The sequence below is a fragment of the Pseudomonas sp. GW704-F2 genome (assembly GCF_059423025.1).
In genome coordinates, this window is record NZ_JBWKXO010000001.1 from 1 (window position 1) to 115,343 (window position 115,343).

Annotated in this window: 100 protein-coding genes, 2 tRNA genes, 1 other RNA gene and 3 pseudogenes (1 of these 106 running past the window's edge); 40 read left to right on the forward strand and 66 right to left on the reverse strand. The window is 59.3% G+C overall.

Annotated features, from left to right (window positions below):
* Nucleotides 1–429: 429 nt before the first annotated feature.
* From msrQ to mrcB, 9 genes are all read right to left on the reverse strand, one after another.
* The gene (gene msrQ, locus AC07W0_RS00005) at nucleotides 430–1,050 is read right to left on the reverse strand and encodes a protein-methionine-sulfoxide reductase heme-binding subunit MsrQ (protein ID WP_102616916.1); all 621 of its coding nucleotides are present in this window, start codon (nucleotides 1,048–1,050) and stop codon (nucleotides 430–432) included.
* Complete coding sequence (gene msrP / locus AC07W0_RS00010) at nucleotides 1,050–2,063, reverse strand: protein-methionine-sulfoxide reductase catalytic subunit MsrP (protein WP_017847455.1); 1,014 nt, start codon at nucleotides 2,061–2,063, stop codon at nucleotides 1,050–1,052. Before msrP ends, msrQ begins: the two co-directional genes overlap by 1 nt.
* A 63-nt stretch (nucleotides 2,064–2,126) precedes the next feature.
* Nucleotides 2,127–2,984 carry a CDP-diacylglycerol--serine O-phosphatidyltransferase gene (gene pssA, locus AC07W0_RS00015; RefSeq protein ID WP_017847454.1) on the reverse strand — a complete coding sequence of 286 codons (858 nt, stop codon included), beginning with the start codon at nucleotides 2,982–2,984 and terminating at the stop codon, nucleotides 2,127–2,129.
* 144 nt (nucleotides 2,985–3,128) lie between these two features.
* On the reverse strand, nucleotides 3,129–4,145 hold the full coding sequence (ilvC, locus tag AC07W0_RS00020) for a ketol-acid reductoisomerase (protein WP_003212125.1): 1,017 nt from the start codon (nucleotides 4,143–4,145) through the stop codon (nucleotides 3,129–3,131).
* Nucleotides 4,146–4,192: 47 nt separating this feature from the next.
* A complete protein-coding gene (gene ilvN / locus AC07W0_RS00025; protein WP_003176102.1) occupies nucleotides 4,193–4,684 on the reverse strand; it encodes an acetolactate synthase small subunit in 492 nt (163 codons plus the stop codon).
* Between the two features lie 2 nt (nucleotides 4,685–4,686).
* A complete protein-coding gene (locus AC07W0_RS00030; RefSeq protein ID WP_026140092.1) occupies nucleotides 4,687–6,411 on the reverse strand; it encodes an acetolactate synthase 3 large subunit in 1,725 nt (574 codons plus the stop codon).
* 431 nt (nucleotides 6,412–6,842) lie between these two features.
* Nucleotides 6,843–7,172, reverse strand: coding sequence for a YqcC family protein (locus AC07W0_RS00035; RefSeq protein WP_017847451.1), 330 nt, complete (start codon nucleotides 7,170–7,172; stop codon nucleotides 6,843–6,845).
* The gene (locus AC07W0_RS00040; RefSeq protein WP_046382058.1) at nucleotides 7,172–7,906 is read right to left on the reverse strand and encodes a tetratricopeptide repeat protein; all 735 of its coding nucleotides are present in this window, start codon (nucleotides 7,904–7,906) and stop codon (nucleotides 7,172–7,174) included. The genes AC07W0_RS00035 and AC07W0_RS00040 overlap by 1 nt, the downstream gene beginning before the upstream one ends.
* A 16-nt stretch (nucleotides 7,907–7,922) precedes the next feature.
* The gene (mrcB, locus tag AC07W0_RS00045; protein ID WP_026140090.1) at nucleotides 7,923–10,247 is read right to left on the reverse strand and encodes a penicillin-binding protein 1B; all 2,325 of its coding nucleotides are present in this window, start codon (nucleotides 10,245–10,247) and stop codon (nucleotides 7,923–7,925) included.
* A gap of 117 nt (nucleotides 10,248–10,364) precedes the next feature.
* Between mrcB and AC07W0_RS00050 the strand changes: the two genes are divergently transcribed.
* The 3 genes from AC07W0_RS00050 (at nucleotide 10,365) to AC07W0_RS00060 (ending at nucleotide 12,835) form a co-directional block, all read left to right on the forward strand.
* Nucleotides 10,365–11,921 carry a bifunctional aminoglycoside phosphotransferase/ATP-binding protein gene (locus tag AC07W0_RS00050; RefSeq protein WP_057005453.1) on the forward strand — a complete coding sequence of 519 codons (1,557 nt, stop codon included), beginning with the start codon at nucleotides 10,365–10,367 and terminating at the stop codon, nucleotides 11,919–11,921.
* A gap of 92 nt (nucleotides 11,922–12,013) precedes the next feature.
* Nucleotides 12,014–12,358, forward strand: a complete 345-nt coding sequence (locus AC07W0_RS00055; protein WP_017847447.1) for a pentapeptide repeat-containing protein — start codon at nucleotides 12,014–12,016, stop codon at nucleotides 12,356–12,358.
* 204 nt (nucleotides 12,359–12,562) lie between these two features.
* Nucleotides 12,563–12,835, forward strand: coding sequence for a TfoX/Sxy family protein (locus AC07W0_RS00060; protein WP_017847446.1), 273 nt, complete (start codon nucleotides 12,563–12,565; stop codon nucleotides 12,833–12,835).
* Nucleotides 12,836–13,055: 220 nt separating this feature from the next.
* On the opposite strand, the gene AC07W0_RS00065 is transcribed toward AC07W0_RS00060, so the two are convergent.
* The 3 genes from AC07W0_RS00065 to AC07W0_RS00075 are packed head-to-tail and all read right to left on the reverse strand — an operon-like array spanning nucleotide 13,056 to nucleotide 15,735.
* Nucleotides 13,056–13,823 carry a heme ABC transporter ATP-binding protein gene (locus AC07W0_RS00065; protein ID WP_046382057.1) on the reverse strand — a complete coding sequence of 256 codons (768 nt, stop codon included), beginning with the start codon at nucleotides 13,821–13,823 and terminating at the stop codon, nucleotides 13,056–13,058.
* Entirely contained in the window at nucleotides 13,823–14,806 is a 984-nt protein-coding gene (locus AC07W0_RS00070) for a FecCD family ABC transporter permease (protein ID WP_173677795.1), read from the reverse strand. The genes AC07W0_RS00065 and AC07W0_RS00070 overlap by 1 nt, the downstream gene beginning before the upstream one ends.
* A 50-nt stretch (nucleotides 14,807–14,856) precedes the next feature.
* A complete protein-coding gene (locus AC07W0_RS00075) occupies nucleotides 14,857–15,735 on the reverse strand; it encodes a heme/hemin ABC transporter substrate-binding protein (protein WP_102616918.1) in 879 nt (292 codons plus the stop codon).
* Between the two features lie 156 nt (nucleotides 15,736–15,891).
* Between AC07W0_RS00075 and AC07W0_RS00080 the strand changes: the two genes are divergently transcribed.
* Nucleotides 15,892–16,209, forward strand: coding sequence for a Rieske (2Fe-2S) protein (locus AC07W0_RS00080; RefSeq protein WP_046382054.1), 318 nt, complete (start codon nucleotides 15,892–15,894; stop codon nucleotides 16,207–16,209).
* On the opposite strand, the gene sfsA is transcribed toward AC07W0_RS00080, so the two are convergent.
* Nucleotides 16,206–16,919, reverse strand: coding sequence for a DNA/RNA nuclease SfsA (gene sfsA / locus AC07W0_RS00085; protein ID WP_017847441.1), 714 nt, complete (start codon nucleotides 16,917–16,919; stop codon nucleotides 16,206–16,208). The two genes, AC07W0_RS00080 and sfsA, sit on opposite strands and share 4 nt — an antisense overlap.
* Complete coding sequence (locus AC07W0_RS00090; RefSeq protein WP_046487535.1) at nucleotides 16,919–18,091, reverse strand: pyridoxal phosphate-dependent aminotransferase; 1,173 nt, start codon at nucleotides 18,089–18,091, stop codon at nucleotides 16,919–16,921. The genes sfsA and AC07W0_RS00090 overlap by 1 nt, the downstream gene beginning before the upstream one ends.
* A gap of 321 nt (nucleotides 18,092–18,412) precedes the next feature.
* Here AC07W0_RS00090 and dksA point away from each other — a divergent pair, with 321 nt between their 5' ends.
* The 14 genes from dksA to AC07W0_RS00160 all read left to right on the forward strand — a co-directional run bounded on the left by dksA (nucleotide 18,413) and on the right by AC07W0_RS00160 (nucleotide 37,860).
* On the forward strand, nucleotides 18,413–18,856 hold the full coding sequence (dksA, locus tag AC07W0_RS00095) for an RNA polymerase-binding protein DksA (RefSeq protein WP_017847439.1): 444 nt from the start codon (nucleotides 18,413–18,415) through the stop codon (nucleotides 18,854–18,856).
* Nucleotides 18,857–18,940: 84 nt separating this feature from the next.
* Complete coding sequence (gene gluQRS, locus AC07W0_RS00100; protein WP_017847438.1) at nucleotides 18,941–19,828, forward strand: tRNA glutamyl-Q(34) synthetase GluQRS; 888 nt, start codon at nucleotides 18,941–18,943, stop codon at nucleotides 19,826–19,828.
* Nucleotides 19,829–19,890: 62 nt separating this feature from the next.
* The gene (locus AC07W0_RS00105; RefSeq protein WP_003176118.1) at nucleotides 19,891–20,067 is read left to right on the forward strand and encodes a hypothetical protein; all 177 of its coding nucleotides are present in this window, start codon (nucleotides 19,891–19,893) and stop codon (nucleotides 20,065–20,067) included.
* On the forward strand, nucleotides 20,051–23,005 hold the full coding sequence (locus tag AC07W0_RS00110; protein WP_162231511.1) for a sensor histidine kinase: 2,955 nt from the start codon (nucleotides 20,051–20,053) through the stop codon (nucleotides 23,003–23,005). Before AC07W0_RS00105 ends, AC07W0_RS00110 begins: the two co-directional genes overlap by 17 nt.
* A gap of 22 nt (nucleotides 23,006–23,027) precedes the next feature.
* Complete coding sequence (locus AC07W0_RS00115) at nucleotides 23,028–24,467, forward strand: sigma-54-dependent transcriptional regulator (RefSeq protein WP_017847436.1); 1,440 nt, start codon at nucleotides 23,028–23,030, stop codon at nucleotides 24,465–24,467.
* A gap of 697 nt (nucleotides 24,468–25,164) precedes the next feature.
* A complete protein-coding gene (locus AC07W0_RS00120) occupies nucleotides 25,165–26,568 on the forward strand; it encodes a polynucleotide adenylyltransferase PcnB (RefSeq protein ID WP_017847435.1) in 1,404 nt (467 codons plus the stop codon).
* A gap of 2 nt (nucleotides 26,569–26,570) precedes the next feature.
* Complete coding sequence (folK, locus tag AC07W0_RS00125; RefSeq protein WP_017847434.1) at nucleotides 26,571–27,068, forward strand: 2-amino-4-hydroxy-6-hydroxymethyldihydropteridine diphosphokinase; 498 nt, start codon at nucleotides 26,571–26,573, stop codon at nucleotides 27,066–27,068.
* Between the two features lie 240 nt (nucleotides 27,069–27,308).
* On the forward strand, nucleotides 27,309–28,109 hold the full coding sequence (panB, locus tag AC07W0_RS00130; protein ID WP_046487560.1) for a 3-methyl-2-oxobutanoate hydroxymethyltransferase: 801 nt from the start codon (nucleotides 27,309–27,311) through the stop codon (nucleotides 28,107–28,109).
* Nucleotides 28,106–28,957: a pantoate--beta-alanine ligase gene (gene panC, locus AC07W0_RS00135; protein WP_102616919.1), complete on the forward strand. Its 852-nt coding sequence runs from the start codon at nucleotides 28,106–28,108 to the stop codon at nucleotides 28,955–28,957. The genes panB and panC overlap by 4 nt, the downstream gene beginning before the upstream one ends.
* 213 nt (nucleotides 28,958–29,170) lie before the next feature.
* The gene (gene pgi, locus AC07W0_RS00140; RefSeq protein WP_017847431.1) at nucleotides 29,171–30,835 is read left to right on the forward strand and encodes a glucose-6-phosphate isomerase; all 1,665 of its coding nucleotides are present in this window, start codon (nucleotides 29,171–29,173) and stop codon (nucleotides 30,833–30,835) included.
* 105 nt (nucleotides 30,836–30,940) lie between these two features.
* Nucleotides 30,941–32,878 (forward strand): acetate--CoA ligase, encoded by a 1,938-nt coding sequence (acs, locus tag AC07W0_RS00145; RefSeq protein WP_102616920.1) that lies wholly within the window; start codon nucleotides 30,941–30,943, stop codon nucleotides 32,876–32,878.
* A gap of 16 nt (nucleotides 32,879–32,894) precedes the next feature.
* Complete coding sequence (locus AC07W0_RS00150; protein WP_102616921.1) at nucleotides 32,895–33,764, forward strand: oxygenase MpaB family protein; 870 nt, start codon at nucleotides 32,895–32,897, stop codon at nucleotides 33,762–33,764.
* Between the two features lie 57 nt (nucleotides 33,765–33,821).
* Entirely contained in the window at nucleotides 33,822–34,838 is a 1,017-nt protein-coding gene (locus tag AC07W0_RS00155) for a class I SAM-dependent rRNA methyltransferase (protein ID WP_017847428.1), read from the forward strand.
* Between the two features lie 88 nt (nucleotides 34,839–34,926).
* Nucleotides 34,927–37,860, forward strand: coding sequence for a DUF748 domain-containing protein (locus tag AC07W0_RS00160; RefSeq protein ID WP_102616922.1), 2,934 nt, complete (start codon nucleotides 34,927–34,929; stop codon nucleotides 37,858–37,860).
* Nucleotides 37,861–38,052: 192 nt separating this feature from the next.
* Here the strand turns inward: AC07W0_RS00160 and AC07W0_RS00165 are convergent, their stop codons facing one another.
* The 16 genes from AC07W0_RS00165 to rlmE form a co-directional block, all read right to left on the reverse strand.
* Nucleotides 38,053–38,655, reverse strand: a complete 603-nt coding sequence (locus tag AC07W0_RS00165) for a BON domain-containing protein (protein WP_017847426.1) — start codon at nucleotides 38,653–38,655, stop codon at nucleotides 38,053–38,055.
* 295 nt (nucleotides 38,656–38,950) lie between these two features.
* Nucleotides 38,951–41,056 (reverse strand): polyribonucleotide nucleotidyltransferase, encoded by a 2,106-nt coding sequence (gene pnp, locus AC07W0_RS00170; protein ID WP_017847425.1) that lies wholly within the window; start codon nucleotides 41,054–41,056, stop codon nucleotides 38,951–38,953.
* Between the two features lie 195 nt (nucleotides 41,057–41,251).
* Nucleotides 41,252–41,521, reverse strand: a complete 270-nt coding sequence (gene rpsO, locus AC07W0_RS00175; RefSeq protein WP_003176135.1) for a 30S ribosomal protein S15 — start codon at nucleotides 41,519–41,521, stop codon at nucleotides 41,252–41,254.
* A gap of 159 nt (nucleotides 41,522–41,680) precedes the next feature.
* On the reverse strand, nucleotides 41,681–42,598 hold the full coding sequence (truB, locus tag AC07W0_RS00180) for a tRNA pseudouridine(55) synthase TruB (RefSeq protein WP_014719950.1): 918 nt from the start codon (nucleotides 42,596–42,598) through the stop codon (nucleotides 41,681–41,683).
* Nucleotides 42,599–42,601: 3 nt separating this feature from the next.
* Nucleotides 42,602–42,997 carry a 30S ribosome-binding factor RbfA gene (gene rbfA / locus AC07W0_RS00185; RefSeq protein ID WP_017847424.1) on the reverse strand — a complete coding sequence of 132 codons (396 nt, stop codon included), beginning with the start codon at nucleotides 42,995–42,997 and terminating at the stop codon, nucleotides 42,602–42,604.
* Nucleotides 42,998–43,156: 159 nt separating this feature from the next.
* Entirely contained in the window at nucleotides 43,157–45,685 is a 2,529-nt protein-coding gene (infB, locus tag AC07W0_RS00190; protein ID WP_017847423.1) for a translation initiation factor IF-2, read from the reverse strand.
* Between the two features lie 27 nt (nucleotides 45,686–45,712).
* Nucleotides 45,713–47,194 carry a transcription termination factor NusA gene (gene nusA / locus AC07W0_RS00195; protein ID WP_008057419.1) on the reverse strand — a complete coding sequence of 494 codons (1,482 nt, stop codon included), beginning with the start codon at nucleotides 47,192–47,194 and terminating at the stop codon, nucleotides 45,713–45,715.
* A 47-nt stretch (nucleotides 47,195–47,241) separates the two neighbouring features.
* On the reverse strand, nucleotides 47,242–47,700 hold the full coding sequence (rimP, locus tag AC07W0_RS00200) for a ribosome maturation factor RimP (RefSeq protein WP_026140087.1): 459 nt from the start codon (nucleotides 47,698–47,700) through the stop codon (nucleotides 47,242–47,244).
* Nucleotides 47,701–47,841: 141 nt separating this feature from the next.
* Nucleotides 47,842–47,918: transfer RNA gene (locus tag AC07W0_RS00205), tRNA-Met, on the reverse strand.
* A gap of 96 nt (nucleotides 47,919–48,014) precedes the next feature.
* Nucleotides 48,015–48,100 (reverse strand) — tRNA-Leu (locus tag AC07W0_RS00210).
* Nucleotides 48,101–48,122: 22 nt separating this feature from the next.
* A complete protein-coding gene (gene secG / locus AC07W0_RS00215; RefSeq protein WP_010206600.1) occupies nucleotides 48,123–48,506 on the reverse strand; it encodes a preprotein translocase subunit SecG in 384 nt (127 codons plus the stop codon).
* 4 nt (nucleotides 48,507–48,510) lie between these two features.
* Nucleotides 48,511–49,266, reverse strand: coding sequence for a triose-phosphate isomerase (gene tpiA, locus AC07W0_RS00220; protein WP_026140086.1), 756 nt, complete (start codon nucleotides 49,264–49,266; stop codon nucleotides 48,511–48,513).
* A 66-nt stretch (nucleotides 49,267–49,332) separates the two neighbouring features.
* Nucleotides 49,333–50,670 (reverse strand): phosphoglucosamine mutase, encoded by a 1,338-nt coding sequence (gene glmM / locus AC07W0_RS00225; RefSeq protein ID WP_017847420.1) that lies wholly within the window; start codon nucleotides 50,668–50,670, stop codon nucleotides 49,333–49,335.
* Between the two features lie 16 nt (nucleotides 50,671–50,686).
* Entirely contained in the window at nucleotides 50,687–51,538 is an 852-nt protein-coding gene (folP, locus tag AC07W0_RS00230; RefSeq protein WP_026140085.1) for a dihydropteroate synthase, read from the reverse strand.
* Nucleotides 51,539–51,546: 8 nt separating this feature from the next.
* Nucleotides 51,547–53,457, reverse strand: coding sequence for an ATP-dependent zinc metalloprotease FtsH (gene ftsH, locus AC07W0_RS00235; protein ID WP_017847418.1), 1,911 nt, complete (start codon nucleotides 53,455–53,457; stop codon nucleotides 51,547–51,549).
* Nucleotides 53,458–53,657: 200 nt separating this feature from the next.
* Nucleotides 53,658–54,308, reverse strand: a complete 651-nt coding sequence (rlmE, locus tag AC07W0_RS00240) for a 23S rRNA (uridine(2552)-2'-O)-methyltransferase RlmE (RefSeq protein WP_017847417.1) — start codon at nucleotides 54,306–54,308, stop codon at nucleotides 53,658–53,660.
* A 105-nt stretch (nucleotides 54,309–54,413) separates the two neighbouring features.
* Here rlmE and AC07W0_RS00245 point away from each other — a divergent pair, with 105 nt between their 5' ends.
* Nucleotides 54,414–54,722 (forward strand): YhbY family RNA-binding protein, encoded by a 309-nt coding sequence (locus AC07W0_RS00245; RefSeq protein ID WP_017139256.1) that lies wholly within the window; start codon nucleotides 54,414–54,416, stop codon nucleotides 54,720–54,722.
* Nucleotides 54,723–54,731: 9 nt separating this feature from the next.
* Here the strand turns inward: AC07W0_RS00245 and AC07W0_RS00250 are convergent, their stop codons facing one another.
* The 8 genes from AC07W0_RS00250 to grpE all read right to left on the reverse strand — a co-directional run bounded on the left by AC07W0_RS00250 (nucleotide 54,732) and on the right by grpE (nucleotide 65,198).
* Nucleotides 54,732–55,136, reverse strand: a complete 405-nt coding sequence (locus AC07W0_RS00250) for a hypothetical protein (protein ID WP_017847416.1) — start codon at nucleotides 55,134–55,136, stop codon at nucleotides 54,732–54,734.
* Nucleotides 55,137–55,164: 28 nt separating this feature from the next.
* Nucleotides 55,165–55,641, reverse strand: coding sequence for a transcription elongation factor GreA (gene greA, locus AC07W0_RS00255; protein WP_017847415.1), 477 nt, complete (start codon nucleotides 55,639–55,641; stop codon nucleotides 55,165–55,167).
* Complete coding sequence (gene carB / locus AC07W0_RS00260) at nucleotides 55,638–58,859, reverse strand: carbamoyl-phosphate synthase large subunit (RefSeq protein ID WP_017847414.1); 3,222 nt, start codon at nucleotides 58,857–58,859, stop codon at nucleotides 55,638–55,640. Before carB ends, greA begins: the two co-directional genes overlap by 4 nt.
* Before the next feature lie 105 nt (nucleotides 58,860–58,964).
* On the reverse strand, nucleotides 58,965–60,101 hold the full coding sequence (gene carA, locus AC07W0_RS00265; protein ID WP_026140083.1) for a glutamine-hydrolyzing carbamoyl-phosphate synthase small subunit: 1,137 nt from the start codon (nucleotides 60,099–60,101) through the stop codon (nucleotides 58,965–58,967).
* Between the two features lie 259 nt (nucleotides 60,102–60,360).
* Nucleotides 60,361–61,167, reverse strand: coding sequence for a 4-hydroxy-tetrahydrodipicolinate reductase (dapB, locus tag AC07W0_RS00270; protein ID WP_026140082.1), 807 nt, complete (start codon nucleotides 61,165–61,167; stop codon nucleotides 60,361–60,363).
* Between the two features lie 10 nt (nucleotides 61,168–61,177).
* Nucleotides 61,178–62,302, reverse strand: coding sequence for a molecular chaperone DnaJ (dnaJ, locus tag AC07W0_RS00275; RefSeq protein ID WP_017847411.1), 1,125 nt, complete (start codon nucleotides 62,300–62,302; stop codon nucleotides 61,178–61,180).
* A 316-nt stretch (nucleotides 62,303–62,618) separates the two neighbouring features.
* Nucleotides 62,619–64,535, reverse strand: coding sequence for a molecular chaperone DnaK (gene dnaK / locus AC07W0_RS00280; protein WP_017847410.1), 1,917 nt, complete (start codon nucleotides 64,533–64,535; stop codon nucleotides 62,619–62,621).
* A gap of 102 nt (nucleotides 64,536–64,637) precedes the next feature.
* On the reverse strand, nucleotides 64,638–65,198 hold the full coding sequence (gene grpE, locus AC07W0_RS00285) for a nucleotide exchange factor GrpE (protein ID WP_017847409.1): 561 nt from the start codon (nucleotides 65,196–65,198) through the stop codon (nucleotides 64,638–64,640).
* 254 nt (nucleotides 65,199–65,452) lie between these two features.
* Between grpE and recN the strand changes: the two genes are divergently transcribed.
* Complete coding sequence (gene recN, locus AC07W0_RS00290) at nucleotides 65,453–67,126, forward strand: DNA repair protein RecN (protein WP_102616923.1); 1,674 nt, start codon at nucleotides 65,453–65,455, stop codon at nucleotides 67,124–67,126.
* A gap of 89 nt (nucleotides 67,127–67,215) precedes the next feature.
* Here recN and fur read toward each other — a convergent pair whose 3' ends face one another.
* Nucleotides 67,216–67,620 carry a ferric iron uptake transcriptional regulator gene (fur, locus tag AC07W0_RS00295; protein WP_026140081.1) on the reverse strand — a complete coding sequence of 135 codons (405 nt, stop codon included), beginning with the start codon at nucleotides 67,618–67,620 and terminating at the stop codon, nucleotides 67,216–67,218.
* 98 nt (nucleotides 67,621–67,718) lie between these two features.
* Here fur and AC07W0_RS00300 point away from each other — a divergent pair, with 98 nt between their 5' ends.
* Nucleotides 67,719–68,246 carry an outer membrane protein assembly factor BamE gene (locus AC07W0_RS00300; RefSeq protein WP_017847406.1) on the forward strand — a complete coding sequence of 176 codons (528 nt, stop codon included), beginning with the start codon at nucleotides 67,719–67,721 and terminating at the stop codon, nucleotides 68,244–68,246.
* Nucleotides 68,247–68,309: 63 nt separating this feature from the next.
* On the opposite strand, the gene AC07W0_RS00305 is transcribed toward AC07W0_RS00300, so the two are convergent.
* Together AC07W0_RS00305 and AC07W0_RS00310 are read right to left on the reverse strand one after the other, a co-directional pair.
* Entirely contained in the window at nucleotides 68,310–68,612 is a 303-nt protein-coding gene (locus AC07W0_RS00305; RefSeq protein WP_046487587.1) for an RnfH family protein, read from the reverse strand.
* Nucleotides 68,605–69,039, reverse strand: coding sequence for a type II toxin-antitoxin system RatA family toxin (locus AC07W0_RS00310; RefSeq protein WP_017847404.1), 435 nt, complete (start codon nucleotides 69,037–69,039; stop codon nucleotides 68,605–68,607). The genes AC07W0_RS00305 and AC07W0_RS00310 overlap by 8 nt, the downstream gene beginning before the upstream one ends.
* 168 nt (nucleotides 69,040–69,207) lie before the next feature.
* Here AC07W0_RS00310 and smpB point away from each other — a divergent pair, with 168 nt between their 5' ends.
* The gene (gene smpB, locus AC07W0_RS00315; RefSeq protein WP_017847403.1) at nucleotides 69,208–69,690 is read left to right on the forward strand and encodes an SsrA-binding protein SmpB; all 483 of its coding nucleotides are present in this window, start codon (nucleotides 69,208–69,210) and stop codon (nucleotides 69,688–69,690) included.
* Between the two features lie 38 nt (nucleotides 69,691–69,728).
* On the opposite strand, the gene AC07W0_RS00320 is transcribed toward smpB, so the two are convergent.
* Nucleotides 69,729–70,496 carry an FCD domain-containing protein gene (locus AC07W0_RS00320; protein WP_017847402.1) on the reverse strand — a complete coding sequence of 256 codons (768 nt, stop codon included), beginning with the start codon at nucleotides 70,494–70,496 and terminating at the stop codon, nucleotides 69,729–69,731.
* Nucleotides 70,497–70,757: 261 nt separating this feature from the next.
* On the opposite strand from AC07W0_RS00320, the gene AC07W0_RS00325 reads away from it, so the two are divergent.
* From AC07W0_RS00325 to AC07W0_RS00360, 8 genes are all read left to right on the forward strand, one after another.
* Nucleotides 70,758–72,452: a lactate permease LctP family transporter gene (locus AC07W0_RS00325; RefSeq protein ID WP_017847401.1), complete on the forward strand. Its 1,695-nt coding sequence runs from the start codon at nucleotides 70,758–70,760 to the stop codon at nucleotides 72,450–72,452.
* A 136-nt stretch (nucleotides 72,453–72,588) separates the two neighbouring features.
* Nucleotides 72,589–73,413, forward strand: a complete 825-nt coding sequence (locus AC07W0_RS00330; RefSeq protein ID WP_102616924.1) for a (Fe-S)-binding protein — start codon at nucleotides 72,589–72,591, stop codon at nucleotides 73,411–73,413.
* The gene (locus AC07W0_RS00335) at nucleotides 73,410–74,861 is read left to right on the forward strand and encodes a LutB/LldF family L-lactate oxidation iron-sulfur protein (protein WP_017847399.1); all 1,452 of its coding nucleotides are present in this window, start codon (nucleotides 73,410–73,412) and stop codon (nucleotides 74,859–74,861) included. The genes AC07W0_RS00330 and AC07W0_RS00335 overlap by 4 nt, the downstream gene beginning before the upstream one ends.
* Nucleotides 74,861–75,532: a LutC/YkgG family protein gene (locus AC07W0_RS00340; protein ID WP_046487594.1), complete on the forward strand. Its 672-nt coding sequence runs from the start codon at nucleotides 74,861–74,863 to the stop codon at nucleotides 75,530–75,532. Before AC07W0_RS00335 ends, AC07W0_RS00340 begins: the two co-directional genes overlap by 1 nt.
* Nucleotides 75,529–78,339 carry an FAD-binding and (Fe-S)-binding domain-containing protein gene (locus AC07W0_RS00345; RefSeq protein ID WP_102616925.1) on the forward strand — a complete coding sequence of 937 codons (2,811 nt, stop codon included), beginning with the start codon at nucleotides 75,529–75,531 and terminating at the stop codon, nucleotides 78,337–78,339. The genes AC07W0_RS00340 and AC07W0_RS00345 overlap by 4 nt, the downstream gene beginning before the upstream one ends.
* Before the next feature lie 137 nt (nucleotides 78,340–78,476).
* Nucleotides 78,477–78,761, forward strand: a complete 285-nt coding sequence (locus AC07W0_RS00350; RefSeq protein ID WP_102616926.1) for a PA2433 domain-containing protein — start codon at nucleotides 78,477–78,479, stop codon at nucleotides 78,759–78,761.
* Between the two features lie 102 nt (nucleotides 78,762–78,863).
* Nucleotides 78,864–79,257, forward strand: a transfer-messenger RNA (tmRNA) gene (ssrA, locus tag AC07W0_RS00355).
* 185 nt (nucleotides 79,258–79,442) lie between these two features.
* Nucleotides 79,443–80,699, forward strand: a complete 1,257-nt coding sequence (locus tag AC07W0_RS00360; protein WP_102616927.1) for an integrase domain-containing protein — start codon at nucleotides 79,443–79,445, stop codon at nucleotides 80,697–80,699.
* Nucleotides 80,700–80,865: 166 nt separating this feature from the next.
* Here AC07W0_RS00360 and AC07W0_RS00365 read toward each other — a convergent pair whose 3' ends face one another.
* From AC07W0_RS00365 to AC07W0_RS00405, 9 genes and pseudogenes are all read right to left on the reverse strand, one after another.
* Nucleotides 80,866–81,135, reverse strand: a complete 270-nt coding sequence (locus AC07W0_RS00365) for a hypothetical protein (protein WP_102616928.1) — start codon at nucleotides 81,133–81,135, stop codon at nucleotides 80,866–80,868.
* Nucleotides 81,132–82,112: an integrase domain-containing protein gene (locus tag AC07W0_RS00370; protein ID WP_102616929.1), complete on the reverse strand. Its 981-nt coding sequence runs from the start codon at nucleotides 82,110–82,112 to the stop codon at nucleotides 81,132–81,134. Before AC07W0_RS00370 ends, AC07W0_RS00365 begins: the two co-directional genes overlap by 4 nt.
* Nucleotides 82,096–82,449: a hypothetical protein gene (locus AC07W0_RS00375; protein WP_102616930.1), complete on the reverse strand. Its 354-nt coding sequence runs from the start codon at nucleotides 82,447–82,449 to the stop codon at nucleotides 82,096–82,098. Before AC07W0_RS00375 ends, AC07W0_RS00370 begins: the two co-directional genes overlap by 17 nt.
* Nucleotides 82,436–82,642: pseudogene (locus AC07W0_RS00380) on the reverse strand (YfjI family protein); the annotation flags it as partial. The pseudogene AC07W0_RS00380 and the gene AC07W0_RS00375, both read right to left, overlap by 14 nt.
* Nucleotides 82,643–82,707: 65 nt before the next feature.
* Nucleotides 82,708–83,304, reverse strand: a pseudogene (locus AC07W0_RS00385) (IS66 family transposase); the annotation flags it as partial.
* A 149-nt stretch (nucleotides 83,305–83,453) separates the two neighbouring features.
* Nucleotides 83,454–84,101, reverse strand: a complete 648-nt coding sequence (locus tag AC07W0_RS00390; protein WP_017847364.1) for an amino acid ABC transporter permease — start codon at nucleotides 84,099–84,101, stop codon at nucleotides 83,454–83,456.
* A gap of 1 nt (nucleotide 84,102) precedes the next feature.
* Nucleotides 84,103–84,783, reverse strand: coding sequence for an amino acid ABC transporter permease (locus AC07W0_RS00395; RefSeq protein ID WP_017847363.1), 681 nt, complete (start codon nucleotides 84,781–84,783; stop codon nucleotides 84,103–84,105).
* Nucleotides 84,784–84,785: 2 nt separating this feature from the next.
* Complete coding sequence (locus AC07W0_RS00400) at nucleotides 84,786–85,562, reverse strand: amino acid ABC transporter ATP-binding protein (protein WP_017847362.1); 777 nt, start codon at nucleotides 85,560–85,562, stop codon at nucleotides 84,786–84,788.
* 45 nt (nucleotides 85,563–85,607) lie between these two features.
* A complete protein-coding gene (locus AC07W0_RS00405) occupies nucleotides 85,608–86,573 on the reverse strand; it encodes a substrate-binding periplasmic protein (RefSeq protein WP_017847361.1) in 966 nt (321 codons plus the stop codon).
* A 239-nt stretch (nucleotides 86,574–86,812) separates the two neighbouring features.
* Between AC07W0_RS00405 and AC07W0_RS00410 the strand changes: the two genes are divergently transcribed.
* From AC07W0_RS00410 to AC07W0_RS00420, 3 genes are read left to right on the forward strand one after another with little or no spacing between them, the layout of a single operon-like run.
* Entirely contained in the window at nucleotides 86,813–88,231 is a 1,419-nt protein-coding gene (locus AC07W0_RS00410; RefSeq protein ID WP_102617007.1) for an aminotransferase-like domain-containing protein, read from the forward strand.
* 4 nt (nucleotides 88,232–88,235) lie between these two features.
* A complete protein-coding gene (locus AC07W0_RS00415) occupies nucleotides 88,236–89,480 on the forward strand; it encodes an NAD(P)/FAD-dependent oxidoreductase (protein ID WP_102616931.1) in 1,245 nt (414 codons plus the stop codon).
* Nucleotides 89,481–89,505: 25 nt separating this feature from the next.
* Nucleotides 89,506–89,856 (forward strand): RidA family protein, encoded by a 351-nt coding sequence (locus tag AC07W0_RS00420; protein WP_017847357.1) that lies wholly within the window; start codon nucleotides 89,506–89,508, stop codon nucleotides 89,854–89,856.
* Between the two features lie 719 nt (nucleotides 89,857–90,575).
* Here AC07W0_RS00420 and AC07W0_RS00425 read toward each other — a convergent pair.
* Nucleotides 90,576–92,543, reverse strand: a complete 1,968-nt coding sequence (locus AC07W0_RS00425; RefSeq protein ID WP_052743382.1) for a sigma-54-dependent Fis family transcriptional regulator — start codon at nucleotides 92,541–92,543, stop codon at nucleotides 90,576–90,578.
* A 392-nt stretch (nucleotides 92,544–92,935) separates the two neighbouring features.
* Here AC07W0_RS00425 and AC07W0_RS00430 point away from each other — a divergent pair, with 392 nt between their 5' ends.
* From AC07W0_RS00430 to AC07W0_RS00460, 7 genes are all read left to right on the forward strand, one after another.
* On the forward strand, nucleotides 92,936–95,077 hold the full coding sequence (locus tag AC07W0_RS00430; RefSeq protein WP_102616933.1) for a hydantoinase/oxoprolinase family protein: 2,142 nt from the start codon (nucleotides 92,936–92,938) through the stop codon (nucleotides 95,075–95,077).
* 37 nt (nucleotides 95,078–95,114) lie between these two features.
* Complete coding sequence (locus AC07W0_RS00435) at nucleotides 95,115–97,433, forward strand: hydantoinase B/oxoprolinase family protein (protein ID WP_046487660.1); 2,319 nt, start codon at nucleotides 95,115–95,117, stop codon at nucleotides 97,431–97,433.
* A gap of 75 nt (nucleotides 97,434–97,508) precedes the next feature.
* The gene (locus AC07W0_RS00440; protein ID WP_017847353.1) at nucleotides 97,509–98,009 is read left to right on the forward strand and encodes an acetone carboxylase subunit gamma; all 501 of its coding nucleotides are present in this window, start codon (nucleotides 97,509–97,511) and stop codon (nucleotides 98,007–98,009) included.
* Nucleotides 98,010–98,118: 109 nt separating this feature from the next.
* Nucleotides 98,119–98,571 carry a protein-export chaperone SecB gene (gene secB, locus AC07W0_RS00445; protein WP_046487662.1) on the forward strand — a complete coding sequence of 151 codons (453 nt, stop codon included), beginning with the start codon at nucleotides 98,119–98,121 and terminating at the stop codon, nucleotides 98,569–98,571.
* 591 nt (nucleotides 98,572–99,162) lie between these two features.
* Nucleotides 99,163–99,738: a LysR family transcriptional regulator gene (locus AC07W0_RS00450; protein ID WP_158243607.1), complete on the forward strand. Its 576-nt coding sequence runs from the start codon at nucleotides 99,163–99,165 to the stop codon at nucleotides 99,736–99,738.
* Entirely contained in the window at nucleotides 99,696–100,478 is a 783-nt protein-coding gene (locus tag AC07W0_RS00455; RefSeq protein WP_102616935.1) for a class I SAM-dependent methyltransferase, read from the forward strand. Before AC07W0_RS00450 ends, AC07W0_RS00455 begins: the two co-directional genes overlap by 43 nt.
* A gap of 25 nt (nucleotides 100,479–100,503) precedes the next feature.
* Nucleotides 100,504–101,106 carry a gamma carbonic anhydrase family protein gene (locus AC07W0_RS00460; RefSeq protein WP_102616936.1) on the forward strand — a complete coding sequence of 201 codons (603 nt, stop codon included), beginning with the start codon at nucleotides 100,504–100,506 and terminating at the stop codon, nucleotides 101,104–101,106.
* Nucleotides 101,107–101,363: 257 nt separating this feature from the next.
* On the opposite strand, the gene AC07W0_RS00465 is transcribed toward AC07W0_RS00460, so the two are convergent.
* The 14 genes and pseudogenes from AC07W0_RS00465 to AC07W0_RS00530 form a co-directional block, all read right to left on the reverse strand.
* Complete coding sequence (locus tag AC07W0_RS00465) at nucleotides 101,364–102,728, reverse strand: glycosyltransferase family protein (protein ID WP_102616937.1); 1,365 nt, start codon at nucleotides 102,726–102,728, stop codon at nucleotides 101,364–101,366.
* Between the two features lie 356 nt (nucleotides 102,729–103,084).
* Nucleotides 103,085–104,218, reverse strand: a complete 1,134-nt coding sequence (locus tag AC07W0_RS00470; RefSeq protein ID WP_256580757.1) for an MFS transporter — start codon at nucleotides 104,216–104,218, stop codon at nucleotides 103,085–103,087.
* 208 nt (nucleotides 104,219–104,426) lie between these two features.
* A pseudogene (locus AC07W0_RS00475) lies at nucleotides 104,427–104,869 on the reverse strand (MFS transporter); the annotation flags it as partial.
* 428 nt (nucleotides 104,870–105,297) lie between these two features.
* Nucleotides 105,298–105,735: a lipocalin-like domain-containing protein gene (locus tag AC07W0_RS00480; protein WP_102616939.1), complete on the reverse strand. Its 438-nt coding sequence runs from the start codon at nucleotides 105,733–105,735 to the stop codon at nucleotides 105,298–105,300.
* A 2-nt stretch (nucleotides 105,736–105,737) separates the two neighbouring features.
* Entirely contained in the window at nucleotides 105,738–106,595 is an 858-nt protein-coding gene (locus tag AC07W0_RS00485; RefSeq protein ID WP_102616940.1) for an alpha/beta fold hydrolase, read from the reverse strand.
* Nucleotides 106,592–107,551, reverse strand: coding sequence for a VOC family protein (locus AC07W0_RS00490; RefSeq protein ID WP_102616941.1), 960 nt, complete (start codon nucleotides 107,549–107,551; stop codon nucleotides 106,592–106,594). Before AC07W0_RS00490 ends, AC07W0_RS00485 begins: the two co-directional genes overlap by 4 nt.
* A 37-nt stretch (nucleotides 107,552–107,588) precedes the next feature.
* Nucleotides 107,589–108,347 (reverse strand): SDR family NAD(P)-dependent oxidoreductase, encoded by a 759-nt coding sequence (locus AC07W0_RS00495; RefSeq protein WP_102616942.1) that lies wholly within the window; start codon nucleotides 108,345–108,347, stop codon nucleotides 107,589–107,591.
* Between the two features lie 20 nt (nucleotides 108,348–108,367).
* On the reverse strand, nucleotides 108,368–109,816 hold the full coding sequence (iaaH, locus tag AC07W0_RS00500) for an indoleacetamide hydrolase (RefSeq protein WP_102616943.1): 1,449 nt from the start codon (nucleotides 109,814–109,816) through the stop codon (nucleotides 108,368–108,370).
* Nucleotides 109,817–109,838: 22 nt separating this feature from the next.
* Entirely contained in the window at nucleotides 109,839–110,576 is a 738-nt protein-coding gene (locus AC07W0_RS00505; RefSeq protein ID WP_102616944.1) for an aspartate/glutamate racemase family protein, read from the reverse strand.
* Nucleotides 110,577–110,592: 16 nt separating this feature from the next.
* A complete protein-coding gene (locus AC07W0_RS00510; protein WP_102616945.1) occupies nucleotides 110,593–111,915 on the reverse strand; it encodes a zinc-binding metallopeptidase family protein in 1,323 nt (440 codons plus the stop codon).
* A 10-nt stretch (nucleotides 111,916–111,925) separates the two neighbouring features.
* Entirely contained in the window at nucleotides 111,926–112,954 is a 1,029-nt protein-coding gene (locus AC07W0_RS00515) for an FAD-binding oxidoreductase (RefSeq protein WP_102616946.1), read from the reverse strand.
* 225 nt (nucleotides 112,955–113,179) lie between these two features.
* A complete protein-coding gene (locus AC07W0_RS00520) occupies nucleotides 113,180–113,671 on the reverse strand; it encodes a flavin reductase family protein (RefSeq protein ID WP_102616947.1) in 492 nt (163 codons plus the stop codon).
* 13 nt (nucleotides 113,672–113,684) lie between these two features.
* Complete coding sequence (locus AC07W0_RS00525; protein WP_102616948.1) at nucleotides 113,685–114,890, reverse strand: OmpP1/FadL family transporter; 1,206 nt, start codon at nucleotides 114,888–114,890, stop codon at nucleotides 113,685–113,687.
* Nucleotide 114,891: 1 nt separating this feature from the next.
* Nucleotides 114,892–115,343 carry the end of a styrene monooxygenase/indole monooxygenase family protein gene (locus tag AC07W0_RS00530; RefSeq protein ID WP_102616949.1) on the reverse strand. It continues 781 nt past the right edge of the window, so the window shows 452 of its 1,233 coding nt (coding positions 782–1,233); its start codon lies off the right edge, out of view; its stop codon occupies nucleotides 114,892–114,894.

The window sequence follows — 115,343 nt, forward strand, 5'->3', positions numbered from 1 at the left end:
CTCCACAAGCACCCACACGAATTGCTTGATTCAGTTGTTAAAGAGCGGTTGGTTAAGATCTTTCGTCTCAACCGAGGCGCGCATTCTACAGCAGCCTCATTTGCTGTCAAGTGATTATTTTCAGAAGTTTTCAAAGTTTCCTTTGTAACTTCAACCACTTGCGCTTCCGATCTCTCGTTAGCGGGAGGCGAATTCTACAGCGTTACACGCTGCTGTCAACACCTCTTTTTCTCCGCTTTCGACCGAGAAGATCGAAACGTCAATAGAGCCAAACAACACCGCTCTACCAACTCCTTCCAGGCTTCGATGAACTGAAGCAGGTCGCTGTCGAATCTTGCGTAACTCTTTGTTTACCAAGGAGTTTTCCGTTTCGACTGCGCCGGAAGTGGGGCGAATTATAGACGTCCAGGATTTGCCGTCAAGGGTTAATTACGCTTTTGTTGCAGAAGGTGCTTTTTTCGCAATAAGGCGGGGAATTCGCCGCATCACCGGCGGTATCCGCAGGACAAGAAGCAGCGCACCTATAGAAGCATAGATAGCCCACTCCTTCAGATCCGCCCGCACGATCCACAACATATGCAACAAGCCAAGCCCAAGCACGCCATACACCAGGCGATGCAACTTCTTCCAACTGCTGCCCAACCGACGCTGGCTGTAGCGATTCGACGTCAGCGCCAGCACCAACAAAGACAGGAAACCCAGGGCCCCCACAATAATGTAGGGGCGCTTACTCAATTCCACCCCCAACTGCGACCAATCCAGCCCCAGAACAAACACACAATATGCCGCCAGGTGCAGCACCACATAAGCAAAGCACCACAACCCCAACTGGCGCCGCACCGCGATCCACCCTGCCCAACCGCTCAACTTCTGCAACGGTGTCATCGCCAGGGTAATCAGCAGCAGGATCAACGTGCCCAAGCCCAGCCGGTCAACCAGCACCTTGCCTGGGTCCGGCCCCAAGGCAGAACGCCACGCTTCGTACAGCCAGAGCAACGGCCATACCGCGGTGGCGATAAACACGCCGATGCGCCAGATCGGGAAACGCATCAGTAGTTCTTCCGCAGGTCGAGGCCGGTATAAAGCGCCGCCACCTCATCCGAGTAACCGTTGAACATCTGCGTCTCGCGCACATTCGGGCTGAACAGGCCACTCGGCAAGCGCCGCTCACGCGCCTGGGTCCAACGAGGGTGGTCGACCGTCGGGTTCACGTTCGCATAAAACCCGTACTCATTCGCGGCAATACTTTGCCAGGTGGTTTTCGGCTGCTCGCTCACCAAGCTGATACGCACGATGGACTTCACGCTCTTGAAGCCATACTTCCATGGCACCACCAAACGCAACGGCGCGCCATTCTGGTTAGGCAACTCGCGCCCATACATCCCCACCGCCAGAATCGCCAGGGGATTCATCGCCTCATCCAGACGCAGCCCTTCTACATAGGGCCAATCGATCAAGCCGAAACTCGAGCGCTGGCCCGGCATGCTTTTGGGGTCCTGGAGGGTTTCGAAGCGGATGTACTTGGCTTTGGAAGTCGGCTCAACCTGCTTGAGCAACGCCGAAATGGGAAAACCCATCCACGGAATGACCATCGACCACGCCTCCACACAGCGCAGACGGTAGATTCGCTCTTCCAATTGATACGGCTTCATGAAGTCTTCCAGGGCGTAACGCCCCGGCTTTGCGACCTCGCCATCGATCACGACACTCCAGGGCTCGGTCTTGAGCGAACCTGCATTCGCCGCTGGATCGCCCTTGTCCGTGCCGAACTCATAGAAGTTGTTGTAGTGGGTCGCGTCCTTGAACGGGGTGATGGCTTCGTCCTTGACGGTTACCGCCTGCCATTTCGTACCCGGCAGTTTTTCGGCAAACCAGCCTGGCGCCTTGCCTGGTTCGACATCCGCATAGCGCGCGGCATCGTCAGCGCTGGCCCAGCGCGGCAAGCTGCTGGCGGCAACACCGGCCAGCGCACCACCGAGCAAGCTACGGCGAGACAGGTAGAAGGATTCAGGAGTGACGTCCGATTCATGACAATCGGACGCTTTGGGCAATTTGATTAACATGGCAACTCCGCAGCATTGGAGAACTGATGCACCAATAGACTGCGGAGTATGGGGGAAATTACATTAAGGCAATGTTTTGTCCCGACGCAGTTGCAGCAGATACTGAACCGGCCCGGAAGCGGCATACACCAGGAACACCAGCAGCAGAATACGCGGCGGATCGCTGAAGACCACGGCGAACACCAGCACCACCGCAAGGATGGCCACGAAAGGCACGCGCCCCTTGAGGTCGAGCTCCTTGAAGCTGTTGTACTTGATGTTACTGACCATCAGCATGCCGGCGGCCGCAACCATCAAGGCCACCAGGAACGACATCTTCGATCCCTGGATGCCGTAGTCACTGAACGCCCAGACGATCCCCGCCACCACGCCCGCAGCAGCCGGACTGGCCAGGCCGATGAAGTAACGCTTGTCGGCGGTCCCCACCTGGGTGTTGAAGCGCGCCAGGCGCAGCGCGGCGCCCGCGACATAGATGAAGGCCACCATCCAGCCGACCTTGCCCATGTCACCCAGGGCCCAGGCAAACGCCAGCAACGCAGGCGCGACACCAAAGGCAACCATGTCCGACAGCGAGTCATACTCGGCACCGAAGGCGCTTTGGGTATTGGTCATGCGCGCCACGCGCCCATCGAGACCGTCGAGCACCATGGCGACGAAGATGGCGATCGCCGCAAAACCGAAGTACTTGCTGGCACTCACCGCATCACCCGCCGCCAGCGCGCTCTGGGCACTCATGGAGTTGATGATGGAGTAGAACCCGGCAAACAGGTTCGCCGTAGTGAACAGATTGGGCAGGAGATAGATGCCACGATGCCGGACCTTGCGGCCTTCCGCGTCATGCCCTTCTTCAACATGTTCATCGATCGGTAGCAGGCTATCGGCGTCAGAAGCCTGGTTTGGCTCTTCGGGACGTTCGCTCATGGACTTTACCTTGCAACGGTGTGAAAAAATTCGACAGATACTTGCGGCGAGTGTTCGCCCGCAAACGATGCAGCTTTATACCAGAACCAGCCACCCAAACGAAAAAACGCGGCCTAAGCCGCGTTTTTTCTAGATGCATCCGACTTAGTTTTTGGCTTTGTCGACGATCTTGTTGGCACCGATCCACGGCATCATGGAGCGCAGTTGCTCGCCGATGATTTCGATACCGTGAGCGGCGTTGTTACGACGCTTGGCGGTCATCGAAGGGTAGCCGGTAGCGCCTTCGCTGATGAACATTTTGGCGTATTCGCCGTCCTGAATGCGTTTCAGGGCGTTGCGCATGGCCTGACGGGACTCGGCGTTGATCACTTCCGGGCCAGTCACGTACTCGCCGTATTCGGCGTTGTTGGAGATCGAGTAGTTCATGTTGGCGATACCGCCTTCGTACATGAGGTCCACGATCAGCTTCAGTTCGTGCAGGCATTCGAAGTAGGCCATTTCCGGCGCGTAGCCGGCTTCAACCAGGGTTTCGAAACCGGCTTTGACCAGTTCAACGGTACCACCGCACAGAACGGCTTGTTCGCCGAACAGGTCGGTTTCAGTCTCGTCCTTGAAAGTGGTTTCGATGATGCCGGTACGACCGCCACCAACGCCGGCAGCGTAGGACAGTGCAACGTTCTTGGCGTTTCCCGACGCGTCCTGGTAGATCGCGATCAGGTCAGGGATACCGCCGCCTTTGACGAACTCGGAACGCACGGTGTGGCCCGGGGCTTTCGGCGCGATCATGATCACGTCGAGGTCAGCGCGTGGCACGACTTGGTTGTAGTGAATCGCGAAGCCGTGGGAGAAGGCCAGGGTGGCGCCCTTCTTGATGTTCGGCTCGATTTCGTTTTTGTACAGCGCGGACTGGAACTCATCCGGGGTCAGGATCATGACCAGGTCGGCAGCGGCAACGGCGGAAGCAACGTCAGTCACTTTCAGGCCGTGGGCTTCAGCCTTGGCAACAGTGGCCGAGCCTTTGCGCAGGCCAACAGTCACGTCAACGCCGGAATCTTTCAGGTTGCAAGCTTGCGCGTGACCCTGGGAACCGTAGCCGATGATGGCGACTTTCTTGCCCTGGATGATCGACAGGTCACAATCTTTATCGTAATAAACTTTCATGAGGTTCCTCTATATATCCAGGCCTTAAGGCCATTCACTAATTTGGGTTAGATGCTGAGTACTTTGTCGCCACGGGCAATCCCGGTGACACCACTGCGTACGGTTTCCAGAATCGAGGCCGTCCCGATCGACTGGATGAAGCTGTCCAGCTTGTCGCTTGTACCGGTCAATTGCACGGTATAAACGCTGGCGCTCACATCGACGATCTGCCCGCGATAAATGTCGGTAGTACGCTTGATCTCGGCACGTTGGGCGCCCGTGGCCTTGACTTTAACCAGCATCAGCTCGCGCTCGATGTGGGCGCTTTCCGACAGGTCGACCAGCTTGACCACTTCGATCAGCTTGTTGAGGTTTTTGGTGATCTGCTCGATCACCTCATCATGGCCCACGGTGGTCAACGTCAGGCGCGACAGGGTCGGGTCTTCGGTCGGTGCCACGGTCAGGCTTTCGATGTTGTAGTTGCGTTGCGAAAACAAGCCGACAACACGAGACAGAGCGCCGGGTTCGTTCTCCAGAAGCAGGGAGATTATGTGCCGCATGATTAGGTACGCTCCGTCTTGTTCAGCCACATGTCACGCATAGAGCCGTCTTTGATCTGCATCGGATAGACGTGCTCGCTGGTATCCACCTGAATATCGATGAACACCAGGCGATCCTTCATAGCGAACGCTTCTTCCATCTTCGGCTTCAGATCTTTCAGATCGTTGATGCGAATACCGACGTGGCCGTAAGCCTCGACCAATTTGACGAAGTCGGGCAGCGATTCCATGTAGGAATGGGAGTGACGACTACCGTAGCTCATGTCCTGCCATTGACGAACCATGCCCAACACGCCGTTGTTCAGGCACACGATCTTCACCGGGAGGCCGTACTGCAGGCACGTCGACAGTTCCTGGATGTTCATCTGGATGCTGCCTTCGCCGGTGACGCATGCAACGTCGCTGTCCGGGAAGCTCAGTTTGACACCCATGGCCGCAGGGAAACCAAAGCCCATCGTGCCCAGGCCACCGGAGTTGATCCAGCGGTTAGGCTTGTCGAACTTGTAGTACTGCGCGGCGAACATCTGGTGCTGGCCCACGTCGGAGGTCACAAAGGCATCGCCCTTGGTCACTTCGCACAGGGTCTCGATCACGGTTTGTGGCTTGATGATGCTGCCGTCGCCCTTGTCATAAGGGAACAGGCCGCGGTCACCGCGCCATTCGTCGATCTGCTTCCACCAGCTGGCGACAGCTTCTTTGTTCGGCGTCTCGCCGATTTCCTTCAGCGCAGCGACCATTTCGGTCAACACGCTTTCCACCGGACCTACGATCGGCACGTCGGCCTTGATGGTCTTGGAGATGGACGCCGGGTCGATGTCGATATGAATGATCTTGGCATTCGGGCAGAACTTGCTCGCGCCGTTGATCACCCGGTCATCGAACCGCGCACCCACGGCCAGGATCACGTCGGCGTGGTGCATGGTCAAGTTGGCGGTGTAGCTGCCGTGCATGCCGAGCATGCCGACGAACTGACGGTCCGTACCCGGGAATGCGCCGAGGCCCATCAGGGTGTTGGTCACCGGCAGGTTGAGCAGCTTGGCCAGTTCGGTCAACGGTGCGGAACCGCCGCCCAGAATCACGCCGCCGCCCGAGTACAGCACCGGGCGCTTGGCCGCCAAGAGCATTTCTGCCGCCTTGCGGATCTGCCCCGAGTGCCCACGAACGGCCGGGCTGTAGGAACGCAGCTTGGCTTTCTTCGGGAAGACGTATTCGAATTTCTCGGCCGGGTTGGTCATGTCTTTCGGGATATCGACCACTACAGGGCCCGGGCGACCGGACTGTGCGAGGTAGAACGCCTTTTTCATGATTTCCGGGATTTCCGAGGCATGCTTGATCATGAAACTGTGTTTCACGATCGGCCGGGAGATACCGATCATGTCGGTTTCCTGGAATGCATCGGTACCGACCATGGTGCTAGCGACCTGGCCGGAAATGATCACCATCGGGATGGAGTCCATATAAGCAGTCGCGATGCCGGTAATAGCATTGGTTGCGCCTGGACCGGACGTTACCAGTACCACGCCGGCTTTACCGGTGGCACGGGCATAACCGTCAGCCATATGGGTTGCAGCCTGTTCGTGGCGAACCAGGATGTGGGTAACAGCCGGTTCCTTGAACAGTGCGTCATAGACGTGCAGCAGAGCACCACCAGGGTACCCGTAGATATAGTCAACGCCTTCGTCACGCAAAAAGCGGACGAGCATCTCACCGCCAGATAAAAGCTCCACGTTGTTCACCTCTAAAACGCCAGAATACCGTCCGTTAAAAACCGACGGGTCTTAATAGGTTTACTTCTCAACAGAGCATGAGCGACGGTGGTCGCCGACTACGTCAGCACTGACTGAGCAAGTATTGGGATCGTCCCAAGTGTTGCGGGCTCTTCCCACCCAGCGCGAGGTAACGCGTTGCGGGTGTAACAGGTCGGCGCGGATGTGCGCCTCATGATCTGCTGAGCGGGCCTGCTTCTGGCAGTCCCGATACAGCGGACTTTGGATTCTTCTGTTTCAGGCCCTTCAAGTCAAGCAATAATTGCGCTTTTTTCCAACTAAGCGCATGAGAACGTAGAAGAAAGGGCTTTGAGGAGGGATAAAACTCGCCTGAATGTCGTCAAGCGGTAGAAATGTGCGCAAGACTGCCGGAAAAACCGGCAGCCAGGCAATTAACGAGCGTCGACGATCAATTGGTCGAACTTTTTCAGCGCATTGCGCAAACCCTGGCTTTCCAGCGGCCGGTCGGTGTAGACCATCTCGGCCATCTCCATGATCCCGGAAGCATTTGGCAACGGCAGGTTCTGTTCGAGGATCTGCTTCATTCGCACCAGGAAGATCCACTGCAGCCACTGGTGGAAGTCCAGGGTGTCGACCGAAAAGGGCTCGACGCTGCTGAGCGCCTCGGCGCTGGGGGACACCTCGTCCCACCAGCCCTGCAGGCGCAATTCGCGCTCAATCAGCAACAACTGTTCGGCAATCGCTGGAAAACGCACATCCATCAGAGGCTGACCTTGGCTTTCTGCCGAGCCTGGGCGGCACCGGCAGCGTCGCCTTGTGCAGCACGCGCATCACCGATCAAGGCCCACAGGCTGGCCTGCAGGTCAGGACGGCCGCTGGCCAGGGTCAGGCCACGACGGGCAAACTGTTCGGCTTGCGGCGCATCGCCCTGGGCCATCCGCACCTGGGCGAGACGATACAGCACCTGCGGTTCACGCGGCGCAACGCGCTGGGCGCGCTCGAGGCTCGACGAAGCACCGTTCAAGTCGCCACCGGCCTGCTGTTGCTGGGCAGTGGTGAGCAAGGCCAGTACCGGGCCGTCCAGTTGCTCGTCAGCCGACAGGCCGCCCGCGCTGGAGGACGACGGAATGCCGCTTGGCGTCGACGGCATGGTGTAGGTGTTCTGGTTGATCGGCGCGGCCTGGACCGGCGTGGAGTCAATCGGCCCCGACGTGCTAGGCCCTGGCGTCCACGGCTCGGCGCTGATCGGCGCCGATGTCGCGGCACCGGCGCCCGGCACCATCACCACCACACCCGAATCCTGCGGCACGGCGCGGGTCGCGGCCTGGGCAGGACGCTTGGTCACGGTCTGACGGAAACCGCCATTGGCCGAGATCCGATCGTTATTGGAGACGGTTGTGCTCGAGTCCACCACGGGAATGGAGCCGCGCTGAACGCTGGAGCAACCGCCGAGCAAAGCCAGAGCTGTAATAGCTGGAATCCACCACTTGTTCACTTGAAACCCTCTTTGCTTAATTCATCCAGCCCTTGACCCAATCCATCACCGATTCCGCGCTTGCAGGGGCACTGCCACCGCACGCGGCACCGGGAGGTGGTTCGCTGCCGCGAATATACGGCATCTGCACCGCGCCCGGACAGTTGGCATCGGAGCCCTGGCCGGTGTGCGGATCAATCCAGGCCTGCACGATGTTGTCCGGCTGCGGCATGCTCAGCGGCAACGGATCGGCCTTGCGCATGAAACTGGTCCAGACCTGCAACGCACCGGTCGCGCCGGTGAACGGCGTCTTGCCGTTGTCATCACGCCCCAGCCAGACCACGGCCAGCACATCCTGACCGAAGCCGGCGAACCAACTGTCACGCGAATCGTTACTGGTACCGGTCTTGCCCGCCAGTGTCAGGTTGGAAGGCAGGACCTTGTACACCGAGCTACCGGTACCTTCACGCATCACACGCTGCATGGCGTTCTGGATCAGGTAGATGGAGCCCGCGTCGAAACGCTGCTGAATCTGGAACGGATAGCGCTTGAGCGGCTCGCCTTCGGCCGTCAGCACGCTGCGAATGCCGCGCATCGGCGTGTTGAAACCACCGTTGGCGAGGGTCTGGTACATGGTCGCCACTTCCATCGGCGTCATGGCACCGGCGCCCAGAAGCATCGATGGGAAGGCCGGGAATTCGCGAGTGATGCCCAGGCGCGCGAGGGTCTTGAGGACGTTCGGCACGCCCACTTCGAGCCCCAGGCGCGAGGTCGAGATGTTGTAGGAATGCGCCAGCCCCTGGTACAGGAACACCGTACCGTGAGAACGACGATCGAAGTTCTGCGGGGTCCAGACCTGGCCGTCAGCACCTTTGACCGACAGCGGGTCGTCTGACAGCCAACTGGTCAAGGTGTATTTGCTCGGTTTTTCCAACGCCGTCAGGTACACCGCCGGCTTGACCAGCGAGCCGATCGGCCGCACCGCGTCCAGCGCACGGTTGAAGCCGGCGAAACTGGCCTGGCGGCTGCCGATCATGGCCTGGACTTCACCGGTTTCCGGGTTGGTCACCACCATGGCTGCTTCGACTTCGTCGGAGCCTTTACGCCCCGCCAGGCGCTTGAAGGTGTCGTTGACCGACGCTTCGGCTTTCATCTGCAGGATCGGGTCGAAACTGGTGAAGATGCGCAGGCCTTCCTCGGTCAAGTCTTCGTCGCGGTAGTCTTCACGCAACTGGCGTTTGACCAGGTCGATAAAGCCCGGGAAGGAGCTGTCCGCCAGCTTGCCGCGGGTAGTCACGCCCAGTGGCATTTTCTTCGCCGCGGCAACCTGTTCCGCCGTGGCCACGCCCTGCTGCTCCAGCACGTCGAGCACCAGGTTACGCCGCTCAAGCGCGCGCTCAGGATTGCGCCGCGGGTTGTAGTAGGACGGCCCCTTGACCATGCCCACCAGCAACGCGACCTGATGCAACTTCAGCTCGGACAGCGGCTGGCCGAAGAAGAACTGGCTGGCCAGCCCGAAACCGTGGACCGCGCGCTGGCCGTCCTGGCCGACGAACACCTCGTTGAGGTAGGCCTCAAGGATTTCCTGCTTGCTGTAATGCAACTCCAGCAGCATCGCCATCATGGCTTCGGTGAGTTTACGGGTCAGGCTGCGCTCGTTGGTGAGGTAGAAGTTCTTCACCAATTGCTGGGTCAGCGTACTGCCACCCTGGGTCATTTTGCCGCCGGAGGTGTTGACCCAGATCGCACGGGCAATGGACTTCGGCGACACGCCCCAGTGGCTGTAGAAATCGCGGTCTTCCACGGCGACCAGGGTTTCAAGCAGGTACGGCGGCACCTGATCGAGCTTGATCAGGATGCGATCTTCCAGGTTCTTCGGGTAAATCCCGCCGATCATCAACGGTTCCAGGCGCACCACGGGCAGCTTCGAGCCATTCAGCGATGACAGCTCGGCCACGTAGTCGCCGGAGAAGCGCACGCGCACCGGCTGGGGTTTTTCCAGGCCTTCATAGAACTGGAAGCCGCGGGTGTTCAAGTCCACAGTATTGCCGCTGACAGCCGCAGCGCCGGGACCATTGCTCACAGGTTCGCGGCGGTAGCCCAAGGCGTCGAGTTCGGTGAGGAAGTCATCCTTGCTCAGCTTCTGGCCGGTGAACAGCTCCAGCGGACGGGCGTACACCTTGGCCGGAATGGTCCAGCGCTTGCCGGAGAATTTTTCCTGGACCACGGCATCGAGGTACACCGCAAAGCCAGCGAGCACCACAAGACCCACCAGGCTGAGCTTGAGCGCCCAGCCCAGCCACGGGCGCAGGCCGCGGGAAGGAGGTTTTTTACGGGAACGGGGAGATCGGGTTCGAGTCATGGCGGCGGATTATACGCACTTTATCGATGATCAACATGAGCCGGACAGCGGTTTGCACAGCAGGCGTCAGCAGCCATAATGCCCGCCATGATTTCCCCTGACTTTGAAGGATCGCCCGTGAGCCAGCCCCTGATTGCCGCCCTGCAGAACCCGGCTTTATACCCCCATCCGGTTGAAGCGTTCCAAGTCATCGAGACCCATATTTCCTGGGTCATACTGACCGGCCCTTACGCTTATAAACTGAAGAAACCGGTGAACTTCGGCTTCCTGGACTTCACCAAACTGGAAGATCGCGGGCATTTCTGCAACGAAGAGCTGCGCCTGAACCAGCGCCTGACCAAAGATTTGTATCTTGAAGTGTTGCCGATCACCGGCACGGCCGAAGCGCCGCAATTGGGCGGTGACGGTCCGGTCATCGAATACGCGCTGAAAATGCGTCAATTCCCGCAAAGCCAGTTGCTCAGCACCTTGCAAGCCAACGGTGAGCTGACCAGCGCGCACATCGACGAGATGGCCAAACAGATCGCGCACTTCCACCTCACCGCACCGAAAGTGCCGCAAGAGCACCCGGCCGGCACCCCGGACGAAGTGATGGCACCGGTACGCCAGAACTTCGATCAGATCCGCCCGTTCCTCAGCGACAAAGCCGACCTGCTGCAACTCGAAGCCCTGCAAGCCTGGGCCGAAAGCAGCTTCGAACGCCTCAAGCCGCTACTGGCACAGCGCAAGCGCGATGGTTTCACCCGCGAGTGCCACGGCGATATCCACCTGGGCAATGCCACCTTGATCGATGGCCACGTGGTGATCTTCGACTGCATCGAGTTCAACGAACCGTTTCGCTTCACCGACGTATACGCCGACACCGGCTTCCTGGCCATGGACCTGGAAGACCGCGGTCTCAAATCCCTGGCACGCCGTTTCATCAGCCAGTACCTCGAACTGACCGGCGACTACCAGGGCCTGGAAGTGCTGAACTTCTATAAAGCCTACCGCGCACTGGTCAGGGCCAAAGTCGCGCTGTTCAGCATGCCCAGCGAAGCGAGCCCGGTGCAGCGCGCCACCACCCTGCGCCAGTACCGCAACTACGCCAACCTGGCGGAGAGCTACAGCATTATTCCGTCGCGCTTCCTGGCGATTACCCACGGCGTTTCCGCTGTAGGCAAAAGCCACGTGGCCATGCGCCTGGTGGAAGCCTTGGGCGCCGTTCGCCTGCGTTCGGACGTGGAGCGCAAGCGCCTGTTTGGTGAACAACAGGTGGAAAACACGCCCCAGGCCGGCATCTATGCTGCCGACGCCAGCGCGAAAACCTACGCCCGCCTGAACGAGATCGCCGAGACCGTGCTGCGCGCCGGGTTCCCGGTGGTACTGGATGCGACCTTCCTGAAACGCGCACAACGCGATGCCGCCGCCAAAGTCGCCGAAGCGACGGGTGCGCCGTTCCTGATCCTGGACTGCAATGCGCCGCAGGCCGTTATCACCAGTTGGCTGGCACAACGTCAGGCAGACAAGAATGATCCGTCTGACGCTACATTGACGATCATTGAAGAGCAGCAAGCCCAACGCGAACCGCTGACAGCCGAAGAGCTGCTGCTGAGCAAGCGCGTCGAGACCAATCAAAGCGGAACCCTCGATGCACTGGTCGAGCAAATTCGCCAGCGCATGCCTGGTCTGTAAGAAAAACTTCTTGGTCGCGTCGTCACCTTAGGCGAGCGGCCAAGCAATAGTGGCACTATAATGGCGCCATAAATCCAACAGGTGTCGCTATCATGAGTCAGCCCAAGCTTCTTGATACCCCGCTCTATTCGCTTCTGCATAAAGACGATATCCGCGGTTTCAACCAGGAACGCCCCAAAGACGGCGTCATCGACATGCGCGGTGGCGACTTCCGCGGGCTGGATCTGCGCGATCTGAACGCCAGCGGCGTGGACTTCACCGATGCGTACTTCCGTTCCGCCGATTTGCGCGGGCTGGACTTGCGCGACTGCTCACTGGAAGGCGCGAGCCTGGCCCATGCGCAGATATCGGGCACCTACTTCCCGCCGGAACTGACGGCCGACGAGATCCTCATGTCGGTCAATTTCGGCACGCGCCTGCGCTACCGCACCAAGTAACACGCCCTCCCAAGCCCCCGGTCTCGTGCAATACGGACCGGGGACTTCGCGCCTGCCCGTAATAAAACGTCGACGCCATCCTTATAAGCTTTTGCGCCATTCCTGACCAAAGAACTACGCTTTTCCTACTGAGCGCTACACTCCTTTTCAGGCTTGCCTGGTCACGACACCCACCGCACCATTCGGCCGTCGCAAGGAGGCTCGATGAACGATGAGCTGCAACACCTGAGAAACCTTGGCAAGACCTCGGCGCAATGGCTGCATGCGGCGGGCATCCACAGTGCGTCAGACCTGCGGCGCCTGGGCGCGGTCGATGCTTATCGAGCCGTTCGCACGCGTGGCTTCCGTGCCTCGAAAGTCTTGCTGTATGCAATCGAAGGGGCATTGATGGATGTGCATTGGAACGACATCCCAGCCGAACGCAAGGAGGCGCTGAACCGCCAATTGGATGCTATCTCGGCGCGCCAGAAGAATTAGATCGACGACCCCACCCGCCGCTGACAAAGATTCCGGACAAGGGCCTGTGAAAACAAATCTTGACTCTCAAATGAGAATCGTTATGATTATCACAACTGGTCGCGAGATCAGCCGATAACTGAAAGACCATTGGTTCGGACTCTCAGATTATCTCCTCATCAGGCTAATCACGGTTATTTGACCCGGCTCTTGCCGGGTCTTTTTTTGCCGGTAAAAAGCCTCAGCGCGCAATGATCAACGGATGCCCGCGCTCCGGATGCGGCTGCACCAGCACATCCAGCCCGAAGACCGCTTTGAGCGGCTCAGGCCGCAGAACCTGTGCCGGGGTATCCAGCGCATGGGGGCGGCCCGCGTCGAGCAACAGAATCCGGTCGCAGTAACGCGCCGCCAGGTTCAGGTCATGCAGAATCACCAGCACTGCTGCGCCACGGTCAGCAAAGCGGCGTATCGCCTGCAAGGTCGTGTGTTGATGCAAAGGGTCAAGCATCGAGGTCGGCTCATCCAGCAGCAACGTCTGCCCCGCCTGCCCGGGCCATAACTGCGCCAGCACCCGCGCCAGGTGAACGCGCTGCCGCTCGCCGCCCGACAAGGCCAGGTAACTGCGACCGCTCAAGTGCCCGACATCCGCGGCCTGCAACGCGGCATCGATAATCTCGTCATCCCGCACGCGCCCGGTCTGATGGGGCAAGCGGCCCATGCCGACCACCTCTTCGACACGAAAGGCGAAATCCAGGGTTGAAGCCTGCGGCAACACGGCCAGGCGTTGCGCGCGTTGCGACCCGCTCCAGTCTTTCAGTTCGTGCTGATCCAGCCACACCTGGCCTTGATCCGGGTGCAGTTCCCCGCACAACGCGCCCAGCAACGTGCTCTTGCCCGCGCCATTCGGGCCCAGTACGCCAAGCACCTGGCCGGGCAACAGGTCCAACGTGACATCCGCCAGTACGGTTTTGCGACCGCGACGAATCCTCAGCCCTTCCACTCGCAGCATCAGGCGCGCCCTCGCAACAACAGGTAAAGAAAAAATGGCGCACCAATCAACGCGGTGACGATACCGATCGGCAACTCCGCCGGCGCCAAGGCCAGGCGCGCGACCAGATCCGCCAACAGCAGCAAGCTCGCCCCCGCCAGCACCGAGGCGGGTAACAGCACGCGATGATCCGGCCCGGCCAACAATCGCACCAGGTGCGGCACCACCAGGCCGACGAAGCCGATCATCCCCGCTGCCGCCACCGCCGCGCCCACGCCCAATGCGGTGCAGAACACCAATTCGCGCTTGAGCCGCTCGACATCGACCCCGAGATGAGCGGCCTCGGATTCGCCGAGCAACAGTGCATTCAATGCCTTCGCCCGCCGCGGCAGCCACAGCGCCACGCCAGCGCTCACCAGCAGCAACGGCCACAGGCGCGAATAGCTGGCGCCATTGAGGCTGCCCAGGTTCCAGAAAGTCAGTGTGCGCAGGGTGGCGTCATCGGCCAGGTAGGTAAACAAGCCCACCGCCGAGCTGGCGAGCGCCGTGAGGGCGATGCCGGCGAGCAGCATGGTCGCGACATGGGTCTGGCCGTTGCACCGCCCCAGCCGGTAGACCAGCGCCGTCACCCCCAACCCACCGAGAAACGCGCACAACGACAACAGATACGGGCCGAACACCTCCGGCAACCCACCCAGAAACGAGCCACCGACAATGGCGAAGGCCGCACCGAGTGCCGCGCCGCTGGATACCCCGACCAACCCCGGATCCGCCAGCGGGTTGCGAAACAACCCCTGCATCGCTACGCCCGACAAGGCCAATACGCCGCCCACCGCCAGCCCCAGCAAGGTCCGCGGCAAACGGATCTGCCCGAGAATCAGCTCCGCCTGCTCCAGGCCACTGGCCTCGATCGGCACGCCCATCAGGCGCAAGGCCGCCCTGAGCGTATCCAGCAACGGCAGGCTGACCGGCCCCAGCGCCAATGAAAGCCAGATCGCCAGCACACACAACAGCGTCAGGCCGATAAACAGCGTTCGGGGTTTCACCAGCGTACTCATGGGGCAGACGTGGCCTGGGACGGATAGAAGTCGGCCGACAACTGCACCAGGCTTTGCGGCAGACGCGGCCCGAGCCCGCCGACCAGCAGCGTCGGGTCCAACTCAAACACCCGTGCCTGTTTAGCCGCCGGCGTGGACGCCAGGATCGGGTTCTCCTTGAACAAGGCCGCACGCGCCGCCTCGCCGCTCAGCGCACGGTCGGCAAACACCAGCACCTCGGGGCTCAACCCGGCCAACGACTCCATGGAAAACGGCTTATAACCGCTGTGGGTCGCCAGGTTGCGCCCGCCCGCCTGCCGCAGCATCCAGTCAGCCGCCGTGTCTTTGCCAGCAATCAGCGGCTTGCCGCCGGCATTGCCGAGCAGCATCAACACCCCCGGGGCCTTGTGTGTGGCCTGGGCTGTGGCAACCCAACGTTTCTGCCGGTCAAGCGCCTGTTCATACGCGGTAAACAATGCATGGGCCTTGGCCTCACTGCCCAACAACCTCCCCAGGTGTTCGAGGTTGCCTTTCAACGTCGGCAAATCCGGCTGCGCCGAGAACATTTCCACCTGCACCCCAGCGTTGCGAATCTGCGCCAGCACCGGCGGCGGCCCCATTTCCTCGGTGCCCACCAGGACCTGCGGGCGCAGACTGAGAATGCCCTCGGCCGACAACTGCCGCTGATAACCGACGCTCGGCAATGCCTTGAGCGAAGCCGGATGCTGGCTGGTGGTGTCGACGCCCACCAACTTCGACTCACCGCCCAGGGCCGTCACCCACTCCGATAACGCGCCGCCAGCACTCACCCAGCGTTGCGGCAGTTCCGAGGCGTGCGCCCCAGGGTTGAGCATCAGTCCGACAACAAGCGCGATAGCGCTGGCACTCAAGCGCATAACAGGGTTTCCTTCCAGGGGCGGGGCTGCTGAAACACTCATGAATGTGACAGATGCCCCTTGCCGGGCATCGTACTGAGCGCCCAGTCAGCTAACGGGCGAAGCCTGCATTTGATAATTGTTTGCATTTGAACGTCAAGGCACTTAAGGACTGGAATGAAGTTTCTCTGCCCCTCCGACACCCTCGCCCCCAACAGCAGCCGTGGTTTTGATATCGACGGGCACAAACTGCTGGCCGTGCGCCGGGATGGCATCGCCTACTTCTATCGCAATCGCTGCCCCCATCGCGGCGTCCCCCTGGAATGGCAACCCGATCACTTCCTCGACGCCAGCGCCAGCCTGATCCAATGCGCCACCCACGGCGCGTTGTTCCTGATCGAGAGCGGCGAATGCATCGCCGGCCCCTGCGCGGGTCAAAGCCTCACTGCCCTGCCCGGCCGCGAAGACGAACAGGGCCTGTGGGTAGAACTCTAGTCGCCGAGCAGCACGTCCAAGCGGCGTTCGACGTAAATTTCCTCGGCCGTGACGCGCACACCATACGCCAGCACTTCCACGCCCGCGGCCTTGGCCTCGCGCAGGGCGGCAGCGTAGGCCGCGTCGATTTCCACGGCCGGGCGCACGGCCTCGATCCCGGACAGGTTGACGCAATACAGCTGCACCGCCCGCACACCATCCCGGGCCAGGTGCGCCAGCTCGCGTAGATGCTTGGCACCGCGCTGGGTCACGGCGTCCGGAAACGCCGCAATCGAGGTGCCATCGAACCCCAGCGTCACACTTTTGACTTCGACATAGGCCGCCCCCTCGGGGTAATCCAGGCGAAAATCAATGCGGCTATTCTCCTGACCGTAAGGCACTTCACGCTTCAATGCGCTAAAGCCGTTGAGTTCGGTGATGACCCCGGCATGCAACGCCTCCTCAACCAGTTGATTGGCACGCGCCGTATTGACGCACGCGAGGCGGCCTTGAGGCGTCTCGGCAATTTCCCAGGTGCCGGGCAACTTGCGCTTGGGGTCAGTGGAGCGACTGAACCAGACCTGCCCGCCCTCGACCATGCAATTGAGCATCGAGCCGGTATTGGGGCAGTGAATGGTCAACAACTCGCCGGTAACGGTTTCGATATCGGTGAGAAAACGCTTGTAGCGGCGAATCAGCCGCGCCTCTTCGAGGGGAGGATGAAAGCGCATCAGCCCTGCCAGCTCCGCAGCCCACGGGCGATGCGCTCTACCGCCTCTTGTAGCCGATCAAGGTTTTGCGTGTAGGCAAAGCGCACATGGTGGCCGGCTTGATAACGACCGAAATCCAGCCCTGGGGTGAACGCCACATGTTCGGTCTCAAGGAAATGACGGCAAAACGCGAAGGCATCACCGCCGAACGCGCTGATATCGGCGTACAAATAGAACGCCCCTTCCGGTTCGACGGCAATACCGAAGCCCAACTCGCGCAGGGCCGGCAGCAGGAAGTCGCGACGGCGCCCGAACTCGGCACGACGCGCTTCCAGAATGCTCAGGGTTTGCGGGGTGAAGCAGGCCAACGCCGCGTACTGCGCCATGCTGGGAGCGCTGATGTAGAGGTTTTGCGCGAGCTTCTCCAACTCACCGACCGCATCGGGCGGTGCCACCAGCCAACCCAGGCGCCAGCCGGTCATGCCGAAATACTTTGAAAAACTATTCAGGACAAACGCATCATCGTCGACTTCCAGCACGCTGGCCGCCTCGGTGCCGTAAGTGAGGCCGTGGTAGATCTCGTCCACCACCAAATGGCCGTTACGCGCCTTGATGGCGCTCGACAACCCGGCCAGTTCGTCCCGCGTCAGGATGGTGCCGGTGGGGTTGGCCGGCGATGCGACCAGCGCGCCCACGCTGTCCTGGTTCCAGTGCTTGGCCACCAGGTCGGCGGTCAATTGATAACGCACGTCCGGACCCACGGGCACCAACTGCGCCGCGCCTTCCACCAGGCGCAGGAAGTGGCGGTTACATGGGTAACCCGGGTCGGCCAACAGCCAGTGTTTACCGGGGTCCACCAGCAGGCTGCTGGCCAACAGCAACGCGCCGGAGCCGCCCGGGGTGATCAGGATGCGCTCGGGGTCCACGCTCAGGCCGTAGCGTTGCTGGTAGAAACCGCTGATGGCATGGCGCAGTTCCGGCAGGCCGCGGGCTGCGGTATAGCGGGTCTTGCCATTGGCCAGCGCGGCCTGGCCGGCCTGGATGATCGGCTCGGCGGTGGTGAAATCCGGTTCGCCGATTTCCAGATGGATGACATCATGGCCTGCCGCTTGCAGCTCATTGGCTCGCGCCAGCAACGCCATGACATGAAAAGGTTCGATGGCGCGACTGCGCGCACTGTAGGGCTGAGCCATTAGCCTTCCTTAACGGTGAGGACAAAAACAGCGATTCTACCGAACCCTCGCGGTAAAACATGCTCTATTGCCTGCCAGGCCGTCCACGATGAACCCGGCAAGCGCTTGCAAAACGACTAAAATCAACCTTCGAGACGATTCATACCCAGCCACAGCGGGTTGCTGCTGTTTGCAACCCCTGCGTGATGGGCCTCGACAACCGGGAGTGGCGCACCCTGAATCTATCTGGTAAGTTCGCCCGCTTGCAGCCGCAGGGCCGGCAGGTGTCGGTGACGTTGCAATCCTGCGCAATGGATTAGAAGAGTGAGAGGCGGTCTATTCATGTCCACCCAAGCAAAGCAACAGCAATCCCCAGGCCTCAGCGGCTTCGAACCTTACGTCACGAAGGAAGGTGAGGAGTACATGGGCGAGCCCATGCGCGAGCACTTCACCAAGATCCTTAACAAGTGGAAACAAGACTTGATGCAGGAGGTCGACCGCACCGTTGACCATATGAAGGACGAAGCAGCCAACTTCCCTGATCCGGCCGACCGTGCGAGCCAGGAAGAAGAGTTCGCCCTTGAACTGCGTGCCCGTGATCGCGAACGCAAGCTGATCAAGAAGATCGACAAGACACTGCAGTTGATCAAGGACGAAGAATACGGCTGGTGCGAATGCTGCGGCATCGAAATCGGTATTCGCCGCCTGGAAGCACGTCCTACCGCCGACATGTGCGTGGACTGCAAGAACCTGGCAGAAATCAAGGAAAAACAGGTCGGCAAGTAACCCCTGCCGAGCTGAACGAATGGGGCGTACAAACGCCCCATTTTTGTTTCTGGCGTTTAGCGATTTTCCAGTAGTATCCGGCCCATGACAGCCTCTCCCTATATCGGGCGTTTCGCCCCCACGCCCAGCGGCCACCTGCACTTCGGCTCGCTGGTCGCCGCCCTCGCCTCTTACCTTGACGCCCGCGCCAACCATGGCCGCTGGCTGATGCGTATGGAAGACCTCGACCCTCCCCGCGAAGAACCCGGCGCCCAGGCGGCAATCCTGCATGCCCTGGAAAGCTATGGCTTCGAATGGGACGGTGAACTGGTCCGACAAAGCGACCGGCACGATGCCTACGCCAAGGTGCTGAACGACCTGTTCAACCACGGCCTGGCCTATGCCTGTACCTGCTCGCGCAAACAGCTGGAGCCCTACCACGGGATCTACCCGGGCTTGTGCCGTAATGCCGGTCATGAGCAGCACGATGCGGCCATCCGCCTGCGCGTCCCGGAGCTGGAGTACCACTTTACCGACCGCGTACAGGGCGAATTCCGACAACACCTGGGCCGCGAAGTGGGTGACTTCATCATCCGTCGCCGTGACGGCCTCTACGCCTACCAACTGGCCGTGGTGCTCGATGACGCCTGGCAAGGTGTTACCGACATCGTGCGCGGCGCCGACCTGCTCGACTCCACGCCGCGCCAGCTGTACCTGCAAGAATTATTGGGGCTGCGCCAACCGCGTTACCTGCACGTGCCGCTGATCGTCCAGCCGGACGGTAACAAGTTGGGCAAATCCTATCGTTCCCCGCCCTTGACCACAGACCAGGCCACGCCTTTGCTGTTGAGAGCCCTGCGCGCCCTCGGCCAACAACCCGGCGACGAACTGCTGCACGCCAGCCCACGGGAACTGCTGGATTGGGGCATTGCCCACTGGGATGCGCAGTTGATCCCGCGCACACTCACGCTGGCCGAAGCGCAGTTGCGCTGAAGGCGCTTGCAGCCGGCCAGGCATCCGTTACCATCGCCGCAGTTATTCAATCAGAGGCCAACATGTACATCTATCGCTTGGTCCTGCTGCTGGTCGTCGGGATCTACCTGTTTTCCCCCGCCATCATGGATTGGTGGATCGACGCCACGGGCGCCTGGTATCGCCCCTATCTGCTGTGGCTGATCCTGATCGTCGTGACTTTCATCCTGCAGAGCCAAAAAGATGCCGATGAGCTTTAGCCTCACCCAGATGCTGCTGATCAGCGCCGCCTACCTGGCTACGTTGTTCGGTGTCGCCTGGATCAGTGAGCGCGGAATGATTCCGCGGGCGATCATTCGCCATCCGTTGACCTACACCTTGTCCTTGGGCGTCTACGCCAGCGCCTGGGCGTTCTATGGCACGGTGGGCCTGGCCTATCAGTATGGGTATGGCTTTCTGTCCAGTTACCTCGGGGTGTCCGGGGCCTTCTTGCTGGCGCCGGTGCTGCTGTACCCGATCCTGAAGATCACCCGCACCTATCAGTTGTCGTCCCTGGCCGACCTGTTCGCCTTCCGCTTTCGCAGCACCTGGGCGGGCGCGCTGACCACGATTTTCATGCTGATCGGCGTGCTGCCCCTGCTCGCCCTGCAGATCCAGGCGGTGGCCGACTCCATCAGCATCCTGACCCGTGAGCCGGTGCAGTATCGCGTCGCCCTGGCCTTCTGCGCGCTGATCAGCCTGTTCACGATTTTCTTCGGTTCACGCCACATCGCCACCCGCGAGAAACACGAAGGCCTGGTCTTTGCGATTGCTTTCGAGTCGGTGATCAAGCTGATCGCCATCGGTGGCGTCGGCCTGTATGCGCTCTACGGCGTATTCGACGGCCCGCAACAGCTGGAGTTGTGGCTGCTGCAAAACCAGACCGCCCTCGCCGCGCTGCACACCCCGCTGCAGGAAGGCCCGTGGCGCACGTTGCTGCTGGTGTTCTTCGCCTCGGCCATCGTGATGCCGCACATGTACCACATGACGTTCACCGAGAACCTCAACCCGCGCTCGCTGGTCAGCGCCAGTTGGGGCTTGCCGCTGTTCCTGCTGTTGATGAGCCTGGCGGTGCCGCTGATCCTCTGGGCCGGCCTCAAACTGGGCGCCACCACCAACCCCGAATACTTCACCCTCGGCATCGGTATTGCGGCCAACAGCCCGGCCCTGGCGCTGCTGGCCTATGTCGGCGGGTTGTCGGCGGCCAGCGGCCTGATCATCGTCACCACGCTGGCGCTCTCCGGCATGGCGCTCAATCACCTGGTGCTGCCGCTGTACCAGCCGCCGGCCGAAGGCAATATCTACCGCTGGCTGAAATGGACCCGCCGCGCGCTGATCGTCGCGATCATCATGGCCGGCTACGGTTTCTACCTGCTGCTGGGCGCCGGGCAAGACCTGGCCAACCTGGGGATCGTCGCGTTTGTCGCCACCTTGCAGTTCCTGCCGGGGGTGTTGTCGGTGCTGTACTGGCCGACGGCCAATCGGCGCGGCTTTATCGCCGGGCTGCTCGCCGGGATTCTGGTGTGGCTGGTGACCATGTTGCTGCCGTTGGTCGGCAACCTGCAGGGTTTCTACATCCCGCTGCTGAACATGATCTACGTGCTCGACGACACCAGTTGGCACATGGCAGCGATCGCCTCGCTGGCCGCCAACGTGCTGATGTTCACCCTGATCTCGCTGTTCACCAACGCCAGCCCGGAAGAAACCAGCGCCGCCGAAGCCTGCGCGGTGGACAACGTGCGCCGCCCGCAACGCCGCGAGCTGCATGCCGCCTCGCCCCAGGAGTTCGCCACGCAACTGGCCAAGCCCCTGGGCGCCAAGGCCGCGCAAAAGGAAGTCGAACAAGCGCTGCGCGACCTCTATCTGCCGTTCGACGAGCGCCGCCCCTACGCCCTGCGCCGCCTGCGCGACCGAATCGAAGCCAACCTGTCCGGGCTGATGGGCCCCAGCGTGTCGCAGGACATGGTGGAAACGTTCCTGCCCTACAAGGCGAGCGGCGAAAACTACGTCACTGAAGACATCCACTTCATCGAAAGCCGGCTTGAGGATTACCACTCACGCCTCACTGGCCTGGCCGCCGAACTCGATGCCCTGCGCCGCTACCACCGCCAGACCTTGCAGGAACTGCCGATGGGGGTCTGCTCCCTGGCCAAGGACCAGGAGATTCTGATGTGGAACAAGGCCATGGAAGAACTCACCGGCATTGCCGCGCAACGGGTCGTGGGCTCGCGCCTCAATACCCTGGGCGACCCGTGGAAGGAACTGCTGCAAGGCTTTATCAACCTGCCCGACGAACACTTGCACAAGCAGCACCTAGCCCTCGACGGCCAGACCCGCTGGCTCAACCTGCACAAGGCGGCGATCGACGAGCCCCTGGCCCCCGGTAACAGCGGCCTGGTGTTGCTCGTCGAAGACCTGACCGAAACCCAGATGCTCGAAGACAAGCTGGTGCATTCCGAGCGCCTGGCCAGTATCGGTCGCCTGGCGGCGGGCGTGGCCCATGAAATCGGCAACCCGATCACCGGTATCGCCTGCCTGGCGCAGAACCTGCGCGAAGAGCGCGAGGAAGACGGCGAAATCACCGAGATCAGCGGGCAGATCCTCGAACAGACCAAGCGCGTGTCGCGCATCGTGCAGTCGCTGATGAGCTTCGCCCACGCCGGCGCCCATCAGAACCACGACGAAGCGGTGTGCCTGGCCGAAGTGGCACAGGACGCCATTGGGCTGCTGGCCTTGAATCGGCGCAATTTCGAAGTACAGTTCTTCAACCTGTGCGATCCGGACCACTGGGTCGACGGTGACTCCCAGCGCTTGGCGCAGGTGTTGATCAACCTATTGTCGAACGCCCGCGACGCGTCCCCCGCCGGCAGTGCGGTACGCGTCAAGAGCGAGGCTTTCGAGCACACGGTCGACCTGATCGTGGAGGACGAAGGCAGCGGCATTCCACAGAACATCAAGGACCGCTTGTTCGAACCCTTCTTCACCACCAAGGACCCCGGTGAAGGCACCGGTCTGGGCCTTGCACTGGTCTATTCCATCGTTGAAGAGCATTATGGACAAATCACCATCGACAGCCCGGCTGACACAGAAAGCCAACGCGGCACCCGTATTCGGGTGACCTTGCCGCGTCATGTCGAAGCGACGTCCGCTGTGAACTGAGACCGTCGAGAGAATTGAATCAATGCCGCACATTTTGATCGTCGAAGACGAAACCATTATCCGCTCTGCCTTGCGTCGCCTGCTTGAACGTAATCAGTACCAGGTCAGCGAAGCCGGCTCGGTGCAGGAAGCCCAAGAGCGGTTCAGTATTCCCACGTTCGACCTGATTGTCAGCGACCTGCGCCTGCCCGGCGCGCCGGGCACCGAGTTGATCAAGCTCGGCCAGGGCACCCCGGTGCTGATCATGACCAGCTACGCCAGCCTGCGCTCGGCGGTGGACTCCATGAAGATGGGCGCGGTGGACTACATCGCCAAGCCGTTCGACCACGATGAGATGCTCCAGGCCGTGGCCCGTATCCTGCGTGACCGCCAGTCGGCCAGCAGCGCTACGGCCGAACAGCGTCCCGCCGGCAAGGCGGCCAACGGCGCCGACAAGCCGGGCGTCGACAACAGCAATGGCGAGATCGGCATCATCGGCTCCTGCCCACCGATGCAGGACCTGTACAGCAAGATCCGCAAAGTGGCGCCGACGGACTCGAATGTGCTGATCCAGGGCGAGTCGGGGACCGGTAAGGAACTGGTGGCCCGCGCCCTGCACAACCTGTCCAAGCGCGCCAAGGCACCGATGATCTCGGTGAACTGCGCGGCAATCCCCGAATCCCTGATCGAGTCCGAACTGTTCGGCCACGAGAAAGGCGCGTTTACCGGCGCCAGCGCCGGACGCGCGGGCCTGGTGGAAGCGGCGGACGGCGGCACGCTGTTCCTCGACGAAATCGGCGAACTGCCCCTGGAAGCCCAGGCGCGCCTGCTGCGTGTACTGCAAGAAGGCGAAATCCGCCGGGTGGGTTCGGTGCAATCGCAGAAGGTCGACGTGCGCCTGATCGCGGCCACTCACCGCGACCTCAAGAGCCTGGCCAAGATCGGCCAGTTCCGTGAAGACTTGTATTACCGCCTGCATGTGATCGCACTCAAGCTGCCGGCCCTGCGGGAACGGGGTGCCGACGTCAACGAGATCGCCAATGCGTTCCTGTTGCGCCAGAGCGCGCGCATCAACCGTACCGACCTGCGGTTCGCCGCAGACGCCGAGCAGGCGATTCGGCACTACTCGTGGCCGGGTAACGTGCGGGAGTTGGAGAATGCGGTCGAGCGTGCGGTGATTCTGTCGGAGAGCCCGGAAATTTCCGCCGAACTGCTGGGTATCGATATAGAGCTCAGTGACCTGGAAGACGACGACTTCATCGGCCTGGCCCCGCAACAGGGCGCCGCTGGCAATACCAGCCATGAACCGACGGAAGATTTGTCACTGGAAGACTACTTCCAGCATTTCGTCCTCGAGCACCAGGACCACATGACCGAGACCGAACTGGCGCGCAAGCTGGGCGTAAGCCGTAAGTGCCTGTGGGAACGGCGCCAGCGCCTGGGCATTCCACGGCGCAAGACCGGAGTGGCCAGCGAAAGCTGAGGGCGCGCGCCCACAGGTAACACCCGCCAATGTGAAAAAACTGTTACCGCGGATATTTCGCGTAACAAAAGCCGGGGCTTACGGTAACGAAGCCCCGGCTTTTTTTTCGCCACCAAACAGCCAAAAACCCCTCAACCCCCTGATTTTGCTGGTCGGCGCAAAAGTTGGCACGCACCCTGCTATATGCTTAGTACAAAAACAATAACAAGCTTTGTACAAGACAATAAAAATAAGACGAATCGACTCACGCACAATAAAAACAACACGGCGGAGGCGCAGCTAACTGATTCTTTTGGAGAGGCGTTGCATTTGGGGCTTGCCCCGCAACCAGGCCGAGAACAACAAAAACTGCCCTAAGGCAGAGCCTGAACTGGTTGGATCGTAGATCAGCAACACAGCGACCAAAGCAATCCGTTTGCTCTTGACTCCCGATTGGGAGTGTCATGAAGGTCACACTTCATGGCGAGGGCGATCAACAAAAACAAAAAGCCCGAAACCAATAATAAAAATAGAGCACGCAACTACTTCTGGGGGAGCTTCGGCTCCCCTTGTAGTTTCCGGTATTTGACGTTTTTAGGCTTATGGCGCAAGGCCTGTAGCTTGTTCCTACACCATCCCCCGACTAAATGCTAGAATCCCGGCCCATCATGCGGTCATTCTTCGTTATGGCCGAACATTCCTTCAAACAGTGCATCCCATGCTGAAGAAGTTGTTCCAGTCATTCCGTTCTCCCTTGCGTCGAACGCAACACAAACGCAGCACGCCTGAAGTGCTCAACAGCAGCCAACATTCGCTGCAACGCGCTCAGTTCAGCCGTTATGCAGTGAACATCGTCGAACGTTTGCAGAACGCCGGTTACCAGGCTTATCTGGTGGGCGGCTGTGTACGCGACATGTTGCTCAATATCACGCCCAAGGACTTCGACGTCGCCACCAGCGCCACGCCCGAGCAAGTGCGCGCCGAGTTTCGCAATGCGCGCATCATCGGCCGCCGCTTCAAGCTGGTGCATATTCACTTTGGCCGCGAAATCATCGAGGTCGCGACCTTCCGTGCCGGTCATCCGCAAAACGATGAGGAAGAAGACACCAATCAGTCTTCCCGCAACGAAAGCGGACGCATCCTGCGCGACAACGTCTACGGCACCCTGGAAGAAGACGCGCAGCGCCGCGACTTCACCATCAACGCCTTGTATTACGACCCGGTCAGCGAGCGCATCCTCGATTACGCCAACGGCGTACACGATATTCGCAACAACCTGATCCGCCTGATCGGCGACCCGACGCAGCGCTACCAGGAAGACCCGGTACGCATGTTGCGGGCGGTGCGTTTCGCCGCGAAGCTGAACTTCGGTATCGAGCGCCACACGGCTGCACCGATTCGCGAACTGGCGCCGATGCTGCGGGAAATCCCCTCGGCGCGCCTGTTCGAAGAAGTGCTCAAGCTGTTCCTCTCGGGCTACGCCGCCGATACCTTCGAAATGCTCGTCGACCTGCAGTTGTTCGATCCCTTGTTCCCGGCGAGCGCCGAAGCACTGGAATACAACCCGACGTATACCCACACCCTGATCAGCGAAGCGTTGATCAACACCGACCTGCGCATCAAACAGAACAAACCGGTCACCCCGGCGTTCCTGTTTGCCGCCCTGTTGTGGCCGGCCTTGCCCAAACGCGTACTGCGCCTGCAAGACCGTGGCATGCCGCCGATCCCGGCCATGCAGGAAGCCGCTCACGAGTTGATCGCCGAGCAGTGCCAGCGCATCGCCATCCCGAAACGCTTCACCCTGCCGATCCGCGAGATCTGGGACATGCAGGAACGCCTGCCGCGTCGCAGCGGCAAGCGCGCCGACCTGTTGCTGGAGAACCCGCGCTTCCGTGCCGGCTACGACTTCCTGCTGCTGCGTGAAAGCGCCGGCGAGCAGACCGACGGCCTGGGCGAATGGTGGACCGACTACCAGGACGCCAATGACAGCGAGCGCCGCGAGATGATTCGTGAGCTCGGCAGCAAAGGCGATGGCGTCGGCGAAGGGCCCAAGAAGCGTCGTCGCAGCGGGAGCAAACGCAAGCGCAGTGCCGCCGATGCCTCGGGCGCCGCAGGCGAATAAACGTGGAACGCATCTACATCGGCATGGGCAGCAACCTGGCGGCCCCGGAGCAACAATTGCGCAATGCTATCGAGGCGTTGGCGCAATTGCCGGGCACTACCGTCGCCGGGGTGTCGGCCTTCTATCAAAGCGACTCCCTGCTCCCCGGCCAACCGCGCTACACCAATGCGGTCGCGGCCCTGGACAGCTGCCTGGCGCCACTGGAACTGCTCGATGCGCTGCAAGCCATCGAGAACGACCAGGGCCGCGAACGCCTTGAACGTTGGGGCCCACGCACGCTCGACCTGGATATCCTGCTGTTCGGCGACCGCCTGATCGACGAACCACGCCTGCAAGTGCCGCACTATCAGATGCACCTGCGCGCCTTCGTGCTGTACCCGCTGGCCGAACTGGCCCCAGCCACCCTGCAATTGCCCGATGGCCGGCGCCTCAGCGACCTGCTCGCAGCCTGCCCGTTTGTCGGCCTGGAACGCATGCCTGCGCTCAGCACCCAGCGTTGATCCGCCACTGCTGAATCGCATCAGTAACAGCGGTAACACCACCGTCGTAACAATGCGGTAACACATGCAATTGACTTCCCGTGTCCTCCTCACGACTATAGGCGTCCCGCTGCCGCCAACCGGCGCTAAAGGGCGCAATCCAGGCCTTATAAGCACTGCTCTCAAGAAAGTGCGCCTGTATAAACGAAGACTCATGCGCGTTACTCGCTGTTTCCAAGCGCCTGAACGAGGACCCTTTTCATGCCAGACGTTACCCTGACCACCTTGCAGAGCCTCAAGCTCAAAGGTGAAAAAATCGCTATGCTGACCTGCTATGACGCCACCTTCGCCCACGCCTGCTGCCAAGCCGGTGTCGAGGTGTTACTGGTGGGCGACTCCCTCGGCATGGTGCTTCAAGGGCATGACAGCACCCTGCCCGTCACCACGGATGAACTTGCGTACCACACCGCCAGCGTCAAGCGCGGTAACGACGGCGCCTTTATCATCGCCGACCTGCCGTTCATGGGTTACGCCACCGTCGAACAGACCTTCCACAACGCCGGCAAATTGATGCAAGCCGGCGCGCACATGGTCAAGGTCGAAGGGGCCGCCTGGCTCGCCGAGTCGATCCGCATGCTGGCTGAACGCGGTGTACCGGTGTGCGCACACATGGGCCTGACGCCGCAGTCCGTGAACATCCTCGGCGGCTATAAAGTCCAGGGTCGCAACGAAGCCCAGGCGCGCCAGATGCGTGCCGATGCCATCGCCCTGGAACAAGCCGGTGCCGCGATGATCCTGCTCGAATGCGTGCCCAGCGAACTGGCCGCGGAAATCACCCATGCGGTCAAAGTGCCGGTGATCGGCATTGGCGCCGGGTCGGCCACCGACGGCCAGGTCCTGGTGCTGCACGACATGCTCGGCCTGTCGATAACCGGCCGGGTACCGAAGTTCGTGAAGAACTTCATGACCGGCCAGGACAGCATCCACGCCGCGTTGAGCGCATACGTCGCCGAAGTCAAAGGCGTGACCTTCCCAGGCGCCGAACACGGATTCTCTGCATGAACACCGTAAAAACCCTACGTGAACTGCGGGCCGCCGTTACCCATGCCCGCAGCGCCGGCAAACGCATCGGCTTTGTGCCCACCATGGGCAACCTGCACAGCGGCCACGCGGCCCTCGTGGCCAAGGCGGCCCAACAGGCGGATTTCGTGGTCGCGAGCATCTTCGTCAACCCGCTGCAATTTGGCGCCGGCGAAGACCTGGACAAGTACCCGCGCACCCTCGCCGCCGACCAGGAAAAACTCCTGCAAGCCGGCTGCAACCTGTTGTTCGCGCCAAGCGTCGAGGAAATGTACCCCAGCGGCATGACCGGCCAGACCCGCGTCAGCGTGCCGCAATTGTCCGAAGGTCTGTGCGGCGCCAGCCGTCCTGGGCACTTTGAAGGTGTGGCCACGGTGGTCAACAAGCTGTTCAACATGGTCCAGCCGGATATGGCCGTGTTTGGCCAGAAGGACTACCAGCAACTGGCCGTGATTCGCGCCATGGTCCATGACCTGAACATGCCGATCCAGATCATCGGTGAACCGACCATGCGCGCAGAGGATGGCCTTGCGCTGTCATCGCGCAACGGTTACCTCAGCGCCGAGCAGCGGACCGTCGCGCCGGCGTTGTACCGCAGCCTGAGTCAGATTGCCGCCGCCATCAAAGGCGGCGACCGCGACTTCGCCAAACTGCGTGCCGAACAGGTCCAGCAGATCGAAGCCGCCGGCATGCGCGTGGATTACCTCGAAGTGCGCCAAGGCGTCCACCTGCGCCCGGCCACGGCCGAGGATCGTGATGTAGTGATCCTGGTCGCGGCCTACCTGGGCGCGACGCGTCTGATCGACAACCTGCATCTGCCCCTCGACTGACCCCCTGCCCGTTGCCCAGCCTGATGCGCCGGTATAAAAAAGTACCGGCCACAGCGCAGACAAAGCCAAGACATATCGACACGCTAGGTTTAATGTATTCGCCCTGCGCTATGGTTAGCGCTGTCCGGAACCCATTGCTTGATGAAAGACTGGATGTTTCGGGCTTTGAAGTGTCCTAAAGGCAGTCCCCGTAATAAAAGGAAACCCGCAGCGATGGCGTACTACCGCACCCCTCATGACGTTACCGCTCTGCCCGCCTGGCGAGCGCTCAATCAACATCGCCAAGCCATGCAGGATTTCAGCATGCGCGACGCGTTCAACGCCGATCCTCAGCGTTTTTCCCAATTCACCTTGAGCAGCTGCGGGCTTTTCCTCGATTACTCGAAAAACCTGATCACCAGCGAAACCCGCAACCTGCTCGTGGACCTGGCCAAGGAAGTCGACCTTAAAGCCGCGATCGACGCGCTGTATGCCGGCGAGCCGGTGAACTCGTCCGAGGGTCGCCCTGCCCTGCACACCGCTCTGCGCCGCCCGGTGGGCGACAAGTTGTCGGTCAACGGCGTGAACATCATGCCGGACGTACACAAGGTGTTGAACCAGATCACCGACCTCGTGGGCCGCATCCACGACGGCCTGTGGCGCGGCTACACCGAGAAGCCGATCACCGACGTGGTGAACATCGGCATCGGTGGCTCGTTCCTCGGCCCGGAGCTGGTCTCCGAAGCGTTGCTGTCCTACGCCCACAAAGGCGTGCGCTGCCACTACCTGGCGAACATCGACGGCAGCGAGTTCCACGAGCTGACCATGAAGCTGCGCGCCGAGACCACGCTGTTCATCGTCTCGTCGAAATCCTTCAACACCCTCGAAACCCTGAAAAACGCCCAGGCCGCCCGCGCCTGGTACCTGGCCCAGGGCGGCTCGGAAGCCGAGCTGTATCGCCACTTCATCGCCGTATCGAGCAACAACGCGGCCGCCGTGGCCTTCGGCATCCGCGAAGAAAACATCTTCCCGATGTGGGACTGGGTCGGCGGCCGTTACTCGCTGTGGTCGGCCATCGGCCTGCCCATCGCCCTGGCCATCGGTATGTCGAACTTCAAGGAACTGCTGTCCGGTGCCTACACCATGGACCAGCATTTCCAGAACGCGCCGTTCGAACAGAACATGCCGGTGCTGCTCGGCCTGCTGGGTGTGTGGTACGGCAACTTCTGGGGCGCGCAGAGCCATGCGATCCTGCCCTACGACCACTACCTGCGTAACATCACCAAACACTTGCAACAGCTGGACATGGAATCCAATGGCAAGAGCGTGCGCCAGGACGGTACGCCGGTGTCCACCGATACCGGCCCGGTGATCTGGGGCGGCGTGGGCTGCAACGGTCAGCACGCGTACCACCAATTGCTGCACCAGGGCACCCAGTTGATCCCGGCCGACTTTATCGTGCCGATCGTCAGCTTCAACCCGGTCTCCGACCACCATCAGTGGCTGTACGCCAACTGCCTGTCCCAGAGCCAGGCGCTGATGCTCGGCAAGACCCGCAGCGAAGCCGAAGCCGAGCTGCGCGACAAGGGCCTGCCGGAAGCCGACGTGCAGAAGCTGGCCCCGCACAAGGTGATCCCGGGCAACCGTCCGAGCAACACCCTGGTGGTCGAGCGCATCAGCCCGCGGCGCCTGGGCGCACTGGTCGCGATGTATGAACACAAAGTGTTCGTGCAAAGCGTGATCTGGGGCATCAACGCCTTCGACCAATGGGGCGTGGAGCTGGGCAAGGAACTGGGCAAGGGCGTCTACAACCGCCTGACCGGCGCCGAAGAAAGCCTGGCCGACGATGCGTCGACCCAGGGCCTGATCAACTACTTCCGCGGTCGTCACCGCGGCTGATGTCGGTCACACAGGGCCGGCGTCCATTCGGACGTCGGCCTTGAACCCGCCCCCGACTGGGTGCATCTTTATGACTTGTCGCAAAAACAAGAATAAGGATCGCTCATGTTCGATATCAGCATGTTTCCCATCGCCGATGCCGTCCGCCGGGCTGCGCAACTGAGTCAAGAGGACTATCAGCGCCTCTATCGCCAATCCATCGAACAGCCGGACACGTTCTGGGCCGAACAGGCCAGGCGCTTTCTCGACTGGACCACGCCCTGGCACACCGTCAATACCTCGGACATCCAGACCGGCGCCACCCAATGGTTTGCCGGCGGCCAATTGAACGTCAGCTACAACTGCATCGACCGCCACCTGGCGCAACGCGCCGAGCAACCGGCCTTCATCTGGGAGGGCGATGATCCGACAGCATCTTCCACCATCACCTACCGCCAACTGCATCAAAACGTCAGCCGCCTGGCCAATGTGCTGAAAAGCCGTGGCGTGAAAAAAGGCGACCGGGTGTGCATCTACATGCCGATGATTCCGCAAGCGGCCTACGCCATGCTCGCCTGTACGCGGATTGGGGCGGTGCATTCGGTGGTGTTTGGCGGTTTTTCACCCGACGCCCTGCGCGACCGTATTCTCGACGCCGACTGCCGCACGGTGATCACCGCCGATGAAGGCGTGCGCGGCGGCAAGCCGGTGGCGTTGAAACAAAATGTCGACAAGGCCCTGGCCAGTTGCCCGAACGTCAGCACCGTGCTGGTGGTAGCGCGCACCGGGGCCGCCGTGAACTGGAGCGAAGGCCGCGACCTCAACTATCAACAAGCCGTGGATGCCGCCAGCGATGACTGCCCACCCGAGCCGATGGGCGCCGAAGACCCGCTGTTTATCCTCTACACCTCCGGCAGCACCGGCAAACCCAAGGGCGTGCTGCACACCACCGGCGGCTACCTGCTGCAAGCCGCGATGACCTTCAAGTACGTGCTCGACTACCGCTACGGCGAAGTGTTCTGGTGTACCGCCGATGTGGGCTGGGTCACCGGCCACAGCTACATCGTGTACGGCCCGCTGGCCAACGGCGCCACCTCGCTGATGTTCGAAGGCGTGCCCAGCTACCCGAGCAGCTCGCGCTTCTGGCAGGTCATCGACAAGCACCAGGTCAATATCTTCTATACCGCGCCGACGGCCCTGCGCGCATTGATGCGCGAGGGCCACGCTCCGTTGGAGAACACCTCCCGCGCCAGCCTGCGCCTGCTCGGCAGCGTCGGTGAGCCGATCAATCCGGAAGCCTGGGACTGGTACTTCAACGCCGTCGGCGAACAACGCTGCCCGATTGTCGATACCTGGTGGCAGACCGAAACCGGCGGCATCATGCTCAGCCCGCTGGTCAGCGCCCAGCGCATCAAGCCCGGCTGCGCGACCCAACCGATGTTCGGCGTGCTGCCGGTGCTGCTCGATGAGCACGGCAAGGAAATCAACGGCCCGGGCAGCGGCGTGCTGGCGATCAAATCCAGTTGGCCGGGGCAGATACGCAGTGTCTATGGCGACCCGCAGCGCATGATCGACACCTATTTCAAACCCTACCCCGGTTATTACTTCACCGGCGATGGCGCGCGGCGTGACGAAGACGGCGACTACTGGATCACCGGGCGCATCGACGATGTGATCAACGTGTCCGGCCACCGTATCGGCACCGCCGAGGTGGAAAGTGCCCTGGTGTTGCATGACTGGGTCGCCGAGGCTGCGGTGGTGGGCTATCCCCATGACGTCAAAGGCCAGGGCATCTATGCGTTCGTCACCCCGATGAATGGCGTGGAGCCCAGCGAGACACTGAAGAAACATCTGCTCGAACTGGTCAGCAAGGAAATCGGCAGCTTTGCCAAACCGGAACTGATCCAATGGGCCCCGGCCTTGCCGAAAACCCGCTCGGGTAAGATCATGCGACGCATTTTGCGCAAAATAGCCTGCAACGAGTTGGACAGCCTCGGAGATACCTCCACCCTGGCCGACCCCAGCGTGGTCGCCGGCCTGATCGACAAACGCCTGAACCGATAGGAACCCGCGCGTCGCCATGGAATTTATCCGCAGCCGTATCGAAACCCAGTTGATGAGCCTCACCGGCTTGTCGCTGGGCCAGTTGGACCTGGAAAACCCCAAGGGCGACCCCGGCCTGTTCGGCCCGGACTCGGTCAGTTGGCAAGTGCATGGCGATTTCAGCAGCATGCTCATCGGCGGCATCAGCGCCTTGATGCTGCAAGCCTTGCACCCATTGGCGCTGGCTGGCGTGTGGGACCATTCGAACTTTCGCCAGGACATGCTCGGGCGCCTGCGCCGCACGTCGCAGTTCATTTCCGGCACCACCTTCGGTTCACGCAAAGACGCCGACTGGCTGATCGAGAAAGTACGCACCATTCACCTGCAGGTTGTCGGCCATGCGCCCGACGGCCGCGCCTATGCGGCCAGCGACCCGCAGTTGCTGACCTGGGTGCATGTGGCGGAGGTCAGCAGCTTCCTCGCCGCACACGTGCGTTATCGCAACCCGCAGCTCTCGGGGCGCGATCAGGATCGTTACTACAACGAAATCGCCCTGGTCGCCGAACGCCTGGGCGCACGGAATGTGCCGCGCTCACGCGAGGAAATTGCGGATTATCTGGCGCGTATCCGTCCACAATTGTTGTGCGACGCGCGCAGCCGCGAAGTGCTGCGCCTGCTGCTCGAAGCCCCGGCGCCCAGCACCCTGGCCAAACCCTTTGGCGCCCTGATGATGCAGGCCGGGATCGACCTGCTGCCGGCCTGGGCCGCCGACATGCTGGGGCAACACCCGAGCCTGCTGCAACGCCAGCTGGTGCGTGCCGGGGTCAAGCGCAGCGCGCCGGTGCTGCGTTGGGCAATGCGCAATGGCTCGGTGCAGCGCGCGCATCGGCGGATGGGGTTGATGTAGGCGACGCTCCATAACTGCTAAACTCCGCGCCCACATTTACCCAGCAAGGCGCGCTCCATGTCTCCCCTGAACCAGGCGCTGCGCGCCGCCCTCGATCATCGTCAAGGCCTGATCAGCGAGTTGCACGCCCAAGGCACCGACTGTTACCGGTTGTTCCACGGCAGCCAGGAAGGCGCCGGTGGCCTGACCATCGACCGCTATGGCCCGCAATTGCTGGTGCAGAGCTTCCACCAACCGCTGGAAAGCGCAGACCTGCTGGACCTGCATCAACTGATCAGCCAGTACATGGGCCTGGAATTGCTGCTGGTGTACAACGACCGTTCCCGTGGCAACTCGCGGATCGACCGCGAAGACACGGTCTACCGCGCCACACCACAAGCGCTGCAGGACCTGGTCGGCCACGAATGGGGCCTCAATTACCGCGTGCGCGGGCGCCATGCCGGGCAAGACCCGTTGCTGTTCCTCGACCTGCGCAACACCCGCGGCTGGGTCAAGGCGCACAGTGCCGGCAAAAGCGTACTGAACCTGTTCGCCTACACCTGTGGCGTGGGCCTGAGCGCCGCGGCCGGCGGTGCGCGTGACGTGTGCAACCTGGATTTTGCCGAAGGCAACCTGGCGGTCGGCCGCGAAAACGGCCTGCTCAACCCGCAGCTGGCACCCATGACGTTCGTGCAATCCGATTATTTCCCGGCGATTCGCCAACTGGCCGGCCTGCCGATCACTCAGCGGCGCGGGCAGAAACTGCCGAGCTATCCGCGCCTGGAACCGCGTCAATATGACCTGGTGTTGCTTGACCCGCCGGCATGGGCCAAGAGCGCCTTCGGCACCGTCGACCTGTTGCGCGACTATCAAAGCCTGCTCAAGCCGGCGCTGTTGGCAACCGCCGATGACGGCGTGCTGATCTGCTGCAACAACCTGGCAAAAGTGAGCATGGACGATTGGCGTGAGCAGGTGCTACGTTGCGCCGAGAAAGCCGGGCGTCCGGTGCGCGACTGGCAAATCATGCCTCCTGGCGCCGACTTTCCGTCACAAGACCAGCAACCTCCGTTGAAGACTCTGATCCTGCAGTTATAGGAATTTTCTGAAAGAGGGTGGCTCTTCGGAACCGAAAACCCGTGCCATACTCCAAGGCACTCCTGTTCGACATAGATGGCGCCGCCCCATGCCCAAAGGATTGATTCGCGCCACTGGCGCCTTGTTGACTGCCGTTGCCCTGTACAGCTTGCTGGGCTTTTTGATTTTGCCCGGCATTGCCCTTCGCATAGCCAACCAACAGTTGGCCAACTACGCCACGGTGCCGGCCCGCATCGAGCGTATCGAGCTCAACCCGTTCAGCCTGGAAGTGACGCTGTGGGGCCTCAAGATCGGCGACCCCGGCAAGGAACAAGTGGGTTTCGAGCGGCTCTACGCCAACCTGCAGCTCGACAGCCTGTGGACCCGCGCCCTGCACCTGGCCGATGTGCAACTCGACAAACCCAAGACCGAGTTGCTGTTCGACAAGTCCGGTCAGTTGAACCTGGCGCAGTTGTTCAAACTGCCACCCAGCGAACCGACACCGGCAGACCCCAACGCCAAGCCGTTCCCATTGCGGATCGAGCGGATCAAGCTGGCGGGCGGTTATCTGCACTTTGAAGACCTGCGCCCCAGCGAGCCAATCGAGTTCCTCTACGACAAACTCGACTTCGAGCTGAAAAACCTCAGCACCCTGCCGGAAGACAATGCCGACATGACCCTGGTCGCCGCCGGCCCGGAAGGCGGGCAGATCGACTGGAAGGGTAACGTCAGCCTGGTGCCGATCACGTCCAAAGGCACCCTGAAAATCACCGATGGCAAGATGAAAGCCTGGTGGCCCTATGTGCGCGACGCCCTGCCCCTGGTCCTCGAAAACGGCGTGCTCAACTTCAGCACGGACTACACGTTCAGCCTGGCCAAAGAAACCGAACTGAACCTGACCAACACCGCCGCCAGCATCGCGCCGTTCGCCATCAAGGCGCCGGATGGCCGGCCGCTGGTGCGCCTGGAACGCCTGGACGTCAGCGAAACCACGATCGACCTGGCCAAGCAGCAGGTGGTGGTCGGCAAGATCCGCAGCAACAAGCTGGAAACCTGGGCCGCCCGCGAAGCCGATGGCCAACTGGACTGGCAGAAACTGTTCGCCAGCCAGCCGGGCAAGCCGGCCAAGGCGCCGGAAGCGGCCAGCGCGCCAGCAGCTGCCGACTCGCCCAAAGCCGCGCCCGCAGCGCCGAGCAAGCCTTGGCAAGTGCTGCTCAAGGATGTGCAACTGCGCAACTATCAGGTCCACCTGGCCGACCGCCAGGCCAAACCTGCGGTCGCGCTGGAACTCGGCCCGCTGAACGTCGATGTGCAGAACTTCGACAGCCTCAACGGCAGCCCCTTCACCCTCAAGGTCGACACCGGCCTGGGCAAGCAAGGCAAGATCCAGGCAACCGGCGAGGTCAACCTCAACCCGATCAGCGCCAAGCTGAAAGTGAACACCCAGGACATCGACCTGCGGGTCGCACAGTCCTATATCAGCCCGTTCATCCGCCTGGAACTGCGTAGCGGCATGCTCGGCAGCAACCTCGATGTGAACCTCAAAAGCACCGAGCCGCTGGCCCTACAGATCACCGGCCGGGCGCAGGTCGATCAGTTGCACACCCTCGACACCCTCAAGACCCGCGACTTCCTCAAATGGCAGCGCCTGGTGCTGGAAGGGCTGAACTACCAGCATGGCGACAGCCTGTCGATCGACAAGATCAACCTGCAACAGCCCTATGTGCGCTTCATGATCAACGATGATCGCACCACCAACGTCGACGACCTGCTGATTCCACAGCCGGCCGACAGCGGCGCCAAGTCGGCGGCCAAGCCGGCCGCAAGCAAAGAAAAGCCGCTGGGTATTCATATCGGGCAGATCGCGATCAACGACGGTTCGGCCAACTTCGCCGACTTCAGCCTCACGCCCAACTTCGCCACCGCGATCCAACAGCTCAACGGGCAGATCGGCACCATTGACAGCCGCCAGGCCAAACCGGCAGCTGTCGACATCAAGGGCAAGGTGGATCGCTATGCACCGGTGACCATCAAAGGCAGCGTGAACCCGTTTGATCCGATGGCGGCACTGGATATCGCCACCAGCTTCAAACGTGTCGAGCTGACGACCCTGACGCCCTACTCGGGTAAGTTCGCCGGTTTCCGGATTCGCAAGGGTCGCCTCAACCTCGACCTGCATTACGTGATCACCAAAGGCCAGCTGAAGGCCGAGAACAAAGTGGTGGTCGAGCAACTGCAACTGGGTGAGAAAGTCGACAGTGCCGATGCGGTAGACCTGCCGATTCGCCTGGCGATCGCCCTGCTCAAGGACTCTGACGGCAAGATCTCGATTGAACTGCCCATCAGCGGCGACTTGAACAACCCGCAATTCAGCGTGATGCCGATCATCTGGCAGACCCTGCGCAACCTGGTGGTGCGCGCGGCAACGGCGCCGTTCAAGTTTATCGGTGGGCTGGTGAGCGGCGGCGGTTCGGAAGACCTCGGCAATGTCTCGTTCGCCGCAGGCTCCAGCGAACTGAACAAAGACGCCGAGGGCGCCCTGAACACCTTGGCCAAGGCCCTCAAAGAACGCCCTACCCTGCGCCTGGAAATCGAAGGCACGGCGGCGGCCGACAGTGACGGCAAATTCCTCGCCGAGCAGCGCCTGGAGCGCGAATACCAATATAACTACTACAAGATCCTGCAGCGCCGTGGCGACAAGGTTCCGGCCCAGGCGTCCTTGCTGCAAGTACCGGAAAAGGAAAAAGCCCCCTTGCTCGAAGGTATCTACCGCACCCGCCTGAAACAACAACCACCGGCGGAGTGGAAAAACCTGAGCGACGATGAACGCACGGCCAAACTCAAGGGCGGCGTGATCACGTTCTGGAGCAGCAGCGACGTGCTGTTGCGCCAGCTCGGTCAGGACCGCGCAAGCACCATCAAGGACTACCTGGTCGACAAAGGGCAGCTGGAAGATGACCGGGTGTACTTCGTCGACGCCAAACTGGGCCAGGCCGAGAAGGATGGCCGGGTGGTAACGCAGATGCATCTGGACGCCGAATGACCCCACGCGCCAGCGCAAGCTGGCGCGCACTTCGATAGCATTCCTGGCCGGAATAGAACAGGCCCCGACACATGTGCCGGGGCCTGTAATGACCACATCCCTATGGTCGGTCGCATGAACCCGTGAGGTGCATTGAGTGGATATCTAACTCACTCGTTGCCGCCGCCGCCTAGTTCAGCGATTGGTTGAGCGTTACTCTGCTTTCAGGCCATCGGCCGATACAGCTTTCACGCCTTTGATTTTCTTGGTGATGTTCACCGCGGTAGTTTTCTGCGCTTCGGTCACTGCGACGGAAGAAGACAGGGAAACTACACCCTTGTTGGTTTCGACTTTGATGTCGGTACCCGGAATGCCTTTCTCGGTAACCAGGTCAGCCTTCACCTTGGTAGTGATCCAAGTGTCCGAAGCGGCTTCTTTGGATGTGTCGATGTTGTCGGCTTTTACCGCACCGCCAGCCAGCAGGCCGTCAGCGGATACAGCGGTCACACCCTTGATACGCTTGGTGATGGCGACAGCAGTAGCTTTCTGCGAGTCAGAGATGGCAACGGTCGAAGACAGGGAAACCACACCTTTGTTGGTCTCAACCTTGATGTCCGAACCTGGGATGCCCTTTTCGGTCAGCAGGTCAGCTTTGACTTTGGTGGTGATCCAAGTGTCCGAGGTGGACTCTTTGGCTTTGGTCATTTCGCCAGCTGCCAGCGTCATCGGCGCCTGCGCGGTTTGAGCGAAGGCAACGTTGGCCATGGCCAGGGTCAGGGCGGTAGCAGTTGCGGTAGCGAGAGCGAACTTCTTCATACGAGTAACTCCTGTTTTATTAAAAGTCTGCAGTGTGTGAACCTTGATGCTGCAGCATTAACAGGACTGTTGCAGGCACTGTGCCAAGTCGAACTCATCAAATAAACCCTTTAAAAACAATGAGTTATAGATTGAGCGAATTTTCGGATTCGTGCAATTTGCATGAAGCAGAGCGTGCCTGCATGCAAGTTGCGGCTTTTGGCTGTGATTAAGCGTCTGATTTTTCGGCATTTTCCTGCACGCATAAAAAAAGGACTCCGAAGAGTCCTTTTTTCAGCGTGAAGCCTGCGGGTATTTAAGCGCCCGAAGCCTTGGCTGCTGCCACGTCTTTGATGGACAGCTTGATACGGCCGCGGTTGTCCACGTCCAGTACCAGCACTTCCACTTCCTGGCCTTCTTTCAGAATGTCGGTCACTTTCTCAACACGAGCGTCGCTCAGCATGGAGATGTGAACCAGACCGTCTTTGCCCGGCAGGATGTTGACGAATGCGCCGAAGTCGACGATGCGCTCAACTTTACCGACGTAGATCTTGCCGATCTCGGCTTCGGCAGTGATGCCCAGAACGCGCTGACGCGCCGCTTCTGCAGCTTCCTTGGTTTCGCCGAAGATCTTGATCGAGCCGTCGTCTTCGATATCGATCGAAGCCTTGGTCTCTTCACAGATCGCACGAATGGTCGCGCCGCCTTTACCGATGACATCACGGATTTTGTCGGTGTCGATTTTCATCGCGATCATGGTCGGAGCATTTTCCGACAGTTCGGTGCGGGACTGACCAATGATCTGGTTCATCTGACCGAGGATGTTCAGGCGCGCTTCCAGGGCTTGGCCCAGAGCGATTTCCATGATCTCTTCGGTGATGCCCTTGATCTTGATGTCCATCTGCAGCGCGGTAACACCTTTAGCGGTACCGGCTACTTTGAAGTCCATGTCGCCCAGGTGGTCTTCGTCACCCAGGATGTCGGTCAGGACGGCGAACTTCTCGCCTTCTTTGACCAGGCCCATGGCGATACCGGCAACCGGCGCCTTCATCGGCACACCAGCGTCCATCAGCGCCAGGGAAGCACCGCAGACCGAAGCCATGGAGCTGGAACCGTTGGACTCGGTGATTTCCGACACGACACGGATGGTGTACGGGAACACGTCGGCGGCTGGCAGCATGGCCTGAACCGAACGACGGGCCAGACGGCCGTGACCGATTTCGCGACGACCGGCGCCACCCATGCGACCACATTCGCCCACCGAGAACGGCGGGAAGTTGTAGTGCAGCATGAACGGGTCTTTTTTCTCGCCTTCCAGGGTGTCCAGCAGCTGTGCGTCGCGGGCAGTACCCAGGGTCGCAACGACCAGGGCCTGGGTTTCGCCACGGGTGAACAGCGCAGAACCGTGAGTCTTCGGCAGAACGCCGACTTCGATGTTCAGCGGACGCACGGTGCGGGTGTCGCGACCGTCGATACGTGGCTTGCCGTTAACGATGTTTTCGCGAACGGTGCGGTATTCGATTTCGCCGAATGCTGCTTTGACGTCGCTGGCAGAAGGCTGGCCTTCTTCACCGGACAGCTTGGCAACGACCTGATCCTTCAGCTCGCCCAGGCGAGCGTAACGGTCGGCCTTGACGGTGATGGTGTAGGCCTGGGAGATCGCTTCGCCGAACTCGGCACGGATCGCGCCCAGCAGTTCGGTGGCTTCGGCTTGCGGAGCCCAGGCCCAAGTTGGCTTGGCGGCTTCGGCAGCGAGTTCTTTAACGGCGTTGATCACAACCTGGAACTCGTCGTGAGCGAACAGTACCGCGCCCAGCATCTGGTCTTCGGTCAGCTCTTTGGCTTCCGATTCAACCATCAGTACGGCTTCCGAGGTACCGGCAACGACCATGTCCAGGCTCGAGGCTTTCAGTTGCTCGTAAGTCGGGTTCAGCAGGTAGCCGGTGCTTTCGTGGAAAGCCACGCGCGCAGCGCCAATCGGGCCATCGAAAGGAATGCCGGAGATAGCCAGGGCAGCCGAGGTACCGATCATCGCAGCGATGTCCGGATCGGTCTTTTTGCTGGTGGAGACGACGGTGCAGACAACCTGCACTTCGTTCATGAAGCCTTCTGGGAACAGCGGACGGATCGGACGGTCGATCAGTCGGGAAGTCAGGGTTTCTTTCTCGGAAGGACGGCCTTCGCGCTTGAAGAAACCGCCAGGGATCTTACCGGCAGCGTAAGTCTTTTCCTGGTAGTGAACAGACAGAGGGAAGAAGCCCTTGCTCGGGTCTGCGGTCTTGGCGCCTACAACGGTCACCAGTACGGTAACGTCGTCGTCAACGGTAACCAGCACTGCGCCGGAGGCTTGACGGGCGATACGGCCTGTCTCGAGGGTAACGGTCGACTGACCGAACTGAAATTTTTTGATAACCGGGTTCACGGTGTCCTACCTTCTTTGTGGCTCTTGGGGAACTTGTCTTCTTGCGAAATTCTTGGGCAATGTCGGGAATCGGCCCAACCCTTGTCCAGGGGTAAAACGTGTATCCAGATAAAACTTGAGGCTGGAAGCCTGCCATGGGCCAGCGGGAATCCCACTGACACACGGCAAACAACCAACCTCTAGCGCAATCGCTTATTAGCGACGCAGACCCAGGCGACCGATCAGAGCCTGATAACGACCCAGATCCTTGCCTTTCAGGTAGTCCAGCAGCTTACGGCGCTGGTTTACCATGCGGATCAGACCACGACGGGAGTGGTGATCTTTACCGTTGGCCTTGAAGTGACCTTGCAGTTTGTTGATGTTGTGGGTCAGCAGTGCAACTTGCACTTCTGGCGAACCAGTGTCACCAACAGCTTGCTGATAGTCAGCTACGATTTGTGCTTTTTCTTGAACGTCGAGAGCCATGAGGCAATCCTTTTTTCAGGAAACCACCCAAAGGGCAGTTTCAACAGGCCAGGGACAAATCCCTGTATCTAAAAATGAGTAGTGACCGTGCCTGTTAACAGCCACCCTCGTTCCAGTTTGCGTAAAGGCTGATACGCTTTTACCACAAACTGGTTTCGGTCATTCTGACCGAATCAGTCGACGCGGCGCGATGCGCCCGTCTTCGCTCACTTCACCGATACCGATAAAGCGACCGTTATGATCCTGTACCCGCACCATGCCGAATTTCGGCGCGTCCGGGGCACGTACCGGCTGGCCGTTGAGCCAGTAGAACGCGCTGTGCTCCGAGAAGTGCAGCAATGGCCAATCGAGCAAACCGCTGTCCGATGGCATCAAGAAGCGATCGACCGCTTCATTGCCGCCTTCGGCGTGTACCGCTTCCAACTCTTCCAGCGTCACCGTCTGGGCCAGGCTGAAAGGGCCGGCCTGGGTGCGTCGCAGTTCTGCGACATACGCGCCGCAACCGAGCTTTTCACCGATATCTTCCACCAGGGTACGAATATAGGTGCCTTTGCTGCAGTCCACGGCCAGGCGTGCGGTGTCGCCTTCACAGGCGAGCAATTCCAAGCGCGCAATAGTAACAGAACGCGGTTCGCGCTCCACTACTTCACCCGCACGAGCCAGCTTGTAAAGTGGTTGCCCATCGCGCTTGAGCGCCGAGTACATCGGCGGTATCTGGCTGATTTGCCCACGAAAAGCGGGTAAAGCAGCCTCGATATCAGCACGACCAACGGTCACGTCGCGAACCTGCAAAACATCACCCTCGGCATCGGCCGTGGTGGTGGTCTTGCCCAGTTGCATCAGGGTTTCGTAACCCTTGTCGGAATCGAGCAGGTATTGCGAGAACTTGGTGGCCTCGCCAAAGCACAACGGCAACACGCCGGTGGCCAGGGGGTCGAGGCTGCCGGTGTGCCCGGCTTTCTCGGCATTGAGCAGCCAGCGGACCTTCTGCAAGGCGGCATTGGAGGTAAAGCCAATGGGCTTGTCGAGCAGAATAATGCCGCTGACGTTGCGACGGATACGTTTGACCTGAGCCACCGCTTACTCCTTGGCGTCTTCAGGTGTGGACGGATGCTGATTATCCTCAGCCACGGCGCGCTCGATCAGTGCCGACAGGTGCGCGCCACGCACGACGCTTTCGTCGTAGTGGAAGTGCAACTGAGGCACGCTGCGCAGCTTCATTTCGCGGGCCAACTGCATGCGCAGGAAACCTGCGGCCGAGTTGAGCACCTTGATGCTTTGCGCGATTTCTTCGCTGCTGTCCTCACCCATCACGGTGATGAAGATTTTTGCGTGACCCACGTCACGGCTCACTTCAACGGCGGTGATGGTGACCAGGCCAACACGAGGATCTTTGACTTCGCGACGGATCAGTTGGGCCAGCTCGCGCTGCATCTGATCGCCGATACGTTGGGTACGGCTGTATTCTTTTGCCATGTCTTGTTACCTGTTACTGCCACACGGTGAAACCCGTGGGGTCTGAAAGCGGCAAACGCCCGGCCTGACAAAAGCCAGACCGGGCGTTGCGTTTAGAGTCCGGACGTTGCGCGGGGCATTTGCATGCCCACACGCGGCGTGGCTCCTGAAGTGCGCGAGTTAGAGGCTGCGAGCAACCTGAACCTTCTCGAAGACTTCGATCTTGTCGCCAACCTTGACGTCGTTGTAGCTCTTGACGCCGATACCGCATTCCATGCCGGCACGTACTTCGGAAGCGTCATCCTTGAAGCGGCGCAGGGATTCCAGCTCGCCTTCGAAGATAACGATGTCTTCACGCAGTACACGGATCGGACGGTTACGGTGAACGGTGCCTTCGATAACCATGCAGCCGGCGATCGCGCCGAATTTCGGCGAGCGGAACACGTCACGCACCTCGGCGATACCCAGGATGTTCTCCCGGACGTCGCTGCCAAGCATGCCGGTGAGGGCTTTCTTGACGTCTTCGATGATGTCGTAGATGACGTTGTAGTAACGCATGTCCAGGCCTTCCTGCTCGACGATCTTGCGAGCGCCAGCATCGGCACGCACGTTGAAGCCGAACAGTACAGCGTTGGAAGCCAGTGCCAGGTTGGCGTCGGACTCGGTGATACCACCGACACCGCCACCGACGACACGCACTTGCACTTCGTCGTTACCCAGGCCATTCAAGGCGCCGTTCAACGCTTCGAGGGAACCACGGACGTCAGATTTGAGGACGATGTTAAGCGTCTTCTTCTCTTCCTGGCCCATGTTCTCGAAGATGTTTTCCAGCTTGCCGGCGTGAGCACGGGCCAACTTGACTTCGCGGAACTTGCCTTGACGGAACAGAGCCACTTCACGGGCTTTCTTCTCGTCGGCAACCACGCTCATCTCGTCGCCAGCGTCCGGGGTACCGTCCAGGCCGAGAATCTCGACAGGGATGGACGGACCGGCTTCCTTGATGGACTTGCCGTTCTCGTCGAGCATGGCACGTACACGGCCATAGTTCGAACCGACCAGCACCATGTCGCCTTGGCGCAGGGTACCGTCTTGAACCAGAACGGTCGCCACCGGGCCACGGCCCTTGTCGAGGCGGGACTCAACCACAACACCACGGCCAGGAGCCGATGGCGTAGCGGTCAGTTCCAGGACTTCGGCTTGCAACAGAACAGCTTCGAGCAGTTCGTCAACGCCAGTACCGACTTTCGCCGAGACCGGTACGAATGGAGTGTCGCCACCCCATTCTTCGGAAGTCACGCCGTGAACCGACAGTTCGCTACGGATGCGATCGAGATCGGCGCCCGGCTTGTCGATTTTGTTCACCGCAACCACCAACGGTACGCCAGCTGCCTTGGCATGCTGAACGGCTTCGATGGTTTGTGGCATCACGCCGTCGTCTGCTGCAACGACCAGGATCACGATGTCGGTCGCCTTGGCACCACGGGCACGCATCGCGGTAAACGCGGCGTGACCAGGGGTGTCGAGGAACGTCACCATGCCGCGATCGGTTTCAACGTGGTAGGCGCCGATGTGCTGGGTAATACCGCCAGCCTCGCCTGCCGCAACCTTGGCACGACGGATGTAGTCGAGCAGGGAAGTCTTACCGTGGTCAACGTGGCCCATTACGGTCACGACCGGCGCACGGGAAACGGCTTCACCTTCGAACTTCAGGGACTCGGCCAGGGAATCTTCCAGGGCGGTGTCGCTGACCAGGGTCACTTTGTGGCCCAGCTCTTCAGCAACCAGTTGGGCAGTTTCCTGATCCAGTACCTGGTTGATGGTGGCCGGAGTGCCCAGCTTGAACATGAACTTGATGATTTCAGCTGCCTTGACCGACATCTGCTGGGCGAGATCGCCCACAGTGATGGTCTCGCCGATCTTCACTTCACGCACGACAGGGCCGGTTGGGCTCTGGAAACCGTGGGCGTTGCGTTTTTTCAGCTTGGCCTTGCCGCGACCACCACGACGGAAGCTGTCGCTTTCTTCGTCGGTGGTACGTGGGGCAACGCGTGGCGCAGGCGCTTTCTCTTTGACCGAAGCACGATGCGGAGCGTTTTTGCGCTCACCATCACCGCCGCCACCGCGACGACTGTTATCGTCGGCACGTGGTTTGTCCGGACGACGAGGTTCGTCGCGTTTACGCGCATCAGCAGCAGGTGCTGGTGCAGCGGCCACCGGAGCGGCCTCACGCGCAGCTTCTACAGGCGCGGCAGCAGGAGCAGCGACCGCATCAGTGGCAGCAGGTTGCGCAGCAGCAGGCTGGCGACGCGCTTCTTCTTCGGCGCGACGCTTGGCTTCTTCTTCAGCCTTCTGACGAGCAGCATTTTCTACTGCGCGACGTTCTTCCAGTTCGCGTTTGCGCTCGGCTTCGATTTCTTCCGGGCTGCGCTGTACGAAGACTTTCTTCTTGCGTACTTCAACGCTGATGCTCTTGCTACCAGCAACACGCAGGGTGCTGGTGGTTTTGCGCTGCAATGTAATCTTGCGCGGTTCTTCCACTTTCGCCTTGTGGCTGCTCTTCAAGTGAGTCAGCAAAGACTGCTTCTCACTATCGCTCACACCTTCATCGGCGGCGGTGTGCGGCAGACCTGCCTCACGCATCTGCTGCAACAGGCGCTCTACCGGTGTTTTGACCTCATCGGCCAGTTGTTTCACCGTGACTTGCGTCATGCACTTCTCTCCTCAGGCCGCGCCTAATTACTCGAACCAATGGGCTCGGGCGGCCATGATCAACTTGCCGGCACGATCATCGTCAATGCCGTCGATGTCGAGCAGATCGTCAATAGACTGCTCGGCCAGGTCTTCGCGGGTAATTACGCCGCGCACCGCCAGTTCCATCGCCAAATCCTTGTCCATACCCTCAAGCGAGAGCAGGTCTTCGGCCGGATGGGCGTCTGCCAGCTTTTCCTCAGTAGCGATGGCTTTAGTCAACAAACGATCCTTGGCCCGAGCGCGAAGCTCGTTGACGGTGTCTTCGTCAAAGCCATCGATGTTGAGCATTTCTTCCAACGGTACGTAGGCAATCTCTTCCAGGCTGGTGAAGCCTTCATCTACCAGCACCTGCGCCAGGTCTTCGTCGACTTCCAGCTCGTCGATGAAGTTGCGCAGGATGTCACCGGTTTCAGCTTGCTGCTTAGCCTGGATGTCCGATTCGGTCATCACGTTCAGGGTCCAGCCGGTCAGTTGGCTGGCCAGACGCACGTTCTGACCACCACGACCAATGGCCTGAGCCAGATTGTCTGCGCCAACGGCGATGTCCATGGCATGGGCATCTTCGTCAACGATAATTGCCGCCACTTCAGCCGGCGACATGGCGTTGATCACGAACTGCGCCGGGTTATCGTCCCACAGGACGATATCCACACGCTCACCGCCCAACTCGCCCGACACTGCCTGGACGCGCGAACCGCGCATACCAATGCAAGCGCCCTGCGGGTCGATGCGTTTGTCCTTGGAACGGACCGCGATCTTGGCGCGCGAACCCGGGTCGCGGGACGCAGCCATGACTTCGATCAGGCCTTCGGCGATTTCCGGCACTTCGATGCGGAACAGTTCGATCAGCATTTCCGGCGCGGTACGCGACAGGATCAGCTGAGGACCGCGGTTCTCGGTGCGGATTTCCTTGAGCAGCGCACGCAAACGCACGCCGACACGGAAGGTTTCGCGAGAAATGATGTCTTCGCGGGCCAGCAACGCTTCGGCGTTGTTGCCCAGGTCGACGATCACGTTGTCGCGGGTAACTTTTTTCACGGTGCCGGAGATGATTTCACCCAGGCGCTCGCGATAGGCGTCAACGACTTGAGCGCGCTCGGCCTCGCGAACCTTCTGCACAATGACCTGCTTGGCAGTTTGTGCAGCAATACGGCCGAACTCGATCGATTCGATCTTTTCTTCGACAACATCACCGACCTTGGCGCCAGGGTGCGTTTCAGCGACCTTGCTCGGCCAGGTTTCGATGGCCGGATCATCAAGATCGGCTTCTTCAACGACCGTCCAGCGACGGAAAGTTTCATAGGCACCGGTGTGGCGGTTGATTTCCACACGCAGATCAACTTCGTCTTCAAAACGCTTTTTGGTCGCAGTGGCCAGGGCCAGCTCCAGCGCTTCAAAAATCACGTTTGCCGGTACGCCCTTTTCATTGGATACCGACTCAACAACCAGCAGTACTTCTTTGCTCATCGTACGCCTCGCCTTTCGCAAGCCATTGGATCCGCGGGATCCGCGTCTCAGTCAAAACTGGGAATAATGTTGGCCTTGTCGATCATATCGATCGGCAACAGGAACTCATGGTCTTCTACTTGCACCACGACATCCTGCTCTTCTACACCGCGCAGAAGGCCCTGAAAATTGCGTCGCCCTTCAAAGGGAGATCGCAGCTTGATTTTCACTTGTCCACCGGCAAATTTTGCAAACTGCTCGAGAGTGAACAGTGGGCGTTCCATGCCAGGCGAGGAAACTTCGAGGGTGTACTCAACGGCGATTGGATCTTCAACATCCAGGACACCACTGATCTGACGGCTGACAATGGCACAATCGTCCACCAGCACGCCGCCCTCTTTATCAATATAAACGCGCAACATTGAGTGGCGACCTTGAGCCGAAAACTCAATACCCCAGCATTCATAGCCCAGGGCCACGACCACCGGGGCCAGCAAGGCCTGCAACTCTTCTAGCTTGCTCGACACCTGAACCCCCTCGTGCATGTATGTGCATGCTGTGCAAAATAAAAAAATGGGCGAAACGCCCATCCTTGAAACGCCGTCGAATAGCGGCGTTGAAAGTGTCCAGCTAACAAAAAGCCCCTTAATAAGGGGCTCCGCTAAAACTGGTTGCGGGGGCCGGATTTGAACCGACGACCTTCGGGTTATGAGCCCGACGAGCTACCAGACTGCTCCACCCCGCGACAAAGCTGGGGCGGAAGTATACGACCGATCCCTTACAGGGTCAATGTAACCTTCCACCTACAAGAAAGCCCGCAACAGCGGGCTCTCCTGATAATTGGTACCGAGAAGGGGACTCGAACCCCTACACCCTATGGGCACAACCACCTCAAGGTTGCGTGTCTACCAATTCCACCACCTCGGCAATACAGCGTTTACAACCCTTCTTACTTCTGCTCTTGAGCTGGAGGCACGTCAGTCGCTGGAGTAGCCGACTTTTGCTCTTGAAGCACCGGGACATCATCAGAAGCCGGTTTTGCTTTTGGTACTTCCAACACTGCTGGGTTTGGCAAACCTACTTGAGTCAGCACATGAGCTTTCTCTTTAGCAAAGTAACCTAACCCTAAGCTGGTTATGAAGAAACCTGCGGCAAGTATAGCAGTAAACTTACTAAGAAAGGTAGAGGAACCTTGGCTTCCGAACACAGTATTTGAAGCACCTGCACCGAAAGACGCACCAGCATCCGCACCTTTACCCTGTTGCAACAAAACCAGGGCAACTACGCCCAGGGCAGCCAACAGATGAAAAACGACTACGACTGTTTCCAGCATTTTTTCAGTTTCCCGCGGCGCGACAAATCGCACCGAACTCATCTGCATTCAGGGAAGCTCCACCAATGAGCCCCCCATCGATATCCGGCATGCCGAACAGTTCGACCGCATTGGCCGCCTTCACGCTGCCGCCGTATAGAAGCCGCACACCTTGTGCGACCTCAGAATTCTCTGCCGCCAACTGCGCGCGGATAGCTGCATGCACATCCTGCGCCTGTTGCGGTGTTGCAGTCAGCCCGGTGCCAATGGCCCAGACCGGCTCGTAAGCGATGACTGCCTTCGCAAACGCACCAACACCCAGCTCCTCGATGATGCTGCCCAGCTGACGCGAGACAACTTCAAGAGTCTTGCCCGATTCGCGCTGTTCAAGGGTCTCCCCTATGCACAACACCGGAATCAAGCCACAAGCCTGTGCCGCTGCGAACTTGCGATTGAGCGTCCCATCCCGTTCGCCCATCAACTGACGGCGCTCGGAGTGCCCGACAAGCACGTAGGAACAACCCGCATCAACCAACTGACTTGGCGAAATCTCGCCTGTCAGCGCACCTTGCATGGGTTCCATTGCGCAATTCTGCGCGCCGACCTGAATCGACTTACCTTTCAAGCCATCAACCACTTGGTTGATATGCAAGCAAGATGGAAAAACCGCGATATCAACACCGCTCGGCAAGGCCAAGTGACGAAGGCCATTGATCAGCTCAGCGACACTGGCGCGGGTACCGTGCATCTTCCAGTTACCAGCTACCATAGTGCGACGCATGCTGTACCTCGTCGGTCAAAGTGGGCGCAGATGTTACCCAACCACACCATCACTGGCAAGCCGAATTCAGGAGCAAACTTCAGTTACTAGTTTTGCCAGGTCTTCGGCATGCCCGCGAACCAGGGTTTCGTCCTCACCTTCGACCATGACGCGCACCAGCGGCTCTGTGCCGGACTTGCGCAGCAACACGCGCCCACGCCCCGCCATTGCCAGGGTCACGCGCTCGCAGGCCGCTTTGACAGCCGGGTGTTCGATCGGGTTGTCGCCACCGGCAAAGCGCACATTGAGCAGCACTTGCGGGCACTTGCGCAGGGCTTGACGCGCCTGGGCCAGGCTTTCCTGGCGACGGCGCAACGCCAACAGCACCTGCAGCGCGGCGATGATCGCGTCGCCCGTGGTGGTGTGCTGGAAGCACACGACATGCCCGGAGTTCTCGCCACCGATCTGCCAATTGCGCTCCAGCAGTTCGGCAATCACATAACGATCCCCGACATTGGCACGCACAAAAGGAATGCCCAGCTCGCCCAGTGCTAACTCCAGCCCGAGATTGCTCATCAGCGTACCGACGACACCGCCCTGCAAGCGGTTACGCTCATGCAGGTCGCGGGCAATGATGAACATCAAGTCATCGCCATCAACCACGGCGCCGGTGTGATCCACCATCAGCACGCGGTCGCCGTCGCCATCAAAGGCAATACCCAGGTCGGCATGCTCGGCCAGGACGGCAGCCTGCAATTGCTCCATATGCGTGGAGCCGCAGTTTTCGTTGATGTTCAACCCGTTTGGCTGGGCCGACAGCACCGTCACTTCCGCACCCAGCTCCTTGAATACGCTCGGCGCCACTTTATAGGTCGCACCGTGGGCACAGTCGACGACGATCTTCAGCCCGGCGAAATTGGTGCTGCTTGGCACACTGCTCTTACAGAATTCGATATAACGGCCAGAGGCGTCGTTGATCCGCGACACTTTGCCCAGCTTGCTGGACTCGACCACCGTCATCGGCGCATCCAGCAGCTCTTCGATCATCAGCTCGATCTCATCCGGCAGCTTGGTGCCCTGCCCCGAGAAGAACTTGATGCCGTTGTCATCATGAGGATTGTGCGAAGCACTGATCACAATGCCGGCTTCGGCATGGAAGGTACGCGTCAGGTAAGCGATCGCCGGGGTCGGCATCGGGCCCAGCAGCATTACATCGGCACCGGCGGCGGACAAACCGGCCTCCAGCGCAGACTCAAACATATAGCCTGAGATACGCGTGTCCTTGCCCACCAGGATGCGGCACGCGCCCATGCTGCGGAACGCCATGCCTGCCGCCCAACCCAGCTTGAGCATGAAATCGGGGGTAATCGGAAACTCGCCGACCCGACCACGGATACCGTCGGTGCCAAAGTATTTCTTTGTCATAAGTGCTCCATCATTCTTATTCGGCCGATTCTACTGCGGCAATCATGCGGACAACATCCACGGTCTCAGCGACATCATGCACACGCAAGATACGCGCACCCTTGGTCACAGCAAGTGCCGCCAGCGCCAACCCACCATAAAGCCGCTCGCCCACCGGGCGATTCAGCGCCAGACCTATCATGCTCTTGCGCGAAACGCCGACCAACAAAGGTCGACCCAGGGCATGCAAGGCTTCCATATGCTTGAACAGACTTAGATTGTGCTGCAGGGTCTTGGCGAAACCAAACCCCGGATCGAGGATGATCTTGTCGGCAGCGATCCCTACGGCGGCGCATTGAGCAATGCGATCAGCCAGGAACCCGCTCACTTCGCCAACCAGATCATCGTAGTGCGGATTGTCCTGCATGGTGCCGGGCTCGCCCAGCATATGCATCAGGCACACCGGCAGGCCGGTCGCCGCGGCGGCGTCCAGCGCGCCATCACGCTGCAACGAACGCACATCGTTGATCAGCCCCGCGCCCAGACGCGCCGTTTCGCGCATCACCGCCGGGGTCGATGTATCCACGGAAATGATCACATCCAGCTCGCGAGCGATGCGCTCGACGATCGGCGCCACCCGCTCCAGCTCCTCCACGGGAGAAACCACGCGAGCACCGGGCCGGGTCGACTCGCCGCCGACATCGATCAAGGTCGCACCCGCCGCCACCATCGCCTCGGCGTGACGCAACGCAGCATCGAGCTGATTGAAGCGACCACCATCGGAAAAGGAATCGGGGGTTACATTAAGAATGCCCATGACATGCGTATGGGCCAAATCAAGAACCCGGCTGCCGCAAGGCAACCGGGTGGAGGACGACGCAAAAGTCATTTCAAACCTTAGTGGTCAGCTGCAGGACCGCCGATCGGGTTTTCAGGGCGTTCGTTCTGAACCACTGGCGGCGTGCCAGAGGTGCCCGAACCGCCTTCCCAATCGCGAGGCTCACGCGGTGTACGGCCCGCCATGATGTCGTCGATCTGATCGGCATCAATGGTTTCGTACTTCATCAGCGCATCCGCCATGGCATCCAGCTTGTCGCGGTTGTCGGTGAGGATCTGCTTGGCCGTGCCGTAGCACTGGTCAATGATGCTGCGCACTTCGGAGTCGATCAGCTTGGCTGTCTCACCGGAGAAGCTGGCACTTTGACCGCCACCGCCACGTCCCAGGAACACTTCGCCTTCTTCCTCGGCGTACATCAAAGGACCGAGTTTTTCCGACAGACCCCACTTGGTCACCATGTTCCGCGCAATCTGGCTGGCACGCATGATGTCGTTGGAAGCACCGGTGGTGACACCGTCGAAGCCCAGGGTCATCTCTTCAGCAATCCGGCCGCCGTACAGCGAGCAGATCTGACTGATCAACGCACGCTTGGAGAGGCTGTAGCGATCCTCTTCCGGCAGGAACATGGTCACACCCAGCGCCCGACCACGAGGAATGATCGACACTTTGTAGACCGGGTCATGCTCAGGCACGACGCGCCCCACGATAGCGTGACCGGCTTCGTGATAAGCGGTGTTCTGCTTCTCTTTCTCGGACATGACCATGGATTTGCGCTCGGCGCCCATCATGATCTTGTCTTTGGCCAGTTCGAACTCTTTCATTTCCACGATGCGCTTGCCGGTACGGGCCGCAAACAGCGAAGCCTCGTTCACCAGGTTGGCCAGGTCGGCACCGGAGAAGCCAGGCGTACCGCGGGCAATCACGGCCGGAGCCACGTCGTCGCCCATGGGTACTTTACGCATGTGGACTTTCAGAATCTGCTCACGACCACGGATATCCGGCAAGCCCACCACGACCTGACGGTCGAAACGGCCTGGACGCAGCAATGCAGGGTCCAACACATCCGGACGGTTGGTTGCGGCAATGACGATGATGCCGTCATTCATTTCAAAGCCGTCCATCTCCACCAGCAACTGGTTGAGGGTCTGCTCACGTTCATCGTGACCACCGCCCATGCCAGCACCACGATGGCGACCAACGGCGTCGATTTCATCGATGAAGATGATGCATGGCGCGTGCTTCTTGGCCTGCTCGAACATGTCGCGAACACGGCTGGCACCGACGCCGACAAACATTTCGACGAAGTCCGAACCGGAAATGGTGAAGAACGGCACCTTGGCTTCACCGGCAATCGCCTTGGCCAGCAAGGTTTTACCGGTGCCCGGCGGGCCGACCATCAGCACACCGCGTGGAATGCGGCCACCCAGGCGCTGGAACTTGCCCGGATCACGCAGGAACTCGACCAGCTCACCCACTTCTTCCTTGGCTTCGTCGCAACCGGCGACGTCTGCCAGGGTGGTCTTCACCTGGTCTTCGGAGAGTAGGCGCGCCTTGCTCTTGCCGAAACTCATCGGTCCGCCCTTGCCTCCTGCACCACCTTGCATCTGGCGCATGAAGAACATGAACACGGCGATGATCACCAGGATCGGGAAGCTTGCCACCAGGAGTTGAGTCCAGATGCTCTGCTGCTCAGGCAGCTTGCCTTCGACAATCACGTGGTTATCCACCAGGTCGCCGATCAGACCGTTGTCCTGGATTGCCGGACGAATGGTCTTGAAGCCGTCGCCATCGTTGCGCTTGCCGGTAATCACGTAGCCATCAACCGCTACGCGCTCGACCTTGCCATCCTTAACTTGCTGGATGAAGTCGGAATAGTTGAGGGTCTGCGGCTCGTTAGGGCTGGAGAAGTTGTTCATCACCGTCACCAGGACAGCCGCGATGATCAACCACAGGATCAGATTCTTTGCCATATCGTTCAATTAACTACCCTCTGAAGCAAGCTCCGCTACTGGCGCGCGCTTCGCATGATATTCACCGGCCTAACTTACTACATTACCTACAACTCTGGCAGGCGCCGTCTGTAACCCTTTGTGAAACTTTGACTACACAATATTCGTAAAGCTTCGTGACGAAAGCGATATAAAAAAACCTATCGACTCCCCTCAAACCTTCAAAGGCGCTCATCACTCGCCGCACCTTCGATACCGCGGAACCCCCGCGCCAGCAGATATTGCTCGCGAGACCGATCCCGTGAGGAGTCCGGTTTGCGCATCTGCACCTTATCGAACAGCTTGCGGATGTTCTTGTGGTACTCGTCGAAACCCTCGCCCTGGAAGACCTTGACCAGGAAATCACCACCCGGACGCAATACCCGCCCCGCCAGATCCAGCGCCAACTCGCACAGGAACATGGCTCGCGGCATATCAACAGCCGGTAATCCACTCATATTGGGGGCCATGTCGGAAATCACAAGGTCCACCTGCGAATTTCCCACAGCCTGCAGGATCTCAGCTAACACCGCGTCCTGGGTAAAGTCACCATGGACGAAGGTCACATCCGGGATGCTGTCCATCTCCAGGATGTCGGAAGCGATCAACCGGCCTTGCCCGCCAATCAGACGACTGGCCACCTGGGACCAGCCACCCGGGGCGGCGCCCAGGTCGATCACGCTCATGCCGGGACGGAACAGTTTGTCCTTGTCCTGAAGCTCCAGCAGCTTGTAGCTGGCCCGGGAACGGTAGCCGTCCTTTTGCGCCTTTTTGACGTAAGGGTCGTTGAAATGCTCTTGCAGCCACTTAAGGCTAGTTTTGGAACGGGCCACGGGCCACCTCGAAAATAAAACGGGTCGTGATTAACTGGGCGGTCCCGGACTCGCTCGGGTAAACTGGCCGCCGCTTTTTACAAGATCAGACGCAGGGGTCAGATTATGCCGCTCACTCAAGAGCAGAAGAAACAGTACAAATCCATTGGCCACCATCTGAAACCAGTTTTGATCGTGGCCGACAACGGTTTGACTGAAGGTGTGTTAGCCGAACTTGAACGCGCATTGGGCGATCACGAACTGATCAAGATCAAGGTCAACATCCTTGACCGCGAAGCGCGCCTGGCCGCCATTGCAGAACTGTGCAAGGTTGGCAAGGCAGACCTGGTTCAGGTCATCGGCAAGATGGCACTGCTGTATCGCAAGAACTTCAGCGTCAACAAGCAACTGTCGAACGTTCATCGCTTCAAATGACAACAAGGGTCACGGGCGTGCTTCGCGCGCCCCGCCACTCCACCCAGGCGCCGGTTGCATCACCAGCACCAGGCCGGAAAACCCTAGCACAAGATAGCTGAATAGCTGCCAGCGCAACGCTTCCGGCAGCCACACATGCACGATGCAATACATTGCACATGCATACAGCGCCATCAACAGCAGTTGGCCGCGAATATCCCGCCACAAACTCCCCAAGCCTTCGGCCTTGATCAGCACCAGCGCCTGAAGCGTCACGCACGCCGCCGCAAAACCCACCAGCAGCGCACTCAGTAATCCATCGATCTCATCGATCAACAACGGCGCCAGGCCAATCAGGCCCAACGCCGGTAACACGCCAATATGCAACAACCACAGGCCGCCCACCCACAGCATCTGGGCAAACTGCCAAAGCATGGCGCCCGCACGAAGCGGGCGCCGCCTTTCAGACATGGCGAACTTCAACAATCTCGTACTCGATCACGCCACCGGGCGTTTTCACAACCACCACATCACCCTCTTCCTTGGCAATCAAGGCACGGGCGAGTGGCGAACCGACGGAGATCTTGCCGAGTTTGAAGTCAGCTTCGTCTTCACCGACGATGTGGTACACCACGCTTTCGTCGGTTTCGACATTGGCGATTTCCACCGTGGTGCCGAAAATCACTTTGCCGGTGTGCGGGATGGTCGTGACGTCGATGATGACCGCATTCTGCATACGGCCTTCGATGTCACGGATCCGCGCCTCGACCATACCCTGCTGCTCGCGGGCAGCGTGGTATTCGGCGTTTTCCTTCAAGTCACCCAGCTCGCGGGCCGTACCGATGTCCTGGCTCAGCTTTGGACGTACGACCTTGGTCAGATGGGCGTGCTCCTCTTCCAGGGCCTTGGCGCCCCGAACGGTCATTGGGTATTTGATCATGCCTTCAATCCTGCGTGTAGATCCTGCAAGCGACGCACGGTCTTTTCCGGACCGAACTTGAGCGCTTCGCAGATAGCTTCGCCAGCAGCAATGGTCGTGGTGCAGTAGATCTTGTGCTGCAAGGCATTACGACGAATGGAGTAAGAATCCGCAATCGACTGACGACCCTCAGTGGTGTTGATGATCAGAGTGACTTCGTCATTCTTGATCATATCGACCACATGCGGACGGCCTTCCGTCACCTTGTTCACGCGACGCACTTTCAGACCCGCCGCTTCAATCAGCCTGGCGGTCCCGGCGGTGGCCACGATCTCGAAGCCCAAGTTGATCAGATCACGGGCCACGCCTGCAACCAGTGGCTTGTCATCGTCGCGCACGCTGATGAAAGCAGTACCGCCGGTCGGCAGCACTTCGCTGGCGCCCATCTGGGCCTTGGCGAACGCTTCACCGAAGGTATCGCCCACGCCCATCACTTCACCGGTGGACTTCATCTCTGGGCCCAGGATCGGGTCCACGCCAGGGAATTTGGCGAATGGGAACACCGCCTCTTTCACGCTGTAGAAGTTCGGAATGATTTCCTTGGTGAAGCCGATTTCCTTCAGGGTCTTACCGGCCATCACGCGGGCAGCGATCATGGCCAGGGACACACCGATGCACTTGGACACGAACGGCACGGTACGCGAGGCGCGCGGGTTGACTTCGATGACGTAGATGTCTTCGCCTTGCAGCGCCAACTGTACGTTCATCAGGCCGACCACACCCAGTTCCAGGGCCATTTTCTTGACCTGTTCGCGCATCTCGTCCTGGATGTGCAGCGGCAGCGAGTAAGGCGGCAGCGAGCACGCGGAGTCACCGGAGTGAACGCCCGCCTGTTCGATGTGCTGCATGATTGCGCCGATGACCACGTCAGTACCGTCGCAAACCGCATCCACGTCCATCTCGATGGCGCAGTTGAGGAAGTGGTCCAGCAGCACCGGGCTGTCGTTGGACACTTTCACCGCATCACGCAGGTAACGCTTGAGTTCTTCTTCTTCGTAGACGATTTCCATCGCCCGGCCGCCCAGTACGTAGGACGGACGCACCACCAGCGGGTAGCCGATCTTGCTGGCCGCACGCAGGGCTTCGTCTTCGCTGCGCACGGTAGCGTTTGGCGGCTGACGCAGGTTCAGGCGCTCGACCATTTGCTGGAAGCGCTCACGGTCTTCGGCACGGTCGATGGCGTCTGGGCTGGTGCCGATGATCGGCACGCCAGCGGCTTCCAGGGCACGGGCCAGTTTCAGCGGGGTTTGGCCGCCGTACTGGACGATCACGCCTTTAGGCTTCTCGACGCGCACGATTTCCAGCACGTCTTCCAGGGTGACCGGCTCGAAGTACAGGCGGTCGGAAGTGTCGTAGTCGGTGGAAACGGTTTCCGGGTTGCAGTTGACCATGATGGTCTCGTACCCGTCTTCGCGCAGGGCGAGGGCGGCGTGTACGCAGCAGTAGTCGAACTCGATGCCCTGGCCGATACGGTTCGGACCGCCACCCAGGATCATGATCTTGTCGCGACCCGACGGCGCAGCTTCGCACTCTTCCTCGTAGGTGGAGTACAGGTAGGCGGTGTCGGTGGAAAACTCGGCGGCGCAGGTGTCAACGCGCTTGTAGACCGGGAAGATGTCCAACTTGTGGCGATGAGTGCGCAGGTTTTTCTCAGTCACACCCAGCAACTTGGCCAGGCGCTGGTCGGAGAAACCTTTGCGCTTGAGGCGGAACATGGTGTCGCGGTCGATGCTGGCCAGACCCAGGGTCTTGACCTTCTCTTCTTCCTTGATCAGATCTTCGATCTGCACCAGGAACCACGGATCGATCATGTTCATGCCGAAGATGTCTTCGACGGTCATGCCGGCGCGGAACGCGTCAGCGACGTACCAGATACGCTCGGCACCCGGCACGGTCAGCTCGCGCTTGAGCACGCTCATGCTTTCCGGATTGCTCAGGTCGAGCTTCTCGTCCAGGCCGCAAACGCCGACTTCGAGGCCGCGCAGGGCTTTCTGCAGGGATTCCTGGAAGGTCCGGCCAATGGCCATGACTTCGCCGACCGACTTCATCTGGGTGGTCAGGCGCGCGTCTGCCTTGGGGAACTTCTCGAAGGCGAAACGTGGCAGCTTGGTCACGACGTAGTCGATGGACGGCTCGAAGGACGCCGGGGTCTTGCCGCCGGTGATGTCGTTCGACAGTTCGTCCAGGGTGTAACCCACAGCCAGCTTGGCCGCGACCTTGGCGATCGGGAAACCGGTGGCTTTCGAGGCCAGGGCCGACGAACGGGACACACGCGGGTTCATCTCGATCACGACCATACGGCCGGTGTTCGGGCAGATACCGAACTGCACGTTGGAACCGCCAGTCTCCACGCCGATCTCGCGCAGTACCGCCAGGGAGGCGTCACGCAGGATCTGGTATTCCTTGTCGGTCAGGGTCTGTGCCGGAGCAACAGTGATCGAGTCACCGGTGTGTACGCCCATCGGGTCGAAGTTTTCGATGGAGCAGACGATGATGCAGTTGTCCTTCTTATCGCGGACAACCTCCATCTCATATTCTTTCCAGCCGATCAGGGATTCGTCGATCAGCAGCTCTTTGGTCGGCGACAGGTCCAGGCCGCGGGCGCAGATTTCTTCGAACTCTTCACGGTTGTACGCAATACCGCCACCGGTACCGCCCATGGTGAAGGACGGACGGATGATGCACGGGAAGCCCAGGGTCTCGAGGACCGCATTGGCTTCTTCCATGCTGTGGGCGATACCGGAACGCGGGCACGCCAGGCCGATGGATTTCATCGCCTTGTCGAAGCGCGAACGGTCTTCGGCCTTGTCGATGGTGTCAGCGTTGGCACCGATCATCTCAACGCCGAATTTTTCCAGAATGCCTTCGCGTTCCAGGTCGAGGGCGCAGTTCAGGGCGGTCTGGCCGCCCATGGTCGGCAGCAGTGCGTCCGGACGCTCTTTCTCGATGATCTTGGCAACGGTCTGCCACTTGATCGGCTCGATGTAGGTGGCGTCGGCCATGGCCGGGTCGGTCATGATGGTGGCCGGGTTGGAGTTCACCAGGATGACGCGGTAACCCTCCTCGCGCAGGGCTTTACAGGCCTGGGCGCCGGAGTAGTCGAATTCGCAGGCCTGGCCGATCACGATCGGGCCAGCGCCGAGAATCAGGATGCTTTTTATGTCTGTACGTTTTGGCATGGGTTTGTCACTCAAATCCGCAGGTCAGTCGGCAAGCCGTCTTGAACAATCTTTGAAGAGCCTGCGGGGGCCACCGACAGTCGGGGCCGCCCGCAGGCCGCTCAGTCAGCGTCGCTTGGCCATCTCATTGATGAAACGGTCGAACAGCGGCGCTACGTCGTTCGGGCCCGGGCTGGCTTCAGGATGGCCCTGGAAGCTGAACGCACTCTTGTCGGTGCGCTCGATGCCTTGCAGGGAACCGTCGAACAGCGACTTGTGGGTCGCACGGACGTTGGCCGGCAAGGTCGTTTCATCCACCGCAAAACCGTGGTTCTGGCTGGTGATCATCACTACGCCGGTGTCCAGGTCCTGTACAGGGTGGTTCGCGCCGTGGTGGCCGTGCCCCATTTTCAGGGTCTTGGCGCCGGAGGCCAGAGCGAGCAGTTGGTGGCCCAGGCAGATACCGAACACCGGGATCTCGGTCTCCAGCACGTCCTTGATCGCCTTGATGGCGTAGTCGCATGGCTCAGGGTCACCCGGGCCGTTGGACAGGAACACGCCGTCCGGCTGCAACGCCAGGACGTCGCTGGCAGGGGTTTGCGCCGGCACCACGGTCACGCGGCAACCGCGCTCGACCAGCATGCGCAGGATGTTGTACTTGATGCCGTAGTCGTAGGCCACTACGTGGTAGGGCAGATCAGCGGCGTCGATGGTCGCGTGGCTGTCGGTCTTCAAGTCCCAGACAGTGGAGCGCCAATCGTACTGTTCCTGGGTGCTGACGACTTTCGCCAGGTCCATGCCCTTCAGGCCAGGGAAGCCTTGCGCCGCAGCAATTGCCGCAGCCTCGGAGATATTCTCACCGACCATGATGCAGCCGTTCTGCGAGCCTTTTTCACGCAGGATGCGTGTCAGGCGGCGCGTATCGATACCGGCGATCGCCACAACGTTGTTGGCTTTCAGGTAATCGGACAGCGACATCGTGCTACGCCAGTTGCTCGCAACCAGTGGCAGGTCACGAATCACCAGGCCCGCGGACCAGACGCGATTGGACTCGACGTCTTGCGGTGTAGTACCGGTGTTGCCGATGTGCGGATAAGTCAGGGTAACGATCTGTTGGGCGTAGGAAGGATCGGTAAGGATTTCCTGATAGCCGGTCATGGCAGTGTTAAACACCACCTCTCCAACGGTTTGACCGTCGGCTCCAATGGCTTCGCCGCGAAAAATGCTGCCATCAGCAAGGGCGAGTATGGCTGGCTTAGTCAAGAAGACCTCCCGTAAATAAAGCCTGAAAGGGCGATCGCAGGTTGTAAAAAAGCGGAGTGACGTATGGACACGTCACCCCGCTTTTTCACTGAATTATTCTGCGCGCTTTTAGTGGACACACTAAAGCTGTAGCTTACAGAAAAAGGCTGTTTTGGTCCACCGCTAATGAGCCTTAAAGGCAGGAGAATGCGACAGGACGTCGCTTAGCGGGTAAAAACGGGGCCTTAGGATAATCCCGAGGCCCCATTTTAGCTACTGATTAGTGCAGATCCAGCACATCGCGCATGTCATACAGACCCGGCGCACGCCCATCCAGCCACAGCGCGGCACGCACCGCACCCTTGGCGAATGTCATGCGGCTGGAGGCTTTGTGCGTGATTTCCAGGCGCTCGCCTTCAGTGGCGAACAGCACGGTGTGATCACCGACGACATCGCCACCACGAACGGTGGCAAAGCCAATGGTGTCACGCGCACGCGCGCCGGTATGACCTTCACGCCCGTACACCGCCACCTTCGACAAGTCGCGCCCCAGGGCATCGGCGATAGCCTCACCCATGCGCAACGCGGTTCCCGACGGCGCATCGATCTTGTGGCGATGATGGGTCTCGATGATTTCGATATCCGCCTCATCGCCCAGCACGCGCGCCGCCAGATCCAGCAGCTTGAGCGACAGGTTCACGCCCACGCTGAAGTTGGCGGCAAACACGATGGGAATATCCTTGCCCGCCTCGACCAGCAACTGTTTCTGCTCAGCGCTCAAGCCGGTGGTGCCGATCACCATGGCCTTACCCGCCTTGCGGCAGAACGCCAGGTTTTTCAGCATCACGTCCGGCAGCGTAAAGTCGATCAGCACGTCGAATTCGTCCGCCACCTGCTCCAGATTGCCGGACAACGACACGCCGATACGCCCCAGCGAAGCCAGCTCACCGGCATCGGCGCCGATCAGCGTACTGCCTGGGCGAACGATCGCCGCGGTCAGGCCGGAGGCCGGCGAGCGCTGCTGTACCGCTTCGATCAGGGTTTTACCCATGCGCCCGGCAGCGCCCATTACGGCTATACGTCGCATACTCAATTCCTTACAAGTCGCCGAAGAAGCGCTTCACGCCATCGAAGAAGCCCGTGGTTTTCGGCGAGTGGGAGTCGTCTCCTTCCAGCGAACTGCGGAACTCTTCGAGCAACTCGCGTTGGCGACGGCCCAGATTGACCGGCGTTTCCACCGTGACACGGCACATCAGGTCGCCCGCACCGCCACCACGCACCGGCGCCACGCCTTTGCCACGGATACGGAACTGCTTGCCGGTCTGCGTCCCCTCAGGGATCTTGAGCTTGACCCGACCATCCAGGGTCGGAATCTCCAACTCGCCGCCCAGCGCCGCGTCGACGAAACTGATCGGCACTTCGCAGAACAGGTGCTTGCCGTCGCGCTGGAAGATCGAGTGCTCGCGCACATTGATCACCACATACAGGTCACCCGTCGGGCCACCCTGGGTCCCCGCCTCGCCTTCGCCCGACAGGCGAATGCGGTCACCGGTATCCACGCCCGCCGGTACTTTGACCGACAGGGTTTTGTACTCTTCGACACGCCCTTCACCATGGCAGGCATCGCACGGGTCAGAAATGATCTTGCCTTGGCCTTGGCACCGCGGGCAGGTTTGCTGCACCGAGAAGAAGCCCTGCTGCATGCGGACCTGACCGATACCACCGCAGGTCGGGCAGGTGATCGGCGAGGAGCCTTTCTTGGCCCCCGAACCGTCGCACGGCTTGCAGTTGACCAGCGTCGGCACGCGGATATTGACGCTGGTGCCGCGCACGGCTTCTTCCAGGTTCAGTTCCAGGGTGTAGCGCAGGTCGCTACCGCGCTGGGCACCGCCACGCTGACCACCGCGGCCACCACCGAAGAAGTCGCTGAACACATCGCCGAAAATATCGGAGAAGTTCTGGCCGCCGAAGCCGGCACCGCCGCCACCCATGCTCGGGTCGACGCCGGCGTGACCGTACTGATCGTAGGCCGCACGCTTATTGGGATCACACAGGCATTCGTAGGCCTCGTTGGCCTCTTTGAACATTTCTTCGGATTCTTTGTTATCCGGATTACGGTCCGGGTGGTGCTTCATCGCCAGGCGACGGTAAGCCTTCTTCAGGTCCGCCTCGCTGGAACCGCGCTCCACACCCAATACTTCGTAATAGTCACGCTTTGCCATAAGTCTTTGCACTCTTAAGGACGTTCAGCCAGACCCTCCTGAGCCTTGCCGAACTCGTTGAGCCCCAATACAGGCCCGGACCCAACTCACGTCAATTCAACGATCCTGGTCATAACAGCTTTCAGCCAGGGACCCGGCCAAAAACGCGGTGACTGTCGCCGGAAAGCAGGAGCATTCCCGATCACACCGCCAGCATCCGAGCCTTGTCGCATGCTGTAAAAATTCGCATACCCCAGACACGCCAACGCGGGAGCAAGCTCCCGCGCGGCGACATCCTACCAGTCACCGCTTGATAGCGGTCAACCGGCCAAGCAGATTACTTCTGCTCTTTGACTTCTTCGAACTCGGCATCGACAACATCATCGTGCTTGGCTTCAGGCTCTGCCTGATGCGCGGCACCGTCAGCTGGCTGACCTTGCTCGGCGTACATTTTCTGAGCAACCGGCGCGGAGACCTTCGACAGTTCCTCAACCTTGGCTTCGATGGCCGCCTTGTCGTCGCCTTTAACTGCGGCTTCCAGGGCAACCAAGGCCGCTTCGATTGCGGTCTTCTCTTCGGCAGTCACTTTGTCGCCAGCTTCAGCGATCATTTTGCGCGTCGAGTGAACCAGTGCGTCGCCCTGGTTACGGGCAGCCGCCAACTCTTCGAACTTCTTGTCAGCCTCGGCATTGGTTTCCGCATCACGAATCATCTGCTGAATTTCTTCATCAGACAGACCCGAGTTGGCCTTGATGGTGATCTTCTGCTCTTTGCCAGTAGCCTTGTCTTTGGCGCCTACGTGCAAGATGCCGTTGGCGTCGATGTCGAAGGTCACTTCGATTTGTGGCACGCCACGTGGTGCTGGTGGAATCTCGGCCAGGTCGAACTTGCCCAGGGACTTGTTCTGCGCCGCTTGCTTACGCTCACCTTGCAGCACGTGAATGGTCACGGCGCCCTGGTTGTCATCGGCCGTCGAGAACACTTGCGATTTCTTGGTAGGAATCGTGGTGTTTTTCTCGATCAGCGCAGTCATCACGCCACCCATGGTTTCGATACCCAGGGTCAGCGGGCTGACGTCCAGCAGCAATACGTCTTTCACGTCGCCGGCCAGTACCGCACCCTGGATGGCAGCACCCATGGCAACAGCTTCGTCCGGGTTCACGTCTTTACGTGCTTCTTTGCCGAAGAACTCGGTCACCAACTTCTGAACCAGCGGCATACGGGTCTGACCGCCGACCAGGATCACGTCGTTGATCGCACTCACTTCGATGCCGGAGTCTTTCAGCGCGATGCGGCAAGGTTCGATGGTGCGCTGAACCAGGTCTTCAACCAGCGCTTCCAGCTTGGCGCGCGAGATCTTCACGTTCAAGTGCTTAGGACCGGTAGCGTCTGCAGTGATGTACGGCAGGTTAACGTCGGTCGACTGAGCCGAAGACAGCTCGATCTTGGCTTTCTCGGCAGCTTCTTTCAGACGCTGCATGGCCAGCGGGTCACCCTTGAGGTTCATGCCGCTTTCTTTCTTGAACTCGTCAACAAGGTAGTCGATCAGACGGATGTCGAAGTCTTCACCACCCAGGAAGGTGTCGCCGTTGGTGGCCAACACTTCGAACTGGTGCTCGCCGTCAACTTCCGCGATTTCGATCACGGACACGTCGAAGGTACCGCCACCCAGGTCATAAACGATGACAGTGTGGTCGCCCTTGGCTTTGTCCATGCCGTAGGCCAGAGCGGCTGCGGTTGGTTCGTTGATGATACGTTTTACGTCCAGGCCCGCGATGCGGCCGGCGTCTTTGGTCGCCTGGCGCTGGCTGTCGTTGAAGTAGGCCGGAACGGTGATCACCGCTTCAGTCACCGCTTCACCGAGGTAGTCTTCGGCGGTTTTCTTCATCTTTTTCAAGATTTCAGCCGAGATCTGTGGCGGCGACATTTTCTGGCCGTTCACTTCAACCCAGGCGTCACCGTTGTCAGCCTTGGCGATTTTGTAAGGGACCATCTTGATGTCTTTCTGTACGACTTCTTCCTCGAACTTACGCCCGATCAGACGCTTCACCGCGTACAGGGTGTTGTGCGGGTTGGTCACCGCCTGACGCTTGGCCGACTGACCGACGAGGATTTCGCCGTCGTTGGCGTAAGCAATGATCGACGGCGTAGTACGCGCGCCTTCGGCGTTTTCGATGACTTTTGCAACGCCGTTTTCCAGCACGGAGACGCAGGAGTTGGTGGTCCCCAGGTCGATACCGATAATTTTGCCCATGATTTACTCTCCCGAAACTTGAATTTGGATGCCGCAGCAGTGGTGGCTAACTGCGGTAGCACTTAAACGCTTGACTTATAAATGGGGGCCTTGCGGCGTATTTCAAGCCTGCTCATCAATCGAAGGTGAAACCGGTGCAGGCGCCTTGCTGACCACGACCATTGCCGGACGCAGCAGGCGACCGTTGAGCTGGTATCCCTTCTGGAATACTTTCAACACGCTGTTTGGCTCAAGGTCATGACTTTCCTGCATCGCCATGGCCTGGTGATGCTCGGCATTGAACGGCTCGCCGCCTTGCGGATCGACAGCCTCCAACTGATAACGCTTCAGGGTGTCCTGGAACATTTTCAGGGTCAGCTCGATACCTTCACGCATCGGGCGGATGTTTTCGTCATCCGGGTTGGACAACTCAAGGCCGCGCTCCAGGCTGTCGATGATCGGCAACAGATCACCGGCGAATTTTTCCAGCGCGAACTTGTGGGCCTTTTCTACATCCTGCTCGGCACGGCGGCGGACGTTCTGCAGATCGGCGGCAACACGCAAAGATTGATCCTGCGCAGCGGCCAATTGCTCTTCGAGCACTTGCACACGAGTCGCCAGCTCATCACCGGCAGCCGAATTGGCGTCTGGAGTTTGCGTATCCTGCGTCTGTTCGTCAGCCATAGATTTCTCCTTTCAAAATCATGCGCGAACTCAACTCGCGCTTCTGTTCCGGTATATGGGGCCACAATTTCCAGGTTCAAGGGTGCGGGCGTCACCAAAAGTCTTTCATCTGATCCAGATCAATTCCGACCCATTCATTCCTCTTCGCACTTAAAAAAACATCGAAGCAAGCAAATCGAGCTAAGCGCCAGGATTGTCAGCCCGGAACAAAACACTGTATAAATAACCAGACCTAAAGCCTGGGAGCGGCCGTCATGCTCGTGCACCTGTCCGTACATAACTACGCCATCGTTGAACATCTGGATCTCGAACTGGATCGCGGGATGAGCGTAATCACAGGCGAAACCGGCGCCGGCAAGTCGATCATGCTCGACGCCCTCGGCCTGACCCTGGGCGACCGCGCCGACAGTGGCGTGGTACGCCCCGGCGCAGACAAAGCCGACATCCTGGCGACCTTCGACCTGGCGGACATCCCCGAAGCCGAAGCCTGGCTTGCCGAGCGCGACCTTAATAATGAAGGGCCGTGCATCCTGCGCCGGGTCATCACCGCCGAAGGCCGCTCCCGTGGCTACATCAACGGCACGCCCTGCCCGCTGGGTGACTTGAAGGCCCTGGGCGAGCTGCTGATCGATATCCACAGCCAGCACGAACACCAATCCCTGCTCAAAACCGACACCCATCGCCGCCTGCTCGATGAATACGCCGGCGCCACCGACCTCGCCCGCCAGGTCCAGCTCGCCGCCCAACGTTGGCGCCAGACCCGCCTGGAACTGGAGCGTCTCTCCAATTCCGGCGACGAGCAACGCGCACGCCACCAATTGCTCAGCTATCAACTCGAAGAGCTCGAAAGCCTTGGCCTCGGCGAAAGCGAGCTGGAACAGCTTGAGCAGGAACACAAGAACCTCACCAACGCCGAAACCCTGTTGGGTATTTGCCGCCAGGTGGTGGAGCAATGCAGCGAGAGCGACTCGGGCAATGTGCTCAATGCACTGACCGTCAGCCTCAATCGGCTGTCCAGCGTGAACAATGCGTCCGGCTCGCTGAATGAAGCCACAACCTTGCTGACCAGCGCGCAAATCCAGGTAGAAGAAGCCGTAGGCGAACTGAACCGCTTCCTCGATCACTTCGACGCCGACCCGGCACGCCTGCAGGAAATAGAAGAGCGCCTGGACACCATCTACACCCTGGCGCGCAAACATCGGATCCAGCCGACTGAAGTGGCAACGATGCAGCAGAAGCTGCTGGATGAAATCGAAACCCTGAACGCGAATGACGAGTCCATTGAGCGCCTGGGCGACGAGCTGGCTTCTTTCGCCCGCCATTACCAAGAGAAGGCCCGCGAACTGAGCGATCTGCGCCATCAAGCCGCCACGAGCCTGGCCAGCGCGGTCGAGCAGGAAATCCAGCGCCTCGGCATGCCCGGCGGCCGCTTCACCATCGAACTGCACAACAATACCAGCGCCGAACTGCAGCCCCACGGCCTGGAACAGGTAGAACTGCTGGTCAGCGCCAACCCAGGGCAGCCGCTCAAAGCGCTGGCAAAAGTCGCCTCCGGGGGCGAACTATCGCGGATCAGCCTGGCGATTCAGGTGATCACTGCCCAAACCTCACGGGTGCCGACGCTGGTCTTTGACGAGGTAGACGTTGGCATTGGTGGCCCGACCGCAGAAATTGTCGGCCAACTGCTGCGTCGCCTGGGGGATCGCGGCCAGGTACTGACGGTTACCCACTTGCCCCAGGTAGCCGCCCAAGGGCATCAGCATTTGTTTGTACACAAAGTACGCGGCAGCGATGCGACACACACGGCGGTGTCCAAGCTGAACAAGTCGGAACGCGTGGAGGAAGTCGCGCGCATGCTCGGCGGTATCGACCTGACCAAGGAGTCCCTGGCCCACGCGAAGAAAATGGTGGTGGCGGCGAAGGCCTGACCGAACCGGCAATTTTCTCTCTGTAGAAAGCACGAAGGCGACCCGGGGGTCGCCTTCAATCGTTCCGCAGAGCGAATCTGCGTCGATTTTTACTTTTTCTTACGTACGTAAAGAACCAAATTGTGATCCGACAGATCGTAGCCATGCTCCTCGGCAATTGCCTTCTGCAGCCGCTCGATTTCCGGGTTGGTGAATTCGATAACCTCACCAGTGTCCACGTCGACCATGTGGTCGTGATGACCACCATCAGCCAATTCGAACACTGCGTGACCGCCGTCGAAATTATGACGAACCACCAGCCCCGCGGCTTCAAACTGGGTCAGCACGCGGTAAACCGTGGCCAGGCCAACGTCCTCATTGGACTCCATCAGCGCCTTGTAAACATCCTCGGCACTCATGTGGCGCTGCTCAGCAGAATCGAGCATTTGTAGAATCTTGACGCGTGGCAGAGTCACTTTAAGACCGGCTTTGCGTAGTTCGCTATTTTCAACCATGGTTAGCTTTCTCGCGGATGCTGCTTCGCAGCTTCTCTTAATACGGGTATGATCGGCGTTTACGTTGTCCCAGCCAAGATAGTGGAAGTCGCCCACCGATGCAAAACACCAAGCTCTTGCTAACCAGTTTCACCTTTGTGGGACTGCTCGCACTCGCCGGTTGTTCATTCCCCGGGGTTTACAAAATCGACATCCAGCAGGGCAATGTCGTCACGCAGGACATGATAGACCAGTTACGCCCGGGAATGACCCGACGGCAAGTACGGTTTATTATGGGTAACCCCCTGCTGACTGACACTTTCCATGCCGATCGCTGGGATTATCTCTACAGCATCCAGCCTGGGGGCGGTGAACGCCAACAGGAACGCGTCAGCGTCATCTTTAATGGCAATGATCAACTGGTCAGTCTGTCCGGCGATTTCATGCCCGGCGTAAGCCGCGATGACGCCTTGCTGGGCAAGGATAACGGCACCAACGTGACTGCGCCTGCGCAGGAAGCCGAGAAGCCAAAATCCGAAGTACCGGCCAAGCCTGGCTCATTGCTCGACAAGATCCAGAAAGACGTCGACCGCGTACAAACAGTTCCAGTCCCGACGCCACAGCCTCTGGACACCAGCCCGCAGTAAGTTTGCGACGCTCGATAAAAAGCCCGGCATGCCGGGCTTTTTGTTGCCTGCAGATTCGCCGGCCTATGAACGCTGTTGCTTGGCCAACGCCGCCTTGGCCGCACGCAGCCGCCGCACTTCTTTGGGGTCGGCCAGCAGCGGGCGGTAGATCTCGATACGATCACCTGACTGCACGGTGCAGGTATCGGGGTCGACCACTGCCTTACCGAATACCCCCAACGGGCAATCAGCAAGGTTCACCTCAGGAAAGTGCGTAGCAATCCCCGACGCCTGCACCGCAACCCGCAGGCTCGTACCCGCTGGCACCGCGACCGCCACCAACACCTGGCGATCCACGCCGGCATACACCACTTCAATCTCAACCATGCAGTTGCTTGGCTCGCTGACAGAATGCGTCGACCAGGGTATTGGCCGCCTGATTGAACAAAGGCCCCAACGTCGCCCGCACAATGGGCCCCGCATAATCGAAGGACAGATCCAGGCTGATCTTGCAGGCTTTCTCGGTCAGCGCCTTGAACACCCAGACACCATGCAACTGGGTGAACGGCCCTTCCTGCAGATTCATTTCAATGGACTTGCCCGGCACCAGGACATTGCGTGTCACAAAGTGCTGGCTGAGCCCCCCCTTGGCCACCCCAACACTGGCAACCATGTGCTCATCACCGCCTTCCAGCACCTCGGCGGTCGAGCACCAAGGCAGGAATTCCGGGTAACGCGCCACGTCGTTGACCAGGTCATAAAGCACCTGGGCCGGATAGGGCAGCAGGGCCGAACGTTGAATATGCGTCGTCATGTGAGCGTTATTTCCACAGCTGAGCGGCAAACATCGCGAAAGAACAACCCGATCCGCGAGAGAAAAAAACCAAAGAACTGCCGGTATTGTCCGGGATTCGTCCAACACGCTCAAGCACGCAGGTTGACCGTAGCCGACACGCTCGCAACGCCCTATAATGCCGCCCCTATGGCTAAACAAAAGAAACACCCCACAGGGACCATCGCGCAGAATAAAAAAGCGCGACACGATTACTTCATCGAACATCGGTTCGAGGCTGGTCTGGTCCTGGCCGGCTGGGAAGTAAAAAGTCTGCGTGCCAGCAAGCTGCAACTGGTCGACAGCTATGTGCTGCTCAAGGATGGCGAGGCATGGCTGCTCGGCAGTCATATCACCCCGCTGACCACCGCGAGCACGCATGTGATTGCCGACCCGGTACGCACACGCAAGCTGCTGCTCAATGCCCGCGAACTGGACAAGCTCGCCGCCGCCGTACAGCAGAAAGGCTATGCCTGCGTCTGCCTGTCTTGGTATTGGAGCAAGCATCTGGTCAAGTGCGAGATCGCACTGGGCAAAGGCAAGAAGGAATACGACAAGCGTGACACCGAGCGCGAGCGCGATTCCGACCGCGAACTGCATCGCGCCGTGCGCAACAAGGGCAAGGAAGAATAATCCTTGTGCCGCTGTAGCCTAGGGCGCTTGGCCCCTGGCTACATGCCCTTGCGCCGCGCCGCCCGGGCCACGCGCTGAACTTCCTGACGTACTTCCTCCAACACCTCCTGCACATACAACAGGTGACGTGTTGAGACTTCCCGCGCTTGCTCGGCCCGCCCCTCGATGATCGCCAGGTACAAATCCCGGTGCTGACTGATCAGCATATCGCGGGTTTCCGTGCGCTGCTGGTACATGCCGCCAATGTTGGTCACCACGTTCCGCTTGAGCAGGTCGAACAACCCGCGGATGGTGTGCAACAGCACAGCATTGTGGCTGGCCTCGGCAATGGCCAAGTGAAACCGCGCATCCGCGGCCCCCTCCTCTGCGCGGCTGACCTTATCGTCGCGCGCGTAACAATCCTGTAGCGCTTCAAAGGCTGCCGTCAGCCGCTCACGGTCGACTTCGGTAGCACGCAATGCCGCGTAATAGGCACAGGACGCTTCGAGGGTTTGGCGAAACTCCAGCAAATCACGCTGAGCCTCGGGATTGTTTTCCAGCAGGTGCAACAACGGATCGCTGAACGTCGAGCCCAACGAATCAGACACATAATTGCCACCGCCCTGGCGACTGACCAGCAACCCCTTGGCCGCCAGTTTCTGAATCGCCTCACGCAGCGAGGGGCGCGAAACGCCGAACTTTTCAGCCAACGCGCGCTCGGCCGGCAAGCGCTCGCCCGATTTCAGCGTGCCCTCAAGGATCATGCCCTCAAGCTGCTCGACAATATCGTCAGACAAACGGCGCTGACGCACCTGATCAAACCCCATAACTCTCTCTCCACGATCCCGACCACTCGCCGGGGCCTCTATTCTGGCCTATCGCAACGCTTGCAGCACCCATCAGAACATCTTCGATTGATGCGATCAGAGCGCCCGCCCTCCCGCTTAAGACCAAAGTTTCGCAGGCGGCAAATTGACACATACCTGCCTAGGCTTTTACTCTAGCCAACAGCGGCTGTAAATTGGTATTACCAATTACCCAAGCCGACTAAAATGTGCCTAACCAACAACAATTAGGGGCCACCCCATATGCAAACCTGGCAACAGCTCTACAGCCCGCTCGGCAGCCTCGGCCTGTCCGCACTGGCCGCCGTTATTCCAATCGTATTTTTCTTCCTGGCTCTGGCCGTGTTTCGCCTTAAAGGCCACGTCGCCGGCAGCATCACGCTGGCGCTGTCGATCCTGGTGGCGATCTTTGCCTTCCAGATGCCGGTGGACATGGCACTGGCCGCTGCCGGCTATGGCTTTGCCTACGGCCTGTGGCCCATCGCCTGGATCATCGTCGCTGCGGTATTTCTCTACAAACTGACGGTCAAGAGCGGCCAGTTCGAGATCATCCGCAGCTCGGTACTGTCGATCACCGACGACCAACGCCTGCAGGTCCTGCTGATCGGCTTCTGCTTCGGCGCCTTCCTGGAAGGTGCCGCCGGCTTCGGTGCTCCTGTGGCGATTACCGCCGCGCTGCTGGTCGGCCTGGGCTTCAACCCGCTGTACGCCGCCGGCCTGTGCCTGATCGCCAACACCGCGCCCGTCGCCTTCGGTGCCCTCGGGATTCCGATCATCGTCGCCGGGCAAGTGACCGGCATCGACGCGTTCAAGATCGGCGCCATGACTGGTCGCCAATTGCCACTGCTGTCGCTGTTCGTTCCGTTCTGGCTGGTGTTCATGATGGACGGCCTGCGCGGCGTGCGCGAAACCTGGCCGGCCGCCTTGGTGGCAGGCTTGAGCTTTGCCATCACCCAATACTTCACCTCCAACTTCATCGGCCCGGAACTGCCGGACATCACCTCGGCCCTGGCCAGCCTGGTTTCCTTGACTCTGTTCCTGAAAATCTGGCAACCCAAGCGCACCGCCGGCGCGCAGATTGCCGGTGCGACCTCCAGCGCAACGATCACCGCCAGCGCCGGCGGCTTCGGCCTGCCACGCAGCACTGTCGCTTCGCCCTACAGCCTGGGGCGAATCTTCAAAGCCTGGTCGCCGTTCCTGATCCTGACCGTGCTGGTGACCATCTGGACCCTCAAGCCCTTCAAGGCGATGTTCGCCGCAGGCGGCTCGATGTACAGCTGGGTGTTCAACTTTGCGATCCCGCACCTGGACCAACTGGTGGTCAAGGTTGCGCCTATCGTGACCAACCCGACGGCCATCCCCGCGGTATTCAAACTGGACCCGATTTCAGCGACCGGCACTGCGATTTTCTTTTCCGCGCTGATCTCGATGCTGGTATTGAAGATCGACATCAAAACTGGTCTTACCACTTTAAAAGAGACCTTCTACGAACTGCGCTGGCCGATCCTGTCCATCGGCATGGTGCTGGCGTTCGCGTTCGTCACCAACTACTCGGGCATGTCCTCGACCATGGCATTGGTCCTGGCCGGCACCGGCGCAGCCTTCCCGTTCTTCTCGCCGTTCCTCGGCTGGCTGGGGGTTTTCCTGACAGGCTCCGACACCTCGTCCAACGCCCTGTTCAGCTCGTTGCAAGCCACCACCGCCCACCAGATCGGTGTCAACGACGTCCTGCTGGTCGCGGCAAACACCAGCGGCGGCGTGACCGGCAAGATGATTTCGCCGCAATCGATCGCTGTGGCCTGCGCCGCTACCGGCCTGGTCGGCAAGGAATCCGACCTGTTCCGCTTCACCCTCAAGCACAGCCTGTTTTTCGCCACCATCGTCGGGCTGATCACACTGGCCCAGGCCTACTGGTTCACCGGCATGCTGGTGCATTGAGACCACAGGTAATCACGCAATAACCGACGCCGAACCGCGATTTCGGCGTCAGCTCTCCACAACCCTTCTGCCGGGCCGCTGAACACGCTGCGGCCCTGACGGACGGACAACCGGGACCACCCGGAGAACGCGCCTGATGAGCGAGCTTTTTTACAACGCCGTGCCGAATGCCACCCGTGTCGCGCCGCCTCTGGCCGAGCCACGCGAATACCCCCACGAAAAACCGCAGAAGGTCTACCTGTTCGGCACCTGCGTGGTCGATCTGTTTTATCCCGAAGCCGGCATGGACGCGATCCGCCTGCTGGAACGCGAAGGGATCTGCGTGGATTATCCCCAAGGGCAAAGCTGCTGCGGGCAACCGGCCTACACCTCGGGCTATACCGACCAGGCCCGACAAGTGGCACGCGCGCAACTGGCGCTGTTCGCCGGCGACTACCCGGTGGTGGTGCCATCCGGCTCCTGTGCCGGCATGTTACGTGAGCACTACGCCGACCTCTTCAAGGACGAACCCGACACCCTCAAACAGGTGCAGGCCCTCGCGGCCCGGACTTATGAGTTGGCGGAGTTCCTGTTGTTCGTGTGCAAGGTGCAACTCAACGACAGCGGGGCGCCGATCAAGGTCGCCCTGCACACGTCGTGCTCCGCGCGTCGGGAAATGAACACCCACCTTCACGGCCGCGAACTGCTGGCCCAATTGCGCAATGTCGAACGCGTCGACCACAGCCACGAAAGCGAATGCTGTGGCTTTGGTGGGACGTTCAGCGTGCGTATGCCGGACATTTCCGGCGCAATGGTGGCCGACAAGACCCGAGCCTTGCAGGACTCCGGCGCCCATCAAGTACTGAGTGCTGATTGCGGTTGCCTGATGAACATCAATGGCGCCCTGGAGAAACAACAGGCGGCCTTACGCGGGCAACACCTGGCCAGCTTTCTCTGGCAACGCACCGGGGGTGAACGATGAACGCCGCGCTGATTCCCACCGTCGAGGTGTCGGAAGACTTCCGCACCCGCGCCCACCAGGCACTGGGCGACGCGCAACTGCGAAACAACTTTCGCAATGCGATGGATTCCCTGATGAGCAAACGGGCGGCGTCTTTCAGCGACGCCCACGAACGCGAACACCTGCGCGCCCTCGGTAACGCGGTGCGCGCCCGCGCCCTGTCGAAGCTGCCCGACCTGCTCGAACAACTGGAAGCCAACCTGACCCGAAACGGCGTGACCGTGCATTGGGCAGAAACGGTTGAAGAGGCCAATGCGATCGTGCTGTCGATCATCCGCCGGCGCGAAGCCACGCAGGTGATCAAAGGCAAATCCATGGTCAGCGAAGAGATGGAGATGAACCACGTACTCGCCGCCCAAGGCATCGAATGCCTTGAGTCGGACATGGGTGAGTTTATTGTTCAACTCGACCATGAGAAGCCGTCCCACATCATCATGCCGGCGATCCACAAGAACGCCAGCCAGGTCGCGTCGCTGTTCCACGAAAAACTCGGCGTGGAGTACACCAAGGATGTCGACCAGTTGATTCAGATTGGTCGCCGCGTGCTGCGGGAAAAGTTCTTCGAAGCGGATATCGGCGTCTCCGGCGTCAACTTCGCCGTGGCCGAAACCGGCACGCTGCTGCTGGTGGAAAACGAAGGCAACGGGCGTATGTCGACCACGGTGCCACCCGTGCATATCGCCGTGACCGGCATCGAGAAGGTCGTGGAAAACCTGCGCGACGTGGTGCCGTTGCTGTCGCTGCTGACCCGCTCCGCGCTCGGTCAGCCGATCACCACCTACGTCAATATGATCTCCGGCCCGCGCAAGGCCGATGAGCTCGACGGCCCCGAAGAAGTCCACCTGGTGCTGCTGGACAACGGACGCAGCCAGGCGTTTGCCGACAGCGAATTGCGTCAGACGCTCAACTGCATTCGCTGCGGCGCCTGTATGAATCATTGCCCGGTGTATACCCGAATCGGTGGCCATACCTACGGCGAGGTCTACCCCGGCCCTATCGGAAAAATCATCACACCGCATATGGTCGGCCTGGCAAAAGTACCGGACCATCCCAGTGCGTCTTCGTTGTGCGGTGCTTGTGGAGAAGTGTGTCCGGTAAAAATTCCGATCCCGGCCTTGCTGCGCCGTCTGCGGGAAGAGAACGTAAAAGCGCCGGATAGCCCACATCCCGTGATGCGCGGCCAAGGCAGCAAGTATTCGCGCCAGGAGCGGTTCATCTGGAACGCCTGGGCCAAGCTCCACAGCTCACCGACGCTGTACCGCCTGTTCACATTCGCCGCCACGCGCCTGCGCGCCCTCGTACCGAACAACGTCGGGCCATGGACGCAAAACCATAGCGCGCCTAAACCCGCCGCCCGTTCGCTGCATGACCTGGCACGCGAGCATTTGGCCAAACAGGGAGCGCGTTGATGAGCGCCAAGCAAAATATCCTCGGCAAATTGCGCCACAGCCTGACGGGCACAACACCAGTGCCCGACAACTTCGATGAGACCCTGGTCACACAGATCTACACCTACCCGCCAGAGCAGCGCATCGCACAATTGCGCAAGCTGATGGAAGCGGTGCATACCGAGATCCACCTGACCCGCGGCGCCGAATGGCCAGCTTTACTCGCGCAGCTGCTGCAAAAACGTGAGCTGCCCAGCCTGCTCATCGCGCCGACAACCGAGCATGGGCGGCGCATCACCGAGCACTGGTCGAACCATCCGCAATTGCCGCAGCTCAAAGCCTACGACCGCCCTGTGGAAGAGTGGAAAGCCGAGCTGTTTAATGACACACCGGCCAGCCTGACCACGACCCTCGGCGCCATCGCCGCCACCGGTAGCCTGATTCTGTGGCCCACGCGAGAAGAACCGCGACTGATGAGCCTGGTGCCGCCGGTACACTTTGCACTGCTCAAGGCCAGCGAGATTTACGACAACTTTTATCAGGTCCAGCAGCAATTCGCCTGGGCCCAAGGCATGCCCACCAATGCCCTGCTGGTGTCCGGCCCGTCGAAGACCGCTGACATCGAACAAGTTCTGGCTTATGGCGCCCACGGTCCGAAGGACCTGGTAGTGCTGATCCTGGAGGACCAATGAGTCTGCCTGCCGCTTTCCTTGCTGACGTCGCACAGCTGATCCCGAAAATTCGTCGCTTCGACGACCCACTTTCCACCTTGGCATTTGGCACAGACGCCAGCTTTTACCGACTGATCCCACAGCTGGTGATTCACGTCGAGTCGGAAGACGAAGTCGTGGCGCTGCTGAAACTGGCCCAACGCGATCATGTTCCGGTGACCTTCCGCGCAGCGGGCACCAGCTTGTCCGGGCAGGCCATCAGCGATTCGGTGCTGATCGTACTGGGGGACAACTGGAACGGCCGCGAAATTCGTGGGCAAGGCACGCAGATCCGCCTGCAACCCGGCGTGATCGGCGCCCAGGCCAACGCCTGGCTGGCGCCATTCGGGCGCAAGATCGGGCCGGATCCGGCGTCGATCAACGCCTGCAAAATCGGCGGCATCGTCGCCAATAATGCCAGCGGCATGTGCTGCGGTACGGCGCAAAACACCTACCACACCCTGGCCGGGATTCGCCTGGTGCTGGCCGACGGCAGCCGCCTGGACACCGAAGATGCCGCCAGCGTCGCGGCATTTCGTCAGCAGCACGGCGCGCTGCTTGAACGCCTGGCCACACTCGGGCGGGAGACGCGGGCAAACGCTGAACTGGCCGCCAAAATCCGCCACAAATACCGTCTGAAAAATACCACCGGCCTGTCACTCAACGCCCTGGTGGATTTCGATGAGCCGCTGGATATCCTCAGCCACCTGCTGGTGGGTTCCGAAGGCACCCTGGGCTTTATCAGCGCAGTGACTTACGACACCGTCATCGACCACCCGAACAAAGCCTCGGCGCTGATCGTATTCCCCGATGTCGAGACCTGCTGCAATGCGGTGACCGTCCTGAAAACCCAACCGGTCTCAGCGGTTGAGCTGCTCGACCGACGCAGCATGCGTTCGGTGCAGGACAAACCCGGCATGCCCGCCTTCGTACAACATCTATCGGAAAATGCCTGCGCACTGTTGATCGAATCCCGTGCGGCATCGCCCTCTTTGCTCCAGGAGCAACTGGCGCTGATCATGGCGTCCCTGGCGGCGTTTCCGGTGGAAAAACAGGTCGACTTCACCGAAGACCCGGTGGAAAACGCCCGCCTGTGGGCGATCCGCAAAGACACCTTCCCCGCCGTCGGCGCCGTGCGCAAAACCGGCACCACGGTGATCATCGAAGACGTGACGTTCCCGGTCGAGCAGTTGGCCATCGGCGTTAACCGTTTGATCGAGCTGTTCGACAAACACCACTACGACGAAGCCATCCTTTTCGGACACGCTCTGGAAGGCAATCTGCACTTTGTGTTCACCCAAGGCTTCAACAGCAGCGAAGAAGTCGCACGCTACCAAGCGTTCATGGATGACGTCGCCCAACTGGTGGCCGTAGAGTTTGGCGGCTCACTGAAAGCCGAGCATGGCACCGGCCGCAACATGGCGCCGTTCGTCGAGCTGGAATGGGGCAGCGACGCCTATCAACTGATGTGGCAACTCAAACGCCTGCTCGACCCCAACGGTATTCTCAACCCGGACGTGGTGCTCAGCGAAGATCCGCAGATCCACCTTAAACACCTCAAGCCGCTGCCTGCCGCCGACGAGCTTGTGGATAAGTGTATCGAGTGCGGTTTCTGCGAGCCGGTATGCCCGTCGAAAGGCCTGACCTTGAGCCCGCGCCAGCGCATCGTGATCTGGCGCGATATCCAGGCGAAGAAACGCGCCGGCATCGACACCACTGAACTGGAAACGGCCTACCACTACCAGGGCATCGACACCTGCGCCGCCACCGGGTTATGCGCCCAGCGCTGCCCTGTGGGAATCAACACCGGCGACCTGGTGAAAAAACTCCGGGCCCGCGACGCCGACCATACGAAAACCGCCGAATGGTTGGCCACCCACTTCGCCACTGCGCTACAAGGCGCGCGCTTTACCCTGCACGTCGCCAACGGCGCACGCATGCTGTTGGGCGCGCCGCGCCTGGCCAAGTTGTCGGCCACAGTGAGCAAGTTGTCCAAGGGACAAATCCCACAATGGACCAACGCCATGCCGCAACCGGAAAAAGCCATTCGCTTCAGCCCGGCAGTGACCGATGAGCGGCCACGCGTGGTCTACCTCGCGGCATGCGTCTCACGCGCCATGGGCCCGGCGGCTGGCGATAAAGAGCAAACGTCGCTGTACGACAAAACCCGCGGCCTGCTGGAAAAAGCCGGCTACCAAGTCGTCTTCCCCGACAACCAGGACAACCTGTGCTGCGGCCAGCCTTTCGCCTCCAAGGGCTATGCCGAACAGGCCGAACACAAACGCCAGGAACTGATCGGCGCCTTGCTCCACGCCAGCCGCGGCGGCCTCGACCCGATCTACTGCGACACCAGCCCCTGCACCCTGCGCCTGGTGCAAGACCTGGGCGAAACACGCCTGGACCTGTACGACCCGGTACGATTTATCCGCACACACCTGATGGACCGCCTCGACTTCATACCGCAGGAAGCACCGATCGCCGTACACGTCACTTGCAGCACCCAGCACCTCGGGGAAAGCCAGGCCCTGATCGACCTGGCCCGCCGCTGCGCGAAAACCGTGGTGATCCCGGAAGGCATCCACTGCTGTGGTTTTGCCGGCGACAAAGGCTTCACCACCCCGGAACTCAACGCCCACTCCCTGCGCTCGCTGAAAGACGCCGTGCAATATTGCAGCGAAGGCATCTCCACCAGCCGCACCTGCGAGATCGGCCTGAGCCAGCATGGCGGCATCGATTACCACGGGCTGGTCTACCTCGTGGACCGCGTAACCCGACCGAGGGCGCACTAATCCTGCACAAAAACAGAACCCCTGCGCGGCGACGTAGTCATCTGCATAGGCCTCGGCGATCGAGGTTCATCAGTGATGTCGCTGGCAGCCCTTGAACGCCAGCAGCGTCGAGCCCTTTTTCGCAAGGAGATACCCTTATGAAGCATTCCGCTCTTGCTGGCGTGTTCATTGCCGCTGCGATGCTGGCCTCACCGGTGTTTGCCGCCGGAAAAACCGACCAGCTTTGTCAGATTAATCTCGACAAAATCAACAACGGCAAAGCCCTGCTCGCCACCGACACCACTGGCAAAAGCGGCGAAATCGACACCGCCGTGTCTCAAGCCAAAGCCGCCCAAGCAGCAGGTGATGACAAGAGGTGCATAGAGATCACGTCCAAAGCCCTGCAAGACCTACAGAACAGCGACAAAGGCGCCAATCAGTAACACCCCGACGCTCATGGCCAACCTTCGGGTTGGCCTTCTGTGACCGTTTGGCGTACACTGCACAGGCTTGTCACTCACTAAGAAACAACGAGTTACAAGCACGGGGCCGTTTAGGATTCGACGCCGGTCGCGAAACTTTAGGTGCATGCCGAGTTGGTAACAGAACTCGTAAATCCACTGTTGCAACTTTCTATAGTTGCCAATGACGAAACCTACGGGGAATACGCTCTCGCTGCGTAAGCAGCCTTAGCCCTTCCCTCCTGGTACCTTCGGGTCCAGCAATCATCAGGGGATGTCTGTAAACCCAAAATGATTGTCATATAGAACAGAATCGCCGTGCAGTACGTTGTGGACGAAGCGGCTAAAACTTACACAACTCGCCCAAAGCACCCTGCCCGTCGGGTCGCTGAGGGTTAACTTAATAGACACGGCTACGCATGTAGTACCGACAGCGGAGTACTGGCGGACGGGGGTTCAAATCCCCCCGGCTCCACCATTTGATCATCTAAAGACGTCCACGGACGTCTTTTTTTGTGCCTTAAATCCAGTAAATACGAGGGTTTCAGCTCTTTTGGGGGCTTTGGAGGATTTCTGAGTTCCAGGCGCCTTGGTATCCCAGGTGGTATCCCGAGTTACCAAATGCTATTTTCAGGATACCAAAACGGTGCTGGAGGTAGCCCCATGCCTACTAACGCAACCCGCCTCTCCGATCGCCAGCTCAAGGCAGTCAAGGCAACTGGTAAAGACTTCGTCCTCAGCGACGGCGACGGCCTGCAGCTTCGAGTACGCGCCAGCGGGTCGATGATGTGGAATTTCAATTACCGCGAGCCGTTGACCAGAAGCCGTCTTAATATGGCGCTCGGTCCATACCCCGACCTCTCGCTAGCCAACGCCCGGAAGAAAGCAGCAGAGGCGCGTGAGCTGCTCGCTTTGGGCATTGATCCCAAAACCCAGCGTGATGAGGTAAGGCAAGCCAAACTTGCTGAGACTGAACACACGTTCGAGAAGGTGGCCACCGCCTGGTTCGAGCTGAAGAAAGACTCCGTAACCAAAGCCTACGCCGAAGACATTTGGAGGTCGCTGACGCTCCATGTGTTCCCAAGCATGAAAACAACGCCGCTCTCTCAAATCACTGCTCCGATGGTTATCAAAATCCTTCGCCCAATCGAGGCCAAAGGGAGTCTCGAAACCGTGAAACGATTGAGTCAACGACTCAACGAGATCATGACCTACGGGGTCAACTCCGGGCTGATATTTGCGAACCCCCTCAATGGAATTCGGGCGGTGTTCAAGAAACCCAAGAAAGAGAACATGGCTGCGCTGCCACCTGAGGAGCTTCCCGAGCTCATGATGGAAATCGCGAATGCCAGCATCAAGCGCACGACCCGCTGCCTGATCGAATGGCAGTTGCACACGATGACCCGCCCCGCCGAAGCAGCCACCACACGATGGGCAGATATCGACTTCGACAAGCGCATTTGGACCATTCCGCCAGAGCGCATGAAAAAGCGGCGCCCACACACAATCCCCCTCACCGATCAGGCACTTTCGTTACTGGAAACACTCAAGCAACTCAGTGGTAACAGAGAGTACGTGTTCCCCTCAGATAGAAACCCCCGCACCCATGCCAATAGCCAGACCGCCAACATGGCGTTGAAGCGCATGGGCTTTCAGGACCGTCTAGTCAGCCACGGCTTGCGCTCGATGGCGAGCACCATCCTGAATGAGCATGGCTGGGATCCGGAACTGATCGAGGTCGCGCTGGCGCATGTCGACAAGGACGAAGTTCGTAGCGCCTACAACAGGACTGACTACATCGAACGCCGGCGTCCGATGATGGCTTGGTGGAGTGAACATATCCAGAACGCGGCCACCGGCAGCCTGTCGGCATCGGCTATCAATCAAACCAGAGATCGCAACGTCGTACCGATTCGCTGAACATCCAAAAGGTACGCGGCACCGGCTACGATTCGTGTCGTGTAGTAGGGTGAAAGGAGTGACGACAGTTGCCAGATCTCTGGTATGCCTGCGCTTTTTCAGCCAAGCCCCTGAGTATGGGAAGGCTCCGCATTCCCATACTCAGGGGCTCACGCTTAAAGGTCTATCAGGCAACCACGGTTTTTGCCTTTCTACGGCGGATCAACACTGCTGTTAACTCGTAGTAATAGATGGTAGCTGGAGCTGAGCATCGCAAATAGTGCTCCAGAAACCATCTCACGTGCTTCTCTCTCCAGGACCAGGGAGTCGCGCAACCCCAGCGTTCACGAATCACCTCGTGCATCCTTTCTGCTTGCCTGATGTGCCGCTGCTGCGTGGCATGTGCACCTTTGAGCACGGGGCGCAGGAACAACGCTATGTCGAACTCGGCCGTCATCGCCGGCCTCCGATGTAGGCACTCACCACATCGATGCGGTTATGTCCCAACTCGTGGCTGATCTGCTTACGGGCTCGCTGATCGAGTGCTCGATCCTCTTGACGAACACGACCACCATTAACGGGTGCAGGAAAGCCGATTAGTTGCTCATAGCGCTCACAGGCGTAAGCCGCCCGCAGCTCATGAAAGCCTTTCAATCCATGTTCATGCAGGAGGTCCCGTGCCGGTCGCACAACTGATTGCATAAACTCTTTGTAGCTCTCGTTGGGAGCCAACAGGTTTCGACTGCCGCTGGGTGAAGCCTCCCAGGCCCTATCCAAGGCGCCACGGATTTGATCAGTGACCGCGATCCAGCGCGGTGCTGACGCGCCTGATCGACCACCTTTGGTGCCGTCTTGGATGTTGATCTTGCCCAGTTGCCCGGCCTCACGTTGCAGTCGGGGCAGGTCAGCCAAGATCGCTTCACGCAGGCGCATACCAGTCTCCCGAGCCAGATGCACAATTGCGGTCACTCGCTGCTGACCTCGCTCTGACAGTGCGCGTGCGATCAACTCGATCTGAGCACGATCTTGGCCTTGCGGTGCCTCCCCGCGCACGTTTGAGCGCTGCATACCCAGCGCCTTGCTCGGACTGGGGATTTTGACGTACTGATCACCGCGCAGCGCAGCCATCGTTCGGTTCACGCTTGACAGTCGGTTCTGCGCGGTGGCGATGCCGACGTTGCCCTGGTCAACCTGCTGCCTCATATAGGCGGCGTACCGCATGAGGATCTCGCGGTCGATCTGACGCGCGTCATTGAGCCTCGGCCCTTCCTCGGATCGACACCAATTCACGAAGGCCTGCCACCGATCACTATGGGCTTTGACGGTAGCAAAATGGCCGTCGCCAAACAGATCTTTCAGGGCTTGCGGTCCGGCATAGCTGAGCTGGCGACCGAAGCCGAAATTGCGCCCCGCTCGCTTACCGACGCGAGCCATTTTTCTGTTCCTGATCGACTGCAGCAAGCTCATGTAGAAGGGCTTGCCAGTGTGCACTCACAATAGCGAACTGGGCCCAATCAGTTGGACGGAAACAAAGCGTGTTGTTGGCGACGTAGAGTTGCGCGCCCTGCTCTTCCAACCATTGGATGATGGCTGTCGTCGAGGCAATAGTTTTGTGGGTAGTGGCGACAGCGGCGACAGCGGCGACAACCCTTGTCCTGCCTGGCTTTGAACGTGGCGACAAAGTGGCGACAGTAGCGGCGACACACCGCGCTTTCGGCTCCTTTTGGCGCTGAGCCAGATGGTTGCGTAGCGCTTCATCAATATTGAACATGGCGCACCTCGAAGGTGTGGCCGTCAGTGATGAGCCACTGATGATCAATCAATTCGACCAACAGCTTGGCGGTATGACGACTGCTCTTACGGGCAAAGCGGGGACCGTTGCGATTCAATTCACGAATACTGAAACGCTTCCAATCTTTGACCTGTAGCCATCGCAGCAACCGGTACGCCTCTTCCTTTACACCAAGCATCCGTTGTTGGCCTTGCGCGATTAAGCCTGATGCCACTTATGCGGAAGCAGTTGCTCGATTTAACTCGCTCGCTGCGTCGGCAGGCGCGTGAGAACATCTTTCAGATAGGCTTATGGATCATGACCATTCAGCCGCGCAGACTGGATCAAGCTCATGATCGCCGCAGCCCGTTTTCCGCTGCGTAGCGACCCGGCGAAGAGCGAGTTCTTGCGCCCAAGCGCCCATGGTCGGATCTGGCTCTCGGCCCAGTTATTGTCAATGGGGACGGCACCGTCATCAAGGTAGCGCGACAGCGCTGCCCAGCGTTTCAGGCTGTAATCCAGTGCCCTGCTGATAGCCGAACCTTCGGGCACGAGGTCGCGCACTTCGCTTTCGATTTCGTACAACAACTGGATGTAGCGCAGCGCCTGCTCGGCGATTTGGCTCTTATTAGTTGCGTGCAATTCGAAGAACTTGCGCCGGACATGGGCCATGCAGCCGATTTCGGTCACGCCGAGTTCGAAACTCGCCTTGTAACCGCCAAAGTCGTCGCAGACCAGTTTGCCTTTCCTGTTGTGCAGGAAGTTACGAGCATGCTCACCCGCGCGGCTGGGGCTGAAGTCGTAGACAACAGCAACTCTCGCAGGCTGTCGAATCGCCAGACTTGACCACCAATAGTGTGGACAAATTGAGCCATGTCTCAAATCCTCTTTGTTTCATGCCAGTCATGCAAAATGAGGTCCGTTGATAACCCGAACCCATTGAATCGACATGCATTTCAATTCGCCCAACTGCGGCTAAGCGAATGTACAGGGAGGGATCGCTGTCAGCGCTTGCCCTTACGTTCCAGCAATCGAACGCCGAGAGACAGCGGGAAGCACAGGGCGAAATACATCGCGCCCACCAGGATGTAGGTCTCCAACGGCATGAAGTACACCGCGCTGAGATCTTGTGCCCTCAGCATCAGATCTGGAGCCGCGATCAGCGATGCGACGGAAGTGTCCTTCAAGAGCGAAATAGCGACGTTGCCAATGGGTGCGAGAACGATCCTGATCGCTTGAGGAAGTACGACCCACCTCATTACCTGCACCCGCGGCATCCCGATGGCCTTGGCTGCCTCCATCTGCCCCTTCGGCACCGCTTCCAGACCTGCACGGTAGATCTCTGCGAGGTATGCAGCAGCGTTCAATCCCAAGCCAATGATTGCTGCGACGAACGAGCTGAACTCGATCCCCACAGCCGTGAGGCTGAAGTAAATGATGAAAAGCTGTACCAGCGCGGGCGTTCCTCTGAAGACCTCGATATAGATTGAGGCAGCACGCCTCAGTGGAGCGCTTGATGAACGTCTGGCCAGGGCCAGGACCAGCCCTACAATCAACCCGATTACTAGCGCACCGATTGCCATTTGCAAGGTAGCGAGTGCGGCAGCCAGGAGCTCTACGTGGGTTGCATCCCACAGTTCGCCGTATCCCATCTCAATTCTCCTTGACGACTTTCAAGCGGCGCTCGGTGCGAGAGGCCCAATAGGCAATAAACAGGCTCAGCGCGAGGTAGATGATCGCCAGCAGAAAATAGATAAGGTTGGTTTGATAGGTTTCACTCACCAGCATTTTTGCCTTGAAGGTCATCTCTGGAACCGCCGCAGCGGATGCCAATGAGGTGTCCTTGAGCAGACCGATGGCAAAGTTCGCCATACCTGGAATGGAAATCTTGAAAGCCTGCGGCAGCACGATGATGCGCATCGCCATGCTGCGAGTCATTCCAATGGAATACGCCGCTTCGGCCTGCCCCTTGTCGATAGTCTTGATGCTGGACCTGAAAACCTCGGACAGGATCGCGGCTCCGTTCAGCCCGAACCCGATGATGGCGGCTCCGACGGCAGGTAATGTGATGCCTATGTAGGTAAGGCCGAAATACAGGATGAACAGCTGTGTCAGGATCGGGATATTCCGAAATATCTCCAGGTAGCAGCTTGCGAGAAATCCCAACGTGCGGTGGCGTGAAAGCCGCATCAACGCCAGGCAAAAACCTAGCACTGCGGCGACGACGAAAGCAGCCAGGGTCAGCCCGACGGTGGTCAATGCGCCTACGCCGAGCACGTTCAGAAAATACGGCAACATCTCGAGGGTTTTGCCGAAGGCACTGCTATCAACCATGATCAGTGCTCCTGAACCGCTCGAATGAACGAGCGAGTTCGCTCGATTTCGCAGTCATGGAAAATCTGCCGAGGCGGCCCCTGCTCGATGATGTTCCCATCGGCCATGAACACCACCTGATCAGAAACGCTTTCAGCAAAACGCATTTCATGAGTGACGATAATCATCGTCATCCCTTCATCCGCAAGACTTCGCATCACGTTCAGCACTTCACCGACCAACTCTGGGTCGAGCGCAGAAGTCGCCTCATCAAACAGCATCAGCTTGGGTCGCATTGCCAACGAGCGTGCGATTGCGATCCGTTGCTGCTGCCCACCAGAAAGCTGCTCTGGGTAGGCATCACGCTTGGCCAGCATGCCGACCTTCTTCAAAAGCTCTTCAGCATGAGCGACTGCGTCTCTCCTCTCGCGCTTCTGTACCTTCATGGGTCCGAGGATGATGTTCTCCAGGACTGTGAGGTGAGGAAACAAATTGAAGCGCTGGAAGACCATGCCCATCTCAGCACGCATCCGGGCCAGATCTTTGTCTCCCATGGGCACCTTGCGGTTACCCACGAGCCGCTGGCCGATCAGTTCGTTATCCAGGTAGATACTGCCCTGAGTGGGCTCCTCCAGATAATTGATGCAGCGAAGTAGCGTGGTCTTGCCAGACCCACTGGGGCCAATGAGCGAAATCTTCTGGCCCTGTTGCACGGTAAGGTCGATGCCTTTGAGTACGTTCAAACTGCCGAAGGATTTGTGTAATCCCTCGACGCGCACCAGTGGGTTCATTACAGCCATGAGCGTTATCCGTAAGTGATGAGGCCGGTGTTAAAGCAGCGCTGTTCAGGCAAAGGCTTGGCTAAAGTCGCGAGGTTCGTGCTTGAACGGTCCTATAACATTGCCTTTCTCATCTCGGTCTACACCCAGTCGACCATCTTTGGCCATCGGTACAAGGTAGTCGTCATTCTTGATGCCGTATTTGGCAAGAATAGGCTTGATCTGATTAGTAGACTTCACCCAGCGAAGACCTTGGTTTACGGCATCGAACAGGTCCTGGTTTTGCGGATGAATGCCCCAGATCGCCTCGAACTTGCCGGTCAAGGCTGGGTATTTTTCATCGAAAACGATAGGTACTTGCTTGAGCTTCAGGCTTGGGTCCTGAAGGATCATGTAGTCGATGGTTGGGGCGTCCAGCACAGCAAAGTCAAGGCGCCCGGCCCGGACATCACGAAGACAAGCATCAGTGCCGTCATACAACTTGACCTCTTTCACACCCGGTACTTTTTTCATGTCCGGGATCGAGAAGTAACCGGTATAGCTACCGATGGTACGGCCCTTCAGATCAGCCACGGTCATTGACGTAGTGAAAGGCTCCTCATCACGCATCAGCAGGTAGGCGCTCGTGTAGAAAACCGAGTCAGTCAGCAGCAAAATTTTCGACCGCATGGGGTTCCAGGCAAAGTTACCGCCGAACCAATCTGCACGACCAGAACGAACGGCCTCAACAACCGCAGGGAAGCCCATAGTCTGAACATCCAGCTTCAGCTCTAGTCGGTCAGCAATAACCTTAAGCAATTCAAGGTCAGTACCAATAGGAACCCCATCACGCACAGCGCCCAGGGGCATTTCCCCGAGACACGCGGCGGTCAGATAACCAGGGCGAATGGTCTTGATTGGCTCACCGGCAGCGAACACTTTGGACATGGGGCCCAAGGCGCCCAATGCGACGGCGGCCATAGAGCCATAGCCGGTGGCCTTAAGAAAACCGCGCCTGGAGAAGCCCTGCGTAACAAATTTTGAGTCAGACATAGATCACCTACTAAAAATGATGAGCTCGGCAGAGTGGGTTCGATTGTTACGGTGGTCTCGATCCAGGCTGGACGTAGCAGCCGATCTTTGTGTTCGCAACCATGACAAGCATTACAATATCCACCTTAAAGAGAGTTTTTTTGCTTGTCAACGGTCGTTTTATCGGATAAAAATCATTAAAACTTAGGTAATTGTCTCGCTTGTTGCATTACAAGCATGACAATCAGGGAAAACACACCGTGAATGCATCTAACCAATTGCTAGATGACCTGAAAGCCAGCGCCGCTTTGCAGCGCGGCAACAGTGAGACGCTATATAAGCAGCTTGCAGACGCTTTGGCGGACGCTATCGAGAGCGGCAAGGTGCAGCCGGGAGACCGCTTACCGCCGCACAGGGACTTCGCAAGCGTGCTTGGATTGAACATCACCACCGTGACCCGAGCCATGGCGGTACTTCAGCAGAAAGGACTGGTGCAGAGCCGGCCTGGTCGCGGAACCCAGGTATCACTTCCTCGCCATCCCGCAGCTCAATTCCAATCCGCGCCGAGCAATGACCCGGACACCATCGATCTGAGTGTCAACCGCCCCGCGACAATAGGATTCAATCGAGTTTTGGCAGCGCTACTGCCTCGACTCCACGCAGACCCGCGCTTCATCGACATGAAGGATTACCATCCTTCAGAAGGCCCCCTGTGGGCCCGCGAGGCTGCTGCCCAGTGGTTATGTCATACCGGCGTACCCGCAGAAGCATCACGAATGCTGATCGTCGAAGGCGCCCAGCATGGGATCGCGAACACCCTTAGAAGCCTGACGAATGCAGGCGATGTGGTGCTGGCCGATAGCGTGACCTATCAGGGTATTAACGCCCTGTGTCGGTCACTTGGTCTGGTTCTAATTGGCGTCGACGCTGATGCCAGGGGCATGTCACCAGAGGCCCTGAAAATCGCATGCGACGAATATGATCCGCGCCTTGTTTTTTTGGTCCCTTCAATTCAAAACCCAACAGCCATTACGTTGGACCTGGAGCGCAGGGAAGCACTCGCAGCGGTGATTCGGGAGACCAACCTTCTGGTGATCGAGGACGACGTATATCGCCCTTTGCTGGATAGCTCTCCACCTCCATTTGTGAGCCTGCTGCCTGATAGGACAATCTATATTTCCGCTCTATCAAAATGCATCGCGCCAGGGCTGCGGATGGGGTTTGTTCTTGCACCGCCGCAGTTGGTTCAGGACATATCGACGATGCAACGAATCGATTGCTGGAGCACATCTCCGTTGACATCGCTCATCGCAGCAAAATTGATCGAAGAAGGTCACGCGGAACAACTGGTTACCGAGCAAAAAGAAGAGCTACGCGAACGGCAGTCATTGCTCGCAGAGCATCTGGATGGCCTGGAATTTCAGAACAGCCCCACAGGCACCCATGCATGGCTCATTTTGCCTGAACCGTGGATTGGCTCACGCTTTGCGCTCCTGTGCCAGGAACGAGGGGTGATCTTGCTTGCAGGAGGAGCATTCACCCTGAGGTCCGAGCTTTCACCTCAAGCGGTGCGGATCAATATCTCGGCAGCCCTTTCCCGAGAGCACCTCGTTAAAGCTTTGAACGTGATCAGCCAGCTCGCCCGGCAGGGTCACCTCTACATGCACAACCGGATCTGAACAGATGACACTGTCTATCAAAGGTGATGTGGCCGTCATTGGGGCCGGAATCGTTGGTGTTTCAACCGCCTTGTGGCTTCGACGCCAGGGCTACAAGGTTTTACTGATCGAACGCGACTCCATCGCCTCGGGCGCTTCGTTTGGTAATGCGGGAACGTTGGCGCCTTATGGCGTGATGCCTATCGCTCAACCTTCGATACTGACATCACTGCCGTCACTATTGTTTTCATCCGAATCACCTTTCGTAATCAACTGGGCGCGGCTACCTAAGCTGATGCCATGGTTGCTTAGGTTTCTGAACGAATGCAGAAACTCTCGATTCGAGGCGAACTCAAAAGCTTTGCATCAGATTCTCCAGCACGTTTACACCGGTTATGCGCCACTCCTGGACAAATGCCCGGAAGCGAATCGTCGTCTGAGCCACAACGGATGCCTTTATAGCTACGGCACGGATGCTGGTTTTGCAGGAGCCCAGCAAGCCATTGAATGGCGCCGTGCCTTGGGAATTCCTCAGCAAGTACTCACTGCTTCAGAAGTCGATCAAATGGAGCCTGCACTGGGAGGCAAGTCTGTCGCAGGCCTAATGTTCCCAGACTCATCCCACATGAACGATCCCAAAGCGTTCATTGAGGCACTCGCAGCTCCTCTGGTCGCCGATGGCTCACTCATCAAAGCCACAATCACGGGAATAAAGTCGGGGGCAGACGGCGTGACGTTGTCCAGCGCCAGCGGTGAAACCTATAAGACAGACCGAATAGTTGTATGCAGTGGCGCGTGGTCTGCTTTGCTGGCCGCCCAACTGGGTGACCGTGTCCCACTGGATACAGAGCGTGGATATCACATCGAATTTGATATGGATCAGCCACTGCTCAGCAGACCCTGCAGCCCTGTCGAGAACGCATTTTATATGACACCGATGGAGGGCCGCCTGAGAGTCGCGGGTACTGTAGAACTAGGCTCAATCAAAGACCCTGCGAACCCCAAAAGATTTGACTACCTGGAGCGCCACGTACGTCGGGTTATGGGCATCACAGCACCGGTGGCACGCCAATGGATTGGTTACCGCCCATCCCTTCCAGATTCCCTGCCGGTGATTGGGCCTTCGCCAAATGATCCCCGAGTGATTTATGCATTTGGCCATCAGCACCTTGGGTTAACTCTGGCAGGTGCAACTGGCGAGCTGGTTGCTCAATGCATTGCAGGAAAGGCTCCCGACTGGCTAGAGCATTTCTCGGTCAGCAGATTTTAACGATACATTCCATAGGAGAATTTTGATGAGCACCATCACGCGCCAACATACCAACAAGCGAATGAGCCAGATCGTGACGCATGGCGATACCGTGTATTTGGCAGGCCAGGTAGGCGATGAGCACGAATCAGTAGCGGACCAGACTCGTACAGCATTGTCTCGCGTCGATGCACTGTTAAAAGAAGCAGGCTCCTCGCGTGACCACCTGCTGCAAGTGACCATTTGGTTGGCTGACATGGCTGACTTTGAAGCGATGAACGAAGTTTGGGACGCTTGGGTGCCCGACGGACATGCACCGGCACGAGCATGTGGCGAGGCAAAGCTGGCTAACTCGCGACTGCTGGTCGAACTGCTTGTCAGCGCCGCTAAAGCCTAAAACAAGGCAAAAACCGTAATCGTGCGAAAACGTCATTTTTTCACGCGGCTACGTGAAATCCGAATCCAGCACCCTCTGCTCAAAACAGGGATTTCAATCTCAGACGTGTACTTTTCTGTCGTGAAAACCGAGACCGACTTTTTCAACAGAATCGGCCGGTTTCTGCCTGCTATCCCGAAAGCGGTAAATATGTCACTGCTTATCATGAACGCCAAGAAATGTTGCCAGATGGAACTTAACCGGCCGAGGGGAGGGTAAAGGAAGGTATTCCAATCAAAATTTAAAACAAACATTAACCATAATAATCAAGAGTATAAAAAACCGATTCAGATTACCCCAGCACTCATTTGCATCGCTCTTGACCAGGCGCTTGCATTCGACCTGACCAACGATTGCAACGGACTTGACCAGCACGCTTAGTAACCATGATCGGCAGAGAGCTGTTCATTGCTGCCGGTAACGACAGGCAGAAATTGGCCCATGGCGATCATTTTTTAATACCGGCCATGCCGCTACTCCGAAAACATCCGCGGAGCAGAAAGGCAGTGTCTTCGCGAGCCAACGCATCGAGGGGAATCTGCGGAGTAGACGAAAATATGCACTTTCAAGCCTATCCGATTTTACTTTCGGCATAGCGGTGGGGCTCCTCACTTCCGGTAGCCGAGTGCCATTCGGGTCGGAGTGATTTATTTTTATTCACTCCGCCCTCCCCTAATGCGTCAGTCGGGGCGGGGCAGGTCATATTTTTTCAGTTTGCTATAGAGGGTGCTCTTGGCGATATTCAATGCCTTGGCCGCGCGGGTCAGGTTGCCGCCCTGCTCGAGAATGACTTCGGCGATCACCGCTTTCTCGGCCGACTCCAGGGGATGGTCACTGGCTTCCTCAACTCTAGCGGCCGAAGCGCAAAGGGTCACCGGCAAATCGGCGGGGGTCAGTTCGCCGCCATCGCAGAGGAAATAGGCGGCCGTCACCAGGTTGCTCAACTCCCGAATATTGCCGGGCCAGGAGTGGCCTTCGAGCGCGGTCTGTAAATCCAGGCTCAGCCGCTTGGGTACGCCGCCATGCTGTTCGACCAGCCGTGCCAGGATATGCTCGGCCAGCAGGGTCGTGTCCCCCCGTCGTTCTCGCAGGGCAGGCAGGGTCAGGGTCATGGACGAGATGCGGTAGTAGAGGTCCATCCGGAAGCGCCCTGCTGCGACCTCCTCGGTCAGGTCGCGATTGGTGGCGGCGATCAGGCGGAAGTTCACCTTGCGTGGACGGGTTTCACCGACCCGGCAGATTTCCAACTCCTGTAGCACCCGCAGGAACAGGGGTTGCAGGTCCAGGGGCATCTCGCCGATCTCGTCCAGAAACAGGGTTCCCCCATTGGCGGCCTCGATCTTGCCGGTCATCCCGCCACGCCGGGCGCCGGTAAAGGCCCCCTCCACATAGCCAAACAGCTCTCCCGCTAGCAGGTCACGGGACAGGCCGCCGCAATTGAGGGCGATGAAGGCGCCCTCGCAATGGGGGCCGGCCTCGTGCATCGCGTTGGCAAACAGCTCCTTACCGACGCCGGTCTCGCCCTGCAGCAAAATGGGGATGGGCGCTTTGGCCAGGCGTTGCGCCTGCTGTACGGTTTTGAGAAACAGCGGGCTCTGGCCGATCAGACGAGAAAAGCCAGCATGACGGGTCGTCTCCTGGGTGCGTTTGTCGTCCTTCTCCACGCGCGTAGTGCGCGGTCTGGGAAAGGGGATCACCGCGAAGTAACCGATCGTTTCTCCACGGTGGCGGACCGGCTCGATCCATTCTCGCGCTAACCGCGGCAGAATCAGTTCCACCCGTGGCGCCAGACGCCCCTCCCCGTTCAGGGAGAGGACGGGACTATAGGGGGTAAGGTCCAGCTTGATGCCGTGCGCCGCCAGCACACGCTCCGCGTGCCCATTGCCGCGCACCAGTCGCCCCTCCAGATCCATCAGCAACAGGCCGTCATTGCCAGGGGACGTAAAGCGCCCCAGGGTTTCGCCCAACAGCAGTTCGCGCTTGGACAGCAGCAGGTGAGCCAGTTGCCCTTCGATACGGTGGGCACCGGAGACGGCCAGCGCCAGACAGTAATCGTGCTGGGTGTTCTTGAGCCCGGAGATATTGACTGCGCCGAGCACCTTGTTTTCGAAGGGATCCCTGATGACGGCGGCGGAGCAGGTCCAGTTGCTGATGTTTGCACAGAAATGTTCGTAGGCGTGTACCTGCACCGGAGAGCCAATACGCAGCGCCGTACCTATGGCATTGGTCCCTGCAACACTCTCGGCCCAGTTGGCGCCGGGCACGAGCCGGAATTGATTGGCCAGTTCCAGCGTCTTCGGATCGCCGTGGCTGCGCAGGATCACGCCGGAAGGGGCCACCAGGTGCATGATGGTGCCGGATTGGGCCAAGAGATCGTGGGCATCACGCATGATGGTTTCCGAGGCACAGATCAGCTCCTGGTGAGCGGCCCGGATCTTCTCCAATTGCGCACTCTTGAGGTCGATGGCCTGTTTGGCCACCAGGGGGTTCACCTCTTTAGAGACACAACGTTGCCACGAGGCTTTGATCACCGAGCGGACGGTTTCGTCGGGAAGGGTGCCGATGCTCAGTAACCGTTCCCGCGCATCGGCGATGCGCCCGGGTTGCTCAACAGCCACCGATCTGCGTAATGGCGGGTTCTGCTTCATGATAGTCACCCCTTTAATTCTATTTATTATTAGAGAAGCTGTTCTTAGCTTGACCCCACCTTGACCTATTTACAATTGTTGGTTCAGGCCAAATCTGCGCCGATGATGCACTCCTTCTTTCTCATCCCAACGCTACTACCTGGAAGAGTTCGATTAGCGGTCGATAGGCGACCGATTTTCGAACGCAATACCATCCACTAAAGTTGGTTTTTTTAAAAAAACGAATGTTTTCTATTGTTTTTGTTGGCTTATTTTTTGTTGGCACAACCGCTGCTATGTATTCAAGCAGTTGTCCAGGCCGGTGGGTTTGGATGACCTCATGTGCCGCTCCTGATCGGGAACGGGCAAACAGCGTCAGCAATCCGCAATAAGAATAATTAGAGGATATAACTTTGAATCAATTAGCGAATCCAGTAGAAGTCCTCGGTATTGATGCCGGTGGCACTATGACTGATACCTTTTTTGTGCGGGCCGACGGGACGTTTGTCGTCGGCAAAGCGCAGAGTAACGCCAACGAATCCCAGGCGGTGCTGGAGTCCAGCAAGGACGCCCTGGCCCATTGGGATAGAACGGTGGAGGATGTTTTCCCCGAAATGGTGACCTGCGTCTTCTCGGGAACCGCCATGCTCAACCGCGTCGTGGGACGCAAGGGGCTGCGTACCGGGCTGATCGTCAGCAAGGGATTTGAAGATTTTCACCGTATGGGGCGCGCCGTCCAGAGCTATCTGGGTTACGCCTTCGAGGATCGCATTCACCTCAATACCCATCGCTATGACGATCCCCTGGTGAGCATCAAGGACACCCGCGGCGTCACCGAACGGATCGACTCCAAGGGCAATGTGGTGATTCCGCTGCGCCTCCACGAGGCCCGGGAGGCCGCGCGGGAACTGATCGAGCAGGGCTGCAAGACGATCGTCATTAGTCTACTGAGCTCCTACCTGAACGGGCATCACGAAAAGGCCGTCCGCGATGTCTGCAAGGAAGTCGCCCGGGAGATGGGGGTCGAGATCCCGGTGTTCGCCTCCGTGGACTACTACCCGATGCGCAAGGAAAGCCATCGCACCAACACCACCATCCTGGAGGCTTACGCGGCCGAACCATCCCGCGCCACCCTGGGGACCATCAGCAACAGCATGAAGGATGTCGGCGGCCAGTTCGACCTGCGGGTCATGGCCAGCCATGGCGGCACCATCAGTTGGAAAGCCAAAGAGCTGGCACGATCCTTAGTATCGGGACCGATCGGCGGCGTGATCGGGGCCAAATTTCTGGGTGAAAAACTTGGCTACGAGAATATCGCCTGTTCCGACATCGGCGGGACCAGCTTCGACATGGCGCTGATCACCAAGAACAATTTCGCCATCCATAAAGACGGGGATATGGCGCGCCTGGTGCTTTCTCTGCCGCTGGTGGCGATGGACTCCATCGGTGCCGGCGCCGGGAGCTTCGTGCGCATCGACCCCCATGCCAATGCCATCAAGCTAGGGCCGGACAGTGCGGGCTATAAGGTCGGCACCTGCTGGCCGGAAGGGGGGCTCGATACCGTCTCCGTGACCGACTGCCACATCATCCTCGGCTATCTGAATCCCGAGAACTTCCTCGGCGGGATCCTGAAACTGGATGTCGAGCGGGCGCGGCGCGAGATTGAGCGTCAGATCGCCGCCCCCCTGGGGCTCTCGGTGGAGGACGCTGCCGCCGGGGTCATCGAGCTGTTGGATCTCTCCCTGCGCCAGCATCTGCGCGCCATGATCACCGGCAAGGGCTACAGCCCCTCCGACTTCGTCTGCTTCTCTTACGGCGGCGGCGGTCCCGTGCATGCCTATGGCTATACCAAGGGGCTGGGCTTCAAGGAGACCATCGTGCCCGCTTGGGCGGCCGGCTTCTCCGCCTTCGGCTGTGCGACCGCCGATTTCGAGTATCGCTACGACAAAAGTGTCGATATCGGTATCAACGAGAAGTCCACCACCGAGGATATCACCGCAGCAACTACCACCCTGCAGGCGGCCTGGAACGAACTGCGCATCAAGGTTCTGGAAGAGTTCCGGATCAACGGTTTCAAGGACGAGGAGGTCACTCTGACCCCCGGTTACTCCATGCAATACCTGGGGCAGTTGAACGATCTGGAAATCGATTCGCCGGTGGCGGAACTGTCCGGTGCCGAGGACTGGGACGACCTGGTGCAGTCGTTCAACGATACCTACGCGCGGGTTTACGCCGACGCCGCGCGATCGCCGGAATTGGGTTACGGGATCACCGGCGCCATCATGCGTGGCTCCGTGGAAACCAAGAAACCGAATATTCCGGAGGAGCCGGAAGCCGGCCCTACTCCACCTCCTGAATCACGCTTGGGTACCCGGCCCTTCTATTACGAAAAAGAGTGGGTCGACGCCGCTATTTATCATATGGAAAAGCTCAAGCCCGGTAACGAAATAAAAGGTCCTGCGGTCATCGAATCCGATGCCACTACTTACGTTATACCGCCGGGATTCCAGACTTTCCTGGATGTGAACCGTCTGTTCCATCTGATCGAATGCTAACTACCCAATTATAAATATAACAAGTAGAGGACCTCTCATGACTATTCAAGAAACCTATGTCCAGGCGGGAAAACTGCTGGATAGCGGACTAACGCTCAATGATTATCGCAATCTGATTCTGCAACGCACGGAAAAAACCGGGTACTACAACGGCTTGGAACGGCTGGAATTTAAAGAGTCGGACCCCATCGGTTATGAACGGATCTTTTCCAAGCTCCGTGCGGGGTTGGTCAATTCCCGTGAAGTGGCCAAGAAGATTGCGGCATCGCCCATCGTCGAGCAGGAGGGGGAGCTGTGCTTTACCCTCTATAACGTGGCAGGGGACTGTATCGCCACCTCCACGGGAATCATTATTCATGTGGGGACCATGGGCGCCGCCATCAAATACATGATTCAGAATAACTGGGAATCTAACCCCGGAATTAACCCAGGTGACATGTTCACCAACAACGATTGCCAGATCGGCAACGTTCACCCTTGCGATATCGCCACCATCGTACCGATTTTCCATGAAGGTCAGTTGATCGGCTGGGTTGGCGGCGTGACGCACGTCATCGATGTGGGTGCGGTGGGCCCGGGCTCCATGTCCAACGGCCAGGTCCAGCGCTTCGGTGACGGAGTGCAGATCACCTGTCGTAAGACTGGCATCAATGACACACCACTGCGGGATTGGCTCCACGAGAGCCAGCGCAATGTGCGCACCCCCAAGTATTGGATCCTGGACGAGAAGACCCGTATCGCCGGCTGCCATATGATCCGCGATCTGGTCGAGGAGACGGTCCGTGAAGAGGGTCTCGCCGCCTATACAAAATTTGCCACGGAAGTGATCGAGGATGGCCGGCGCGGGCTCATCAGCCGGATCAAGGCAATGACCATTCCCGGCAAGATCCGCACCGTCGCCTTTGTGGACGTGCCCTATATGCACGAAGATGTGGTCGTTCCGCCCTTCGCCAAGATCGATACAATCATGCATGCCCCTTGCGAAATCACGGTAAAACCCGACGCCACCTGGCGCCTCGATTTCGAGGGCTGCAGCCGCTGGGGCTGGCACACCTACAATGCCAACCCGGTGGCCTTCACCAGCGGCATCTGGGTCATGATGACCCAGTCCCTGGTGCCCACCGAGCGGATCAATGACGGTGCCCGTTACGCCACCGAATTCCGGATGCCCAAAGGCACCTGGACCAATCCGGATGACCGCCGTACCGCCCACGCCGATGCCTGGCACTTCCTGGTCTCTTCCTGGAGTTCCCTGTGGCGCGGCGTGAGCCGGACCTATTTCGGCCGCGGCTATCTGGAGGAGGTCAACGCGGGCAACTCCAACCCCTGCAACTGGCTCCAGGGTGGCGGTATCAACCAGGAAGGCGAGATCCATGCCGTCAACAGCTTCGAAACCGCGGCCTGCGGCACGGGCGCCTGCGCTGTCAAGGATGGCCTGAATCACGCCGCGGCAATCTGGAATCCCGAAGGGGACATGGGCGATATCGAGATTTGGGAACTGGCCGAACCCCTGCTCTATATGGGACGGACCATCAAGACCAATACCGGCGGTTACGGTAAATACCGCGGCGGTCTCGGATTCGAAACCCTGCGCATGGTCTGGGGTTCCGCCGATTGGACCATGTTCTTTATGGGCAACGGCTATATGAACAGCGACTGGGGGCTGATGGGCGGTTATCCGGCCGCGACCGGTTACCGCTTCGAAGCCCATAACACCGGTCTTTTGGATCGCATCAAGGCGGGCAAGTCGCTGCCCCTGGGTAAAGATCGTGACCCCGGCACCTGCGAATTCGAGAAACACCTCGACGCCGGTGCGCGGGTTAAGCGCGATAAGCAGTGCATCACCACCGAAACGATCTTCGAAAATGGCGATCTCTACCTCAACTACCTGCGTGGCGGTCCGGGCTTCGGTGATCCCTTGGATCGCGATCCGGCGGCGGTCGCCGAAGACCTCAACCAGAACTTCGTGCTGCCGGAATTTGCCCAAAAGGTTTACGGCGTAGTGATCTCCCAGAACAAAGCCGGCGACTGGGTAGTAGATGAAAAGAAAACGGCGGCACGCCGGCAGGCGATCCGCCAGGAGCGGATCGCCCGGGGCCAACTGACCCATCAATGGATGGAGCAGGAGCGTCAGAAAATTCTGGATAAGAAGGCATCGGTCCAGGTCCAGCAGATGTTCGCCTCCAGCTTTTATCTGTCAGAGAAGTTCCTCGCCGAATTTAAAACGTTTTGGGATCTGCCGGCCAGCTGGGAATTGAAAGAGGAAGAACTCGATATACCCATGTTTGGCGCCAAACACCATATGGATCTGAGCGAATTACCCGATGTTCACCCCGTGATCATGACCGAACAGTGATTGTCTACGAAGGGGATGCCTGAGCGTCCTCTTCAATGGCATCTCACAATTCAAAAAATAAAAGAGAGACTGATTATGTCAACTTATACCAAAAAACAAGTGTCCGATTTGGTCAAAGGGGATTTGGACTGGGATACTCTGCACCGCATGTTATCTTTGCCCAAGGACAAAGAGCGCTATGCCAATTACGTTGCCGTGTTGCAGGAGCAGGTATCCTGGAATGATAAGATCATCATGCCCTTTGGTCCTCACCTGTTTCTGGCAGAAACCCAGCAAGATAAAAAACTTGTCACCAAATGCTCCTGTGGTCATGAGTATGGCGATTACCAAAAAAACTGGAAGCTCAATGCGCTGATCTACGTGCGTGACAGCAAAGAGAAGATGCAGGAAGTTTATCCCACGCTGATGGCCCCAGACACCAATTGGCAGGTCTATCGTGAATACTATTGCCCAAGTTGTGGGGTGATGCACGATATCGAGGCCCCCACGCCCTGGTATCCGGTCATTCACGACTTCCAGCCGGATCTGAAAGCCTTGTTTGATTGGCTGGATCTTCCCGCCCCCGTGAACGCTTAATCGGCGTCCGCCCTAAGTGATACCCCGGCCGGACTCCGGCCGGAGTATTCCCAAGATTCCTCCCGTTGCAAGCCTGTTTAATAAACTAAAATGCATTATGAGGTGTGACATGTTGGATAAAAATAAAAATACCCACAGCGCCGAACAACCGTTCTTCGCATTACAAAAAATCTATATTAAAAGTTCATCCTTCGAAGCGCCGAATGCGGCGAAGGTTTTCAAGCAGAACTGGAAACCTGAGATCAGCCTGGATTTGAATGTCAGCCACGAATCGATCGGTGATGGCATCTATGAAGTGGTGCTGTCCATATCGGTCACCGCAAAAAACGACGGTATTCTCGCCTTCTTGGTCGAGGTCGACCAGGCCGCACTGTTTGTGATCAAAGGTTTCCCCGAGCAGAAACTGGATGAAGCCCTCAACTCCGCCTGCCCTCTGGTCATGTTTCCTTATATTCGTGAAACCCTCGACACCCTCATGCTGAAGGGGTGTTTCCCGCCGCTGATGCTGGCCCCCGTCAACTTCGATGCGCTCTATACGGAAAAAAATAGAGCCTGCGCTTAGAACGGGAACCAGGTTCGCGGGCTGAGGCCGATACTGAATTCGCCATACGCTTACAGCAATCATGCAGGGTCAGCCGTTCAGCGCACATGAAACCCGCCTGTTCTAGATGTGGCGAATTTCACAGCTGGGTCGCCAGCGGCTGGTCGCGATCGGCGAAGGTTGGGAAAGTGACTCAGAGCCAAATCCTGGTGGGGGTCAGTGGTGATACGCCGCTCCCACTGCCGGCTGACGTCCGCGATATTCATCTGCGTTTCGATGACAATATCCGCAAGCGTTGTTCCGTTCAGCCCTCGATGATCTGTTGAGCTGAGGAGACTGATTTATGAATCTACCGCCTGAACGGCTTCCAATTTATAGAGAGAATACAAACTCGATAGTCAATTATAGTTGACGACTTGCGATTTGGTTCAACCGGGGCGAGTTCCCCGCATTAGTCTTCCTGCTTCAATCGATCCGGCTTTTCGGATTACGGCCAGTGTGAAATGTATGTGATGGCAATACTGCCATGAGTACACGGATGTTCATGACCACGCGTTTTTAACGTTATTAACGCTGGTTCACAGGAAGGTTGACCTGCTGGATCGCCAACAGTTGGAAGCATTTGCCTGCGTCATAGAACATAAGAGCTTTGAGCGTGCTGCATCGGTCCTTAATATTACCGGCGGCGCTCTTTCGCAACGGATCAAGTCGCTGGAAAACTCTCTTTCAACCATTTTAATTATTCGAGAACGGCCCATTCACCCCACGTCGGCAGGCCAGGCTTTACTACAGCACGTCTCGGCCTTGCGCTCGCTTGAACATGATGTTCTTAAGTTGCTCTCGTACAAAAGCAGTATGAGCTCAAAAATTGCCATTGGCGTACATCCCGACTCACTCAATACATGGTTCGCGCCATTACTGATCGAACTGATGCGCGCTGAGCAGGTTTGCGTAGAAATCATCTCGGATGATCGATGCTCTAGTTTGAATATCCTCAAACGCGGTGACGTGCAAGGATGTGTATCGGTCGTTGCCGATGCGCTTGATGGCTTTGAAGTTCATCCACTGGCCATAGCGCATGCCTTCGTGAGCTGCTCGGGGTCTCGATCGCGCGATTTCCTTGTCACTATGTGCCGTCATTACCCATGGTTCAGGATGCTGTACTGGCCAGCCTCGGCTACACACTGATGCCTGCGGACATCGCTGCGCCGTTTCTGGAGGACGGACAACTGGTCAATCTGATGCCGCAAAGCAGTTCTACATGCTTACTACGCACAACTCGTCAGGGAATAATCACGACTCAGATTGCGCTTCGTGCCCTTCCCCGTCGGCTGCTGGCACTTGACTGCAATGAAACCAGTATCAAGGAAACGCGCGCGCAGCTCTCCAGCGCGGGGGTCAACGACGCACAGGTTCGTCAATGCAATCGCTATGACGACGCCCTGACCGAACCAGGGCAATACGACTTCAGCTATGCGCGGATGGTATTCCAGCATTTATCCGACCCATTGAGTGCGTTGCGCAACATCCACCGGTGTCTCGCTATCGGTGGACGACTCTGTATTTGCGACATCGACGACCGCTGGTTCGGCGCAGCGCCTCAACCTCCCGAGCTGCAATCTTTCCTGGCCCGTGTTGCACGGGCTCAGGCCGCTCGCGGCGGTGATCGCCATGTGGGCAGCAAGCTGGCAAATTACCTTGAGGAAACCGGCTACAGTGACATCCGCTGCAGCATGTTACTGGTGTCCACGTCGCTGATTGGTGCAACGGCATTTTGTGACCTGGTCTTTGGTTACAAGATGGAAGTGATCCCACAAGCCGAACTCGAACAGGCTCAGCGTGAAATGGCTGCGATCAAGGAAAGTATCGAGAGCCCAGGCGGCTGGGCGGGGATCGGGGTATTGTTCGTTTCTGGAGAAAAACAGTAACTGAATGGAATCACGGGAGCATTGTATGCCTGACAAAGCCAAACCGGACTCCGCTGTACGCCAGCAAATCGCCGCCACGGCGCGGATTGCATCGAGCGCTATCCTGGAAGGCAATATTTCTATCGGAGCGGGTACCGTTGTAGGTCATGGCGCGGTCCTCGTTGCAGAAGGGGGTACGCTGATGATCGGAGAGAACTGCATCATCATGGAAAATGCGGTAATTCGCAGTACGGCCCATGATGATTGCCACATCGGTAACCATGTGATGGTGGGGCCGCACAGTCATTTGAGCGGCTGCAGGATCGACGATGAAGTGTTTGTCGCGACCGGCGCCTCGGTCTTTAACGGTGCTTGCATCGGCAAAGGCGCGGAGGTTCGCATCAATGCTGTGGTTCATATCAGAACCAGGGTAGAAGCCGGCGCGACACTGCCGATTGGCTGGGTCGCCGTGGGCGATCCGGCGCAATACTTTTCCCCCGACCAGCACGAGCAGATCTGGAACGTACAGAAAGAACTGGATTTCCCCCGCTACGTTTTTGGCGTCGACCGCAACAGTGATGGTGTTGTCAGGCAAATGATGGAACGTTACGCACGCTTCCTGCGCAAGCAGCAGGTGGACGATGAATGACGAGTCCGAGCGCACCAGCGGACTAACAATTATCGATGGCCATAGTCACATTGCTTCGACGCACTTCACTCCCATGAGTTTCCTTGAAGGCGTGGCAGACAATATCGAGGTGAGACTTCGGCCGGCCGACGCCTTAATCGTGTTACTGAACTGACTGCGCTTACAGCGCTCTCAACTGGCTCCCAGCTGTTGTCTAATCCTGGCCGTAGCATCAAAGCTGAAGTTGCTGCAACTCAGTACCCCTTTGACCGTAGACCTCACCAAAACCAATACGGCAAAAACTTGGGTGTCGGCTCATTGGCCAACTCCAGGTGGTAAGTAACCGAGTTAAAGAAAAACATGTCCAGTATGAGGAAGGCGACAGCACCAAAAGAGAAAGTCACAAATTCACGATGTGGATGCATGCTGAAACGTGTCACCATCCAGGGCCTAACGGCAACAAGGGCAATCAACCCCATGGAAGCACCGAGATAGTTCGGCTGAAGTGGAGTCGTCGCATACAGACCATGAATAAACGCGAGCAGTAACACTCCCAGGCCAACCACTGGCAGGTTTAAGCAAAACCTCAGCAGTTTGTCTCGGGTACTTGCAAAGAGAGCGCTGCGATCCACGAAGATGTAGGCAGCCAACAAGGAAATAGCGGGTGTAATTGAAAGTATGTAACGCGCCTTCTTGGAGCTTGGAATCGTGAACAGTACGATCACCACAAGGAGCCAGCCCGAGAGATACAAGAGCATGTTCGTGGCCGGATCAGGTGAGCGTTCAAAAAAGCACTTCCCCTTCTTGACGATAACGTTCAAAGCGATAAGAGCTGTTACGCCATAGGTCAGCAAGCCGGCAGAGAAATAGAAGTAATAACGGGACGAGTGATCACTGCCAAACCGCCCCAGCCCTTGCATGATCAATACCTCTTGTAGAAACGCGTCTCCACCTTGCACGTAGGCAGCCCATGTCAGCACCGCAATGCCTGTGCCCAGGACCAAGCCCGCCAGCAAGCAAAACACAACCAGCATGCGCCATTGCTTGCTCAAAAAATAATAAGCGGCGACCACACTGGCGGGGCCGATCAGACCAATAGGGCCACGAAATGCAAAGCCCAGCGCAAGGCCTGCGAGCACAAGCAGCAAGCGGAAACGTTGTTTGTATACCTCTCCCGTGTAGGCCAGATAAAAACACACCACTGTAAAAAGCGCGGGGTATATATCCAGTGCCAAGGAGTTCACGCCGTCCAGAAATGACCAGGTGAACAGGGCAAACACAACACCATATGCGCCCCATTTTTTCTCATGCAATGCACCGAGCTTGTAAACAAACACCAGCATCAAGGCCGCGGCAACACAGAAAGGAAGGCCCATTGAAAGAATCGATACACGACCAAACGGCAAAGAAACCAGATAAACAAGGAGCGTATTGATCACCGTGTAATCGGGATATGGCCGCAGATCATCCGCAATTGGAAACAGCGTCACCCCATGCGCGAGCATATATTGAGCAAAATCGACAAAGCGCGTTGTGTAATTGAGCACAGCAGGCTTGTATTGCAGCACTGCGAATATGAGAAATGTCAATATAAAAATAAATGAGCATGGCTTTTTTACAGCCATTTCCTTTAGCACTTTCATGTGGACCTGCTATCCCAAAAAACTCGCAGGCTAGCATTTTGCTTTTTGCGCCATCCAGACAAAAACAGTGAAAAGTTGTTAAACAACATGCGGCCTATTGACTCAACTAATCAACTAGCATGCGAGTTCTGAACATCAGCTGAACACACTCAAAAAAGGTGCAAACAGCCCAGCATAGGTATTGACTCTCTCAAAAATAAACTCTAACGCGTTTTAGAAGATGTCCTTTACTGGTTCACAGAGTCTCAATAGTCCGACATCACCACCATCACTTCAGTGTCGGCCCCTCCTCGCCTTCCGCCAGATAGATACGACCAATTGTTGAAAGTAGCCAAAGAAACCCACGCCCTCCTGCTTCACAACAAGACGGGCTCTGTCCGAGCGCGAACGCCTGCGGCAACCATCAGGACGATGGCAGGGATAATCACCACACTGGCCGATAGCATCGCCCCCTTGAACCCGGCTACATTCAGCGCTCCTGCGCCGATAATCACACCCAGCCCGATCGCGCTATTGAGTACAGCTGTGTGGATTGCCGTGGCCGGCACCGTGTGATCACCGGCAATCCTCAAGACCCAGGTCTGCAGGCCGGTAAACAAAGCGGAAATGGCCACACCCCAGATCACCAGCAAGATAACCACCGGCGCGATACCCAGAAGCGGACCGTAAATGCCCAAGATCATCAAAGCCAATGCCATCGCAATCAACGCTATCAGAATGAAAACGTTCAAGTAGCGATCAATAAACAACGCACTCAGCAGGTTGCCCAGAAAACCTGCGGCCCCGAAGGCGAACAGCAAGACAGCAATCAAGTACGCCGTAATCCCGGGTACTTGGCCAATGAACGGCTCGACGAAGGTGTAGGCACCAAAATGCGCAGCCGCTGTCAGCCCGGTGATGACGTAAGTGATCAACAGATCTTTACGCCACAGCACTGCGGCAAACCCGCCCCCCTTGGCAAGCGAATGAATCTGCGTGGTGGGAAGCACCAGTGCTATCGCAGCCGCGCTGGCGACACACATCAACGCCAGGCACACAAAGGCCGTGCGCCAACCGTCATATTGACCCACCAGATTGATCAACGGAACGCCCATGACAGTGGCGATCGTGATGCCGCCCAACACGATTGAGGTGGCTAGCCCCATGCGATGCAGCGGCACGATATGCGCGGCAGTGGCAGCCACGATTGCCCAGAACACGCCATGGGCCAATGCGCCGACGACGCGGGCGCCGAGCAGCGTCGAAAATCCGGGGGATAATGCTGCCAGGCCGTTGGATAGGGCCAGTATCAGCATCAATGCGACCAACAGCATCTTGCGGGGAATCCAGCGGTTCAGCCAGTTGGAGAGCAAGCCGCTGGCAGCCCCGATCCATGCGTACAACGTCACCGTCAGCCCGACGGTGGATGGAGGTTGACCGAGGGCGGATGAGATCTGCGACAACAAACCAATGGGGGCGAACTCGGACGTCACCATCGTGAACGAAGCCATACACAGCACACTGACTGCACACCATATCCGCAAGGCTGAGCTGACCATCGGTAATGTACCTCCCTGTTCACTGCTGAGTCATCGTGACCCCACCCGTGCAGCCTGCGCTGCGCGGGTGGGTCGACACCGTCTACGTTAGATATCCACAGACACATCATACTCGGCGAGTCGACTGTTCATATTCCACCACACTGCTCATACGGTCCTTGCGGTCCAGCAAGGACGGGGAAAATAGCGTGATCGATTCCCCAACCCGCTCGGAGTGAAAGCGCTCGCACATTGCGACGATCCGCGTCAGCCCTGCGGTGCCCACTGCCCCGCCAAGGTTGCACAGCATCGAGAACAAGGCGCAAGCGGAACCGGCTTCATCTTTGGCCAAGCCGGACACCGCCAGCACCGAAAGCGCCACCATGATCAGCGGCTGTCCAATGCCTCGTACCACCGTGGAAGGAATGATCACATTGGCGGCGCTATCGACATCCAGGTGCGTGCCGAGGTAGCCCCCAGGACCACGATGAAAAAGCCGCTGGCGACCATCAGTTTCGGCTTGAGCCACTTCATCAGGCGCCGCATGAAAGGCGCCAGCACCAATTGCACCATGCGGTAGGCGATCAGGCTGATGCCAATTTCCCGGGCGTTGTAGCCCTGCAACTATAAGCAAGAGGTGAAGCTGTTCGTCGATGAAGACCTGCTGACGTTCGACGAGATCTGGGCCGCAGCCGGCACCCCGAACGCAGTATTCAGAATTCCCGGCTGCCTGACCGACAGGCATCTCGGCACTCCAAGTGATATTGGTGAAATAAAAGCGAACCGAACATGCCCACCCCCTACCTGAGCGACAGCTATCGGAAATTCGCCCTACAGGTGCGCCAGCCCCTGCAGAATCAGCTTCTGCCGCTGGGATAGCCACCGGCGCGAGTGAACTGATGCGGGACATGATTTTCGACAGCGCACCTGCAAGCTGAACCGCCAACCCGGGCCTTCAGATAGCACCGAATGTTTATCCGGCACTTCGCACAATCAGCGTCTCGGAAATCAGAAAAAATCGGCACGCCACAGCGCCGCGTGCCGAACATCAATCAACTTGCGGCAGCCGCGGTACGCGTCCAGATCAAGCGCGCGGTGCGGGCTTCGCGGGTCCCTTCTTCAAGGCGCGCCGTAAGCGACAGGGTGTCGCCATCGAGTTCGGCGATACGCTGCTGGCTACCGCCGACCCAATTGGGAAAGATGCTGTAGCGCACCTTGTGGGTGATCGTGTTGCCTGCGACGTCGAAGTCACCCGCGTAAGTCAGGTAGCCGCTGTAGGCGGCCGCCTTCTCGGCATCCACAGCCGACCACTGCCCGCCCGTCAGGAATGGCTCGCGGCCTTTCTTGGCCACCACACAAAACATGCCGAAGTCGCTGTATTCAATAAAGCCTTCCAGTTCAGTCCCCATTGGGCACACCACCCGGCCATCGTCATATAACTGCTCCCAGGATTGGATGGACCAGCGGCCCTTAATCGTTTCTCGGTTCATGGTCATGCTCCTGCATTGGCCGGTGGATCGACCAGGAAGTCGACCAATAGGCGGTTGAAGGCCTGGGCCTTTTCGATTTGAACCCAGTGCCCGCATTCGCCGAACACGTGCATCTGGGAATGGGGAATAAGGCGCAACATGCGCTCGGACAGCTCCAGCGGGATGACCTTGTCTTCGCGGCCGTGGATCAGCAACGTCGGGTGTGGCAACGCGCGTAAATCCTCTTCGGCCAGCGCAAGCATTTCCACGCCTTGCTGGCGCGGTGCGGGGAACAGCTGGGCGAAGCGGCTTTGCACATCGTCGCGAATGCTCGCCTGATAGCGCATGCTGACCAGGTCGTCGTTGATCAGGCTGTGGTCATAGGCAAACACCTCCATCAGCCCGCGCATCGCCTGCAACGACGGTTGATAACCCCATACCTTGTCCAGCCCGTCGGTGATCGGGAACGACAGGCCGGCAGCGCCCATCAGCACCAGGCGCTTGACGCGCAGGGGAAACGCCTTGGCCAGTGCCAGGGCGATGGCGCCGCCGAAGGAGTTGCCGACAATGGATACCTGTTTGATCTCCAGCGCATCGAGCAAGCCGATCAGTGACTGCACCCAAATGGCAGGCTCCAGTTTCCACTGCGACGGACAATGGGTGTAGCCGAAGCCGAGCATATCGGGAGCGATGACCCGCGCCCGCTGGGACAGGCTTGGAATCACTCCGCGCCAGTTAGCCCAGCCGGTCACGCCCGGGCCTGAGCCGTGGATCAACAGAATCACATCGCCTTCGCCCTGATCGTGATAGTTGAGGGTGCATTCGCCAATTTGAATGCGGTTGGCCATTTCCGGCGAGGCAGCTTGAGAGTGTGCAGTCATTGTTTGGCCTTAGCGGTTTGCGCAGTGGTCACGACCGGGGCACGCACGCCCTGATCGGCCAGACGCTTGAGGATTTGTCGCGCTTCTTCGCGCTTGTCGTCCGGCAGCCATGTGCGGTCATGGCCCCACAGACTCATGCCTTGCAGCTCCTCGACGCCCCAGTCCGGGCCGACCGTGCGGCTGGCCCAACCCAGCTCGAACATCCAGCCGTCCGGGTTCTTCAAATAGAAGGAGGTGACGTGGTCATTGATATGCCGACCCAGCGTGACCCCGATGCATTCGGGGTTGACCAGAGCCATGTCGTAGGCGCGCCCGACGTCGTCAAAATCGTTGTATTCGAGCATCAGGTGGTAGATCTTCGCCGGACCGCCGGTGTATGCCAGGCCGAGGGTGTGATGGCGCGGATTGCAGTGCAGGAACTCGACGCGAAAGGGTGCCTGGGTGTGATCGCTGACTTTGAAGCCCAATACGTTGCGGTACAGGTGGCTGAGCTCATCGAAGTGCTCGGTGATCAGCGCAACATGCCCCAGGCCCATATCGCCCGTGCGGAAGCCCCCCAGAGGACGCCCCGGTACAAACGCAGTCTCGGCATCGGCGAGGCCATAGGCCACTTCCAGGCGCACACCGTCCGCATCGGTGAAATGCACCATGCCCTCCACCCCCCGCAAGCGCAGCTCTTCAGCGGTCCCGGCGGTGGTCGGATAACCGGCGTCCTCAAGGGCCTGCCGGGTATTCTCCAGCGCGGCGGCATCGAGCACTCCGAACCCCATGCCCATGCTCGCCTCGCCCTCGCAGGCGCTGACCAGCAAGCGCTGAACCTTCTCATCCGCACGCAAACGCACGCAGACACCGGGTTCGACCACATCGACATGCAACCCGACGTGGTGCCGGGCCTGCGCTATCCAGGCATCGAGGTGCGGGGTTTGCACCACCACGTAGCTCAAAGCATTGATCATTTATTATTCTCCTTTGGCCATTGCTGATCAGAACGGTTCATTCGGCCGACATGCCGCCATCCACCGACAGGGCCGTGCCCGTGACATAAGAAGATTGCTCCGACAGCAGCCATAGCACCGCCGAGGTCACTTCATCAGGACGGCCGATGCGGTGCATGGGAACGCCTTCGTCGTACATGTGTTCGTCGCCCGCGGTGACCCGGTCGAAACTGGGCGTTTTGATCGGGCCGGGGCAGATGGCATTGACGCGGATCCCACGCGTCGCGTAATCCAGTGCTACGGCGCGGGTGGCCCCGACAATGCCGTGCTTGGCGGCAACGTAACTGGCGATCTTGGGCATGCCCTTAAGGCCGAAGATCGAGGCATTGTTGACGATGGCGCCGCCACCGCACTCGAGCATCGCGGCGGTCTCATACTTCATCATGTACAGCACCCCTTTGAGGTTGATGTCGATGACTTCGGACATGTCTGCGATCGGGGTTTCATGCACATCATTGAAGTCGCGCTGCAGCCCCGCATTATTGAAGGCACCATCGAGGCGACCGTAGGTGTTCATGGCCAGCGCGACCAAGGCTTGGCAATCCGCCGCACAAGACACATCGGTGGCACGAAACAACGCCTGACCACCGTCGGCGAGGATTTGCGCGACCACCGCCTGGCCAGACTGCGCCGTGCGATTGCCAATCACCACGCGTGCGCCTTCACGTGCCAGCGCCAGGCAAACATCGTGGCCTATCCCACTGCCGCCCCCGGTCACGATGACCACCTTGTCACGCCACAGACTGTCCCGACTCATGACGCCTCCGATCACGCGCTTCAAGCCCGTGGCACTCGGCCAAACAGGCCTTCCAGCAACTGACCGATCGCCAGCAGGCGGCGGTCGCAACCGGGCGGACCATCCAACTCCATGCCCACAGGCAAACCGCTTCGGTTGCCCAGCCCGACGGGCAACTGAATGCACGGCAGTCCCGCGCTAGCGGCCGGCTCGGTGTTCTGGATCAGGCGCCCGAAGACACTTGGCTGGTTGACGTCGTCGTTGGCCAACGGCGCCACGATTGCCGTCGTGGGAAACAGCAGCGCGTCGAGTTGATGTCGTTCGAAGAGCGTCTGGTAACGCTCAAGCAGCGCCTGGCGGCCGCCGTTCTGCGCAACGTGATACGCCGGTGCAACGTCCACCAACTGATCGTCGACCGGCATTTTGCGTGGCATGACCCAATGCTCATAAATCCAACGCACATCGGGGCTGTAGATTTTCTCGGCGAGCTGCTCGATGGTCTGGGCATGCCCGTAGTCGCGCAGGTAGTCGACCATGCAGTCGTAGGCCTCATGGATCACCACGGGGAAACCAACCGGCGCGTTCAGCGCGTGCAGGCCGGCATCTTCGATGGGCACCAGGGTCACACCATGGCCGCGCAGCGTTTCTGCCGCGGCCATGGCCTGCTCGTAGGTGTCTTCATCGAGGTTGTCCCAAAACTCGCTCGGCACGCCCAGGCGCAAGGCTCCCAGCAGCACTGAGGGCATTGCGTACTCACCGGTGATCACGCCATCGAGCAGTGCGACGTCGGCCATGCACAGCGCCATCGGTCCGACCGTGTCGCGGCTGCGGGCAATCGGAATGACGCCACGGTCCGAGTAGCGCCCCGCGCTTGGGCGCAGCGAAGCGCAGCCATTGAGCGCCGGCGGAATGCGCATCGAGCCGCCGGTGTCGGTGCCCAACGCCGCCAGGGCCATACGTGCGCCCAATGCTGCGGCGCTGCCAGAGGATGACCCCCCTGCGATACGCGTGCCGTCGTATGGGTTGCGCACGCCCACCTCGCTGCCCGTGTTGTACGCACCGTTATAGCCAGTGGCACCGAACGCCAGCTCATGCATGTTGGTCTTGCCGAGAATGATCGCCCCGGCGTCACGCAGTTTCTGCACGCTGGGTGAATCTTCGCTCGGTACAAAACCGGCGAATGCCGGCGAGCCTGCGGTACACGGCAGCCCGGCAACGTGAATGTTGTCCTTGATGACAATCGGGATACCGCTGAGCGGCTTGAGCGGCTCGCCCGCCTGGCGTGCCGCATCGGCGGCCTGGGCGGCCTGCAAAGCGCCCACGCGGTCGAGGGTCACATATACATTGAGCGACTTGCCCGCCTCAGCACGCTTCAGGCACGCCTGGACCAGCTCGACGCTACTCAGTACGCCGTTGCGAAAAGCCTCAGACGCCTCGGCGATGGTCAGATCGGTCAAAACCTCAACGCTTGCAGATTCAAACACTGTCATGTCAGTACTCCTGGCACAGACTTCAGCGACTGAAGGCTGTGTCCTTTATCTGTTCCGGGCTTGGGTAGGCGATCTTGCTGTGGCACAGGCCCAGATCGAGCAGTACTTCGCACATCTTGTAAGCGATCAGCCCTGGGTTGAGCACGGGCACCGGCAGATGCTCGGCGAGATAGGCGTGCGCCTGGTGCATGGTGGTCGAGCCGAGCACAATCACATCGGCACCGTCTTGCTCAATGGCAAGCCTTCCCGCGTCCAGCAGTTTGGCGAAGACCACCTCTTCCTTGCCTTCCAGCAACGCCTGCGTGTCGGGGCGCACATCAATCGAGCGGATCGACGCCAGACGCGCTTCCAAGCCGTATTCCTTGAGGGTCTTGCGGTACAGCGGGTACCAGCGCGGCCACATGGTCAGGATGCTGAACTTCTGTCCGAGCATGCAGGCGGTATGGAACGCGGCGATACCGGGTGCCAGCACCGGAATCGACAAGCGCGAACGCAGCGCCGAGAGGCCGGAGTCACTGACGGTATTCACGCACACCGCGTCGTAACCTTCGTCCTCAGCCTTGATCCCGGCTTCGATCACCGCCAGTTCCATCAGCGCCATGTCGTAATAACTGTCGGCCAGGGTCATCACCTGGCCCGCGCCCACAAAGCTCACGTCGATGTCGGGCCGCATCAGCGATACGGGCAGTTGGGATTCCACCAACGGGCGCGTGGCTTCACTCATCGGAACCGGGAAAATCATCTTGATGCGCTTTTTCATCATTCGCTCCTCATGCTCACAGACCCAGTTCTTCACGGGGACGCGTGAGGGTGTCGATCAACGCATAGAGAATTTTCTCGGCGCAGGGCATCAGGTCGGGGACATAGGTCGCGCCCATGCCGCCCAACCCCTCGGCCACCGGCAGCGGTGCGCCGGTCGCGGGCCAAGGCCAACCGATACGCGCGGTCGGCACGCCATACCGGCGTAGCGCGGCACCATCGGTTTGACCGGCGAGCATGTCGGGCATGCCGTGAGGGCGTTGCTCAATGAACTCCCAACCCCGCTTACATGACTGGATGATCCAGTTCTGCGGATCGGTGGTCCCGCCCGGTACCGAGCCGTACATCTCCCAGCCCAGATCCAGCGCAGGAAAGCGCACCCTCAGGTCGTCGATGAATTCAGCGAACTGCGCCCTCACATCACCGGGGCTGACGCGCGGATTGATTCGCACGTCGAAAAATATTTCAGTGACCGCGCTCGGGAACGCCGGGCGTTCGACGTCACCAGAGCGCACCCCGCTGATCCAGCCGTGGGGCTCGATGACACCACTGGTGTTGCGCTGGGTGTACGCCAGGATCCATTCCTGCAACGCCTGGATAACCGTGGCTGAAGGCACCACGGAGCTGCGGAAACCCGGCGTGTCATGGGGCACGCCGGCATAGCCGAGGGTGCCGTAGACCTTGAGCTTGAACCAGGCCATGCCCGGCTCCTCGTGGTACACCCAGTTCCATGGCTTCATGATGATGGCGAAGTCCGGGTACAGGCCGCGATTGAGCAGGTGGATCACCCCATTGGACATCCCCGCGTGACGCGCACTGATGTCCACCGGCATGCCGCCGTCAGCCATCCCCAGCAGCAAGTCACCACGTAGCGGCACCTGCGCATCGATCAACGCGGTGGCGACTTCGGTCAAGGTCGCAATCATCGCCTTGGGGTTCGACGAGCCGAGGCCGAACACCCAGTCATCGACCCTCTGCGCGAAGGGTTGCAGGTCGGCTTCCTGACCTTCGCCGGTGAGCACCTCCTCGCCGGGCGTACGGTCCAGGTGGGTGTCGATCGGCGCATACAACAACACCGTCGCGCCCCCGCCACTGCCACGGAATTCACCGACCACGTTGCCGGTGATGTCGCTCATCGGGTAGTAACGCGACTTCATGCCGATGCCTTGCAAGTGGCGATTCATGAACTCGCTGGCCTGGCGGGTCGCCCCGGTCGGACTGTGGATATTGCTGATATCAAACAACAGCTGCTGGAGACGCTGGGGATTGAGTCTGGCACGTGCCTGCTCGTACCACTGCGCCTGCTGGGCCGAAAATGGCAGTGAAATCGTAGGTTTCATGCATGCTTCCTCAATGACTGGCGACGAACTGTTCGGCAAAAATGTTCTGCGACTTCATGCCCAGTTCGATCAGGCGCTGGGTGGCAGCGTCGATCATGGGTTGTGGACCGCACAGGTAGGCCACAGTATCGGGATGGCTGACATCACCCTCGCGCAGCGCACTGACCGGGCTGCCCTGATGCAGGCCGTCGGTGGCTTCACGGTCGACACAGATGCGCGTCTCGAGGAACGGCAACCATTGCTGACGCAACTCGATGTCCTCAAGCGAGAACAGCGCTTCGGGCACCGCGCAGCCGAAGGTCAGGAGCATCGGAGGCTTACGCCCGCCGCCCTGCCGCAGGGCATCGATCATCGACAGGATCGGCGCCAGGCCGGTGCCGCCCGCAACAAAAATATGCGGCGCACGTTTGTGCTCATCACGCAGGAAGAACGCGCCATACGGGCCGCTCAGGCTCAGGATCTGGTCAGACTCGGCCAGGGTTTCCAGATACTCGGACATCGCCCCACCCGGTATCAGGCGGATCAGGAACTCCATCTTCGGCAAGTTCTGCTGGGTACTCGACGGCGAGTAGCTGCGCAGGACACCCAGGCCAGGCACGACAATCTGCATGAACTGGCCCGGGCGGAACTCCATCCATTCGCCCTCGGCCAACTCCAGCGTCACGCGCATCACGTTGCTGGCGATACGTTCGACCGAGTCGATAAACGCATGCACTTCATGCGCCGCACTGGCGCCGACTTCACTGCCGTAGCCGAGATCGAAGGTGCAATCGGACTCGGCCTGGCAGACGCACAGCAGGCGCTGGCCGGCGGCGAACTCACTGGCCAGCAAGGTCGAGCTGGCGCCCGGACGGGTGAGCGCCTCGCCTTTTGTCAGGGTGCTGATGCAGCTTGAGCAACTGCCGGAGCGGCACTGGAAGAGCACCGGCATGTGCGCCTCGATGGCGGCGTCGAGAATATTGCTGTTCGGTGCGACGCTAAAGCTGCGGGTGACGCCATCGGCAAAGTTCAGGGTGACTTGATGCACTGGTTCATTCATAAACAGGATTCCACCGGAGTACGGGAATTGCGTGGTTCTGGCGAAGCCTTGCTGAAGCGTGGTGGCAGCAAACCACCAGCGCTCCGGAGGGGGCTGGTCATGTGCTCGATATTAGGAAGTAGCCACCGCTGACTGCGCTCCGTTGAGCTACGCGGTTATCCCAAAAGCGCAGCTTCTTGCAAAAACGGCAGCCATCGCTGGCTGCCGTGAACGCGCTGAATGCCGTCATCCCCTGGGCAGCGCATCCAACCCGGCGTAGCGCCCGCGATGGAACAACAGCGGGCGGGCGTCCTCCGCCCCCAGCGCCATGCGCAGCACCCGCCCGACCAGGATCTGGTGGTCGCCGCCGTCATAACGGTGCTCGATACGGCACTCGAAACGCGCGGGACAGCCATGCAGCAGCGGCACACCGCCAACGCCTTCGCCGAAGTCCAGGCCACTGAACTTGGCTTCCGATGCCCGGCCGAAACGGTTCGACCACGCCTGCTGTTCGTCACCCAGCACATGGATAGCGAAGTGTTCGGCCATTGAGAACGCCGGGTAACTCAAGGCATTGCGGCCGATACTCCAGAGCACCAGCGGTGGGTCTAGCGAGACCGTGTTGAAACTGCTGGCCGTCACGCCGATGGGCTCCCCCGCGACATCCCGCGTCGTCACGACAGTGACGCCGGTGGCGAAGTGGCCGAGGGCCTGACGTAAAGTTGTGGCGTCAATCATTCGCACATCCCCCTTAGAACGTCAGGCCGTAGCTGAGCGACAACCAATGCTGGCTCATGTACGGCGAGCTCACGGCATCCGGTCCCTGGCCATTTCCTGCCACCTTGTCCATGAACGATCGCGCATAGGCGAACGACACTTCGTTGCCACCGCCCAAGCGGTAGGTGGCACCCAACGTGACGTGACGATGGTTGGCGGAGGGTGCCAGCGTGCCGAGGTAGCCGTCGCGGCTATCGAGCAGTTGGTTGGCGTCGTTGTAGCCCACGCGCAGGGTCAGATCACGCGTGGCGTCGTACGCCACACCCACGCGGTACACCGTCTGGTCACGCCAGCCGAAACCCGGACCATCGCTATCGCCCGGCGCCCCCGTGGCGCGGCCTACGCCGGGGTTGCCATAGGCCTTCACATCGCTCCAGAGAATTTTTTGCACGTCGGCAGCCAGCGTCCAGTCACCGCGCTGGTAGCTCAGCCCGACGCCATAGGTAGAGGGCATATCGAGGTCTCCCCCCTCCGCCAGCAGCTTGTCGAAATGCTTCATTTTCGACATGTAGCCACGCGTCGCGTAGCTGGCACCGACGCTCAGCTCATCAGTGATGTGCCCCAGATAGCCCACGCGCACACCGCTGCCGTAGGACTCGTCGCGCCCTTCCGGCAAGCCGATGCTGCCGGTGCCGTCGATATCAAGCTGCTGCCTTATCAACAGCAGGCCGATGCCCAGGCTGTGTCGCTCGGTAATCTTGCGCGCATAGCTGAGGGTCGCCACCATCTGCTGAAGCGTGGAGCCGGGACTCTGCAGGCCACCCACGTTGCTCTGGCGGCTATAGTCCGTGCCGACACCGTTCCCCACCACAGAAACGCCGACACTGCTGACCTCATCGAGCATGTGGTTCGCACCCAGCTGGGGAATGATGTACAGATCATTGTCTGCGCTGCCGCTGTTTTTTTTGCCCGCGAAGTCCACGCCGTTGTCGACCTTCAGAAAGGCCGCGCCCACATCCAAACGATCACCGACCCACACCATGCCGGCCGGGTTCGATGCGCCGACCAGTGCATCCTGAGGCAAGGCCAGCACCACGCCGCCCATGCCCTCGGATTTGACCCCATAGCCATGCGGGAACGTGCCCTGGGTGGCCTGGGCGAAGTGACAGGGGACCCCCGCTAAAAACAGCGTCGTAGCGATGCCGGAGACACGCCGTTTACCAGCGATGAAAGCCGCCATCTCAGACGCCCTCCGCCACGGCGAAACTGTCGATGAAGCGCTCGGCTTCCTGCAGGTCGTAGTACCAGGGCCGAAGGCTCTTTGGATCGTCGAATGCGTTAGCCACGGTCGAGGCGATTTGCGGATTTTGCGCACAGGCGGCGAACACCCGCAGGATGGATTCCGATGGAGGCAACAGATGGGTATTGGTGAAGCGCGCGACCCACTGGGCATAGTCCCAGTACCGTTCGAATGTTGCCTGCTTCCAGCTATCGTCAAAGTTCAGTTCGCCGCGTTCGAGAATGGCCTGCATGTACACGTTGGCGCACTTGCTGGCGTTGTTCGACCCCTGCCCTGTGATCGGATCGTTGAGCACCAGCACGTCAGCCATGCCCAGCACCGTGCGCCCGGAAGGCAGCACACCGATCGGCTTGCGTACCGTGGGCGTCAAGCGGCCGACCAGCGTGCCGAGCT

Excerpts from the sequence above, each read along its gene's own strand:
- AC07W0_RS00415 (WP_102616931.1), top strand. The coding sequence starts at position 88,236 with ATGACACTGTCTATCAAAGGTGATGTGGCCGTCATTGGGGCCGGAATC.
- AC07W0_RS00310 (WP_017847404.1), bottom strand. The coding sequence starts at position 69,039 with ATGACGACGCATATTCAACGTTCGGCCCTGCTGCCCTATCCGGCCCAG.
- rpsO (WP_003176135.1), bottom strand. The coding sequence starts at position 41,521 with ATGGCTCTCGACGTTCAAGAAAAAGCACAAATCGTAGCTGACTATCAG.
- mrcB (WP_026140090.1), bottom strand. The coding sequence starts at position 10,247 with ATGACTCGAACCCGATCTCCCCGTTCCCGTAAAAAACCTCCTTCCCGC.
- nusA (WP_008057419.1), bottom strand. The coding sequence starts at position 47,194 with ATGAGCAAAGAAGTACTGCTGGTTGTTGAGTCGGTATCCAATGAAAAG.
- ftsH (WP_017847418.1), bottom strand. The coding sequence starts at position 53,457 with ATGGCAAAGAATCTGATCCTGTGGTTGATCATCGCGGCTGTCCTGGTG.
- acs (WP_102616920.1), top strand. The coding sequence starts at position 30,941 with ATGTTCGATATCAGCATGTTTCCCATCGCCGATGCCGTCCGCCGGGCT.
- fur (WP_026140081.1), bottom strand. The coding sequence starts at position 67,620 with ATGGTTGAAAATAGCGAACTACGCAAAGCCGGTCTTAAAGTGACTCTG.
- grpE (WP_017847409.1), bottom strand. The coding sequence starts at position 65,198 with ATGGCTGACGAACAGACGCAGGATACGCAAACTCCAGACGCCAATTCG.
- folP (WP_026140085.1), bottom strand. The coding sequence starts at position 51,538 with ATGACTTTTGCGTCGTCCTCCACCCGGTTGCCTTGCGGCAGCCGGGTT.
- AC07W0_RS00330 (WP_102616924.1), top strand. The coding sequence starts at position 72,589 with ATGAGCGAGCTTTTTTACAACGCCGTGCCGAATGCCACCCGTGTCGCG.
- AC07W0_RS00435 (WP_046487660.1), top strand. The coding sequence starts at position 95,115 with ATGACTATTCAAGAAACCTATGTCCAGGCGGGAAAACTGCTGGATAGC.
- smpB (WP_017847403.1), top strand. The coding sequence starts at position 69,208 with ATGGCTAAACAAAAGAAACACCCCACAGGGACCATCGCGCAGAATAAA.
- AC07W0_RS00250 (WP_017847416.1), bottom strand. The coding sequence starts at position 55,136 with ATGCTTTGGCAGTTTGCCCAGATGCTGTGGGTGGGCGGCCTGTGGTTG.
- AC07W0_RS00390 (WP_017847364.1), bottom strand. The coding sequence starts at position 84,101 with ATGGGATACGGCGAACTGTGGGATGCAACCCACGTAGAGCTCCTGGCT.
- AC07W0_RS00490 (WP_102616941.1), bottom strand. The coding sequence starts at position 107,551 with ATGATCAATGCTTTGAGCTACGTGGTGGTGCAAACCCCGCACCTCGAT.
- AC07W0_RS00465 (WP_102616937.1), bottom strand. The coding sequence starts at position 102,728 with ATGAAAGTGCTAAAGGAAATGGCTGTAAAAAAGCCATGCTCATTTATT.
- AC07W0_RS00425 (WP_052743382.1), bottom strand. The coding sequence starts at position 92,543 with ATGAAGCAGAACCCGCCATTACGCAGATCGGTGGCTGTTGAGCAACCC.
- gluQRS (WP_017847438.1), top strand. The coding sequence starts at position 18,941 with ATGACAGCCTCTCCCTATATCGGGCGTTTCGCCCCCACGCCCAGCGGC.
- ilvC (WP_003212125.1), bottom strand. The coding sequence starts at position 4,145 with ATGAAAGTTTATTACGATAAAGATTGTGACCTGTCGATCATCCAGGGC.
- recN (WP_102616923.1), top strand. The coding sequence starts at position 65,453 with ATGCTCGTGCACCTGTCCGTACATAACTACGCCATCGTTGAACATCTG.
- AC07W0_RS00505 (WP_102616944.1), bottom strand. The coding sequence starts at position 110,576 with ATGAAAAAGCGCATCAAGATGATTTTCCCGGTTCCGATGAGTGAAGCC.
- AC07W0_RS00515 (WP_102616946.1), bottom strand. The coding sequence starts at position 112,954 with ATGAATGAACCAGTGCATCAAGTCACCCTGAACTTTGCCGATGGCGTC.
- AC07W0_RS00150 (WP_102616921.1), top strand. The coding sequence starts at position 32,895 with ATGGAATTTATCCGCAGCCGTATCGAAACCCAGTTGATGAGCCTCACC.
- AC07W0_RS00395 (WP_017847363.1), bottom strand. The coding sequence starts at position 84,783 with ATGGTTGATAGCAGTGCCTTCGGCAAAACCCTCGAGATGTTGCCGTAT.
- pssA (WP_017847454.1), bottom strand. The coding sequence starts at position 2,984 with ATGAGCGAACGTCCCGAAGAGCCAAACCAGGCTTCTGACGCCGATAGC.
- AC07W0_RS00155 (WP_017847428.1), top strand. The coding sequence starts at position 33,822 with ATGTCTCCCCTGAACCAGGCGCTGCGCGCCGCCCTCGATCATCGTCAA.
- AC07W0_RS00160 (WP_102616922.1), top strand. The coding sequence starts at position 34,927 with ATGCCCAAAGGATTGATTCGCGCCACTGGCGCCTTGTTGACTGCCGTT.
- dksA (WP_017847439.1), top strand. The coding sequence starts at position 18,413 with ATGTCCACCCAAGCAAAGCAACAGCAATCCCCAGGCCTCAGCGGCTTC.
- sfsA (WP_017847441.1), bottom strand. The coding sequence starts at position 16,919 with ATGCGCTTTCATCCTCCCCTCGAAGAGGCGCGGCTGATTCGCCGCTAC.
- greA (WP_017847415.1), bottom strand. The coding sequence starts at position 55,641 with ATGATCAAATACCCAATGACCGTTCGGGGCGCCAAGGCCCTGGAAGAG.
- AC07W0_RS00495 (WP_102616942.1), bottom strand. The coding sequence starts at position 108,347 with ATGAGTCGGGACAGTCTGTGGCGTGACAAGGTGGTCATCGTGACCGGG.
- AC07W0_RS00440 (WP_017847353.1), top strand. The coding sequence starts at position 97,509 with ATGTCAACTTATACCAAAAAACAAGTGTCCGATTTGGTCAAAGGGGAT.
- AC07W0_RS00320 (WP_017847402.1), bottom strand. The coding sequence starts at position 70,496 with ATGGGGTTTGATCAGGTGCGTCAGCGCCGTTTGTCTGACGATATTGTC.
- AC07W0_RS00120 (WP_017847435.1), top strand. The coding sequence starts at position 25,165 with ATGCTGAAGAAGTTGTTCCAGTCATTCCGTTCTCCCTTGCGTCGAACG.
- dnaK (WP_017847410.1), bottom strand. The coding sequence starts at position 64,535 with ATGGGCAAAATTATCGGTATCGACCTGGGGACCACCAACTCCTGCGTC.
- AC07W0_RS00405 (WP_017847361.1), bottom strand. The coding sequence starts at position 86,573 with ATGTCTGACTCAAAATTTGTTACGCAGGGCTTCTCCAGGCGCGGTTTT.
- AC07W0_RS00035 (WP_017847451.1), bottom strand. The coding sequence starts at position 7,172 with ATGGATGTGCGTTTTCCAGCGATTGCCGAACAGTTGTTGCTGATTGAG.
- AC07W0_RS00365 (WP_102616928.1), bottom strand. The coding sequence starts at position 81,135 with ATGACGGCCGAGTTCGACATAGCGTTGTTCCTGCGCCCCGTGCTCAAA.
- AC07W0_RS00370 (WP_102616929.1), bottom strand. The coding sequence starts at position 82,112 with ATGGCTCGCGTCGGTAAGCGAGCGGGGCGCAATTTCGGCTTCGGTCGC.
- AC07W0_RS00400 (WP_017847362.1), bottom strand. The coding sequence starts at position 85,562 with ATGGCTGTAATGAACCCACTGGTGCGCGTCGAGGGATTACACAAATCC.
- panB (WP_046487560.1), top strand. The coding sequence starts at position 27,309 with ATGCCAGACGTTACCCTGACCACCTTGCAGAGCCTCAAGCTCAAAGGT.
- panC (WP_102616919.1), top strand. The coding sequence starts at position 28,106 with ATGAACACCGTAAAAACCCTACGTGAACTGCGGGCCGCCGTTACCCAT.
- AC07W0_RS00110 (WP_162231511.1), top strand. The coding sequence starts at position 20,051 with ATGCCGATGAGCTTTAGCCTCACCCAGATGCTGCTGATCAGCGCCGCC.
- AC07W0_RS00165 (WP_017847426.1), bottom strand. The coding sequence starts at position 38,655 with ATGAAGAAGTTCGCTCTCGCTACCGCAACTGCTACCGCCCTGACCCTG.
- AC07W0_RS00055 (WP_017847447.1), top strand. The coding sequence starts at position 12,014 with ATGAGTCAGCCCAAGCTTCTTGATACCCCGCTCTATTCGCTTCTGCAT.
- secB (WP_046487662.1), top strand. The coding sequence starts at position 98,119 with ATGTTGGATAAAAATAAAAATACCCACAGCGCCGAACAACCGTTCTTC.
- AC07W0_RS00335 (WP_017847399.1), top strand. The coding sequence starts at position 73,410 with ATGAACGCCGCGCTGATTCCCACCGTCGAGGTGTCGGAAGACTTCCGC.
- AC07W0_RS00245 (WP_017139256.1), top strand. The coding sequence starts at position 54,414 with ATGCCGCTCACTCAAGAGCAGAAGAAACAGTACAAATCCATTGGCCAC.
- AC07W0_RS00510 (WP_102616945.1), bottom strand. The coding sequence starts at position 111,915 with ATGAAACCTACGATTTCACTGCCATTTTCGGCCCAGCAGGCGCAGTGG.
- msrP (WP_017847455.1), bottom strand. The coding sequence starts at position 2,063 with ATGTTAATCAAATTGCCCAAAGCGTCCGATTGTCATGAATCGGACGTC.
- glmM (WP_017847420.1), bottom strand. The coding sequence starts at position 50,670 with ATGACAAAGAAATACTTTGGCACCGACGGTATCCGTGGTCGGGTCGGC.
- tpiA (WP_026140086.1), bottom strand. The coding sequence starts at position 49,266 with ATGCGTCGCACTATGGTAGCTGGTAACTGGAAGATGCACGGTACCCGC.
- iaaH (WP_102616943.1), bottom strand. The coding sequence starts at position 109,816 with ATGACAGTGTTTGAATCTGCAAGCGTTGAGGTTTTGACCGATCTGACC.
- AC07W0_RS00075 (WP_102616918.1), bottom strand. The coding sequence starts at position 15,735 with ATGCGCTTGAGTGCCAGCGCTATCGCGCTTGTTGTCGGACTGATGCTC.
- AC07W0_RS00480 (WP_102616939.1), bottom strand. The coding sequence starts at position 105,735 with ATGAACCGAGAAACGATTAAGGGCCGCTGGTCCATCCAATCCTGGGAG.
- AC07W0_RS00455 (WP_102616935.1), top strand. The coding sequence starts at position 99,696 with ATGGTTCAGGATGCTGTACTGGCCAGCCTCGGCTACACACTGATGCCT.
- AC07W0_RS00525 (WP_102616948.1), bottom strand. The coding sequence starts at position 114,890 with ATGGCGGCTTTCATCGCTGGTAAACGGCGTGTCTCCGGCATCGCTACG.
- AC07W0_RS00350 (WP_102616926.1), top strand. The coding sequence starts at position 78,477 with ATGAAGCATTCCGCTCTTGCTGGCGTGTTCATTGCCGCTGCGATGCTG.
- AC07W0_RS00340 (WP_046487594.1), top strand. The coding sequence starts at position 74,861 with ATGAGCGCCAAGCAAAATATCCTCGGCAAATTGCGCCACAGCCTGACG.
- pgi (WP_017847431.1), top strand. The coding sequence starts at position 29,171 with ATGGCGTACTACCGCACCCCTCATGACGTTACCGCTCTGCCCGCCTGG.
- AC07W0_RS00470 (WP_256580757.1), bottom strand. The coding sequence starts at position 104,218 with ATGGCTTCGTTCACGATGGTGACGTCCGAGTTCGCCCCCATTGGTTTG.
- rbfA (WP_017847424.1), bottom strand. The coding sequence starts at position 42,997 with ATGGCAAAAGAATACAGCCGTACCCAACGTATCGGCGATCAGATGCAG.
- AC07W0_RS00090 (WP_046487535.1), bottom strand. The coding sequence starts at position 18,091 with ATGGCTCAGCCCTACAGTGCGCGCAGTCGCGCCATCGAACCTTTTCAT.
- AC07W0_RS00420 (WP_017847357.1), top strand. The coding sequence starts at position 89,506 with ATGAGCACCATCACGCGCCAACATACCAACAAGCGAATGAGCCAGATC.
- msrQ (WP_102616916.1), bottom strand. The coding sequence starts at position 1,050 with ATGCGTTTCCCGATCTGGCGCATCGGCGTGTTTATCGCCACCGCGGTA.
- AC07W0_RS00105 (WP_003176118.1), top strand. The coding sequence starts at position 19,891 with ATGTACATCTATCGCTTGGTCCTGCTGCTGGTCGTCGGGATCTACCTG.
- AC07W0_RS00300 (WP_017847406.1), top strand. The coding sequence starts at position 67,719 with ATGCAAAACACCAAGCTCTTGCTAACCAGTTTCACCTTTGTGGGACTG.
- carB (WP_017847414.1), bottom strand. The coding sequence starts at position 58,859 with ATGCCAAAACGTACAGACATAAAAAGCATCCTGATTCTCGGCGCTGGC.
- AC07W0_RS00345 (WP_102616925.1), top strand. The coding sequence starts at position 75,529 with ATGAGTCTGCCTGCCGCTTTCCTTGCTGACGTCGCACAGCTGATCCCG.
- AC07W0_RS00460 (WP_102616936.1), top strand. The coding sequence starts at position 100,504 with ATGCCTGACAAAGCCAAACCGGACTCCGCTGTACGCCAGCAAATCGCC.
- AC07W0_RS00485 (WP_102616940.1), bottom strand. The coding sequence starts at position 106,595 with ATGACTGCACACTCTCAAGCTGCCTCGCCGGAAATGGCCAACCGCATT.
- AC07W0_RS00375 (WP_102616930.1), bottom strand. The coding sequence starts at position 82,449 with ATGTTCAATATTGATGAAGCGCTACGCAACCATCTGGCTCAGCGCCAA.
- secG (WP_010206600.1), bottom strand. The coding sequence starts at position 48,506 with ATGCTGGAAACAGTCGTAGTCGTTTTTCATCTGTTGGCTGCCCTGGGC.
- AC07W0_RS00360 (WP_102616927.1), top strand. The coding sequence starts at position 79,443 with ATGCCTACTAACGCAACCCGCCTCTCCGATCGCCAGCTCAAGGCAGTC.
- AC07W0_RS00520 (WP_102616947.1), bottom strand. The coding sequence starts at position 113,671 with ATGATTGACGCCACAACTTTACGTCAGGCCCTCGGCCACTTCGCCACC.
- dnaJ (WP_017847411.1), bottom strand. The coding sequence starts at position 62,302 with ATGGCAAAGCGTGACTATTACGAAGTATTGGGTGTGGAGCGCGGTTCC.
- AC07W0_RS00060 (WP_017847446.1), top strand. The coding sequence starts at position 12,563 with ATGAACGATGAGCTGCAACACCTGAGAAACCTTGGCAAGACCTCGGCG.
- AC07W0_RS00325 (WP_017847401.1), top strand. The coding sequence starts at position 70,758 with ATGCAAACCTGGCAACAGCTCTACAGCCCGCTCGGCAGCCTCGGCCTG.
- AC07W0_RS00065 (WP_046382057.1), bottom strand. The coding sequence starts at position 13,823 with ATGCTGCGAGTGGAAGGGCTGAGGATTCGTCGCGGTCGCAAAACCGTA.
- AC07W0_RS00080 (WP_046382054.1), top strand. The coding sequence starts at position 15,892 with ATGAAGTTTCTCTGCCCCTCCGACACCCTCGCCCCCAACAGCAGCCGT.
- ilvN (WP_003176102.1), bottom strand. The coding sequence starts at position 4,684 with ATGCGGCACATAATCTCCCTGCTTCTGGAGAACGAACCCGGCGCTCTG.
- infB (WP_017847423.1), bottom strand. The coding sequence starts at position 45,685 with ATGACGCAAGTCACGGTGAAACAACTGGCCGATGAGGTCAAAACACCG.
- AC07W0_RS00115 (WP_017847436.1), top strand. The coding sequence starts at position 23,028 with ATGCCGCACATTTTGATCGTCGAAGACGAAACCATTATCCGCTCTGCC.
- dapB (WP_026140082.1), bottom strand. The coding sequence starts at position 61,167 with ATGCGACGTATAGCCGTAATGGGCGCTGCCGGGCGCATGGGTAAAACC.
- AC07W0_RS00305 (WP_046487587.1), bottom strand. The coding sequence starts at position 68,612 with ATGGTTGAGATTGAAGTGGTGTATGCCGGCGTGGATCGCCAGGTGTTG.